This is a genomic window from Lysobacter sp. DMC104 (assembly GCF_056313665.1).
Genome location: NZ_JBQUZW010000010.1, coordinates 55,755 through 169,535, shown reverse-complemented (window position 1 = coordinate 169,535; position 113,781 = coordinate 55,755). Strand labels below are relative to the sequence as shown.

At 70.1% G+C, this 113,781-nt stretch carries 100 protein-coding genes, 2 tRNA genes and 1 pseudogene (2 of these 103 running past the window's edge); 50 read left to right on the top strand and 53 right to left on the bottom strand.

The window, feature by feature from the left end; all coding sequences use genetic code 11:
* From ACT53R_RS14030 to ACT53R_RS14020, 3 genes are all read right to left on the bottom strand, one after another.
* Positions 1–145, bottom strand: the 5' portion of a protein-coding gene (locus ACT53R_RS14030) for a twin-arginine translocation signal domain-containing protein (RefSeq protein WP_476172513.1). It extends 113 nt beyond the left edge of the window; the window shows 145 of its 258 coding nt (coding positions 1–145); the start codon lies at positions 143–145; its stop codon lies off the left edge, out of view.
* A gap of 60 nt (positions 146–205) precedes the next feature.
* Complete coding sequence (gene oleD / locus ACT53R_RS14025; RefSeq protein ID WP_476172512.1) at positions 206–1,195, bottom strand: 2-alkyl-3-oxoalkanoate reductase; 990 nt, start codon at positions 1,193–1,195, stop codon at positions 206–208.
* Between the two features lie 103 nt (positions 1,196–1,298).
* Positions 1,299–1,685, bottom strand: coding sequence for an endonuclease domain-containing protein (locus ACT53R_RS14020; RefSeq protein WP_476172511.1), 387 nt, complete (start codon positions 1,683–1,685; stop codon positions 1,299–1,301).
* A 226-nt stretch (positions 1,686–1,911) separates the two neighbouring features.
* On the opposite strand from ACT53R_RS14020, the gene ACT53R_RS14015 reads away from it, so the two are divergent.
* A complete protein-coding gene (locus ACT53R_RS14015; RefSeq protein ID WP_476172510.1) occupies positions 1,912–2,661 on the top strand; it encodes a DUF4197 domain-containing protein in 750 nt (249 codons plus the stop codon).
* 255 nt (positions 2,662–2,916) lie between these two features.
* Positions 2,917–4,290 carry a trypsin-like serine peptidase gene (locus ACT53R_RS14010; protein WP_476172509.1) on the top strand — a complete coding sequence of 458 codons (1,374 nt, stop codon included), beginning with the start codon at positions 2,917–2,919 and terminating at the stop codon, positions 4,288–4,290.
* A gap of 67 nt (positions 4,291–4,357) precedes the next feature.
* Here the strand turns inward: ACT53R_RS14010 and oleC are convergent, their stop codons facing one another.
* Positions 4,358–6,016, bottom strand: coding sequence for an olefin beta-lactone synthetase (gene oleC, locus ACT53R_RS14005; RefSeq protein WP_476172508.1), 1,659 nt, complete (start codon positions 6,014–6,016; stop codon positions 4,358–4,360).
* 99 nt (positions 6,017–6,115) lie between these two features.
* On the opposite strand from oleC, the gene ACT53R_RS14000 reads away from it, so the two are divergent.
* Positions 6,116–6,478 (top strand): YkgJ family cysteine cluster protein, encoded by a 363-nt coding sequence (locus ACT53R_RS14000; RefSeq protein ID WP_476172507.1) that lies wholly within the window; start codon positions 6,116–6,118, stop codon positions 6,476–6,478.
* Between the two features lie 6 nt (positions 6,479–6,484).
* Here the strand turns inward: ACT53R_RS14000 and ubiM are convergent, their stop codons facing one another.
* The 10 genes from ubiM to ACT53R_RS13950 all read right to left on the bottom strand — a co-directional run bounded on the left by ubiM (position 6,485) and on the right by ACT53R_RS13950 (position 20,815).
* Positions 6,485–7,747 (bottom strand): 5-demethoxyubiquinol-8 5-hydroxylase UbiM, encoded by a 1,263-nt coding sequence (ubiM, locus tag ACT53R_RS13995; RefSeq protein WP_476172506.1) that lies wholly within the window; start codon positions 7,745–7,747, stop codon positions 6,485–6,487.
* A gap of 122 nt (positions 7,748–7,869) precedes the next feature.
* Positions 7,870–8,766, bottom strand: a complete 897-nt coding sequence (locus ACT53R_RS13990) for an alpha/beta fold hydrolase (RefSeq protein ID WP_476172505.1) — start codon at positions 8,764–8,766, stop codon at positions 7,870–7,872.
* A gap of 118 nt (positions 8,767–8,884) precedes the next feature.
* Complete coding sequence (locus ACT53R_RS13985; protein WP_476172504.1) at positions 8,885–14,197, bottom strand: DNA repair ATPase; 5,313 nt, start codon at positions 14,195–14,197, stop codon at positions 8,885–8,887.
* Positions 14,198–14,321: 124 nt separating this feature from the next.
* Positions 14,322–14,858, bottom strand: coding sequence for a hypothetical protein (locus ACT53R_RS13980; protein ID WP_476172503.1), 537 nt, complete (start codon positions 14,856–14,858; stop codon positions 14,322–14,324).
* A gap of 90 nt (positions 14,859–14,948) precedes the next feature.
* Entirely contained in the window at positions 14,949–15,440 is a 492-nt protein-coding gene (locus tag ACT53R_RS13975; protein ID WP_476172502.1) for a DUF4019 domain-containing protein, read from the bottom strand.
* A gap of 64 nt (positions 15,441–15,504) precedes the next feature.
* Positions 15,505–17,442 carry a flotillin family protein gene (locus ACT53R_RS13970; RefSeq protein WP_476172501.1) on the bottom strand — a complete coding sequence of 646 codons (1,938 nt, stop codon included), beginning with the start codon at positions 17,440–17,442 and terminating at the stop codon, positions 15,505–15,507.
* 86 nt (positions 17,443–17,528) lie between these two features.
* Positions 17,529–18,209: a hypothetical protein gene (locus ACT53R_RS13965; protein WP_476172500.1), complete on the bottom strand. Its 681-nt coding sequence runs from the start codon at positions 18,207–18,209 to the stop codon at positions 17,529–17,531.
* 47 nt (positions 18,210–18,256) lie between these two features.
* The gene (locus tag ACT53R_RS13960; RefSeq protein WP_476172499.1) at positions 18,257–19,006 is read right to left on the bottom strand and encodes a PspA/IM30 family protein; all 750 of its coding nucleotides are present in this window, start codon (positions 19,004–19,006) and stop codon (positions 18,257–18,259) included.
* Positions 19,003–19,635: a biofilm formation regulator BacA gene (gene bacA / locus ACT53R_RS13955; protein ID WP_476172498.1), complete on the bottom strand. Its 633-nt coding sequence runs from the start codon at positions 19,633–19,635 to the stop codon at positions 19,003–19,005. Before bacA ends, ACT53R_RS13960 begins: the two co-directional genes overlap by 4 nt.
* Positions 19,636–19,798: 163 nt before the next feature.
* Complete coding sequence (locus ACT53R_RS13950; RefSeq protein WP_476172497.1) at positions 19,799–20,815, bottom strand: 3-oxoacyl-ACP synthase III; 1,017 nt, start codon at positions 20,813–20,815, stop codon at positions 19,799–19,801.
* A gap of 230 nt (positions 20,816–21,045) precedes the next feature.
* Between ACT53R_RS13950 and ACT53R_RS13945 the strand changes: the two genes are divergently transcribed.
* The gene (locus tag ACT53R_RS13945; protein ID WP_476172496.1) at positions 21,046–21,447 is read left to right on the top strand and encodes a hypothetical protein; all 402 of its coding nucleotides are present in this window, start codon (positions 21,046–21,048) and stop codon (positions 21,445–21,447) included.
* Positions 21,448–21,454: 7 nt separating this feature from the next.
* On the opposite strand, the gene ACT53R_RS13940 is transcribed toward ACT53R_RS13945, so the two are convergent.
* The 3 genes from ACT53R_RS13940 to ACT53R_RS13930 all read right to left on the bottom strand — a co-directional run bounded on the left by ACT53R_RS13940 (position 21,455) and on the right by ACT53R_RS13930 (position 25,682).
* Complete coding sequence (locus tag ACT53R_RS13940) at positions 21,455–22,357, bottom strand: zinc-ribbon domain-containing protein (RefSeq protein ID WP_476172495.1); 903 nt, start codon at positions 22,355–22,357, stop codon at positions 21,455–21,457.
* On the bottom strand, positions 22,354–22,668 hold the full coding sequence (locus tag ACT53R_RS13935) for a DUF4156 domain-containing protein (RefSeq protein WP_476172494.1): 315 nt from the start codon (positions 22,666–22,668) through the stop codon (positions 22,354–22,356). Before ACT53R_RS13935 ends, ACT53R_RS13940 begins: the two co-directional genes overlap by 4 nt.
* A 140-nt stretch (positions 22,669–22,808) precedes the next feature.
* The gene (locus tag ACT53R_RS13930; protein ID WP_476172493.1) at positions 22,809–25,682 is read right to left on the bottom strand and encodes a M16 family metallopeptidase; all 2,874 of its coding nucleotides are present in this window, start codon (positions 25,680–25,682) and stop codon (positions 22,809–22,811) included.
* A gap of 168 nt (positions 25,683–25,850) precedes the next feature.
* Between ACT53R_RS13930 and ACT53R_RS13925 the strand changes: the two genes are divergently transcribed.
* From ACT53R_RS13925 to ACT53R_RS13900, 6 genes are all read left to right on the top strand, one after another.
* On the top strand, positions 25,851–26,576 hold the full coding sequence (locus tag ACT53R_RS13925; RefSeq protein ID WP_476172492.1) for an SDR family oxidoreductase: 726 nt from the start codon (positions 25,851–25,853) through the stop codon (positions 26,574–26,576).
* A gap of 105 nt (positions 26,577–26,681) precedes the next feature.
* Positions 26,682–26,930 carry a hypothetical protein gene (locus ACT53R_RS13920; RefSeq protein WP_476172491.1) on the top strand — a complete coding sequence of 83 codons (249 nt, stop codon included), beginning with the start codon at positions 26,682–26,684 and terminating at the stop codon, positions 26,928–26,930.
* Positions 26,931–27,014: 84 nt separating this feature from the next.
* Positions 27,015–27,779 carry a hypothetical protein gene (locus ACT53R_RS13915; protein WP_476172490.1) on the top strand — a complete coding sequence of 255 codons (765 nt, stop codon included), beginning with the start codon at positions 27,015–27,017 and terminating at the stop codon, positions 27,777–27,779.
* Between the two features lie 53 nt (positions 27,780–27,832).
* The gene (locus tag ACT53R_RS13910) at positions 27,833–28,288 is read left to right on the top strand and encodes a tRNA (cytidine(34)-2'-O)-methyltransferase (RefSeq protein WP_476172489.1); all 456 of its coding nucleotides are present in this window, start codon (positions 27,833–27,835) and stop codon (positions 28,286–28,288) included.
* A 129-nt stretch (positions 28,289–28,417) separates the two neighbouring features.
* Positions 28,418–29,245: a hypothetical protein gene (locus ACT53R_RS13905; protein WP_476172488.1), complete on the top strand. Its 828-nt coding sequence runs from the start codon at positions 28,418–28,420 to the stop codon at positions 29,243–29,245.
* Positions 29,242–30,243 carry a DUF6976 family protein gene (locus ACT53R_RS13900; RefSeq protein WP_476172487.1) on the top strand — a complete coding sequence of 334 codons (1,002 nt, stop codon included), beginning with the start codon at positions 29,242–29,244 and terminating at the stop codon, positions 30,241–30,243. The genes ACT53R_RS13905 and ACT53R_RS13900 overlap by 4 nt, the downstream gene beginning before the upstream one ends.
* A 253-nt stretch (positions 30,244–30,496) precedes the next feature.
* Here ACT53R_RS13900 and ACT53R_RS13895 read toward each other — a convergent pair whose 3' ends face one another.
* From ACT53R_RS13895 to ACT53R_RS13880, 4 genes are all read right to left on the bottom strand, one after another.
* Positions 30,497–30,874 (bottom strand): EF-hand domain-containing protein, encoded by a 378-nt coding sequence (locus tag ACT53R_RS13895; RefSeq protein ID WP_476172486.1) that lies wholly within the window; start codon positions 30,872–30,874, stop codon positions 30,497–30,499.
* 322 nt (positions 30,875–31,196) lie between these two features.
* Positions 31,197–31,517 carry a thioredoxin family protein gene (locus tag ACT53R_RS13890; protein WP_476172485.1) on the bottom strand — a complete coding sequence of 107 codons (321 nt, stop codon included), beginning with the start codon at positions 31,515–31,517 and terminating at the stop codon, positions 31,197–31,199.
* A gap of 22 nt (positions 31,518–31,539) precedes the next feature.
* Positions 31,540–33,168, bottom strand: a complete 1,629-nt coding sequence (locus tag ACT53R_RS13885; RefSeq protein ID WP_476172484.1) for an XVIPCD domain-containing protein — start codon at positions 33,166–33,168, stop codon at positions 31,540–31,542.
* 56 nt (positions 33,169–33,224) lie between these two features.
* The gene (locus ACT53R_RS13880; protein WP_476172483.1) at positions 33,225–34,775 is read right to left on the bottom strand and encodes a hypothetical protein; all 1,551 of its coding nucleotides are present in this window, start codon (positions 34,773–34,775) and stop codon (positions 33,225–33,227) included.
* A 128-nt stretch (positions 34,776–34,903) separates the two neighbouring features.
* Between ACT53R_RS13880 and ACT53R_RS13875 the strand changes: the two genes are divergently transcribed.
* Complete coding sequence (locus ACT53R_RS13875) at positions 34,904–35,629, top strand: hypothetical protein (RefSeq protein WP_476172482.1); 726 nt, start codon at positions 34,904–34,906, stop codon at positions 35,627–35,629.
* A gap of 80 nt (positions 35,630–35,709) precedes the next feature.
* Positions 35,710–36,261, top strand: coding sequence for an adenine phosphoribosyltransferase (locus ACT53R_RS13870; protein WP_476172481.1), 552 nt, complete (start codon positions 35,710–35,712; stop codon positions 36,259–36,261).
* Positions 36,262–36,499: 238 nt separating this feature from the next.
* Here ACT53R_RS13870 and ACT53R_RS13865 read toward each other — a convergent pair whose 3' ends face one another.
* Positions 36,500–38,695, bottom strand: coding sequence for a glycoside hydrolase family 3 N-terminal domain-containing protein (locus tag ACT53R_RS13865; protein WP_476172480.1), 2,196 nt, complete (start codon positions 38,693–38,695; stop codon positions 36,500–36,502).
* A 396-nt stretch (positions 38,696–39,091) separates the two neighbouring features.
* Here ACT53R_RS13865 and ACT53R_RS13860 point away from each other — a divergent pair, with 396 nt between their 5' ends.
* Both ACT53R_RS13860 and ACT53R_RS13855 read left to right on the top strand, forming a co-directional pair.
* A complete protein-coding gene (locus tag ACT53R_RS13860; RefSeq protein WP_476172479.1) occupies positions 39,092–40,261 on the top strand; it encodes a hypothetical protein in 1,170 nt (389 codons plus the stop codon).
* 91 nt (positions 40,262–40,352) lie between these two features.
* Positions 40,353–41,054: a phytanoyl-CoA dioxygenase family protein gene (locus ACT53R_RS13855; RefSeq protein WP_476172478.1), complete on the top strand. Its 702-nt coding sequence runs from the start codon at positions 40,353–40,355 to the stop codon at positions 41,052–41,054.
* A gap of 13 nt (positions 41,055–41,067) precedes the next feature.
* On the opposite strand, the gene ACT53R_RS13850 is transcribed toward ACT53R_RS13855, so the two are convergent.
* The 8 genes from ACT53R_RS13850 to ACT53R_RS13815 form a co-directional block, all read right to left on the bottom strand.
* On the bottom strand, positions 41,068–41,415 hold the full coding sequence (locus tag ACT53R_RS13850; protein WP_476172477.1) for a hypothetical protein: 348 nt from the start codon (positions 41,413–41,415) through the stop codon (positions 41,068–41,070).
* A gap of 265 nt (positions 41,416–41,680) precedes the next feature.
* The gene (locus tag ACT53R_RS13845) at positions 41,681–42,736 is read right to left on the bottom strand and encodes a hypothetical protein (RefSeq protein WP_476172476.1); all 1,056 of its coding nucleotides are present in this window, start codon (positions 42,734–42,736) and stop codon (positions 41,681–41,683) included.
* A gap of 299 nt (positions 42,737–43,035) precedes the next feature.
* A complete protein-coding gene (locus tag ACT53R_RS13840) occupies positions 43,036–43,593 on the bottom strand; it encodes a porin family protein (RefSeq protein ID WP_476172475.1) in 558 nt (185 codons plus the stop codon).
* A gap of 477 nt (positions 43,594–44,070) precedes the next feature.
* Positions 44,071–44,571 (bottom strand): REP-associated tyrosine transposase, encoded by a 501-nt coding sequence (locus ACT53R_RS13835; protein WP_476172474.1) that lies wholly within the window; start codon positions 44,569–44,571, stop codon positions 44,071–44,073.
* Between the two features lie 257 nt (positions 44,572–44,828).
* A complete protein-coding gene (locus ACT53R_RS13830) occupies positions 44,829–45,557 on the bottom strand; it encodes an ImmA/IrrE family metallo-endopeptidase (protein ID WP_476172473.1) in 729 nt (242 codons plus the stop codon).
* A 7-nt stretch (positions 45,558–45,564) separates the two neighbouring features.
* Complete coding sequence (locus ACT53R_RS13825; protein WP_476172472.1) at positions 45,565–46,338, bottom strand: TSCPD domain-containing protein; 774 nt, start codon at positions 46,336–46,338, stop codon at positions 45,565–45,567.
* A 95-nt stretch (positions 46,339–46,433) separates the two neighbouring features.
* A complete protein-coding gene (locus tag ACT53R_RS13820) occupies positions 46,434–46,985 on the bottom strand; it encodes a hypothetical protein (protein WP_476172471.1) in 552 nt (183 codons plus the stop codon).
* Positions 46,986–47,157: 172 nt separating this feature from the next.
* A complete protein-coding gene (locus tag ACT53R_RS13815; protein WP_476172470.1) occupies positions 47,158–49,311 on the bottom strand; it encodes an adenosylcobalamin-dependent ribonucleoside-diphosphate reductase in 2,154 nt (717 codons plus the stop codon).
* 542 nt (positions 49,312–49,853) lie between these two features.
* On the opposite strand from ACT53R_RS13815, the gene ACT53R_RS13810 reads away from it, so the two are divergent.
* The 5 genes from ACT53R_RS13810 (at position 49,854) to ACT53R_RS13790 (ending at position 55,439) form a co-directional block, all read left to right on the top strand.
* Positions 49,854–51,302, top strand: coding sequence for a trypsin-like peptidase domain-containing protein (locus ACT53R_RS13810; RefSeq protein WP_476172469.1), 1,449 nt, complete (start codon positions 49,854–49,856; stop codon positions 51,300–51,302).
* A gap of 89 nt (positions 51,303–51,391) precedes the next feature.
* On the top strand, positions 51,392–52,516 hold the full coding sequence (locus ACT53R_RS13805; RefSeq protein WP_476172468.1) for an AI-2E family transporter: 1,125 nt from the start codon (positions 51,392–51,394) through the stop codon (positions 52,514–52,516).
* An 82-nt stretch (positions 52,517–52,598) separates the two neighbouring features.
* The gene (locus tag ACT53R_RS13800) at positions 52,599–53,357 is read left to right on the top strand and encodes an HAD family hydrolase (RefSeq protein WP_476172467.1); all 759 of its coding nucleotides are present in this window, start codon (positions 52,599–52,601) and stop codon (positions 53,355–53,357) included.
* On the top strand, positions 53,354–54,721 hold the full coding sequence (locus ACT53R_RS13795; RefSeq protein WP_476172466.1) for a leucyl aminopeptidase family protein: 1,368 nt from the start codon (positions 53,354–53,356) through the stop codon (positions 54,719–54,721). The genes ACT53R_RS13800 and ACT53R_RS13795 overlap by 4 nt, the downstream gene beginning before the upstream one ends.
* Positions 54,714–55,439 (top strand): arylesterase, encoded by a 726-nt coding sequence (locus ACT53R_RS13790; RefSeq protein WP_476172465.1) that lies wholly within the window; start codon positions 54,714–54,716, stop codon positions 55,437–55,439. Before ACT53R_RS13795 ends, ACT53R_RS13790 begins: the two co-directional genes overlap by 8 nt.
* Before the next feature lie 445 nt (positions 55,440–55,884).
* Here the strand turns inward: ACT53R_RS13790 and ACT53R_RS13785 are convergent, their stop codons facing one another.
* Positions 55,885–56,118, bottom strand: a complete 234-nt coding sequence (locus tag ACT53R_RS13785; RefSeq protein WP_476172464.1) for a hypothetical protein — start codon at positions 56,116–56,118, stop codon at positions 55,885–55,887.
* 30 nt (positions 56,119–56,148) lie between these two features.
* Here ACT53R_RS13785 and ACT53R_RS13780 point away from each other — a divergent pair.
* The 5 genes from ACT53R_RS13780 to ACT53R_RS13760 all read left to right on the top strand — a co-directional run bounded on the left by ACT53R_RS13780 (position 56,149) and on the right by ACT53R_RS13760 (position 59,868).
* Positions 56,149–56,217 (top strand) — tRNA-OTHER (locus ACT53R_RS13780).
* A 3-nt stretch (positions 56,218–56,220) separates the two neighbouring features.
* A tRNA-His gene (locus ACT53R_RS13775) sits at positions 56,221–56,290 on the top strand.
* Between the two features lie 359 nt (positions 56,291–56,649).
* A complete protein-coding gene (locus tag ACT53R_RS13770; RefSeq protein WP_476172463.1) occupies positions 56,650–57,774 on the top strand; it encodes a slipin family protein in 1,125 nt (374 codons plus the stop codon).
* A 52-nt stretch (positions 57,775–57,826) separates the two neighbouring features.
* Entirely contained in the window at positions 57,827–58,603 is a 777-nt protein-coding gene (locus ACT53R_RS13765; protein ID WP_476172462.1) for a hypothetical protein, read from the top strand.
* Between the two features lie 44 nt (positions 58,604–58,647).
* Positions 58,648–59,868, top strand: coding sequence for an RtcB family protein (locus ACT53R_RS13760; protein ID WP_476172461.1), 1,221 nt, complete (start codon positions 58,648–58,650; stop codon positions 59,866–59,868).
* 317 nt (positions 59,869–60,185) lie between these two features.
* Here ACT53R_RS13760 and ACT53R_RS13755 read toward each other — a convergent pair whose 3' ends face one another.
* Positions 60,186–62,027, bottom strand: coding sequence for an ABCB family ABC transporter ATP-binding protein/permease (locus ACT53R_RS13755; RefSeq protein WP_476172460.1), 1,842 nt, complete (start codon positions 62,025–62,027; stop codon positions 60,186–60,188).
* Positions 62,028–62,125: 98 nt separating this feature from the next.
* Between ACT53R_RS13755 and ACT53R_RS13750 the strand changes: the two are divergent.
* The 3 genes and pseudogenes from ACT53R_RS13750 to ACT53R_RS13740 all read left to right on the top strand — a co-directional run.
* Positions 62,126–62,398: pseudogene (locus ACT53R_RS13750) on the top strand (DUF4031 domain-containing protein); the annotation flags it as partial.
* A 65-nt stretch (positions 62,399–62,463) separates the two neighbouring features.
* Positions 62,464–62,925, top strand: coding sequence for a peptide-methionine (R)-S-oxide reductase MsrB (msrB, locus tag ACT53R_RS13745; protein WP_476172459.1), 462 nt, complete (start codon positions 62,464–62,466; stop codon positions 62,923–62,925).
* A gap of 54 nt (positions 62,926–62,979) precedes the next feature.
* Complete coding sequence (locus tag ACT53R_RS13740) at positions 62,980–63,222, top strand: DUF3297 family protein (protein WP_476172458.1); 243 nt, start codon at positions 62,980–62,982, stop codon at positions 63,220–63,222.
* A gap of 30 nt (positions 63,223–63,252) precedes the next feature.
* On the opposite strand, the gene ACT53R_RS13735 is transcribed toward ACT53R_RS13740, so the two are convergent.
* The 3 genes from ACT53R_RS13735 to ACT53R_RS13725 form a co-directional block, all read right to left on the bottom strand.
* Positions 63,253–65,208, bottom strand: coding sequence for a prolyl oligopeptidase family serine peptidase (locus tag ACT53R_RS13735; RefSeq protein ID WP_476172457.1), 1,956 nt, complete (start codon positions 65,206–65,208; stop codon positions 63,253–63,255).
* Between the two features lie 65 nt (positions 65,209–65,273).
* The gene (locus tag ACT53R_RS13730) at positions 65,274–68,522 is read right to left on the bottom strand and encodes a non-ribosomal peptide synthetase (RefSeq protein ID WP_476172456.1); all 3,249 of its coding nucleotides are present in this window, start codon (positions 68,520–68,522) and stop codon (positions 65,274–65,276) included.
* A 188-nt stretch (positions 68,523–68,710) separates the two neighbouring features.
* Positions 68,711–69,547, bottom strand: a complete 837-nt coding sequence (locus ACT53R_RS13725; protein WP_476172455.1) for a hypothetical protein — start codon at positions 69,545–69,547, stop codon at positions 68,711–68,713.
* Positions 69,548–69,701: 154 nt separating this feature from the next.
* Between ACT53R_RS13725 and ACT53R_RS13720 the strand changes: the two genes are divergently transcribed.
* From ACT53R_RS13720 to ACT53R_RS13695, 6 genes are all read left to right on the top strand, one after another.
* Complete coding sequence (locus ACT53R_RS13720; RefSeq protein WP_476172454.1) at positions 69,702–71,033, top strand: tryptophan--tRNA ligase; 1,332 nt, start codon at positions 69,702–69,704, stop codon at positions 71,031–71,033.
* A 256-nt stretch (positions 71,034–71,289) separates the two neighbouring features.
* Positions 71,290–71,901 carry an outer membrane beta-barrel protein gene (locus tag ACT53R_RS13715; protein WP_476172453.1) on the top strand — a complete coding sequence of 204 codons (612 nt, stop codon included), beginning with the start codon at positions 71,290–71,292 and terminating at the stop codon, positions 71,899–71,901.
* A 167-nt stretch (positions 71,902–72,068) separates the two neighbouring features.
* Positions 72,069–73,220 (top strand): AAA family ATPase, encoded by a 1,152-nt coding sequence (locus tag ACT53R_RS13710; protein ID WP_476172452.1) that lies wholly within the window; start codon positions 72,069–72,071, stop codon positions 73,218–73,220.
* Positions 73,221–73,233: 13 nt separating this feature from the next.
* Positions 73,234–73,665, top strand: coding sequence for a bpX5 domain-containing protein (locus ACT53R_RS13705; protein ID WP_476172451.1), 432 nt, complete (start codon positions 73,234–73,236; stop codon positions 73,663–73,665).
* Positions 73,665–75,569 (top strand): hypothetical protein, encoded by a 1,905-nt coding sequence (locus ACT53R_RS13700; RefSeq protein ID WP_476172450.1) that lies wholly within the window; start codon positions 73,665–73,667, stop codon positions 75,567–75,569. Before ACT53R_RS13705 ends, ACT53R_RS13700 begins: the two co-directional genes overlap by 1 nt.
* Positions 75,559–78,366, top strand: coding sequence for a bpX6 domain-containing protein (locus ACT53R_RS13695; protein ID WP_476172449.1), 2,808 nt, complete (start codon positions 75,559–75,561; stop codon positions 78,364–78,366). The genes ACT53R_RS13700 and ACT53R_RS13695 overlap by 11 nt, the downstream gene beginning before the upstream one ends.
* Before the next feature lie 24 nt (positions 78,367–78,390).
* On the opposite strand, the gene ACT53R_RS13690 is transcribed toward ACT53R_RS13695, so the two are convergent.
* From ACT53R_RS13690 to ACT53R_RS13665, 6 genes are all read right to left on the bottom strand, one after another.
* A complete protein-coding gene (locus ACT53R_RS13690; RefSeq protein ID WP_476172448.1) occupies positions 78,391–78,774 on the bottom strand; it encodes a VOC family protein in 384 nt (127 codons plus the stop codon).
* Positions 78,775–78,846: 72 nt separating this feature from the next.
* Positions 78,847–79,140 carry a hypothetical protein gene (locus ACT53R_RS13685; protein WP_476172447.1) on the bottom strand — a complete coding sequence of 98 codons (294 nt, stop codon included), beginning with the start codon at positions 79,138–79,140 and terminating at the stop codon, positions 78,847–78,849.
* 68 nt (positions 79,141–79,208) lie between these two features.
* Positions 79,209–80,468, bottom strand: a complete 1,260-nt coding sequence (locus tag ACT53R_RS13680) for a D-alanyl-D-alanine carboxypeptidase family protein (RefSeq protein WP_476172446.1) — start codon at positions 80,466–80,468, stop codon at positions 79,209–79,211.
* A 138-nt stretch (positions 80,469–80,606) separates the two neighbouring features.
* Positions 80,607–81,737, bottom strand: a complete 1,131-nt coding sequence (locus ACT53R_RS13675; RefSeq protein ID WP_476172445.1) for a septal ring lytic transglycosylase RlpA family protein — start codon at positions 81,735–81,737, stop codon at positions 80,607–80,609.
* On the bottom strand, positions 81,734–82,852 hold the full coding sequence (gene mltB / locus ACT53R_RS13670; protein WP_476172444.1) for a lytic murein transglycosylase B: 1,119 nt from the start codon (positions 82,850–82,852) through the stop codon (positions 81,734–81,736). The genes ACT53R_RS13675 and mltB overlap by 4 nt, the downstream gene beginning before the upstream one ends.
* Before the next feature lie 118 nt (positions 82,853–82,970).
* Positions 82,971–83,189, bottom strand: coding sequence for a hypothetical protein (locus ACT53R_RS13665; protein WP_476172443.1), 219 nt, complete (start codon positions 83,187–83,189; stop codon positions 82,971–82,973).
* A 1,063-nt stretch (positions 83,190–84,252) separates the two neighbouring features.
* Between ACT53R_RS13665 and ACT53R_RS13660 the strand changes: the two genes are divergently transcribed.
* From ACT53R_RS13660 to ACT53R_RS13630, 7 genes are all read left to right on the top strand, one after another.
* Positions 84,253–85,464, top strand: a complete 1,212-nt coding sequence (locus ACT53R_RS13660) for a cation:proton antiporter (RefSeq protein ID WP_476172442.1) — start codon at positions 84,253–84,255, stop codon at positions 85,462–85,464.
* A gap of 56 nt (positions 85,465–85,520) precedes the next feature.
* Complete coding sequence (locus ACT53R_RS13655) at positions 85,521–86,582, top strand: hypothetical protein (RefSeq protein WP_476172441.1); 1,062 nt, start codon at positions 85,521–85,523, stop codon at positions 86,580–86,582.
* A 19-nt stretch (positions 86,583–86,601) separates the two neighbouring features.
* A complete protein-coding gene (locus tag ACT53R_RS13650; RefSeq protein WP_476172440.1) occupies positions 86,602–87,468 on the top strand; it encodes a lytic transglycosylase domain-containing protein in 867 nt (288 codons plus the stop codon).
* Between the two features lie 31 nt (positions 87,469–87,499).
* Positions 87,500–88,210, top strand: coding sequence for an HAD family hydrolase (locus ACT53R_RS13645; RefSeq protein WP_476172439.1), 711 nt, complete (start codon positions 87,500–87,502; stop codon positions 88,208–88,210).
* 100 nt (positions 88,211–88,310) lie between these two features.
* Positions 88,311–88,781, top strand: a complete 471-nt coding sequence (locus ACT53R_RS13640) for a hypothetical protein (RefSeq protein WP_476172438.1) — start codon at positions 88,311–88,313, stop codon at positions 88,779–88,781.
* A gap of 159 nt (positions 88,782–88,940) precedes the next feature.
* Complete coding sequence (locus ACT53R_RS13635) at positions 88,941–89,552, top strand: hypothetical protein (protein ID WP_476172437.1); 612 nt, start codon at positions 88,941–88,943, stop codon at positions 89,550–89,552.
* Between the two features lie 3 nt (positions 89,553–89,555).
* Positions 89,556–89,954 (top strand): GFA family protein, encoded by a 399-nt coding sequence (locus tag ACT53R_RS13630; protein WP_476172436.1) that lies wholly within the window; start codon positions 89,556–89,558, stop codon positions 89,952–89,954.
* A 6-nt stretch (positions 89,955–89,960) separates the two neighbouring features.
* Here the strand turns inward: ACT53R_RS13630 and cueR are convergent, their stop codons facing one another.
* Together cueR and ACT53R_RS13620 are read right to left on the bottom strand one after the other, a co-directional pair.
* Positions 89,961–90,425 (bottom strand): Cu(I)-responsive transcriptional regulator, encoded by a 465-nt coding sequence (gene cueR, locus ACT53R_RS13625; protein ID WP_476172435.1) that lies wholly within the window; start codon positions 90,423–90,425, stop codon positions 89,961–89,963.
* Positions 90,426–90,441: 16 nt separating this feature from the next.
* Positions 90,442–92,874 (bottom strand): heavy metal translocating P-type ATPase, encoded by a 2,433-nt coding sequence (locus ACT53R_RS13620; protein WP_476172434.1) that lies wholly within the window; start codon positions 92,872–92,874, stop codon positions 90,442–90,444.
* 168 nt (positions 92,875–93,042) lie between these two features.
* Between ACT53R_RS13620 and ACT53R_RS13615 the strand changes: the two genes are divergently transcribed.
* From ACT53R_RS13615 to ACT53R_RS13600, 4 genes are all read left to right on the top strand, one after another.
* Entirely contained in the window at positions 93,043–93,243 is a 201-nt protein-coding gene (locus tag ACT53R_RS13615; RefSeq protein WP_476172433.1) for a heavy-metal-associated domain-containing protein, read from the top strand.
* A 19-nt stretch (positions 93,244–93,262) separates the two neighbouring features.
* Positions 93,263–93,670 (top strand): CopL family metal-binding regulatory protein, encoded by a 408-nt coding sequence (locus ACT53R_RS13610; protein WP_476172432.1) that lies wholly within the window; start codon positions 93,263–93,265, stop codon positions 93,668–93,670.
* A gap of 102 nt (positions 93,671–93,772) precedes the next feature.
* Positions 93,773–95,650 carry a copper resistance system multicopper oxidase gene (locus ACT53R_RS13605; protein ID WP_476172431.1) on the top strand — a complete coding sequence of 626 codons (1,878 nt, stop codon included), beginning with the start codon at positions 93,773–93,775 and terminating at the stop codon, positions 95,648–95,650.
* Complete coding sequence (locus ACT53R_RS13600) at positions 95,647–96,537, top strand: copper resistance protein B (RefSeq protein WP_476172430.1); 891 nt, start codon at positions 95,647–95,649, stop codon at positions 96,535–96,537. The genes ACT53R_RS13605 and ACT53R_RS13600 overlap by 4 nt, the downstream gene beginning before the upstream one ends.
* A 31-nt stretch (positions 96,538–96,568) precedes the next feature.
* On the opposite strand, the gene hemN is transcribed toward ACT53R_RS13600, so the two are convergent.
* The 5 genes from hemN to ACT53R_RS13575 all read right to left on the bottom strand — a co-directional run bounded on the left by hemN (position 96,569) and on the right by ACT53R_RS13575 (position 101,321).
* Positions 96,569–97,960: an oxygen-independent coproporphyrinogen III oxidase gene (gene hemN / locus ACT53R_RS13595; RefSeq protein WP_476172429.1), complete on the bottom strand. Its 1,392-nt coding sequence runs from the start codon at positions 97,958–97,960 to the stop codon at positions 96,569–96,571.
* Between the two features lie 91 nt (positions 97,961–98,051).
* Complete coding sequence (locus ACT53R_RS13590) at positions 98,052–98,786, bottom strand: endonuclease/exonuclease/phosphatase family protein (protein ID WP_476172545.1); 735 nt, start codon at positions 98,784–98,786, stop codon at positions 98,052–98,054.
* An 83-nt stretch (positions 98,787–98,869) separates the two neighbouring features.
* Entirely contained in the window at positions 98,870–99,712 is an 843-nt protein-coding gene (locus ACT53R_RS13585; protein ID WP_476172428.1) for a thiol:disulfide interchange protein DsbA/DsbL, read from the bottom strand.
* A gap of 32 nt (positions 99,713–99,744) precedes the next feature.
* Positions 99,745–100,392: a thiol:disulfide interchange protein DsbA/DsbL gene (locus tag ACT53R_RS13580; protein ID WP_476172427.1), complete on the bottom strand. Its 648-nt coding sequence runs from the start codon at positions 100,390–100,392 to the stop codon at positions 99,745–99,747.
* 131 nt (positions 100,393–100,523) lie between these two features.
* Positions 100,524–101,321, bottom strand: a complete 798-nt coding sequence (locus tag ACT53R_RS13575) for a c-type cytochrome (protein ID WP_476172426.1) — start codon at positions 101,319–101,321, stop codon at positions 100,524–100,526.
* 134 nt (positions 101,322–101,455) lie between these two features.
* Here ACT53R_RS13575 and yihA point away from each other — a divergent pair, with 134 nt between their 5' ends.
* Together yihA and ACT53R_RS13565 are read left to right on the top strand one after the other, a co-directional pair.
* Positions 101,456–102,064: a ribosome biogenesis GTP-binding protein YihA/YsxC gene (gene yihA / locus ACT53R_RS13570; protein ID WP_476172425.1), complete on the top strand. Its 609-nt coding sequence runs from the start codon at positions 101,456–101,458 to the stop codon at positions 102,062–102,064.
* 44 nt (positions 102,065–102,108) lie between these two features.
* On the top strand, positions 102,109–103,677 hold the full coding sequence (locus ACT53R_RS13565) for a hypothetical protein (RefSeq protein ID WP_476172424.1): 1,569 nt from the start codon (positions 102,109–102,111) through the stop codon (positions 103,675–103,677).
* A 16-nt stretch (positions 103,678–103,693) separates the two neighbouring features.
* Here the strand turns inward: ACT53R_RS13565 and ACT53R_RS13560 are convergent, their stop codons facing one another.
* The 3 genes from ACT53R_RS13560 to ACT53R_RS13550 form a co-directional block, all read right to left on the bottom strand.
* Positions 103,694–104,626, bottom strand: a complete 933-nt coding sequence (locus ACT53R_RS13560) for an ABC transporter permease subunit (protein ID WP_476172423.1) — start codon at positions 104,624–104,626, stop codon at positions 103,694–103,696.
* On the bottom strand, positions 104,623–105,321 hold the full coding sequence (locus ACT53R_RS13555) for a VIT1/CCC1 transporter family protein (RefSeq protein ID WP_476172422.1): 699 nt from the start codon (positions 105,319–105,321) through the stop codon (positions 104,623–104,625). Before ACT53R_RS13555 ends, ACT53R_RS13560 begins: the two co-directional genes overlap by 4 nt.
* A gap of 150 nt (positions 105,322–105,471) precedes the next feature.
* Positions 105,472–107,058, bottom strand: coding sequence for a peptide ABC transporter substrate-binding protein (locus tag ACT53R_RS13550; RefSeq protein ID WP_476172421.1), 1,587 nt, complete (start codon positions 107,056–107,058; stop codon positions 105,472–105,474).
* A gap of 116 nt (positions 107,059–107,174) precedes the next feature.
* Between ACT53R_RS13550 and ACT53R_RS13545 the strand changes: the two genes are divergently transcribed.
* From ACT53R_RS13545 to ACT53R_RS13530, 4 genes are all read left to right on the top strand, one after another.
* Positions 107,175–108,551, top strand: a complete 1,377-nt coding sequence (locus ACT53R_RS13545) for a glutamate--cysteine ligase (RefSeq protein ID WP_476172420.1) — start codon at positions 107,175–107,177, stop codon at positions 108,549–108,551.
* Positions 108,552–108,658: 107 nt separating this feature from the next.
* Entirely contained in the window at positions 108,659–111,358 is a 2,700-nt protein-coding gene (gene ppc, locus ACT53R_RS13540; protein ID WP_476172419.1) for a phosphoenolpyruvate carboxylase, read from the top strand.
* Between the two features lie 97 nt (positions 111,359–111,455).
* Positions 111,456–112,427: a CapA family protein gene (locus tag ACT53R_RS13535; RefSeq protein ID WP_476172418.1), complete on the top strand. Its 972-nt coding sequence runs from the start codon at positions 111,456–111,458 to the stop codon at positions 112,425–112,427.
* Positions 112,417–112,815: a hypothetical protein gene (locus tag ACT53R_RS13530; protein WP_476172417.1), complete on the top strand. Its 399-nt coding sequence runs from the start codon at positions 112,417–112,419 to the stop codon at positions 112,813–112,815. The genes ACT53R_RS13535 and ACT53R_RS13530 overlap by 11 nt, the downstream gene beginning before the upstream one ends.
* A gap of 67 nt (positions 112,816–112,882) precedes the next feature.
* Here ACT53R_RS13530 and ACT53R_RS13525 read toward each other — a convergent pair whose 3' ends face one another.
* Both ACT53R_RS13525 and ACT53R_RS13520 read right to left on the bottom strand, forming a co-directional pair.
* Positions 112,883–113,326, bottom strand: coding sequence for a DUF4879 domain-containing protein (locus ACT53R_RS13525; protein ID WP_476172416.1), 444 nt, complete (start codon positions 113,324–113,326; stop codon positions 112,883–112,885).
* 361 nt (positions 113,327–113,687) lie between these two features.
* Positions 113,688–113,781, bottom strand: the 3' end of a protein-coding gene (locus ACT53R_RS13520) for a DUF4879 domain-containing protein (protein WP_476172415.1). The gene runs 368 nt beyond the window's last position; 94 of the gene's 462 nt are visible here — the last part of the coding sequence; its start codon lies beyond the right edge, outside the window — the gene reads right to left on this strand; the stop codon is at positions 113,688–113,690.

Below are 113,781 nucleotides of genomic sequence, written 5' to 3'. Positions count from 1 at the left end.
CCTTCGGCGCATCCCTCTCCCGCCGCGCGCGGCGCGGCGACCTCTCCCGCGGGCGGGGGAGAGGTGAACAGCCTGCGGCAGCAGCAGCAGCAGCAGCGGCGAGGATGAAACGACGCCGACTGCGCGCTCGCTTCGCCGCATTCACGTCGCGCGTCGAGCCCTCTCCCCTCGCGGGAGAAGGGTTGGGGAGCGGGGGCGAGGCGCGTCAGCGCGACGCCGCGGCCAGCCGCGCCAGGCCTTCGGCGATCGTCACCTTCGGCACGTAGCCGAAGTCGCGCGTCGCGGGGGCCATCGAGTACCAGTGCGTCGTGCTCAGCTGTTCGGCGAGGAAGCGCGTCATCGGCGGCTCGCCCTTGAGCGGCAGCACGGTCCACAGACCTTCGCAGACCGCACCGATGGCGTAGGCGGCGCCGAACGGCAGCGACTTGTCGACCTCCGGCGCGCCGACCGCGCGCAGCAGCGCGTTGACGATCTCGCGCACCGGCTTCGGCTCGCCGTTGCTGATGAAGTAGGCCTTGCCGGCGCAGGCCGCGCCCGGCGCGAGGTGGTCGAAGGCGTCGAAATGGGCCTGCGCGGCGTTGTCGATGTAGGTGGTGTCGATGCGGTTGTGGCCGCCACCGACGAAACGCAGCCGGCCGGCGCGGGCGCGATCGGCGAGCCGCGGCACCAGTTGCTGGTCGCCCGGACCCCAGATCAGCCGCGGCCGCAGCGCGACGGTCGCGAGGTTCACGTCGTTCGCTGCGAGCACGGCCTTCTCGGCGATGGTCTTGGTGGTCGCGTACGGCGCCTTGAAGCCTTCGCCGTAGGGCACGGTGTCGGCGGTGCCGCCTTCGACCGGATGCGTCGCGCGATGGGTCACGCTGGGCGTGGAGGTGTAGACCAACCGGCCGATGCCGTGCGCGCGGCAGGCGGCGAGCACGTTGTCGGTGCCGACGACGTTCGCCTGGTGGTAGCTGTCGTAGCTGCCCCACGCACCAGCCTTGGCCGCGTTGTGGAAGATCGCGTCGACGCCGGCGCAGGCGGCGACGACCGCGTCGCGATCGGCCAGGTCGCCGCGGATCTGGCGCACGCCCAGCGGATCGAGATCGGGGTAATGGCCACGGTTGTAGCTCGCGACCTCGTGCCCACGTTCGACCAGCCCGCGGCACAGCGCATGCCCGAGGAAACCGCCGCCGCCCGTGACCAGGATCTTCATGCCATGACCTTCATGCCGTGCCCGTGTTGCCGTGTCCGATGCCGGCGCACATGGTAACGCGGGGCCCTACCCGCGCTGCCAGCGTTGCGAAGCGCTTGTGTCCTTACTCCCTCCCTTTCGCCGGAGGCGAAGGGGAGGGTTGGGGAGGGGTGAAATCGCGCGTCAGCTCGCGATGAATGTCATCGACAACAAGCGTCGTCCTCAGCAGCACCTCTCGATTGGCATAGCGAAGTACGCGATACCCCGCCAGCACAAGCTTTGCGGTACGCACCTCGTCGTATTCGATGGCAGTCGCATGCTGATCGCCGTCCACTTCGATCACCAGTCTCGCCTGCGGACAGAGGAAATCGACGATGAAGCCCGCCAGAGGCACCTGCCGCCGGAAGCGGAATCCCTCGATCTCCCTGCGGCGAAGCGCCTGCCACAAGCGGCGCTCGGCGTCGGTCGCCTTGTTGCGCAGGCGGCGGGCACGTTGTCGCAGTGTCGTCATGGCATCTCCTGTCGTTCGCCCCCTCCCCAACCCTCCCCTTCGCCTTCGGCGAAAGGGAGGGAGAAAAGCAACGGCTCCCGCAAAGCGTCTACTGTCCGAAACGGATGCGGTGCCGGTGTACGCCACGCCAGAAGGTCGGAAATCTGCCTTGTTGCGGCTCGGAAAAGCTCCGTGGAGGCAGAGCGGGGGCGTATGCTGCGCCGCAGACCCTCTCGAGGAGCCCGCCATGCGCCGTTCGTCCCTGTCCGTCCTCATCGCCTGCCTGGTCTTCGCCACCGCGGCCGGCGCCCAGTCACTGGAACAGCAGCTCAAGGATCGCCTGCTCGGCGGCAGCTCGGGCAGCAGCACCGCAGGGCTCAGCGAGAAGGACGCCGCCGGCGGCATCCGCGAGGCGCTGGCGCAGGGCGTGGATCGCGCGGTGCGCCAGCTCGGCACCACCGACGGCTTCTTCCGCGACGAGGCGGTGAAGATCCTCGTGCCGCAGCGGCTGCGCAAGCTCGCCGACCTCGCGCGCCAGCTCGGCGCCGGCAAGAAGGTCGATGCCTTCGAGCTGTCGATGAACCGCGCCGCCGAGAAAGCCGTGCCGCTGGCGGCGGGCATCATCGCCGACTCGGTGCGCAAGATGACGCTGCAGGACGCGATCGGCCTGGTCCGCGGCGGCGACACCTCGGCCACCGATTTCTTCCGTCGCACCAGCGAGGAGAAGCTCTACGCCGCGTTCCTGCCGATCGTGCAGAAGCAGACCGCGTCGGTGGGCGTGACCCAGAAGTACAAGGACTTCTCGAAGAAGGCCGTTGGCAACGCGCTGGCCGGCGCGCTGCTCGGCGACCAGGGCATGAACGGCGCCGACCTCGACGATTACGTCACCCGCAAGACCATCGACGGCCTGTTCCACGTCATCGCCGAGCAGGAACGCCAGATCCGCCACAACCCCGGTTCGCGCACCACCGAACTGCTGCGGCGCGTGTTCAGGTGACATGACGGCACGCGCGTTGCGCACGACGCGACACCTGCGTTGAAGCAAGCGCGATACGCCGGCGCAGGGTGCGCCGCGTCCGGCCGGATTGGCGGACAACATCCGCTCCCATCGCACACGACGAGACCGCGTGCCGTTACGATCGGCGACTGCGCGCCTTCCGCTGCGCGCAGCGCCGGCCGCCCCCTTCCCCGCGACCACGCTCGCGGCACGCGGCGGCCACCGGCTTCCAGACCATCACAAGGAGAATTCGCAATGGTACGCAGCAAGCTCCACCTCGCGCTCATCGCCGCGCTCGTCGCCGCCCCACTGGCGCATGCCGCCCCGGCCGAGATGAAGGAAGCCCCCGTCGCCGCCGCACCGTCGGCCAAGGCGCTCGGCGGTGCCGAATTCGCGATCGCCACGCGCGGCCCCACGCTGGTCTCGCTGTCCGCGCCGTCGGTGATCGAGGCGCGCTCGCTCAAGAGCCGTCGCCAGGATCAGGTCAAGCATGGCCAGCCGTTCGAGATCGGCCTCGCCCGCGACGTGCCGAACCCGCGCATCGCCCTGCACAAGCTGGGCTGGCAGCGCCTGTCCGACGGCCGCCTCGCGACCTCGTTCGAAGTCGCGTCCGGCAACGCGGTCGCGATGCGCACCGCGCTGTCGCTGAAGGCGCTCGGCCGCGTCGACGCGTCCGGCGTGACCTTCCGCTTCGGCGGCAACGACGGCCGCGTGTTCGAGATGAACGGTCGCGAGTTCACCGGCAGCGACGGCGGCTGGTCGCCGGTCACGATGGGCGCCAAGAGCACGGTCGAAGTGGTGCTGGCGCGCGGCCTGCGTCCGCAGAACTTCGCGCTGTCGATGCCGCAGGTGTCGCACCTCGACATGAGCCCGATCACCAGCGAGGCCGCGATCGCCTCGGTCGCGAAGATCGGCGAAAGCGGCAGCTGCGAGAACGACATCGTCTGCCGCGTGAGCCCGACCGCGGGCTTCCTCAACGCCGAGAAGGCCGTGGCGCGCATGCTGTTCACCAAGGGCGGTGCGTCGTACCTGTGCACCGGCACGCTGCTGAACAACACCAACGCGACCAAACGCCACCTGTTCTGGAGCGCCGCGCACTGCATCAGCTCGCAGAAGGTGGCCAACACGCTGCAGACCTACTGGTTCTACAAGGCGACGACCTGCGGCGGCACCACCCAGGCCCCGGGCGCGGTCACGCTGACCGGCGGCGCGACCCTGCTGTTCGCCAACACCACGCGCGACACGCTGCTGCTGGAACTCAAGACCGCGCCACCGGCCGGTGCCTTCTACGCGGGCTGGACCAGCACCGCGATCGGCGCCACCGGCACCGCGATCGAAGGCATCCACCACCCCGCCGGCGACGCGAAGATGTATTCGCTCGGCAGCGTGACCGGCCTGAGCACCACCATCGACCGCAAGTCGCCGCTGTACCAGGTGGTGTGGAACTCGGGCGTGACCGAAGGCGGCTCGTCGGGCTCGGCGTTGTTCAAGGTCGCCGCCGATGGCACCTACCAGCTCACCGGCGGCCTCTACGGCGGCTACTCGTACTGCTCCGCGCCCAGCGACCCGGACTACTACTCGCGCTTCGCCGACGTGTATTCCAGCATCGCGACGTACTTCGGCCCGTAAGCCGACACACACGTTCCACCACGACACGACGGGCCCGGCGCATGCCGGGCCCGTTTTTCGTGAGGTCTCAGCGCATGCGTTCCGTCGCCCACGCCGCCAGCTTCTCGCGCCCGATCTTGGCGTTGTGGCGGATGTCGACCGGGAACGGCTTCGGGTGGTGCAGGAACGTCGTCACTTTCGCGGTGTGGACGAAGCCTTCGCCGAGGTGGCGGAGTTCGTCTTCGATGCGCGGCCATTCGGAGGCGGCGACGCCGACGCGCAACTCGACGCACAGCACCGGCCGCTGCGATCCGAACACACCGAGGCCGACCAGCGCGGTGCGGCGCACGTCGGGATGGGCGTTGAACACGGGCTCGACCTGCTCGGTGCACAGCGTGTCGTCGGCGGTGACCACGCGCTGCGTCTTGCGGCCGCAGAACCACAGCCGCCCTTCCGCATCGAAATAGCCGAGGTCGCCCATGCGGTGGACGATGCGCTCACGCCCGTCGGGCAGCGTCTCGCGGATCTTCGCCAGCCGCGTCTGCGCTTCTCGGCCGAAATATTCGTCGGTGGCGGTGGGACCGGCGACGGTGATCTCGCCGACCAGTCCGCCCTGCACCACGAGATCGTCCGACCAGCGTTCGATCGCCGCATCGTCGACGCGAATCAGGCGCACCTCGTTCGGCGGCACCGCGCGGCCGACGCAGGTGCCGGCGCCCTGCTCGGTGCGCTCGCGCAGCGTCAGCAGTTCGCGGCCTTCGATGATCGCGACCGGCAGGCATTCGGTGGCGCCGTAGGGCGTCCAGAAATTCGCATCCGGCGGCAGCAGCGAGCGGATCTTCGCGACCACGTCGGCCGGCACCGGCGCGCCAGCCGACATCACCGTCTTCACGCCCGCCAGCGGCTGGCCGTGGTCGGCCAGCACGCGCATCAGCGCCGGCGAGCCGAACAACTGGTCCACGCCGAAGCGCGCGATCGCCGCGTGCAGCTTGCGCGGATCGGCCTGCGCCGGCCGCGTCGGGTCCATGTCGGGGATGATCGAGGTGGTGCCGAGCGCCGGATCGAACAGCGCGAACGGCGGGAACGTCGGCAGGTTGGTACCGCCCGGCGCGATCCCGAACGCCTGCCCCAGCAGCGCGATCTGGCCGACGAAGTGGCGGTGGCGGTAGACCACGCCCTTCGGAATCCCGGTCGAGCCGCTGGTGAACAGGATCGCGGCGACATCGTCGGGCGCGGTGTCGGCCAGCTGCGGCCCGGCGCCCGCACCGGCGCGTTCGAGCTCGGCCAGCGTCACGTCGGCGAGGACTGCACGCGCGCCTGTGGTCACGCGCACCTTCGCGCCGCGCGCCCAGCGCAGCAGCACGCGCGCGACCTGCGCCAGCGGGATGCCGATGAACGCCTCCGGCTTCGCTTCGTCCAGGCACTGCCGCAGCGCGCGGCGGTCGATGCCGGGATCGACCAGCACCGGCACCGCGCCGGCCTTGAACAGCGCGAACATCAGCAGGAAGAACTCGGGCGTGGGCCGCACCATCACCACCGTGCGGGTGCTGCGGACGATGCCGCGGGTCGCGAGCCCGGCGGCGATGGCATCGCTGCGGCGGTCGAGGTCGGCGTAGGTCAGGGCGATGTCGTAGGCGCCGTCGCGGCCGGGGCAGCGCATCGCCACCTGGTCGGGCCGGGCCGCGGCCAGCGGCGGCAGGCAGGCGGCGATGTTGCAGGGCGTGGCGGGGGCGTCGGCGGTCGTCATGCCGGCATTGTCCCCCGCGGGCGACCCCGGTTGCCAATCGTTGCGGCTGGGGCAGAATGCGGCCGCTCCCGTCCCTCGGCCATACCGCCGCGATCCCGCATGCCGCATCCCTGCCTGTCCTGCGGCGCCTGCTGCGCCGCCTACCGCGTCAGCCTGCACTGGTCGGAGGCCGAACCGTCGCTGGGCGGCGCGGTGCCGGTCGCGCTGACCGAGGTGCTGGACGGCCACCGGCTGTGCATGCGCGGCACCTGGGCCGAGCGCCCGCATTGCATCGCGCTCGCCGGCACGGTCGGCGACGCGGTGCACTGCACGATCTACGACGCCCGCCCGTCCCCGTGCCGCGAGCTGCGGATGTCGTGGGAAGACGGTGGCCCGAATCCGCAGTGCGACCGGGCCCGCGCCGTGTACGGGCTGCCGCCGCTGACGCAGGACGCGGTCGCGGCGGCGCTCGCCGCCGATTGAGGAGCCTCAGCGCACCGGGCGCAGGCGTGCGAGCGGCCCGGGCAACCGCGGGCCGCGGCCGTCGTCGACGAGCCCCGCGGCGACCAGCCGCCGGAACGGCGCGAACGTCGCCGCAGCCTGCAGCGCGATGCGGCGCAGGCGTTTCGCCGGCGCGCGTTCGTCGGTGTAGAGACCGGTCAGCCACTGCGTCGCGAGGTACAGCGGCCGCGTCGCCCGGCGATGGGCGCGTTCGTAGTCGGCCAGCAGCGCCGGCGTCCAGTACGGCCGGCCGGCGGCGCGCGCGCCGCGGATCGCCTTCGCCAGCGTGTCCTGGCCGAGCAGGCCGAAGTTGAAGCCGTGCGCGGTCACCGGATGCATGCCGACCGCGGCATCGCCGATCGCGACGAAGCGTTCGGCCGCGAATTTGCGCGGATACACGCCGACCAGCGGGTACGCACAGCACGGGCCGGTGAACGTCATCGCGCCCAGCCGGCCGCGGAATCGGCGGGTCATGTCGGCGCCGAAGGCCTCGGGAGCCTGCGCCTGCACCGCGGCGGCCTCGGCGTGCGGCAGGGTCAGCACCACCGACGACGCGTGGCGGTCGCGCAGCGGCAGCAGCGCCAGCGTCTGGCCGTAGTCGAACCATTCCCACGCGGTCTGTTCGTGGTCGCGCTCGTGGCGCACGCGGCAGACCAGCATGGTCCGGCCGAAGTCGCGCATGTCGGCGCCGATGCCCATCGCCCGGCGCGTCTCGGAGAAGCGGCTGTCGGCGGCGACGATCAGGTCGCAGCGCAGCGTGGTGCCGTCGTCCAGCCGCACCTCGGCACCGTCGGCATCGGTGCGCACGCCGGTGACGTTGCGGCCGTCGAACAAGGTCACGTCGGGGTTGCCCATCGCTTCGGCGAAGACGGTGCGCCGGATCGCATGGTTCGGCACCAGCCAGCCGAGCTGGTCGCGGCCGCTGTCCTCGTGGCGGAAACGCAGGCCGTCGACGTCGTCGCCGTCCAGCACCAGCGCGTCGCGCAGCACCGACGGTTCGTCCTCGGTCAGCCGGGCCCACAGGCCGAGATCGGCCATCAGTCGCTGCGAGCGGTGGGTCAGCGCGATCTCGCGGCCGTCCTCGGCGGGTTCGGCCAGCGCCGCGCGCGACTGGCGCTCGACCAGCGCGATGCGCAGGCCGCTGCCGGCCAGCGAGCGGGCGAAGCAGAGCCCGGCCGGCCCGGCACCGACCACGACGAGGTCGAACGCGGTCTCGGACGGACGCAGGGAAGTGCCGGTTGCCTCGGCCATGACGCGCCCTCGCGGCGATTGCGGAGGCGGCAGGTTAGGCGTCGAGACCGGGCGCGGCGTTGATCCGGGTCAAGCGGGGCGGACGGCCGCCCCCGTCCCGGTAGAGCGTGGGCGTTGCCGCCTCAGAGCGGATGCGCGTCCAGGAATCGCCGCATCGCCGGCACCAGCACCTCGTGCTTGTCTTCCAGCACGTAGTGGCCGGCGTCCTCGAACGCCTGCGACTCGGCATTCGGCAACGCACGCTGGAAGCCTTCCAGGAAATGGTGGTCGAACACGAAGTCGCGCAGGCCCCAGCCGATGAAGGTCGGGCGATCGGCGAAGGCCGGCAGGCGCTTGCCCGCGGCCTCGACCAGCGACCACGCCGCATCCTTCGGCCCCAGCGGAATGTCCTGCACGAAGCGCAGGGTCGAGATGCGGTTCGCCCACGAGTCGTACGGGGCCAGGTACGCCTTGCGCACGTCGGCCGGCATTTTCTTCACCACGCCGTCGCTGGCGGCACCGGCGGCGAACGCGTTGAAACCGCGGATCAGCAGCGCGCCCAGCTTCATGTCGCGGCCGAGCGTGAGCTGCCACGGCATCGGCTTGGCCGGCGGCAGCGGGAACGCGGCGGTGTTGGTGATCAGCAGCCGGCGCACCTGCGCCTCGTGCGACAGCGCCCAGCCGAAACCGATCATCCCGCCCCAGTCGTGCACGGCCAGCGTCACCGGCCCGTCGACGTTCAGATGCTTGAGCAGCGCGGTCAGATCGTCGACGCGCGACTGCAGCGTGTAGCGGTAGCGATCGTCGCCGGGCTTGTCCGACAGGCCCATGCCGACGTGGTCCGGCACGATGCAGCGGTAGCGATCCTTCAGCCCCAGCACCAGATGCCGCCAGTAGAAACTCCACGACGGGTTGCCGTGCAGCATCACGACGATCTCGCCGTCACGCGGGCCCTCGTCGAGGTAGGACATCGCGATGCCCGGACGGACCTCGAAACGCTGCGGGGTGAAGGGGTAGTCGGGGTAACGGGAAGCGGTCATCGGCGGCATCGGCGCGGGAAAGCGTTCCACCGCGCGCGGCGGCCAGGGAACAGGGCCGCCAAGGATAAGCCCTGCCCCCGGGTTTGGCACCGCGGCGGACCGGCCGCCGCGGGAGCCGTCAGGGTCCCGGCTTGCCCAGCAGGCGGTTCGAGAACTCGTCCAGCGCCTGCTTCAGCTGCTCCTCGCGCAGGGCCACTGCCAGCGCCGGCCCCTCGGTGGGCATCGCCCGGGCCCGCTTGCCCGCGGCCGGCGGGGGCGCCGCCGGCAGGGACGTCAGGCGCTCGGCCAACAGCGCCAGCACCTGCTGCAACTGCACCTGCTGCTCGGCATGGCGCTCGAACCAGTCCGCGCCGGGCGACGCCATCGCCGACGGGGCGATCGGCGATGGAACCGGCGGAACAGCGGCCGGCGCCGCCAACCGCTCGGACAGCCGTTCGAGCGCGGCGAGCAACTGCGGCCAGGGCGCCTCCGCGTCCGGCCGGGGCTCGGCGGCCGGCGTCTCCGCCGCGGACGCCGGCGTGGCCAGCCCGCGCACGCTCTCGACCAGATCGTGCAACTGCGCCACGACGCGCGGCCCGACCTCGGCCTCGCCCGCGCCGGTGGCGCGGTCGCGCTGGAAGTCGCGCTTGATCTGCGCCCAGCGCGCGGCCTGCGTGGCGTCGAGCGTGCCGCGCAGTTCGCCGAGCCGCAGCAGGTTCTCCTCCGCGCCACCGGTGAGCAGTTGTGCCTCGCCGCGGTAGTGGTCGGCGATCAGCTGCTGAACCTCCGCTTCGTTCATCGCCGGCGAAAGCTTCTCCGCGAGCTTGTTCATGTTGCGGTAGCTGCCCTGCAGCTTGAACGGCGGCTCGGTGCGGTAGCGATCGGCCTGCGCCGCGCTGGCGATGTACTGCCGGTTCACCGCGTACACGGTATCGCGCACGCGGACCAGCCGCTGCAGCGTCGCCACGATCTCGTCGATCTCCGCAGGGCCGTAGGCGTGCGACAGCGTGGCGGACGAGAACGGCCGGCCCTCGGCCTTGTCGACCAGCTTGTGCAGGTCGCCCGGATCGCGCTGGGCCAGCGGCGCCAGCACCGGATTGGAGGTCAACGCGTTCTCGAGATAGCTCAGCAGGAACGCCTGCTCGCGCCCGCCCAGCACGTCGCCGAGGTTGTAGACGTCGGCGCGGTTGGCCAGCATGTCGGGCACGCGGAAGACCTCGCCCGATTCGGTGTAGGGATTGCCGGCCATCACCACGCAGAACTTGCGCCCGCGCAGGTCGTACGTGCGGGTGCGCCCGCGCCACACGCCCTCGATGCGCCGCGTGCCGTCGCACAGCGAGATGAACTTCTGCAGGAATTCCGCATGCGTGTGCTGGATGTCGTCGACGTACAGCATCACGTTGTCGCCCATCTCCAGCGTGAGGTTGAGCTTCTCCAGTTCCTGCCGCGCGGTGGCGTCCGGCGCCTGCGCCGGATCCAGCGAGCGCACGCCGTGGCCCAGCGCCGGGCCGTTGATCTTCATGAAGATCAGGCCCAGCTGGTGCGCGACGTATTCCATCAGCGTGGTCTTGCCGTAGCCCGGCGGCGAAATCAGCATCAGCAGGCCCATCAGGTCGCTGCGCTTGGCTTCGCCCACAGTGCCCATCTGCTTGGCGAGGTTGTCGCCGACCAGCGGCAGGTAGACCTCGTCGATCAACCGGTTGCGCACGAACGACGTGAGCGGCTTCGCCTGGAATTCCGACAGTCGCAGCGCCTCGCGTTCGCGCGCGACCAGCGCCTGTCGCAGGGCCTGGCAACGACGGAAGCGCGGGACGAACTCGTCGCGATGCCGGCGCAGGCGTTCGGCGAAGTCATCCACGCCGAGCACCACCGCACCGTCGACGATGCGCGCGTGTTCGGACAGCAGCCCGTCCACGCGCATCTGCAATTCGGTCTCGCGCACCTGCGCCAATGCCTCGTCGCCCAGCAGCAGCAACGCGGCCGCCTCCGGCGCGTACGTCGCGAGCGCAGCATGCGCCGGATCGGCAGCCAGCCCTGTGCACCACTGCATCGCCAGGCGCCAGCGCGCACCGAGCGTGTCGCCGGACACCGCGAGTGCCGACAGCAGGTCGTCCCACAGGCGTTCGCCTTCCAGTCGCTGGCGCAGCGCCTCGCGCAGCTCGCGCGCGTAGCGGCTGAACACGAACGGCTGTCGCGGCGCCGCCAGGATGTCGACGAGATAGGCCGCGGCGCGCGCATGCAGCGTCGCATCGAAGGCCAGCGTCTCGGCATCGGCCAGCGTGCGCAGCGTGTCGGCGATCTCCGCGCGCAACGCTTCCAGGCCCGCACGATGCGCGAACACGCGATCAATGCCCTGCGCGCTGCGCGCGCGGTCGGGCCAGCGCGCAGCCTCGAGCCGGCTACGCAGCGCTGCCCACGCGACGCTGGCCCATGCGCGCGCGTCGGGCCCGTGCGCGAGCGCACCGGCGGCATCGCGCAGCGGCAGCAGCGCGGACAGCAGGCGCGCGGCATCGTGATCGTGGATGCCCTTCTCGTAGCCGTCGCGATAACGCTGCGCAGCAAACTCGCGCACGGTCTTCGCCAGCGTGTCGGGCTGGGGGCGTTCGCTGCGCAAGCGTTCGAGGCTCAGCCCGTCGTGTCCCTGCTCGGCCGCAGACAGCAGGTCGCCGGCCAGGTATTCGGCGCGCGCCAGCAGCGGCGATTCGGATTCCAGCGTCGCGCTCCACACATCGCGCAGCACATCGAGTTCCACGTCCTGCACCGGCGCGAAATAGCCGGTGCCGGTGAGATGCAGCGCGAGGCCATCGCCGCGCGGCAACAGGGTGAGGTCCAGCGCCTGCGTGTTGACGCTGAAGCGATGGCGCGGGCCGAGGCGGACGACATTGCCGCCGGCCTCGAACAGATCGCTGCGGTCGCGCAGCGTCCGCATCGACTGGTCGCGCGCGCGCTTGAGCCGCGACTCGATGTCGTCGGCCTTCACGCTGTCCTTCAGCTCGCGCAGCCGCGCGGCGAGATCACGCAGCTTGACCACCAGCGGATCGCCGGCGAAGAACGCGTTCAGCGCATCCGCGTCGCCGAGCCGTTCGGTGCGACGCGGCAGCCCGTCGAGGATGCGCGCCGCGGCGTCGGCAAGCGATTGCGCGCGACGCTGGCGCTCGTCGACCAGCGTCTGCTTGTGCGCCTCGAAGGTCTCGATCAGCTCCTCGCGCTTGGTCGCGATGTCGGCCAGGAACGTGTCGTGCTCGCCGAAGCGGCCTTCGATTTCCTCCAGTTGCAGCAGCAGCCGCGACAACGCCTGGTCGCAGGCGTCGGGATCGCGTGCGCCCGACAGTGCACCGGCGATGCCCTGCCCGAACAGCGCAAACTGCGCACCGAACTGCGCCACCGCCTCGCCTTCGCCGAGCGTCTTGCGCCGCTGCTCGGCACGGGCCCGTGCCTGGTTGAGCTTCGCGTACAGCGCGGACAGTGTTTCGACCACGCGCGTGCGCTGCGCGGCATCGTCCACCGGCAACGTCGCCATCAGCTCGGACAACATGTCGAGGTCGGCGGACAGCGTGCGCATCGCTTCCAGCGGCGCGCGCAGCGCGGCGACGCCCGTCGCCTGCCGGGCTTCGGTGTCGAGCGCGCGGATGCGATCCTCGCAGGGCTGCAGCACGCGCGCATCGGCGAGATAGGCGCCGGCCGCGGCCGACGTGCGCGTTTGCGCCTCCAGCATCGCGGCTTCGTGCGCCGCAATGGCGTCGACATCGGCGTAGCGCGCCTCGCGCAGCGTCATCCAGCGGCCACGCTGGGACGACAGCGCGTTCAACACATCGACGCAGTCCTGCACGCGCTCCCAGCGATCGGGATGCAGTCGGTCGAACAACTCGCGTTGGCGCGCCTCGGCCTCCGCCATCGCCTCGGCCGCACTGCGGCGCAGGCTTTCGACCTTCTCGTATTCGTCGAGCACCGACTCGCTGCTGGCGACGATTTCCCGCAGCAGCGGTGCGAGGCCGTCGCAATGCGCGTCCTCGATCCAGTGGTGCCGGTCGAACAGCCGGCGCGCGCTCTGGGTCAGGCGCTGGTAATGCGCCGCCGAAAGCGCGACGGCAGCGATCTCGCGGGCGAGGTCCAGCAGGTCGGACAGCCCTCGGACGAGTTCGGCATTGCCGACCTTGCCGAAGAAGCCCTCGCCGCGCGGCTGGCGCAGCGCGTGCGCCTCGGACGCGAACGGCGTGCGCCAGACCTGCATCGGATGCACGCGCGTCGGCGTGTCGTCGGCGCTGAAGATCACCATGCGGCCGTCGTCGAGGCGCGCGCAGCCGTGGCCGATCACCGGCGGCTGCATGCCGCGCTCGATGGTGTTGTAGACGAACAGCGCGATGCGACCGTCTTCCGGCGCATAGAACAGGTACAGCACGTCCTCGCCATTCGGCGCGCGCACCGCGCGATGGAAGCCCATGCCCTGCACGTCCTGGTCGAACGTGCGCATTTCGCCGTTCTGCAGCAGGTAGCCGCCGGGGAACACGATGCCGTGGTCCTCCGGCAACTGCACGCAGGCCTGCCCGATCGCATCGATCCGATGCACGCGCCGCGATGCCGGGCTGTACGCCAGATGCCGCCAGACGGTCTCTCGATACGGCAGCACGCGCAGCAGCACCAGCGCGCCGACCTTCGCGTATTCGATGCGCGCATCGTCCAGCGACTGCGTGCGATCCTCGACCGGCTCGCTGTAGATGCCGAGGCCGGAGTCGGTGTTGTTCTCGATCTTGACCGTGAGATCTCCGTTGACCGTCTCCACGAACACCGTGTCGAGGATGTTCATGTGCGGATGCTTGCCGGCCACCGCCTGTTCGCGGCCGGCGCGCTGCCACTCGAAATCCCGGGCCGGCGGCGGCGCGATGTCGCGCTCGCCGCGGTTGTCGACATAGCGCACGGCGCCATCCGCGGCCACGCTCCAGCGCAGCACGCGCACGTCATCGATGCGTTCGCCGATCTGGAACGACGCCAGCAGCAGCCCGTCCCGCGTCGACAGCTGCAGGAGCCGCGCGTGCTGGTAGTAGGCGAAGAGTTCGCCGAAATCCTTGACGAAGGCGGGCTCGGCCAGGAAGGTGCCGGCCGGATCCACCGGCACCACGTCGTAGCCTTCCGGGCCTTCGACCAGCCGGTACAACGAGAACACGTCCTCGACCCGGGTGGTCTTCTTCAGCCCCATGAACACGTTGTAGCCGAACAGCAGCGCATCGCCGACCTCGACGATGTCACGCGGGATACAGTTGTGCTCGGTGGCGATCCGCACGCGGCCGATCGCTTCCATCCGACTGCTGCCGAAGACCTGCAGCCGCTCCGCATTCAGCGCCTCGACGCGCGCGCGCAGCGTGGCGCCCTGCGCATCCAGACGGCGCCTCAGCACCTCGTAGGCGCCGCCTTCGGCGACGGCCGTTTCAACCTGCGATGGCGACTCGACCTGCACTGATCCTGCCTCCGGATTCTTCGATTCCCAGGGGTTCGCCACACGTTCGCCAAGCGTCGGCGTGGCGCATCGACCCCATGATCGACCCCATATCCGCCGGCGATGCCGGCATGCGATGCAACGACTATGTCTCGACCATCGACGACAACACGCCCAGCAGCACCATGCCCGCAATGCCCGCCACACCGAGCAGCACCGGCACGCGATTCATGCTGTACCGGGAAATGCCGTAGAACACGGCATAAGGCCAGAACATCCAGGCGATGAAGCCGTGGAGCCAGCCTTCCCGGTCGAACGCGATCATCGCCAGCCACGCATACCCCACGATCATCATGGCCGCGGCCAAAAGCACGCCGCACAACAGGGCATACGCGGCCCAGTCACCGGGCGCGCCCCCCTGCGTCATGGCCCCCCGACCATCCGCCGCACCAATCAGTTCGTACGCGATCCATGCGAAGGTGGAGGCGAGCGCAAGGCCGAACAGCCGCAGCGGCCCTCTGCCCTGCTCGCGCGTCCTGATCGCATGACGCACGGCATACGGAAAGCAGGACGCGGAGAAGAGACCTGCCGCCAATCCCTCATCCCTGAACACTTTCGTCATCATCCATATCATGACGATGATCCACAGCGAGGTCGTGGTCATCCAGCCAAGAACGCTCATCGTGTCCCCTCCTTCATGGTGGCGCAGGCACCGCATGTCGCGCGAACCGGAAAGGGCATCGCGCGACCCCGTGTCGAACCGTTTCCCGCATCAGAGCTTGAGCGTCTTCCGCTTGTGCACGAAGTAGCCCGCCAGACGCCAGTCGCCATCGACCTGCATCATCACCACCTGTTCGGTGCACGTGGCTTCGAAGCACGCCAGCTGGTTGACGAAGGTCGCATAGCGGCCTTCCGGCCAACCCCCGGCAGCGGAATGGAACCGGCCATGCGCGACCATGCGTTGGTAGCCGGGCGGGACGAGCTTGCGGATCATGGCGCCCTGCTTGACGAACGCCTCCCGGCCCATGGCCTTCTTCAGCGCCGGTGCGCTCTTGTCCCAGGCTTCGCCGAAGCGGTTGACGTCGACATCGTCCAGTACGCGCATCTCCGCCATGAAAGCCTCGTCCTTCTCCCGGTCGGTGAGTTCGATCGGGTCAGCCAGGCTGCCGGTGGACACGTTGAACCGGCAACCGGCCACACCCAACGCCAGCAGCGCGACCAGCGCGATGCCACCCCACGTGCCCGCACACTTCCGTCCGTCCATCGTCTTCCCTCCACATCGCTTCGTGCGGACCGCGGCATTCGCGGATGCCGCGGTCCGGCCGGGATCAGGCGTCTTCCGCCTGCATGGCGTCGGCCACGACCGGCGCAGGCTTGCCCGCACCCGGCTGCAGCGACAGCAGTTTCTGGATGAGTTCCTGCACGATCGGACTCTTCGACGCCACGCCTTCCACCGCCTTGCCGACCGACAGCGCCTTCGCGAACGAGTCGAAGAACGCGCCCTCGCCGCCGACGATGTCGATGTTGGCCTTGGCCAGCGCGGTCGACAGCACTTCGGCCTGCTCGCGGGCAATGTCCTTGTTCGCGGCGATGCCGGCCATCGCCTGCTCGAAGGTTTTCTCCAGCTGCATGCGGAACTCCTCGTGCGCGCGCGCCTGGTCGCTGAGCGAGCCCAGCGCCGCAAACTTCTCGTTGAGGCCTTCGGCCTCCGAACGGTACTTCTCGCGCATGACCTCGGCCTGCGAGAAGCCGACGCGCTTGATCACGTCCGCTTCGACCGTGCCCTTTTCCTGCGCGCCCTTCGCTTCGGCGCCCAGCGTCTCGGCGACGACGCGGGCCTTGGCGAGGCCTTCCTTTTCGAGCGCCGCGGCCGACACCTCGCGCACGCGCGCATCGGCCAGGCCCGGCGCGGCGCGCTCGGCTTCGATGCCCTCGGCGAGGCGCTTCTTCGCTTCGGCCTGCTTCGCCGCGGCCTCCAGCTCGGCCTGCGCGATCGTCGTCATTTCCACCGCCTTGTGGCGCGACGCCGTCTCGTCGGCTTCGGCCTGCTTGACCTGGCGCACCAGTTCTTCCTCGGCACGCGCCTGCGCGGCCATGATCTTCACCTGCTTCTGGCGATCGGCCTCGGACACCTGGCGCACTTCCTTGATGCGCTCCTCTTCCTGGGCCACGGTCTTCTCGACCGCGACTCGCTCGCGCACGACGTTGGCGATGTCCTTGCGCTCGACTTCCAGCGCCTTTTCCTTTTCGATGCGCTGCAGTTCGACCTCACGCTCGCGCGCGACGATCTCCAGCTCGCGGGCGCGATTGACCTTCTCCACCTCGATGGCGACGGCACGCTGGCGGTTCTGGCCGGCCACCTCGACCTCGCGCTGGCGGTTCTGCTCGCGGATGTCGAGCTGTTCCTGCACCGCGATGCGGGCCTGTTCGGCCTTCAGGCGCTCTTCTTCCTGCACCTTGTGGGTCTCGGCTTCCTCGCGGGCGCGGATGGTCGCGATCTCGCGCTGCTGGCGCGCCTCGGCATCGGCCTGCTGGCGTTCGAGCGCCAGCATCGCCTCGCGCGTCTCGACGTTCTTCTTGCTGATCGCCAGCTCCTCGTTGCGCGCCAGCTCGTTGGTGATGACGTTCTGCGCGGCGGTCAGCTCGGTGATCTTGCGGATGCCCTCGGCGTCCATGATGTTGCTGGGATCGAGCGCCGACTTCGGCGTCTGCTCCAGGTAATCGATCGCCACGTCCTCCAGCACGTAGCCGTTGAGGTCGTTGCCGATCACCTCGACGATGCGGTCGCGGAATTCCTGGCGGTTCTCGAACAGCTTCACGAATTCGATCTGCTTGCCGACCGTCTTCAGCGCCTCGGAGAACTTGGCGTTGAACAGCTCGTTCACCGCGGCCTTGTCCGACGCGCGATCGACGCCGATCGCCTTGGCGACCTTCAGCACGTCCTGCGGCGTTTCGTTGACGCGCAGGTAGAACGCCACGGTGATGTCGGCACGCATGTTGTCACGGCAGATCAGGCCGTCCTTGCCGCGGCGATCGACCTCCAGGGTGATGAGGGAGATCTTCATGAACTCCTTCTTGTAGATCACCGGGTAGACCAGCGCGCCGGTGAAATGCACCTTCGGCGTCGCCGACAGGTCGTTGACGATCAGTGCGGTGCCCTGCGGCACCTTGACGTAGAACGCCTTGAACAGGCCGACGATGCCGAGCAGCATCAGGACGATGGCGCCCGCGACGGTCAGGATCGGAAGGATGGTTGCGCTGAACATCGGTGTCACTCCATTCGGAATGTGTTGCGGTCTCTGAAACGGATCAGGCGCAGGCCGTCGCGACGCCCGTCGCGACCGGGCAGGGCCTACAGTCGCTCGAACGCCTCGGCGGACATCACCCGGTAGGCGTTGTGGTCTTCCAGGTACTCGATCAGCACGACGCGATCGCCGCGGACGAACTGTCCGGGCACGTCGGCGCGCACCTGCAGAATCAGGCCGGCGCCGCCGTCGTCGACCTCGGCGGTGCCGCTCTCGCGGGTGATCTCGGGGCTGCGCACGATGGCGTGGCGACCCAGCAGCGGACGCTGCGAGACCGGTTCGTAGCGATGCAGCAGGCGGCGCACCGGCGTCAGCACCAGCCGGCCGACCGGGATCGACACCAGCAGCCCGCCGATCGCGGTCGCGGTGCGCGCGACGCCGGCGATCAACCCGGTCGGCAGCGCGCGCAGCACGAACAGGTCGGTGAAGTAGCAGAACAGCCAACCGACGATGGCGATGATCGTGAACACCACCATCACCGGCACGCCGTGCAGGCCGAACTTCATCAGGAAGCCGCCCGCATCGCCGCCATGGCCGTGCGCATGGTGGTGTCCGCCGACATCGAGGCCGAGGTCGTGCCCGCCGAAACCGTCCGGCAGCAGGCCGTCGATCGTGTCGATGTGCAGGATGCCCAGCGCCGACAGCAGCCAGTGCACCGTGACCACCAGCAGCAGCACGGTGTACACGACGGTCGGAAACGACGTGACGATGTCCAGGAACGATGCCATCGAATTTTCCCCTCGGTCCGGCGGCGATGCGCCGGTCCCGTGTCCGGTCAGTCGGCCTGCCGCTTCAATCGCGACAGCACCGAATCGGTACGATCTTCTTCCGCGATGATCCCGGCGCGACGCAGCCGCGCCTCCAGCGCATCCTCTTCACCGTCCAGCGCCGCGTCCGCGTCGATCCGCGCATCGCGCTCGCCCTGGCGACGCCGGATGCGTTCCAGCGAATCCAACGCCGTGCGTACGCGCTCGTCGGATTCGCGCCGCCGGCTGGCGACGGCGGCCTGCGCGCGCTGCACGCTTTCGGTGGCGCGCACGGTGTCGACCTGTTGCTTGAGCCGCTGGATCGTGGCCTCGAAGCGCGCCGCGGTCGCGCGCAGCTGGGCCACGCCGTCGGCGAAGTCCTTCACCCGCGCGGCTTCGCCGTCGCGTTCGATCTCCAGCAGCGCGATCTTCGCGGCCACCTCGCGTGCCAGCGCGTCCTCGCCCGCCTTCAGCGCCTTCAGCGCGTAGCCCTCGTATTCGGCCAGCTTTGCGTTCGCCGCCTCCAGCCGGTCCGACGCGACCTTGCCGCGCGCCAGCGTCTCGGCCAGCGTCGCGCGCACCCGGTGCAGCTCGCTGGCGTGGTCGCGGATCTCCTGGTCGAGGATGCGCAGCGCCTGGCTGTCGGCGATCGCTTCGCCCAGTTCGTTCACGCCGCCGCGCACCGCGGCGACCAGGCGCTGCCACAGCGCCGGTGCGACCTCGGGCGTCGGTTCGGGCGCGGGCGCGGCGCCCTTGCGCGAACGTCCCTTCGTGCTCATGCGGCCACCCGCAGGTCGCGCAGATGCGGCGCGTAGGCCTCGGTCGCGCGGATGGTGTTGTCGGCGAGCGTGTCGACCTCGAACAGCACGTCGGCCAGCGACGAGCTCGAGCTGAGCGCGCCGAACATGATGTAGACGTCCTCGCCGTCGATCACCTCGATGCCGAGCGTCGACAGCGGAAACAGCTTGTGGGTGCGCAGCACTTCCTCGTTGAAGGCGGCGACGTCGGCGACCTGTTCGACCGGCCACAGCAGCGCCTGGACCACGATCTGCCGGCCCACCACCGCCATGAACAGCGGCAGATCGCCGTAATCGTGCATCACGAGGTACAGACCGGGCTCCGCGCCTTCGATCAGTTCGATCGAGAACGCGCCGTCGCGGACGCGCTCGCACGCGGCCAGCGCATCGTGCAGCGCCAGGGCCGACCACACCGGGGTTTCGCGCATCACCTCTTCTCCCTCCATCGCGTCCGGCGGGACGAGCCCGCCGGAACGACGCATCTGCCGCTCGATCGCCACCAGGGCGTCGGCGTACTCCGGCAACACCCACAGCTCCTTCTTCACCAGCCCCTGCTCGCGCAGGCGGTCGCGGTGGCGACGTTGGTAGAAGGCGGAGCTGCGGCGTTCCATGGGCGGCAGACTAGAGATCACATGTGAGTCCGTCAACATATCACATGTGTGATTCCGACGAGCGGCGACCGCCCTCGCCGGCACACGGCTTCCGGCCCGGCACGCGGGCAACAAAAAACCCCGGCCGGAGCCGGGGTTTCGGGGGTTTGCCTGAAGCGGTCGCTTACCAGACCACTTCCGCCATCGAGCAGTTCAGGCCGGAGCCGATGCCCAGCAGGGCGATGCGGTCGCCCTTCTTCAGACGGCCCATCTCGCGCAGCTTGCTCAGCACGATCGGCACGGAAGCCGGGCCGATGTTGCCGTGTTCGCCGAAGATGGTCATGACCTTCTTGGGGTCGATGCCGAAGGCGTCGACGAAGGCCTTGGTGTGGACCTTGCTGACCTGGTGGATGACGAACTCGTCCAGCTCGTCCACGGCCCAGCCCAGCGCCTGGCGGGCGGCGATGAAGGTCTTCTGCGCCAGCTTCAGGCCTTCGGTCAGCAGCATCTTGGTATCGGTGACCATGCGGTCGAGGTTGCCGCGGCAGAGGGTGTTCCACTGCGTGGCGGCGCGGGTGACGCCGCCGCGGTAGCGCGGTGCGCCTGGGGCCAGTTCGGCGCGGGCCAGGACCATGGCGGCGGCGCCGCAGCCGAGGGTCAGCGTGGCCATCTCGTTGCGGAACTCTTCCTCGGTGGCGTCCGGACGGGACATGCGCTCGAGGGTCTTCTCGTAGGCAAGATTGGCGGTCTCGCCGTCGACGATCAGCGCGTAGTCGATCTCGCCGCGCTCGATCATCCGGCTGGCGATGTCCATGCCGTTGAGGAAGGCGAGGCAGGCGTTGGCGACGTCGAAGTTCTGGCAGGTGTCGGGCAGGCCGAGGTTGCCGCTGACGATGCTGGCCGTGGACGGCTCGAGGTAGTCGCGGCTGACCGAGGTGTTGACCAGCAGGCCGATCCGGGAGGGGTCGACGCCCGCGTCGGCAAGCGCCTTCACGCCGGCCAGGGTGGCGGCGTCGGAGGCCTGGACCTCGTCGTCCCACAGGCGGCGCGCGTGGATGCCGGCAACGTCCTCCAGGACATTGGTCTTGATGCCCAGACGATCCAGGGTGGGCCGCAGGCGGGCGTTGATCTCGGCGGTGGTCAACTGACGCGGGGCGTCGATGTGAGCCAGACCGGCGATGGCGACGTGTTGAAACAGCATGGAGGGTGGCCGTCAGCAGGCAGGAACCGCATAGGGTAGCGCCTTCCCCCCGGCTGCGCATGGGAAAACCGGGCCGGTGGTCGCATTTCCGGCGTTCTCCAGCCCCGGAATCCGCCCCCGGGCCGACAACCGGGCGCCGCGCGGGCGTCGACGCATGGCGATCGGCCCATGCCCGGGACGCCGACGGCCGGCAGACTGGCGCCTCCCCCGGCAGACAGGAGTGGCAAACGATGGCGCGTTTGATCGTGGATGCGGTGTCCCAGGAGTCCAAATCGGTGCACGAGGACGGTTACGTCCTGCTGCTGTTCGTATCGGTGTCCCGGGCGGACACGGGCGCCGCGGTCAACGGGCTGGGCCGGGAACACTTCCGGGTCTGCTCGCCGCTGGGCGCGGTGTTCGAGATGAACATCCTCGGCGCCGAGGAGTTGGACTGGGAGCCGGCCGACACCGAGGCCGCCGGCTGCTACAGCCTGCGCGTGGCCCGGAAGTGGGCGCACAGCGGCGAGCTCAGCGAGTGGAACCGGCTGGAATCGGCCTGCTTCGGCGTGCAGGTGCGGGTGCCGGGCGCCGACGGCACGGTCGACCAGGGCCAGACCGCGGTGCGGATCGACAGTTGCGGCGCCCGCGGCTGAGCCGCGGTCAGCGCGGATCGCGGACCCAGGCCCACGCCGCACAACGACGCACGCCGGCATCGGGGTGCGCCTCGAAGCGTTCGCGCCAGCGCCGCTGCCGCGCCGGATCGGCCTCGACCTTCGACAGCACCCAGGCCAAGCGCTCCAGCCGGTGGGGCTCACCGCGTCGCCATTCGGCGTCGATGACCGGCTCCCAGAACGCGGGCAGCAGCCGGGCGAGCACGTCGCGGAGCGCTGCGGCTTCGCCGCTGCCGAGGTACTCCGCCAGCGCCCAGTCCGCCTCGGCATCCGGCAGGCAGGCGCCCAGTGCCTTGAACACAGCGGCACGCGCCTGGCGGTTCCAACTGTTCCAGTCGTCGCGCCCGGCATGGGCGGCGAGCAGCACCTTCAGTCGTTCGACCGAGGCCACGTCGCCCCAGTCGCCGAGCGTGGCGATGGCCGTGGTGCGCAGCCCCCACCATTTGTCGGCGAGCGCGGCCTCGACTTCAGCGCGGGCGTCGGGATCGGGCCTGTGCGTGCCCAGCGCATGCAGGCGGTCGCGACGCTCGCCCAGCAGGTTCGCGCCCGGATGCGCACGCTGCGTGCGTCGCGCACGCCGGCAAGGCAGGCAGCGCACCGCGGTGCTGTCGATCGGGCCCAGCCGCTCTTCGTACCACCACTTCTGCTGCCTGGCGGTCCACACCTGCTCCAGACCGCAGTCGCGACAGGTGAAGACCTTGTCGACGTAGAACGCCGGCAGCGCGGCGTACGTGTTGTTGTGGCGGACGAGCAACGCACGATCGGCGTCCTCGACGCCGGCGCCGGACCACGCCACGCCGTGCGGCGGGACGCGCAGGCGTTCTTCCAGCCGTTTCGCGCGTTCGAGCCGCTTCTGTCGCAGTTCCTCGCGGCGCTGGCGGCCGCTCTTCACTGCCTGCAGCGCCAGGCGATGAAACGCTGCTCGCCGGAGGCCGGCGGAGCGACCGGCTGCACGGTGTCGGCGCCGATGCCCGGCGCTTCGTTGCGGGCCAGCGTTTCCAGTTCGTCGCGCACTTTCAGCGGATTGCGCTTGTAGTACAGGAGGTTGTCCTTCACCGACACCTCGACCTCGCCACGCTTCTCGCAGCCGACCGGCGCGTCGGCGACCACGCGCACACGATCGGCGCCCGGCGCCATGTGCACCCAAGTGCAACCCGCGAGCATGCCCAGTGCCACGACGCACGCGATTCGGCGCGGGACCATCGACGAACTCCCTGAAAACACGATGCCCACCATGATGGCGGGCATCGTTCGCGGCTCGCAACCGATCGAGGTCGTGCAAGGACCTCGCGATTCACCCTCGGCGGCCGCATGCGCGGCGCCGAGGTCTGCGAGGCATCACGTCACTTGCGGGCGGGCTTCCCGTCGGCATCGACGATGGTCACTTCGCCCAGCTTCAGCGCGCGCACGCCTTTCTCGATCTGCTTGAGGTCGCCGACCACGACCCAGGTCAGGGCCTCCGGGTCGATGGTCGCGGCGGCGGCCTTCACCTGGTCGATGGTCAGGCCCTCGATCTCCGCCTTGCGCTGGAACACGTAGTCGTCCGGACGGCCGTAGCGGACGATGCCGCCCAGCGTGCCCAGCACCGCGTTCGCGGTTTCGTACGAGCCCGGCAGACTGCGGATCTCGGTGGACTGGATCTTGCCCACTTCCTCCGCCGTCGGCGGCGCCTTGCCGGTGGCGAAGGTGGTGATCTCGCGCTGCATTTCCTTCAGCGACTCGATGGTCTTGTCGATCTGCACCGGCGCGAACGCGGTCCACGGACGCTGGCCCAGCGCGTTGGACGCGAAGCTGTACGAACCGTAGGCCCAGTGCTTGTCCTCGCGGAGGTTCATGTTGAGGCGCGAGGAGAACTCGCCGCCCAGCACCGAGTTGGCGATGTCGAACTTCACCGCGCCGGCGTCCTTCGTCGACGGCACCAACTGGCCGACGTAGACGTTGGCCTGGATCGCGCCCGGCTGGTCGATCAGGAACACGCGCGGCTTCTTCGGCAGCGCGACCGTCGGGATCGCCGGGTTGCTGCGGGCTTCGCCCTCGCCCTTCCAGTCGCCGAAGTGCTTCTCCAGCAGCGGCACGATCTCCTTCAGCGTGGTGTCGCCGACGATCACCAGCGTGGCGTTCTCCGGACGCACCCAGGCGCGGTGGTAGGCCAGCAGGTCATCGCGGCCGAGCGCGGCGATCGAGGCCTCGTTGCCGGTGCCGCTAAAGGGGATGGCATACGGATGGCCGGCGCCGTACAGCAGCGGCGGCAGCACGCGCATCGCGGCGCCGTTGGGGCGCGCCTTCTCCTGCTGGATGCCGGCGATCCAGCTCGCCTTCACGCGGTCGATCTCGTTCGCGTCGAAGCGCGGGCGGCGCAGCATGTCGGCGAACAGCGCGATCGACGGGTCGAGGTTCTGCTTCAGCGCCGACAGGCCGGCGCTGCCGCCATCGAGGCTGGCACCGGCGCTGAGGTTGGCGCCCAGCGCCTCGGCGCGGTTGCCGAAGCCGATGGCGTCGTAGTCGCCGGCGCCTTCGTCCAGCATGCCCATGGTGAAGCCCGAGGTGCCGAGCTTGGCGCCGGTGTCGGCGACGTAGCCGCCGCCGAACAGGTAGCTCATCTGCACCACCGGCAGGCCGTGGCGCTCGGCCAGGATCACCTGCGTGCCGTTGGACAGCGTGGCGCGTTCCAGCGACGGGAATTTCAGTTCGGGGAAGGTGTCGGGCACCTTCACGCCTGCCTTGCGGTCGACGCCGGTGGCGGTGGTGCGGAACTTGCGGTCCACCGGCGGCAACACCAGCGGGGTCGGCGTGACCGCCGGCGCTTCGGCCAGCGGCGTGCGCTCGCCGGGCACCACCACCAGCGTGTGGCTGCCGCGGCCGGCGCCGAGCCACGTCTTGCCGGCGGTGGCGATCTGGGCGACGGTCGCGGTGTCGAGGGTGCGCAGCGACTCGCGGAAGCAGCCCGGGTTGCCGGTGTAGACGGCGCACTCGGCCAGCACGTCGGCCTTGCCGCCGAAGCCGCCGATGCGCTCCACGCCGCGGATGAAATCGGCCTTCAGCACGGTGCGCGCCTGGTCGAGCTCGGCCTGGGTCGGGCCGTCGCGCAGCAGTGCCTTCACTTCCTCGTCGATCGCGGCCTCGACCTTCGCCGGGTCCACGCCCTGCTTGATGGTGGCGTTGATCAGGAAGCCGGAGCTGAGCTGCGAGGGCATCATCGACGCGCTGACGTTGTCGACCAGCTTGTCCTTGTGCAGCAGGCGCTGGTCGAGGCGCGAAGAACGGCTGCCGCCCAGCACCTGCGCCAGCAGCTGCAGGCGGTCGGCATCGACCGAGCCGGCCTGGGCGACGTTCCACACGCGGTAGACGCGCGCCTGCGGGACCTTGTCGGCGATCTGCGCGCGGCTGTCGGACGCCATCGGCGCGACGTTGACCTTCGGCTGGGCCATGGTCGGCGTGGCCGGGATGTCGCCGAAGTACTTCGCGACCTTCTGCTTGGCGGTGGCCAGGTCGATGTCGCCGGCCAGCACCAGCACGGCGTTGTTCGGGCCGTACCAGGTGCGGAACCAGTTCTTCACGTCCTCCAGCGAGGCCGCGTTGAGGTCGGCCATCGAGCCGATCGTGTTGTGGTGGTACGGATGGCCTTCGGGATAGGTCGCCTGGCCGATCAGCGTCCACACCTGGCCGTAGGGCTGGTTCTCGCCCTGGCGCTTCTCGTTCTGGACCACGCCGCGCTGCTCGTCCAGGGTCTTCTGGTCGATCGCGCCCAGCAGGTGGCCCATGCGGTCGGATTCCATCCACAAGGCCATGTCCAGCGCGGTGGTCGGCACGTTCTCGAAGTAGTTGGTGCGGTCCTCGTTGGTGGTGCCGTTCTGGTCGGTGGCGCCGGACAGCTCGAAGGGTTCGAAGAACTCGCCCGGATGGTTCTCCGAGCCGTTGAACATCAGGTGCTCGAACAGGTGCGCGAAGCCGGTGCGGCCCTTGGGCTCGTCCTTGCTGCCGACGTGGTACCAGACGTTCACCGCCACGATCGGCGCCTTGCGGTCGGTGTGCACGATCACGCGCAGGCCGTTGGGCAGGGTGAATTGCTGGTACGGGATGTCGACGCCGGCCTCGCGGGCGGGCTTGGCGGCGGCAGCCGGCAGCGGGGCGAACGCCAGGCCGGTACCGACGGCGAGGGCGAGCGAGGCGGCCAGCGCGGCGAAGCGCAGGGCGGAAGGACGGCGGGCGTCGGACATGCAGGACTCCAGGGACAGGCGGGCGCCACGGGGGCGCATGAGCGGATGGACGGACGGGCGCGGCGAGGCCGCGGTTCGACACCGTCCAGCAGGCGTTGCATGCTAGCGGCCGGCCCGGGGGACAGGCACTAGGCCACAAGTCCCGGGACCGGACCGCAGGAGGTCCCCATGTCCAGAGATGCCACGCTCCGACCTGCCACGCCCCGCCACTGCCTCGTCACCGGCGCCAACCGCGGCCTCGGCCTGGAATTCGTCCGCCAGCTGCTGGCCCGCGGCGATCGCGTGGTCGCCGCCTGCCGCCACCCCGGCAAGGCCACCGCCCTCAACCCCCTGGCCGGCGAGCATCCGGGCCACCTGCACGTGCTGCCGCTGGACGTGGCCTCGGCCAGATCGCGCGAGGCCTTCGCCCACGAGCTGCCGCTGGTCTGCGAACGCATCGACCTGCTGGTGAACAACGCCGGCGTGCTGCACTCGGGCGAACGCTTCGGCCAGCTGACCGAGGCGAACTTCGACGACAGCGTCCGCACCAACGCCACCGGCCCGCTGCTCCTGACCCAGGCGCTGGCGCCGCTGCTGGCCGACGGCGCGCGGGTGGCGAACCTGTCGTCCACGTTGGGCTCGATCGCGAACACCGCCCGCTTCGGCACGCCCAGCTACGCCATGGGCAAGGCCGCGCAGAACATGGCGACCCGGCTGCTGGCGCATGCGCTGGCGCCACGCGGGATCGTGGTCGTGGCGCTGCACCCGGGCTGGGTGCAGACCGACATGGGCGGCAGCGGCGCGCAGATCACCGCGACCGAATCCGTGGCCGGCCTGCTGCGGGTGATCGACGGTCTGGCCGCGGACGACAGCGGCAGCTACCGCGACTGGCAGGGCGGCAGCCTGCCCTGGTGAGCCACGGGCGCATGAACGCCGCCGCGGCGTGACCTTCGACACGCGGCGCGGGCCGCCGCCGCTGCTGTGATCGCCCGACCACCCGACCCGCCCACGAGGTTCCCCATGCGATCGCGCCTGTCGCCGTTGCTCCCGTCCGCCCTCGCCCTCGTCCTCGCCGGCTGCGCCACCACGGCCGAATACCGCGACACCAACGCCGCCGTCGACGCCGACCCGCTCTGCACCAGCCAGCCCGATTCGCCGCACACGCCCGTCGCCAGCCGATGCGAGCGCGAATCCGGCGTGCAGTTCAAGCGGCGCGAGCCCGAGCCCCTGGACCTCAAGCGCGAAGGCCGCGACACGCCGCCGCGCTAGGGCCTGGACTGCGCAACGCGCACGAATCGCGTCTACGGGCCCTCGCCGCGCATCCGCGCGCGCCGGGCGACCGTATCCCCGGACATGCGCCTCCCTTCCCGCCCCGCCCTTTCGCTGCTGGTGCTGCTCGGCCTCGCGGCGCCCGCCCACGCCACCCTGCTCGAGACCGTGGGCGACGCCCGCGCCCCCGGCGACAACCGCCTGCTCTACCGCGAGCAGCACCTGATCCGCCGCGACGGCGACCGGCCGCTGGAGCGGCTGGTGATCTACCGCTGCGCCGACGGCACCGCGTTCGCCCGCAAGCGCGTCGACTACCGCGCATCCACCCTCGCACCCGACTTCGAACTGGTCGACGCACGCGGTTACCGCGAAGGCCTCCGCCGCGAGCATGGGCAGACGCGGGTCTGGCACGACGACGGCGCGGCCCGGCCGCTCGCCGCCGCCGACGCGACGCTGGTGGCCGACGCCGGCTTCGACGAATTCATCCGCCAGCGCTGGGCGGCGCTCGCGCCGGGCCGCACGCAGTCACTGGCGTTCGCGATCCCCGCCTTCGGCCGCAGCCTGTCCTTCAAGGTCCACAGCGCGGGCGACCGCACGCCGACGCTGCGCCGGTTCGAGCTGAAGGCCGGCGGCGTGCTGGGCCTGGTCGCGCCCGCCATCGCGGTGGACTACGACGTGCGCGACCGCAGCCTGCGCCGTTTCACCGGGCCGACCAACATCCGCGACGGCAAGGGCCGGCAGATCGAGGCCCGCATCGAGTTCGACGGCGGGCCGCGCCCCGTCGACGACGAAGCGCAGTGGCGACGGCTGGCGACGCTGCCGCTCGGCATCTGCACGCCGGGGCGCTGAGCGCGTGCCGTCGCCGCCGTGACCGCCGCGCGCCGCCCCGGCACAATGCGCGGATGTTCGACGTCCTGCTCTACCAGCCCGAGATCCCGCCGAACACCGGCAACGTCATCCGCCTGTGCGCCAACACCGGCGCGCGGCTGCACCTGATCCGTCCGCTCGGCTTCACGCTGGAAGACGCGCAGCTGCGGCGGGCCGGGCTGGATTACCACGAGTACGCCACGCTGCGCGTCCACGACAGCCTCGACGCCGCGCTCGACGCGCTGCGGCCGCCGCGGTTGTTTGCACTGAGCACGCGCAGCACGGTGCGCTACGACACCGTGGCGTTCGCGCCGGACGACGCCTTCCTGTTCGGCCCGGAGACCCGCGGCCTGCCGGACGACGTGCTGGACGCGATTCCGGAGACGCAGCGCCTGCGCCTGCCGATGCGGCCGAACAACCGCAGCCTCAATCTCTCCAACGCGGTCGCGGTGGTGGTGTTCGAGGCCTGGCGCCAGCAAGGCTTCGCGTGATCCATCCCGGCGGGCGCGGCACCCATCACAGTTCCGCCCCGGCATCACGCAGGTCGCCGCGACGCGATTGAAGCCGCCCCGGGCGTGCGCGTAGGCTCGACGCAGACACGGCATCGCGAAGGGGGACGCATGCTGGCGAAGGAGCTGTTCGCGACACTGCTGGGGCTGCCCGCCGGGTGGCAGATCCGGGACATCGAGGTGTCCCCGACCCAGCCCCGCATCGACATCCACGTGGAGCGCGCGCCGTCGGCGCTGGACAAGCTGCTGCGGCGACGCCAGGACACCGTCGAACACCGCTGGCAGACCCAGCCGGTCGCCGGCCGCAGTTGCTTCCTCCACCTGCACGTCCCGGGCGGCGAAGCGCTGCCGAACGAGCCCTGGACGGGCGACAGCGGCCGGCCCTTCACGCGGGAATTCGCGCAACGCCTGCGCGTGGTCGGCACCGCGCTGCGCACCGGCGACGAGCGCACGGTGTACGAACAGACCCTGCGCGTGAGCGTGACCGACCTGCGCCGCCAGGACATCTTCGGCGGCGGGGCCGCCGCCGCGCCGAGCATGCCGACGCCGCCTCCGCACGGCGCGCCACCGCCGCCGGCACCGCGCCCGGCCTCGCCTCCGGCCCACGCCGCGTCGGCACCGGCACCGGCACCGGCCGCAGTGGCGCCTGTCGCGCCGGCGGCCGTGCTGCCCGCCGCCGCCATGGCATCGGCCGACGACGCACCGCTGCCCGATGGCGCACATCCGCTGTGGCGCAGGCTGGCGCTGGGGGAAGTCGGCATCGACATCCGCTCGCTGCCGCTGAAGCTGCTGCTGACCCGGATCCGCATGCAGGTGAAACAGGACCCGCGGATGCTCGCCGACGCCAGCGCGGAGCTGCACCGCTTCTTCATCGACCGCGCCCGCATCCTCGGGCACGAAGTGGCCCAGATCGGCCGACTCAAGGAACGCAACACATGAGCCATGCCTACGGCCAACTGCTCGGCATCGAGGAAGCCGGCGCACTGATCCTCGCCGGCGGCGACCGCTGCTTCGCGATCTGCGGCGACGAGGCGATGCTCGCCCGCCTGCCGCGCGGCCGCTGGGTCGGCGGCACCATCCCGTACTTCATGGCCGAGGACCTCGGTGGCACGGTCAGCCGCCGCCACGTGCTGGTGGCCGAACTGCCGACCTTCGGCCGCGCCGCGTCGATCCGCAGCTACGATCGCGACGCGCTGGCGCGCATCCCGCGCGACGCGCCGGCGAACGGCTATTCCTTCCTGATCCTGCCCGCCTTCTCCGACGCGCACCTGGAATTCGCCAAGAGCGCGCCGTACTACCCCGACCTGTTCCTCAAGCCGCTGTTCGGCTGGGTCGCCGGCATCCACCTGGACGACCTGGGCACGGTGGCGCCGAAAGTGTTCGCCGGCGACACCGGCACGGCCTTCACCGACCGCGCGGTGGTCCTGCACGTCGAACTGCCGCCGGACAAGGTCGCGGTGGTCGACATCCTCAACATCTTCGAGCCGGCGGACGGCACGGTGATCGCGTTCCCGTCGACCGGCTTCTCCGCGCAGGACTGCACCATCGACGGCCATCCGGAGAACTTCGCGCGCTGGTGCGAGCGCATGCAGATCGATTCACGCCTGCCGCTGGTCGCCGATTACTGCGGCGCCAACGTCAACGTGTGCATCCGCGAAGTGGACGCGGCAAAGGGCGAGGTGAGTTTCTATGCGCCGGTGTTCGACGGCGTGCAGTACCGCTTCGCGAAACCGGTGCCGGACTATCCGGCCGCGTTCGCCGCGGCCATGGCCTCGCTGCCGGCCTCGGCGCCGTTCGCGTGCAACTGCATCCTGAATTTCCTGTACGGCGGACTCGAAGGCCATCTCGCCGGCATGCCCGGGCCGGTGACGTTCGGCGAGGTCGCGTACCAGTTGCTCAACCAGACGATGGTGTACTTCGACATCCAGAACGTCTGAGCGCGGCGCCTGCGCGCGATGCCTGTGCGCAGGCGGTCCTCCGCAGCCGCGGGGCGCCGTCCGTGGCGCCGCCGCGTTGCGTGTCCCGCAGCGGCGGGACGTGGGAACGCGACATCCTGTCGCGGAGGCGGTACGCGCTTCGTCCGCCGGGGCGTGGGGGCACGCGCTTCTGCGGCGCGCTTCATCGTGGTGCGGGAAGCGGACGCGCAGGGCGCGCGTCCGCCGGGGGAGGAAGAAGGAGAGGTGCGACCGGTCAGTGCTTGCCCGGCTTCGCGGACGCGCCACGACCGTTGATGGCCACGTAGGCCTTGTATTCCTCGCCGGTCAGCGCACCGTCGGCGTTCGCATCGGCCTTGTCGAACACGGCGCCGAGCGACGGCACGGCATCGGCCTCGGACTTGCTCAGGCTGCCGTCCTTGTCCGCGTCCAGGTCCGACCAGCGGGTCGATTTCGGCGTGGCGGCGGCGGTCGCGGACGGGGCGGCGGTCGCGCCCTGGTCCTGCGTGGACTGCGCCTGTGCCTGCGGGTCCTGCGTCTGCGCGGCATCGGCGTTCTGGGCGAAGGCCGGCGTCGCGAAGGCGGCGGCCAGTGCGATCAGGAAGGGGGCGCGGATGTCGATTCGCTGCTTCATCGGGATGTCTCCGGGGGAAAGGGAAGCCAATCGACCGGCGGGGTGTGGGAGGGCGCCGGTCGAGGTCGAGACTGCGCATCCCGCGATGAACCGTTTCCGTCATGCACGCGCCGCACGCAACGCGGCGTTAACCACATCGCGCGCGGAATCGGATAGCCGCGACATCACGCGCACGCAGCCATGCGGCTTCGCGCCGCACAAACTGAATGCCGCAGGCGTTCATCGGACTGAATCGAACACAACCTTCACGAATGCGCCGCGCATGCCGCGTGCATGCGTCATGCGCGCGCCGGATGCGAAGACGGGCGCGAGGTGCGCGGCGTCACGCCTGCGCGAGCAGGTCCGCGAGTTCGCCAGCCATCGTCGGGCGCACCACGCGCGCGATCTCGACGCCGTCGCGCAGCAGCAGCACGCTGGGCCACAGCTTGATGCGATAGCTGCGGCCGAGCGGACGGCCCGGGCCGTCCTCGATCTTCAGGTGGCGCACGTCGTCGCGCGCGGCCAGCGCTTCGCGCAGCAGCGGCTGCGCCGCGATGCAATGCGGGCACCAGGCCGTGCCGAATTCGAGCACGGTCAGCCCCGGCAGCGCGTCGACGTCGGCGCGCGCGGGTTCGGAAACGGCATGTTCGGCGGTGTAGGACATGGCGGTGCTCCGTGCCGTGCGCTCACATGTGCTGGGCGGGCGTGTGCTGCGGCTGCACGGGCGCCTGCGTCGCCGCCTGCTGGGCCGCCTCCTGCCGTTGCCGGCCCAGGAACTCGGCGGTGACTTCCAGCGGCTGGTTCTTGTACGCGTCGATCGGCATGGCGATCTTGCCAGTGTCCGCGTCCAGCGGTCCCTGCACGCCGAAGAGGGTCTTGCCGTCGACGCTGGGCACCACGTGGTCGATGCCGATGCCCTTCTCGCGGGCATAGACCACCGCCACCATCGCCAGGTTTTCCTGCTGCGCCGGCGACAACGGTCCGGTCTTCGTCGGATCGAGCCCCTCCACGCCGACCTTCACCTTCGCGAACAGCTCCGCATCCTCGGTGTGCAGGTCGCGGAGCGCTGCTTCGCGGGGCGTCACGGTCTCCTTGGTGCGCTTGCTCGCCGACTGGCGGTTGTCGTCATCGTCGTCCAGCGCGAAGTTCGGGGTGTAGACACTGTTGCGGTCGCGCTTCAGCGGATTGGCCGACGCATCGTCGTCCTGCACGGGCGCATGGCCGCCCATCACGATGTCGTCCTCGTAGACCACGGGTTCGTGGTCATCGACCACGGTGGCGTTCGGCTCGGGCGTGGCGTACTCCACGTCGTCCAGCTCGGGATCGTACAACTGCCCGTCCACGCCCAGTTCCCATTCGTGCGCACTGTTGGCGCTGCGCGACACCAGGCGCAGGTTTTCCGGGTTGTTGTAGAGATCCATCACGTCCGCCTTCGAAATCGCCGGCGGCGGCTCGTCTCCGCTGACCTGCGCCAGTTCGCGGGCTTCGCGGTTCGTGTCGAGCACCTTCTGCAGCGCGACCGCGAACGGGACTTCATGGTCGATGTCGAGGCCGCCGCGGGTGACCAGCTGGCCGGTGGCGCTGCAGCGGAACAACTGGACCTCGTGGTCCCTGGAACGATCGTCCGGATGGTCCGGGTCGGGCACCTTCACTTCGCCCGCGTACGCTTCCTTCAGCGCGTGGTCCAGCCACTTCGTCTTGATCGGATCATCGAACCCCAGCGTCTTGCGGGTCGTGCCCGGTGCCCACTCCGCGTCGACCGTCTTGGCGGTGCGCTTCACACCGTCGACCTCGGGATCGTAGGCGGGATAATCCTTGCTCGCGTCGAAATGCACCTTCTTGTCGACCCAGTCGCGCCACTCCTTCGAGTCGACGCCGTGGGTGTCGAGGATCGCGTCCGCGGCATTGCGCGCGCGGTTGTACGTCGCCGGCACCGTGCGCAGGTTGTCCGCGTCGTTGTAGGCGAGCATGGCGTCCTCGCGGCTCCAGACCTCCTTGTCCTCCAGGTGCTGTCGCCACGGGGTGATGTGGTCCACGTCCAGCGCCTCGGGCGAATTCCACGTCCGCGTGCGTTCGTCGAAGAACAGCAGCAGCTCCTTGTCGTCCAGCTTGACCACGGCGCTGCGGGCGTTGGTCTCCGTCCACTCGTTGCGCATGTACTCGGCGGTGGAGTCGTAGAAGGACAGCGTGTCGCGCTTGCTCTGCGGATCCCATTCCTTGTCGAAGTCCTTCCCGTGTGCGGTCGGCAGCTCCTCTTCGGTGTAGGCGATCCTGACCGTGTGGCCGTGCAGCAATTCCTTTTCCATGAGGGGCATCGTCGTTCTCCCTGATCCGTGTCCTGTGGATGCGCCACGAGGCGTGGCGGTCCGCGTCAGCGCCGCACTTTACATCCGCGCAGTCCGCGGGCGCATGTGTCTTCACGCACGGGCGCGGTGCGCGATCGGGACGGCGACGACGCAGGTGCGGTGACCGGCGCGATCGGTGCGATCGGACGCGGCGACCGCGGCGCGGCACCCGGCAGCAGGAACGGGCCGATCAGGCTGTCGATGTCGACTTCCTCCAGCGCGCCGATGTCGACCGTGAAGTAGCCCTGCGGCAACCGCGCGCGCTGGTCGCCGATCGCCAGCTTCGCGCGCAGCGGCGGATCGTAGCTGACGCGCGGCAGCGACCACGGCATCGGGAACGCCGCGGCCGTCGCCGGCAGGTTGACGCCGGCGTTGCGCAACGGGCTGTTCGCGGTCGGCCGCAGATTGCGCGCGGCGATGTCGCGGAAGCCCGGATCGGTGCCGGTCACGGTGCCGGTCCACTCCGGCGGCACCGACGTCGCCGTCGCCTGCACCCAGTTGCGGCTGCCGGCCACGTTGCGCGTACCGCTCCACGGCGTGGTCACGAACGGCGCGCAGAACGGCGCGTCCGGCGTGAGGTTCTCGCGCACGATCGCCGGCGCGGCGCCGCCGGTCTGGAAGATCGCGTTGTCGTGCATCTCCAGGCTGCCGAGTCCGAGCTGCACGTACACCGCGTTGGCGCTGCCGGCGCGATCGAACAGGATCGTGTTGCCGACCATGCGCACGCGGCCGTCGCTGGCACCGTTGAGGTCGCCGCCGGCGCGGATCGCGTTCGACCACGACGAGGTGTGCACGATCACGTTGTTCAGCAGCTCGCTGTCCTCGCGGCGCAGGGCGCGCGTCCAGCCGGCCTGCTGCGTCTCGCAGTCGGGGCCGATGAGTTCGATCTCCTGGTAGAACGCGCCCTCGAACCAGTTCGAGTGGATGAAGCTGCGCTCGTGCCGCACCTTCAGCAGGTTGCCGCCATTGCCGTCGTGCACGTAGTTCCAGCGCATCGTGAAGGTCGCGCCCGGATGTGCGACTTCGTCCGACTGCATGTAGATCGTGTGCTTGGTGGTGCCCGCGCCGCTGTCGTACAGCTCGCTGTATTCCAGCGTGAACGAGCCGGAATTCTGGTCGGCACCGAGGATGCCCTGTCCGGGACAGGCATGGATCACCGCGTCGCGCACGACGATGTCGTCGGCCTCGCTGAACACGCAGGTGCTGCTGCCGCCGCGCACCTCGAAGCCCTCGAACACCACGTGGTCCGCGCGCTCGAACTTGAAGGTGTGGATGCCGCCGGCCAGCACCGGCCGGGTCGCGCCGGCGACGCGCTTCCAGCGCACGATCACCGGATTGCCGGGCGTGCCGCCGTCGTCCTCGCCCATCTTGGCGCTGTTGTAGGTCGCATTGCCGTCGACCTCGACGATGTCGCCGGGCGCGATGTCGTTGGCGTCGAACAGCGTCGACAGCTGGGTGTAGTCGCGGCCGTTCGGGCCGACGGTCCAGGTGCGCGCCTCGGCGACGGGCGCGGCAAGGGCGGCGGACAGCAGGCAGGCGGCCAGCGCGGACCTGCGCGGAAAGGCGTGGGGGGACATCGCGTGCTCCGGAAGGGATCGGATGCGGACGCCCCCTCGCCCGCCGCCGGCATCGTACCGCCGGCGACCTCGGCGGTCGATGCGGCAACCGCGCGGTTATCCTGCCGTCCCGCCCACAAGGAACGTCCATGCGCACCCACGTCCTCGTCCGTCCCGCCGCCCGCGGCGGCAAGTTCCTCGGCCCCGACGCCGCCGACAGCCGCGGCATCAGCGCCTGGGTCGCGATCAGCGACCTGTCGGACGGCCGCGTGCTGGCCGAAGCGGAGATCGACACCGCTGGCCGCGACGCCGGCCCGGCCGACATCATGGCGCCGGTCAGCCGCGCGAAGCCTTACGCCACCGACGCCCAGACCATCGGCGCGACGCTGGCCGTCGACATCGACCGCCCGACCGTGGTGCGCATCACCGTGCGCGGCCCGCTCAGCCACCTCGACCAGGCGCGCGAGGCGCAGGCCGACGTCCTGCTGCTGCCGGGCGTCGACATCGGCACCGACAAGGCGCCGCAGGGCGTGGTGATCGAGATCCCCGGGCTGTGCCTGAGCGGCGCCACGCTGACGATCGCCGACGGCCGCATCGCCTGCCAGGCGATGGTGACGATGATGTGCGGCTGCCCGATCGAGGCTTCGCCGACATGGTTCTGGCCCAGCGACGCGTTCACGGTGCAGCTGGTGGTGCACACCCGCTCCGGCAAGTCGCAGCCCTACACGCTCGACTTCGACACCACGCCCGGCGTGAAGAGCAGCTTCATCGGCAACTGGACCGACGCCACGCCGCCGGACGACCCGATCACCGAGGTCTGGCTGCTGGCGTGGCAGCCGTCGATGGGCAACCAGGGCCGGCTGCGCCTGCGCTGACGCTTGCCGGTACGTCACGGGGCCGCGCGCAGCGCGCCGGCCTCGGGCATGATGCGGCCTTTCGCCGACCGGAACCCGCGATGTCCCCCGATTCCCGCCACCCTCGCGACGTTCGCCCCGACTGGGCCGGACGCGTGCGCGACGTGCCCGATTTCCCGAAGCCGGGCATCGTCTTCAAGGACATCACGCCGATGCTGGGCGACGCCGGCGACTTCGCCGCGGCAATCGACGCGATGGCCGCGCCGTGGCGCGACGCCGGCATCGAGGCCGTGCTCGCGATCGAAGCGCGCGGTTTCATCCTCGGCGCGCCGCTGGCGCGCGCGCTGGGCGCCGGGTTCGTGCCGGCGCGCAAGCCGGGCAAGCTGCCCGGCCGCACGCTGCGCCAGGCCTACGCGCTGGAATACGGCGAAGACGCGCTGGAACTGCACGCCGACGCGCTGCGTCCCGGTGCGCGCGTGCTGCTGGCGGACGATGTGCTGGCGACCGGCGGCACGCTCGCCGCGGCGCGTGCGCTGGCGATGCAGGCGGGCGCGCACGTCGTCGGCGCGACGGTGCTGATCGAACTCGCGGCCCTGGGCGGCCGCGCGCGCTGGAAGGATGCGGCGCCGATCGAGGCGGCGTGGCGGCTCTGAGGGGCTTTGCGATCCTTGGGGGAGCGTGATCGCGGGTTGGTGATCGAATGTATCGTTCCGGAGCGGGGCGACCTTCCGATGTCATCCCGAACCGCAGGTGAGGGATCTGCTTGTCTTTCTGGCGTTTCACCCGAGGAACAACAGATCCCTTACCTGCGGTTCGGGATGACAACAAGAATGGCCGGGCTGCATCGATCAACGCAGGGCGATGCGGCACGCATCGCACGCGAGCCCGATCTCAATCCGCCTTCCCCGGCGCCAGCAATTCGAACTGCAAGGCTTCGCCGGCCTGCGCCGACGGTGCAATCCAGACGTCGAACACACCCGGTTCCACGGTCGGGCGGTTGTCGATGTCGCGGAAACCGAGGTCGTCGCGCGTCAGCGTGAAGCGCACTTCGCGGCGTTCGCCCGGCGCCAGTGCGATCTTCTCGAAACCTTTCAGTTCGCGGATCGGGCGCACGCGGCTGGCGACGCGGTCGCGCACGTAGAGCTGCACGACTTCCTCCGCCGCGCGGTCGCCGACGTTGGCAATGGTGGCGATGGCGACGACCGCGCCGTCCCACGACATCAGCGAGCGGTCCAGCCGCACGTCGCGGTACTCGAATCGGGTGTAGGTCAGGCCGTGGCCGAACGGATACAGCGCGGTGTGCGTGGCTTCGCGCCAGCGCGTGCGGAAGGCTTCCAGGCCGCCCGGTTCGTACGGACGGCCGGTGGCGGTGTGGTTGTAGAAATACGGCTGCTGGCCGGCATCGTGCGGGAAACTCACCGGCAGGCGGCCCGACGGGCTTTCGTCGCCGAACAGCAGGTCGGCCATCGCATGGCCGGTCTGCGTGCCGAGGAACCACGTCACCAGGATCGCATCCGCGGCACGCACCTCCGGGCCCAGCGCCAGTGCGCGACCGGTGCGCAGCAGCACCACGACCGGCTTGCCGCAGGCGACGATCGCTTCGACCAGTTGCTGCTGCACGCGCGGCAGCACGATCTGCGTGCGCGACTGCGCTTCGCCGGAGTAGCGCGCGGGTTCGCCGACGGCGAGCACCACCACGTCGCTGGCGTGGGCCGCTGCGCATGCGGCGTCGACGCCACCGGGGATCGCGTCTTCGATGCCGCAGCCCTCGATCACCGCAAGCGCGGCGGGATCGGCGAGCGCGGCGCGCAGGCCGGTGGCGAGGTCGATCTCGCGCGTGCCGTCGCCGAAGATGTTCCAGCAGCCGGCGAGGTTCTCGCGATCGTTCGCGAACGGACCGACCAGCGCGATCTTCTGCCCGGCGCGACGCAGCGGCAACACGTCGCCGTCGTGCTTGAGCATCACCACCGAGCGCCGCGCGACGGTGCGCGCCAGCGCGTCGTGGTCGGCGATGTGGTCGGCGGGCGCCGCTTCCCTCGCCGGATCGAGCGAGCGGTACGGGTGGTCGAACAACCCCATCCGCGCCTTCACTTCCAGCACGCGGCGCACCGCGGTGTCGAGCGTCGCCATGCTCAAGGAGCCGTCGGCGACGAGATCCGCAACGTGGTCGAGGAAGGCGCCGCTCTGCATGCTCATGTCGAGCCCGGCATCGAGGCTGAGCTTGGCGGCGTGGCGCGTGTCCTCGGCGAAGCCGTGGGCGATCAGCTCGAAGTCGGAGGTGTAGTCCGAGACGACGAAGCCCTCGAAGCCCCACTGCTCGCGCAGCAGCGTGGTCAGCAGTGCGCGATTGGCGGTCGCCGGCACGCCGTTGATGTCGTTGAACGAACTCATGATCGACAGCGCGCCGGCGTCGATCGCCGCCTTGAACGGCGGCAGGTGGACTTCGTGCAGCGTCTGCGGCGAGACGTCGACCGCGTTGTAGTCCAGGCCCGCGGCCACCGCGCCGTAGGCGGCGAAATGCTTGGGCGTCGCCAGCAGCGAATCGTCGGCGGTCAGGTCCTCGCCCTGGAAGCCGCGGACGCGGGCCTGCGCGAACCTGCAGGCGAGGAAGGTGTCCTCGCCGGTGGTCTCGGCGACCCGGCCCCAGCGCTGGTCGCGGGCGATGTCGACCACCGGCGCGAAGGTCCAGTGCAGGCCCTCGCGGGTGGCCTCGATCGCGGCCGCGCGCGCGGTGCGCTCGGCCAGCGCGGGCTCGAAGCTGGCGGCCTCGCCCAGCGGGATCGGGAACACCGTGCGCATGCCGTGGATGACGTCCGCGCCGAACAGCAGCGGGATGCCCATCCGGCTCTCCTCCACCGCCATCCGCTGCAGCGCCGCGCCGTCGACCGCGCCGACGCCGTTGAACAGCGCACCCACGCGGCCGGCGCGGATCAGGTCGCGCACCGCGTCCGGGCCCCACTGGAAGGAATCGGGATTGACCTCGAAGGCGTAGGGGCGCACCGAATCGGCCAGGATCGTCAGCTGGCCGATCTTCTCCTCCACGGTCATGCCGTCGATGAGCGCGGGAATGTCGACGAACTTGGCCATCCGGGGATGGTGCCTTTGCACGGGGTATGCCGGCGGCCATGGTATGTAACCGTTTACATGAGTGTCAACACGCGGGCGGCGCCAACGCGGTCGCTCCCCCTCCGGGTCCGGGATCGGACAAGAAGGCCACGGCGACACGAAGTCCGACGCCCGGAGCGACTCGCTTGCAGAGGTCTGGCTGGCACTCAGATCGATCCGGCGATGCCAGCTTCTGTCCGGCCAGCGCCACCCTCGCTTGAAGCCGGCTTCGAATGCCGTGCCGCATCCGATTTACACGGCCTGTCGCGCTCGGGGGAAGGGCCCCGCCCTCTCGCGAGGACAGACCCTCGGCCCATCCATGTCGCATGCTATTTTTCGGCGCTCCGGAAATGCCGCCATCGACTCGCTCCATTCGACATGACCACGCGCCACCTTCTTTGCCTCGCGCTCGCCATCGGCCTGTCCTGCGTCGCTACTGCGTTCGCCGATGAGCCCGTCGCCCGCTATTCGGCCGCACGCGCGACGGAAGCACGCGCATTGCCCATCCACATCGGCATCGTCTCGCAGCGCATTCGTCCGCAGATGGCCTTCCAGTACACGAGCTACGACGGTCGAAGCATGCCTCCCCCGAATTACCAGGGACTCTCGGTCATGCAGGGCACCGCCGCGAATGCGCTCGGCGGGGCACTCGCCGAAGCCATCACCAACAAATCCATGCGCGAACTTGCAGAAGACGAGGCGCGAATCCGCTTCGGCCATGTCACCCGCAATCACTGCGACCTCGCCTACGGAGACAGACTCGCGGCGTCGCTGACCGAGTCATTCCACGATGCGTGGCCGGACGCCAGAGTCGAAGTGCATTTCCTCGAGCCGGGACAATCGATCGAAGGCATCGTCGGCAAGCAGGTGCCCCGCTACGAAATCCTCGCCGGCATCACCCTGCTGCCGGATGGATCGACACTTGCGGGCAGCATCGACGCCCGCGCCTTCAGGGCCGATCCCGGCAGCGGGCAGCCATCGAAGACCCCGGACTGGGAAGACAGCATGGTCGCAATCGGCGATCTTCCGCCGTCATTGCCCGCCAAGACCCCGCAGGACACCGAGCAGATGCTCGCCGATGAAGCCGCACGCTTCGAAGCGCTGGATGTAGGGCAGACGATCCGCAGGCTCAACGCGGAAGGGGCGACCTCCGCCAACAAGCTCGACCGGCAACGGGTCGGGAAACTGACTGCACAGCATCAGCGCGCCATCAAGGAAGCCAAGCGACCGAAGTGGACGCCGCTCGCCCAATCCCTCCGTCGGTCGGCCATGCTGTCGGCTTCGGACTGTGCAGGCATGCAGTCCGCGCTCGAACAAGTGTTGGCCGGTACCCGCACCCTGATGGACGATCTGCTGCGCGGCAGACTGCCCGCTTCGTCCGGAACCGAAGTCTCGCCGGGCCCAGAGGAACAATCGCCCGGGGAACGGAGAACCTCGAAGGCGCATGCCAGAACCATCGCCCGCCTTCCGGACGGCACGATCCTCCTGCACCGTCCCGGCGACCTTCCATCGCTGGCGCATCGACATTCGATCCTGCTCGACCCGTGACAGACGCCGGTTCCACACGGCGATGCCTCCTCCACCGTTGGAAAGGCACACGCTTTCCGCTCACCCCGAGCATCGCACCAGACCTTCCGCCATGATCGACCACGACCCACTCCACCGCGATGGCTACGCCCTGCTGCGCGGGGCGATCCCCGACGACTGGCTGCCGTCGCTGCGCGAGACCTTCGATGCCGGCGTGCAACCGTCGGAACGGTGGGCGGTGCCGCGCGGGCCGGGCTGGCGACATTCGCTGCTGGATCTCGACCCGCAGGTGCAGGCCGTGTGCCGCCTGCCGGCGATGCTGGCCGTGGCCGGCGCGCTGATCGGCGAACGCTTCTTCCTCGCGCAAGTGGAAGGCCGCGAGCCGCTGGAAGGCGGCGGCCACCAGGGCCTGCATCGCGACCTGTCGGCGAACCGGCCCGGCGACACGGTCAACGCCCTCGCCTTCCTCGACGACTACGGGCCTTACAACGGCGCGACGCGGCTGATCCCCGGCAGCCATCGCCCCGCGCCTGACGCGCCGCCGGTCCACACACTCGACGAAACCGGCGTGATCCAGCTCAGCGGCCACGCCGGCGACATCCTCGTGTTCGACGCCGACCTGGTGCACGCCGCGACGCTCAACCCCACCGGCGCGCGCCGACGCAGCCTGCTGATCGGCTATTTCGCCGAACCCCGCCACGCCGCGCACCTCGCCACCGCGCACCTGCGCAGCGTGCGCATGGACACGAGCGCATGGTTCGAGCCGCCGGGCGTCGATGCACACGAAGCGGCGATCGCCGCCCCGCGCGCGTGAGGCGCACCCCGCCTCAGGGTTTGTACTGCGAGCCGAGGCCGACAACGATCGACGTGCAGCTGCCCGCGGCGTTCCATACGAACCACAGGTACGACTCGCTGCTCAGGCTGCGCGCCGCCGCGATCAGGCCCGGATCGGTCGTCAGGCAGGTGCGGTACACCCCCGCGGCATTGGTGGCGTAGCACAGCGCGTTGTCCGCGCGGATCGTGCAGCCCAGCTTCTGCACGGTATCGGCGGAACGGCGCGTCGCCACCAGCGTGCCGAACGCCTGCTTGTTGACGTCGTCGATGACGACCTGGAAGTTGCCGTCGTTGCCCGCCTGCGCCGCTGCCGCCCACAGCGACAAAACGGCCGCCAGCACGCTCCCCATGTTCCTGCGCCTCATCCCTCACCTCGCTGTCCAATGATCGTCGCGGGTCGGCGCAGTCGACATCGCATGCCTGCACGCGCCCGTCCTCTCGGCGCGATGCGCCAGCGAGTTCAACGGCGTTCCGCGGGTGTTCCGGACGTCGGGGGTGGCGTGATCGGGAAACGTGATCGGAAAACGGAGGGGCGACGATGCCCCCGGAACGACGACGGCCGCCCAAGGGCGGCCGTCGTGGCAATGCAGGCAGTGCGAAGGACGATCAGCCGTCGGTCGGTTTCTCTTCCTGCGCTTCCGCTTCGGGTGCCTCGATCGTGTCCTCGGTGCTTTCGGCGGCGGCACCGTCGGCAGGCGCAGGCGTCTTCGGCATGATGCCCGCCAGGGTCGGGTCGTCCGGCTTGAGCAGCTTCAGCGGCTTGTCCTTGCTCGTGGCCGGCTGCTGCCAGATCGTGGAGGTGTCGAGGATGTTCACGCCCGCGAACACGATGGTGGTACCGAGCTTCGGCAGGAACAGCATCCGGCCGTCCTCTTCGGACAACTTGTAGCCCACGACCTGCAGCGGCTTGTTGACGTGCACGAAGAAGCCGTGGACGTTCGTGAGCGACGCCTCTTCACGCGGATACGGCGTCGCGATGTCCTTCAGCATGGTCTGGATGGCGAGGTCGAGCAGCCTGCTCACCTGCGCCCGCAACGGTGCGCCGTCGTTCTCGGTCCAGCTGCCCGCCCCGACCAGCGGCATGCGCGCACCGGTGGACGCGATGTAGCGGGTCGTCCACAGCTTCGACTTGCCGTCCTTGCCCATCAGCTTCACGCGGAGCGTGACGTACGGCAGCACTTCCTGCTGGCTGGCGAAGCTCATCACGACGGCACCCGTCACTTCGAACTTGCGGTCGGGCGTCGCGTCGGCCGTGAACTTTCCGGCGTAGGCCGGATCCGCCATCGCCGCCATCAGCTTGGCCTTGGCTTCTTCGTCGATCGAGAAGGTCAGCGCCTGCTCTGCCGACGCCATCGCGTCCTTGCCGTGGCTCGCATTGACGCCGTTCTGCACGGCCACGCCGATCAGGCCGAACAGCAGCATCGGCGCGGCGCCGCCCTTCTGGTGGCCGGAGATGATCACGTCGCTGTTCGGCACGCGATAGGTGCCGAGCGGCAGGTCGGTCCACTTGGAGACCTGGTCGGTCGAGAACTCGACCTGCGTCGGACCATCGAAGCTCGGCGCCACCAGCGTCGCCTTGGGCGTGCCGGCCAGCGCGTGCAACGGAAGGCTCGCGAATGCGAGCAGGCAGGAAAGGCGAACGAACGCCTTGCGGATTTTCATTGGTTTGTCCCCTGTGGGAAGAAATGTCCCGCAGGCATTTTCTACGTTTCGGGCAGACATGAAAACCGCAGGAATGTCCTGTCTCCGGGCGGATCGGCGTAGCACCGCCACTGGCCCGACCCACCGGCATCACGACGCTGGTGGCGATCGCGAACGCATGCCCCACTGCACACCGGAAAGAAGCCGGCCGCCTTGCGGCGGCCGGCTTCGTCCTGCATTGCACGCGGGTGCGGGATCACGCGACGATCCTGTTCGCGCGTCCGGGGCGGAGGCCCCGGGCCCCGCGCCGCGAAGGCGCATCACTTGAAGTGATAGGCGCCACCGACGCTGAGGCTTTCGATCTTGTAGCCGACGCCCAGGTCGTCCTGGCCCTTCAGCAGGCGGGCCCATTCGACGTTGAGGCTCCACTTGTCGCCCAGCGGCACATCCATGCCGATGCCGAAGCTGGGCTTCGAATCCGAATCCGACGCGCTCAGGCCGAGCGCCTTGACGCGGAAGGTTTCCTGGCCGTGCGTGTAGCCCACCAGCACGTAGGGAGACACGCGGCCGACCGGAAGGATCCCCTTCATGTAGGCGCCATAGAGATGATCCAGTTCGAGATCGACGGGCAGGCCGCCGAAATTCGCGCTGTCGCTGCTCACGCCCGTGGCGTAACGCGCTTCGACCGCGAAATGCTCGTTCACTGTGATGCCGGCCCTGATGCCGGCAGCGACCGGGTAGATCCCGGGAGCCTCATCGCCCTTGTCGGTGACGCGAATGACACTGGCACCCACGTAGTAGTTTTCGATCGCCATTGCGGAAGGCGAAGCGATCGCCATGCCACTCGCGATGAGCAGAAGCCCGATGTTTTTGAGCATACAAATTCCCTTTGAGGTTTCAAGAAAATGCGGAACGGTTTTTCACTCGATATGAGCAAAAAGGCTGGAAACTGATTTTTGCCCCATTTAGTCATCCGCAAGCCGGGATGACGCAGATTGATCTTATGTCAAAGCACAAAGATGGCGCAACGCCTTTGCCGCGCAGATGCCCGGGCCACGACCCGGAAGCCACGCGCCGCGGCAGTCACGAAGGTGTCACGCTTGATCGACGCGACCATGCGCAGTCAACGTTTTTTCACCTTGTCACCGGACACGCGGCCGAAGGCATCGCGCGGCAATTGCACTGCGCAGCGCTCATCACGGATGCGTCCGGCACCGCACGCCTGAAAGCAGACAATCGCATTGCCGCGGCCACTGCTGTCTTGCGCCGGGAGTCGGCGAGTGTGGCATCGAATGGCGATGTTCGCTGCGCCCACCACCGCATTGCAACGCCATCGCATGAGCCCGGCCGGCGCGCTACGCACTTGTCCAATTCATGGGCAAACGTCCATCGCGGACGTAGCGGTGAAACGAGGAATGCGGCCAGTCGGCGACACGGCCAACCAGGCCATGCTTCACGGGATTGAAGTGGATGTAGTCGATGCAGCGACGCAGATTCCGCTCGTCGCGCACGACGTGTTCCCAGTAGCGACGTTGCCAGATGCCGCGTTCGCCCTTGGCGATCCGCCGGCACGATCGCCACTCGCCGCCGGGTTGCGCGCGTGCGAAGAGTGTCTTGATGTGGCGCCATCGCGTCGCGATGTCGGCATCGCCCTCGGGCAATACCCAGACGCAATGCAGGTGATCCGGGAGGATGAGCCAGGCCGGGAGGCCGAACGGACGCTGCGCATGCGCCTGTCTGAAAGCGTCACGCAGGTCGTCGATATTCTCGACCAATAGACGGCGATGACGTTCGAGCAGGTTGACCGTGAAGAAATAGGTGCCCCCGGGCACCCAGCAGCGACGATAGTGAGGCATGCATCCAGCGTGCCCCGGACGCCTGCGCGCGAATATCGGGACATCCCGCATCATCGCATCGGAATTCCCCGACGCCCCGTCCGCGACGCACGTCGCGCGCCACCCATGCACCACGCCAACGGCGTCCGGGCGCCCCGCAGTCGCCCCGAAAACGGCGGGTCAAGACCCGCCCTACCCCGCCGTAGGGCGGGTCTTGACCCGCCTTACGGGTTTGACCCGCCTTACGAGTTTGCGAATTACGCGTTTACGGACCCCGATCACCACATACGCGACGAATGAAAATCCTCAATAAGGCCGAGTTCTTCCAATCGAATTGCCATCGTGGTCGGCGAGACCCTGAAAACCTTGGAAAGCGGCTCAAAACACCGCCCCATATACATGGCCGACTGAGCTACAGCATAGGAAACATCCCTTGTGCTACGAATTCTGTGTCTCGCCGAACCAAAATTCATGCCGAAGATTGAATCCTCATTTAGCCTGAATATTTCACTTCCAAATCTTTTCTCGAACTCATTAAGCACGAGCTTTGGCGACATCAAGAAAGCTGACGTGAACCTGTCAGCATCAACCTCAACTTTATTCTTACGAGGCAACGGCCCAGACAAAGCACGATCCCGATGCAATCCGGTCATGTTTGGATGAAGCTCCGCATGCGCCAACTCATGCCCCGTCGTAAAGCGAATTTCCTTGTAGTCAAGTGCGGAAGAGATTTTCACTATCTTCCGCTCATTATCTATTAGACCCGCAACCCGAACACGGCGCCCATCCTCATGCATTTCCCCCAAATCATTTTCTGTAATTACTTGAAAGCCAAGCATGTGAAGCGCAACGCCCGGCTCTAAAAGGTCCATGAAATCTTGGGGTGGCTGCCCACAAAAAAGGTCGTATTGATTATTCCAGATGGACAGGCGCAGCTGATGCGCCCGCTCTTCGATTGTCGAAGCCTTGCGAAGCTCAACTACACGCTGATTAATGTTTGAGTTCATGATGTACTCACCCACACTTCGAATACCCACAATTCAGACAAGTCGCACACCCATCCATGATCACGATGGCCTTCGTGCTGCACTTGTGGCACATCGTCGCCGAAGGCGGGAACGACACGCCTTCACCGGTGACTTCGATCTCTTCGTGGTGGACGGCCGGGGCGGCGCCGGTCACGTCAGGCTTTTTTTTTGAGCGGTTCTCTTCGTAGGCGCGGCGCTTCTCGGCGATCAGGGCGCGCTGGTGGTCGCTCATCTCGGGGTCGTGCATCAGGCCGATGGTCTTGAGGTGATCCTCGACGATCATGCCCAGTTCGGCGACCAGCGACGGCATGTACACGCCGCCGGCCTTGAAGTAGCCGCCCTTGGGGTCGAACACGGCCTTCATTTCCTCGACAAGGAAGGTCACGTCGCCGCCCTTGCGGAACACCGCGGACATGATCCGGGTGAGGGCGACGATCCACTGGAAGTGCTCCATCGACTTCGAGTTGATGAAGATCTCGAAGGGGCGGCGCTGTTCGTGTTCGCTGCCGGCGTTGAGCACGATGTCGTTGATGGTCACGTACATGGCGTGTTCGACCAGCGGCGACTTGATCTTGTAGGTGCTGCCGATCAGCACGTCCGGGCGCTCGATCCGCTCGTGCATCTGGATGACGTCGGCCACGGGCAGTTCGGATTCGACGGTCGCGCGCGCGACGGACGCGCCTGCGGCGGCCTCCTTCGCCTTGTCCTCGGGCTTGACGACGGCGTAACCCTTGATTTTCTTGTCGATCTTGACGGCCATGGTGCGTGTGTCCGGATGCAGTGTGCGTGTGACATGGATGCCCTCCCCGGCCCTCCCTCTCGCGGCGCGAAAGGGAGGGCGGGAGGCGCGTTGGCTTACTTCTTCGCCGCCTTGCGGGCGGCTTTCTTCGGGGCGGCTTTCTTCGCGGCTTTCTTCGGAGCGGCCTTCTTCGCCGCCTTCTTCACGGTCTTCTTCGCCGCGGCCTTGCGGGCAGGCGCCTTCTTCACGGCAGCCTTCTTCACGGCAGCCTTCTTCGACGGCGTCTTCTTCACGGCCGCCTTCTTCGCGACTGCTTTCTTCGCCGCCGCTTTCTTGACGACCTTCTTGACGGCTTTCTTCACCGCGGCCTGTTTGGCGGCGGCTTTCTTCGCAATCTTCTTGGCCGCCTTCTTCACGGCCTTCTTCTCGCCGGCGACCTTGGCCTTGACCGTCTTCACGGCCTTGGCGGCCTTGGCCTTGGCGTCGTCGACCATCTTGCCGGCCTGCTTGCGGGCCTTGGCGACGCGCTTCTTCGCCTTGCCGACGGCCTCGGTGACGGCCTGGCCGGCGGGCGTGTTCGCGACGGCCTCACCCATTTCCTTCGCCTTGTCCGCCACCGCTTCGGCGGCGTCGGAAATGGCTTCCGTGATCACATTGCCATTGCTCATGGTGGTTCCTCGTCAGGGGACTACGGGCGGGTCGCCCGTGGATGCAATGTAGCGCGATCCGGGAAGGCTGGCGCAGGCGTGCGGGCGGGTCGGCGACGAGCGGAACGCGCGGCGATTCGCTCCCGCGTCACCCCTCCCCCTGCACGCGAGGAGAGGGAGGGAAACGACGCGGTCAGAACTTGCCGTAGTAGCCTTCTTTCAGCGCGTCGAAGAGGTTGGCGGCAGTGTGCATCTCGCCGTCGTATTCGATCTCTTCGTTGCCCTTGACCTCGACCAGGCTGCCGTCTTCCAGCTCGAAGCGGTACAGCGTGTTCTCGAGGTCGGCTTCCTTCACCAGCACGCCCTGGAAAGCGGCCGGGTTGAAGCGGAAGGTGGTGCAGCCCTTCAGGCCCTGCTGGTAGGCGTAGCGATAGATGTCCTTGAAGTCCTCGTACGGGTAGTCGGTCGGGACGTTCGCGGTCTTGGAGATGGAGCTGTCGACCCACTTCTGCGCGGCGGCCTGCACGTCGACGTGTTCCTTCGGCGAGATGTCGTCAGCCGAGATGAAGTAGTCGGGCAGCTTCGCATCCGGATCGTCGCTGAAGGGCATCGCCTTCGGGTTGACCAGTTCGCGGTAGGCCAGCAGTTCGAAGCTGTAGACGTCGACCTTTTCCTTCGACTTCTTGCCTTCGCGGATCACGTTGCGGCTGTAGTGGTGCGCGAACGAGGGTTCGATGCCGTTGGAGGCGTTGTTGGCCAGCGACAGCGAGATGGTGCCGGTGGGCGCGATCGAGCTGTGGTGGGTGAAGCGGGCGCCGGTCTCGGCCAGCTGGTCGACCAGCTCGGGCGCGACCGAGGCCACGCGCTGCATGTAGCGGCTGTATTTCGCGTGCAGCACCTTGCCGGGGATCTCCTGGCCGACCTTCCAGCCGTCGCGCGCCATTTCCGGGCGCTTGCGCAGCATTTCGGCGGTGACCGCGAAGCGCTCTTCCATGATCGGTGCCGGGCCCTTCTCGTGGGCCAGCTGCAGCGCGACTTCCCAGCCGGCCACGGCCATGTCGCGGGCGATCTGCTCGGTGAATTCGAGCGACTTCGCGCTGCCGTACTTCATGCCGAGCATGGTGATGGTGCTGCCCAGGCCGAGGAAGCCCATGCCGTGGCGGCGCTTGCGCAGGATTTCCTGCTGTTGCTGCTGCAGCGGCAGGCCGTTCACCTCGACCACGTTGTCGAGCATGCGGGTGAAGACGCGGACGACTTCCTTGTATTCCTCCCAGTCGAACGAGGCCTCGTCGGTGAACGGCTTGCGCACGAACTTGGTGAGGTTGACCGAGCCCAGCAGGCAGGCGCCGTAGGGCGGCAGCGGCTGCTCGCCGCAGGGATTGGTGGCGCGGATGGTCTCGCACCACCAGTTGTTGTTCATCTCGTTGACCTTGTCGATCAGGATGAACCCGGGCTCGGCGTAGTCGTACGTCGAGACCATGATCATGTCCCACAGGTGACGGGCGCGGATGTGGCCGTAGATCTTGCAGGCCACCATGCCGTCGTCGCGGGTGATGTAGTTGCGGGTGGTCGGCCAGTCGCGCCACACGACCTGCTCGGGGTTGCCGATGTCGAGGTCGCCGACTTCCTTGGCGTTGATCGGGAACACCAGCGGCCAGTCGGCGTCGGTCTCGACCGCCTGCATGAAGCCGTCGGTGATCAGCAGCGACAGGTTGAACTGGCGCAGGCGGCCGTCCTCGCGCTTGGCGCGGATGAAGTCCTTCACGTCCGGGTGGGAGACGTCGAACGTGCCCATCTGCGCGCCGCGGCGGCCGCCAGCGGAGGAGACGGTGAAACACATCTTGTCGTAGATGTCCATGAAGGACATCGGGCCGGAGGTGTAGGCGCCGGCGCCGGCCACGAACGCGCCGCGCGGACGCAGCGTGGAGAACTCGTAGCCGATGCCGCAGCCGGCCTTCAGCGTGAGACCGGCCTCGTGGACCTTCTCCAGGATGCCGTCCATCGAATCGTGGATGGTGCCGGAGACGGTGCAGTTGATGGTGCTGGTGGCCGGCTTGTGTTCCAGCGCGCCCGCGTTCGAGGTGATGCGGCCGGCCGGGATCGCGCCGCGGCGCAGCGCCCAGACGAAACGCTCGTACCAGTACTTCTGCTTCTCGGCGGTCGGCTCGGCGTCGGCCAGGGCACGGGCAACGCGCTGGTAGGTGCCGTCGATGTCGGCATCGACGTCCGTGCCCTGCTTGGTCTTGAGCCGGTACTTCTTGTCCCAGATGTCCCAGGACGCCGGCTGCATCGGAATCTCGGCGGCAGCCTCCGCCTTCGCCACGGCCTCAAGACGCACGGTACTCATTCCACTCCCATCCTCGTCGTTCTCGGGTCGCGGGACATGCCGCGGCCTCGTTGTCATCGGGGTGCCGACGGCGGAGCCCCTGCTCTACGCCTTCAGCGGATTCTGTGATGCGGTACCAGTCCGACCGCGTGTGACGCTCCTGTACGCCCGACAGCACGAAAGACGCCCTGAATCGACGGACTTCCGCTTGCGAACGCCTGCCGCCCGTCGTGTCTTCCGTGGAACCACATGTCCCGTGAAACACCATTGGTTGGGTCAGCCGCCACGTTCACCCCAAGATGTAGTGGCGACGCGGGGTGCCAAGCTACGCGCCCCGTTCCCCCAAGTCAACGGCTTGACGCGCCTTTTCGAGCCCGTTCCACCCGGTCTTCGGACGACCGGCGGGAACCCGGCACGCGTGTGGCCGGTCACGGTTTCAGGCCGCGTTTAAGCCGCGCCGCGAAAGCTGTGCCGCGCGCGCGCCACGGGCTTGATTCCGCGGCGCGCGGCCGCGATCTTGCCCTCCACCCCGCCCCCCTCCGCCTGCCCACGGTCCCGCCTCCATGCCCGCCGAACGCCCTGCCTCCCGCCCCCGGAAAGCCCCGCTCCTGCTCGCCCTGACCGCGGCCGCCACGTTCGGCGGGTTCGCCGCCACCTGGGTGCGCGAAACGCTGGAAACGCCGGCGATCGCCGCATCGGCCACACCGGCGGTCGGGGCGTCCGCGCCGCTGCCGATGGCCGTCGATGGCCAGCCGCTGCCGTCGCTGGCGCCGATGCTGAAGAAGGTCACGCCGGCCGTGGTCAGCGTGCACACCAAGCAGCGGGTGCGGGTGAACACCCCATTCGGCGACGACCCGATGTTCCGCCGCATCTTCGGCATCCCCGAGGAGCGCATCTCCGAATCGCTGGGCTCGGGCGTGATCGTCGACGCCCAGCGCGGGCTGATCCTCACCAACCACCACGTGATCGAGGGCGCGGACGACGTCTCGGTCACGCTCAACGACGGGCGCACGCTGAAGGCCGAGTTCGTCGGCTCCGACCCCGATACCGACGTGGCACTGATGCGCATCCAGGCCAGGGACCTGACCGCGATCCCGCTGGCCGACAGCGGCCGGCTGCAGGTCGGCGATTTCGTGGTCGCGGTGGGCAACCCGTTCGGCGTGGGCCAGACCGTGACCTGGGGCATCGTCTCGGCCACCCAGCGCAGCGGCCTGCCGGGCATGGGCTTCCAGAACTTCATCCAGACCGACGCGTCGATCAACCCGGGCAACTCCGGCGGCGCGCTGGTCGATCTGCATGGCGGGCTGGTCGGCATCAACACCGCCAGCTTCAACCCGCGCGGCAGCATGGCCGGCAACATCGGCCTGGGCTTCGCGATCCCCAGCGACCTCGCGCACCGGGTGATGGAGCAGTTGCTGACCGGCGGCGTGCGCCGCGGCGCGCTGGGCATCGACACCCAGGACGTGGACGCGCGGATCGCGCAGGGCCTGGGCCTGAGCGAGGCCCGCGGCGCCGTGGTCACCCGCGTGTACCCGGGCTCGGCCGCCGCCACCGCCGGCCTGCGCGAGGGCGACGTGATCCTCGCCGCCAACGGCCAGCGCATCGACAACAGCGACGGCCTGCGCAACTTCCAGGGCCTGCAGCCGGTGGACAGCAAGGTGTCGCTGGACGTGCGCCGCAACGGCAAGCCGGTGCAGGTGCAGGCGACGCTGCGCGAGCAGCCGCGCGCGATCCCCGGCGCCAACCTCGATCCGCGCCTGGCCGGCGCCACGTTCGCCGAACTGCCCGAATCGCTGCGCCGCGACGGCGCCACCGGCGTGCTGGTCGACACCGTGGCCGACGGCAGCCGCGCCGCGCGCAACGGCCTGCGCAAGGGCGACGTGATCCAGGGCGCGACCATCGGCGAGTTCGGCGACCTCGCCGGCTTCCGCGCCGGGTTCGCCGAACCGCCGCAGGACCTGGTGCTGATGGTCTGGCGCGGCGGCGCGCAGGGCCGGCTGCTCATGCGATGAGCCCGTTGCGCCGTGCAGCGCGCACGGCGCGCGCTGCCGGCCCCGCGACCGGTTGGCCTGCGGATTCGCCCGCGCCGTAAGCTGTCCGCATGTCCTCGCCCGATCCCGCCGCGCCGACCCCCGCCCCGTCCGTGCCGCCGTCCGCGGACACGGGCGGCACCGCGCCGCTGCCGCCGCGCCCCCGTGCGTCCCGCGCCACGCTGGTGCTGGCGACGCTGGCGGTCGGCTTCACCCTGTGGGCGACGCAGGACCTGCTGCTGCCGATCCTGCTGGCGGCGTTCTTCGCGCTGATCGGCAATCCCATCCTGCGCGGGCTGCGCCGGCTGTACGTGCCGCGCTTCCTCGGCGCCGCCGGCGTGCTGGCCGGCGGGATCGCCGCGGCGGTCCTGCTCGGCAGCCTGCTGGCCGATCCCGCCGGCGACCTGTTCCGCCAGCTGCCGCGCGAGATGCGCCAGCTCGCGCCCAAGCTGCGCGAATTCGCAAAACCGGTGCAGGAGGCGAAGAAGGGCGCGGAGAACATCGCCCGCGTCGCCGGCGGCGAGGACGCCGGGGCGGTCAAGGTGGTCCGCACCGAGGTCAACGACCCGTACCGCGCACTCACCGCCACGCCGCGCATGCTCGCCTCGGTGCTGGCGGTGGTGCTGCTGACCTTCTTCTTCATGGTCTACGGCGGCAGCCTGCAGAAGAAGGTGCTCGGACTGCTGCCCGGCACGCAGCAGAAGCGGCTGACGGTGGAGATCCTCGAATCGATCGAACGCGAGCTTTCGCGCTACGTGCTGACGATCAGCGTCATCAATGCATTGCTGGGCCTGGTGTTCGCCGGCGTGCTGCTCGGCCTCGGCCTGCCGCTGCCGGAAGCGCTGATGTGGGGCACGCTGGCCGGCGTGCTGAACTACGCGCCCTACGTCGGCCCGCTGATCGGCGTGGCGGCGTCGCTGCTGATGGGCTTCGTGCATTTCGACGATCCGCTGCACGCGCTGGCGCCGGCCGGCGTCTACCTGCTGCTGCACGCGATCGAGAGCCAACTGGTCACGCCGATCGTGCTCGGCCGGCGCATGGCGCTGTCGCCGCTGGTGCTGATCCTCGGGCTGATGGTCTTCGGCTGGCTGTGGGGCTTCATCGGCCTGCTGCTGGCAGTGCCGCTGCTGGCCTGCACCAAGCTGGTGCTGGAGCGGGTGGACGGCATGGAGGCCTGGGCGCGGCTGCTGGAATGACCGGCGCCTGCTGGCCGCCGGCGTCTCCGCGCCATGACGGATGTCCCGGGGCGCCCGGCCACCCGCGCGCTACACTGCCGCCGTGAATTTCCGCATCCGCGCCATCACCCTCGACCTGGACGACACGCTGTGGCCGTTCGCGCCGATCGGCGCACGGATCGAGCGCGTGCTCGACGACTGGCTGCGCGTGCACAGCCCGCGCACCGCCGAACGCTTTCCGATCCCGGTCATGCGCGCCCTGCGCGAACGCATCTTCACCGAGCGCACCGACCTCGCCCACGACATGAGCGCGCTGCGCCGCCTGTGCCTGCACACGGCGTTCGTCGAGAGCGGCGAAGACCCGGCGCTGACCGACGCCGCCTACGACGTGTTCTACGCCGAGCGCAACCGCGTCGAGTGCTATCCCGACGCCGTCGACGCGCTCGCCCGACTCGCCGCGCGCGTACCACTGGCGGCGCTGAGCAACGGCAACGCCGATCTCGTCGCGATCGGCCTCGACCACCATTTCGCCTTCCAGCTCGGCTCGCGCGAACACGGCGCGGCGAAGCCGGAGGCGAGCATCTTCCTCGCCGCCTGCGATCGCCTGGGCTGCGCGCCGGACGAGGTGCTGCATGTCGGCGACCACGTCGAGGCGGACGTGCTCGGCGCCGCGCGCGCCGGCCTGCGCACCGCGTGGGTGCATCGCGACGATGCCCGCGACCGCCATCCGCGCTGGCCGCACGACGACATCGCACCGGATTTCGTCGTCCCCGACCTGGCCGCACTCGCCGATCTGATCGAACGCTTGCCGCCGCACGCCGGCGCCATGCCTGTCGCGTCTTCACACGGAATCGCCCCATGACCGCACTGCCCGGACTCGCCCCCGCCGACACCACCGCGCTGCCCCTGCACGCGACCACCGCCGCCAGCTTCGCCGACTGGTGCGCCACGCAATCCCCGGCGCAGCAGGCGTGGCTGCAGGCGCAGGGGTTCACCGGCGCCGCCGGCACGCTCGCGCTGCTGCCCGGCGACGGCGGCCTCGCCGGCGCGGTGCTGGGCGTCGCGGACCTGCACGATCCGTTCGCGTGGTCGCATGCGCCGTTCGCGCTGCCCGCGGGCGACTGGCGCATGGCCGACGCGCTCGACGCCGAGGCGCGCGACGCGCTGCACCTGGGCTGGGCGCTGGGCAGCTACCGCTTCACGCGCTACCGCGACGCGGCCCGCACGCCGGCGCGGCTGGCAGCCGAGGTCGACGCCGACATCGCCGCGCAGATCGCCGCCTGCGTGCGCGTGCGCGATCTCGTCAACACGCCGACCGAGCACCTGGGCCCGGACGAACTCGAAGCCGTCGTGCGCGAGATCGCGCAGGCGCAGGGCGCCGACCTCGACGTGCTCGCCGGCGACGACCTGCTGGCGCACAACTTCCCGGCGATCCACGCCGTCGGCCGCGCCTCGCATCGCGCACCGCGATTGATCGTGCTGCACTGGGGCGCGCAGGACGCGCCGCATCTCGTGCTCGTGGGCAAGGGCGTGTGCTTCGACACCGGCGGCCTCGACATCAAGGCCGCCGCCGGCATGCGCAACATGAAGAAGGACATGGGCGGCGCCGCGCACGCGATCGCGCTGGCCGAACTGATCATGACGCGGAAACTGCCGGTGCGGCTGACGCTGCTGGTGCCCGCGGTGGAGAACGCGATCGGCCCGAACGCGTATCGCCCGGGCGAAGTCATCGCCACGCGCAAGGGCCTCAGCATCGAGATCGACAACACCGACGCCGAAGGCCGCGTGGTGCTCTGCGATGCACTGACCTACGCCGCCGAACAGAGGCCGCAGCTCGTGCTCGATTTCGCCACGCTCACCGGCGCCGCGCGCATCGCGCTCGGCCCGGATCTGCCGGCACTGTTCGCCAACGACGACCGCGTCGCCGACGACTGGCTCGCCGCCGGCCTGCGCACGCGCGACCCGCTGTGGCGCATGCCGCTGCACAAGCCGTACCTGCGCTATCTGAGCAGCGGCATCGCCGATCTCGCCAACGGCAGCAGCAGCGCGATGGGCGGCTGCATCACCGCCGCGCTGTACCTCGACAAGTTCGTGCCCGCCGACCAGCCGTGGGCGCACCTCGACGTCTACAGCTGGAACGACAGCGATCGCCCCGGCCGCCCCGCCGGCGGCGAAGCGCAGGCCCTGCGCGCCTGCTACGCGATGCTGAAGGCGCGTCATGGCTGAGCCACGCCGCCACCGTTTCGCCACTGCCACGCTCGCCTGCGCGCTGCTCGCGCTGGCCGCCTGCGCACGCACGCCGGAACCCGCGCCTGCGGACACGACGCCCGCACCGGTCGCGGCGACGACACCGGCAGCGCCCGCAACCGCCACACCCGCACCGGAACCCGTCGCACAGCACGTCGTGCTGGTGATGGGCGATTCGCTGTCCGCCGGCTACGGCCTCGCCGCGCCGGAAGGCTGGGTGTCGCTCACCGCGCAGAAGATCGCGCAGGAGAAACCCGGCTGGGGCATCGTCAACGCCAGCATCAGCGGCGAGACCACCGCCGGTGGTGCCGCACGCATCGCGGACGAACTCGCACGCAACACGCCCGAGGTCGTCGTGATCGAACTCGGCGCGAACGACGGCCTGCGCGGACTGCCGCTCACCGAAACGCGCACGCACCTCGCCGCGATGATCGACGCCGCACAGGCGACGAAGGCCAAGGTGCTGCTGGTCGGCATGCGCTTGCCGCCGAACTACGGCCCCGACTACACGCAGGGCTTCGAAACGCTGTTCGCCGATCTCGCGAAGCAGAAGAAGACCGCGTTCCTGCCGTTCCTGCTCGAACCGGTCGCCGCCGACGAGACCGCGTTCCAGGCCGATCGCCTGCATCCCGACGCGGGCGCACAGCCAAAGCTGCGCGATCACGTGTGGACCACGCTCTCACCGCTGCTGCAGTGAGCGTGCGCCGTTCGTCGGCGTGACGGACGGATGTGAAAAAAATGTTTGCAAAGCAAAAACGACGGGTGTAACGTGCGCGCCCATCGCAGTACGACTGCGTCGAAAATCCCTTGTTTCGAGCCATTCCGATGACGTCCGCCTTCCGCCTCCATCGCCGTGACGAAGCTTCGCGCCAGCAGCGCGACGGGTTCGCATGCGCGTCGAATGGCATGAAGCCGCGACTGCCGCAGAGCGCCATCCACCACCACGACTGATCCCGTCACGGAGATCGGTCGCCCCGATCTCCGAGGACCGCGAACGCCCTCGGAACCTGTTCCGGGGGCGTTTTTCGTTTCAGCGTCCGCAAAAGAGAGTGCCTGCACACGCGCGCGATGTTTCGCGGCGCGGACGGTTTCGCCCACGCGTTTTTCGTCCACACGTTTCCAGCCAAAGCATTTCCGCAGCATCACAGCGCGAACGCACGGACATCGAGGTCCGCGCGCGGGTCGTCGCTGTCGCGGAAGTCCGCCACGAGGCGCGCAAGCGCTGCACCGCGATGCTCGGTGCGGGCAGCGGCGGGAAACGCATGGACATACGGATTGCCGGTCGACGAGACCGGCAATGCGGTGCATCGATTGAACGGTCTCCAGCGGCGCGGGTTCGCATCCCGCCCGGTGCGCGCGGCACTGCCGTGGCGCATGCCGGAATCGGAAGGCGATGCATCGGCAAGACGACATTGGCTCAACGGGAGAGCGGCGGCGTGAGCCGCAGGTTGCCGGTTCGATTCCGGCATGTCGTTCCTTTGGATAGCTCAATGGTTGAGTACTGGATCGTGATTCCAGCGTTGCGGGTTCGACTCCCGCTCCAAACCATGACCTGACACGTCATGCCACACCGGGACGCAAGTCCCGCACGGAAACGTCCCGCGCGGCGTTTCGCGACACGGCGCAGGACAGCGCGACGTGCCGCGGGCATCGCAGCGACGAACTCGCCGGGCCCCTGCCCGCGACGCAACGCCACCGCAGCCATTCCCGATGCCGGCAATCCATCGCCCGCACCGGAGGACGATGCGATCGCGTCGCGAAGCGCGCATCGGCTTCGCAGCCTCGGCGTCGGGGCGTTTCCACTTTCTCCGCGAGTCCCTCGCACACCTGCCGCGCGGATCGATGCAGCGCGACGGGATCACATCGACCGCATCGAACCACCGGAACCCGAAACAGGAGAAACCCCGATGTTCTGGAAAAAGAGGGTCGTGATCGGCGACGGCGAGCGCGGTCTGGTCCACCGGGACCGCAGGCTCGAACGCGTGCTCGATCCCGGCGTGTACACGTTCCGCGACCCGCTCGGCCGACGGTCGATCACGGTGCACGACGTCGCGAAGCCGGAATATGCCGGCCACGACGTCGACACCCTGGTCGACGCGCTGGGCGACAGGCTCGGCGAGCACTTCGTGCTCGGCGACATCGGCACCGACGAGGTCGGTCTGGTGTCGAAGAACGGCAGGCTGGAAGACGTGCTGCTCCCCGGCACGCGCAAGCTTTACTGGCGCGGACCGGTGCGCGTCGCGATCGAACGCATCGCGCTCGAGGATGGGCTGGACGTCCGCACCGACATCGCCCGCCGCCTGCGCCAGCTCGGCGCGCTCGGCAGGATCGCCGCGGTCGCCGACGTGCCGACCGAGTCCGTCGGCCTAGTCTTCGTCGACGGCCGCTTCGTGCGCATGCTCGATCCCGGCAGCCACGCCTTCTGGAATATCCGGAAGAACGTGACGATCGAGATCGTCGACCTGCGCATGCAGGCCATCGAGGTCTCCGGCCAGGAGTTGCTGACCCGCGACAAGGTCTCGCTCCGCGTGAACCTCGCGGCGAGCGTGCGCGTGACCGACCCGGTCGCCTCGCGCACGCGGGTCGCGAAGTTCAGCGACCAGGTCTATCGCGAACTGCAGTACGGCCTGCGCCGCGCGGTCTCCGCGCGGACGCTGGACGAACTGCTCGGCGACAAGGCGTCGCTCGACGCGGACATCCTCGCCGACGTGCGCGGCAGGGTCGACGCGTTCGGCGTGGAGGTGATCGGCGTCGGCATCAAGGACGTGATCCTGCCCGGCGAGATGCGCGAGATCCTCAACGCGGTGGTGCAGGCGGAGAAGGCGGCGCAGGCCAACGTCATCCGCCGGCGCGAGGAGGCGAACGCCACGCGCTCGCTGCTCAACACCGCGAAGCTGATCGACGAGAGCCCGGTGCTGATGCGCCTCAAGGAACTGGAGGCGCTGGAGAAGATCACGGAAAAGATCGACAAGCTGACCGTGTTCGGCGGCCTGGACGGCGTGCTGAAGCAGTTGGTGAACATCAAGCCGTGACACCTGCGGCCGGAAGGAACCGGCCGCAGCCCTGGAACAGAAGAGAAGCATCATGCGTGACGACATGTACAAGGTGATCGTGGAGCGTCCCCGGGGTGGCGGCGGCTTTCGTGACAAGCACCCCGCACCCCACGACCTCGAAACGTCTCCGCGGCAGGAAGGCCTGAAACGGCGGCACCGGGGCGGCACCAAATGGCTCAACGAGCACCTGCGTCCGCTGGAACGTTATCTGGCGTCGCAGGTCGGACGACCGTGGGACAAGGTCTATTCCGAGATCTGCGCAGGCATCGATCGCCGCAACACCGTGCAACAGCACATCCACGAACACCTCGACGATTTCGTTGCACGCAAGGTGGTGGACGTCGATGGCACCCTTTGCTGCAACGGCCGCTGGCACGGGCTGCATCCGATCGGCGAATCATACGGTCCGCGGTTCTATGTCGACCCGCGTACCGGCCTGTTGCGCCTCAACGAACGGAGGATGCAGTCGCGCAGGAAGGATCACGAGCGCCGTCGGCAGGCTGCGGGGCTGCGCAGGGGTGGCGCGCGCGAGGGCATGCGCGTGATCGATGCGCAATGGCAGCTGCACAGGATCGATGGCGTCTGGTATCGGGTGGAAGTCGCGTACATCCCGGAGGCCGACACCGATGACATTCCGATCGATGCGCTGCGCAGGCTGCCCGTGGACCAGTGTCCGCGTGACATCCCGCGCAAAGGCATGCCGGACAACGCCTCGCTTTTCGGCAACGCGGGATTGTATGCCGTCCGCAAGCGCCAGCTCGGCACCCGCGAACTGCGACACTTCCGCCTGCACAACGACGACACCTGACCTGGAGTCCGCGCGTCCATCAGGGACACACACGGAGCAACGACATGAACACTTCGAACTTCGAATTCCTGCATGCCGAAGGCACGCCGACCCCGATCAAGGGCTGGGTGCGCGGCGTGCCGCTGGACGATGGCGCGCATCGCCAGCTGCAGAACATCGCGCGGGTGCCCTACGTCGGGCCGTGGGTCGCGGTGATGCCCGACGTGCATCTCGGGAAGGGCGCGACCGTCGGCTCGGTGATCCCGACCCGCGGCGCGATCATCCCCGCCGCGGTCGGCGTCGACATCGGCTGCGGCATGGCCGCCGTGCGCACCACGCTGCGGGCGAGCGACCTGCCGGACTCGCTGGCGCACCTGCGCGCATCGATCGAGCGTGGTGTGCCCGTCGGCAACGGCAACGGCGGCGAGCACCGGCGATTGCCGGACAGCATCGAAACCCGGATCGGGCAATCCGGACTATGGCCGCGACTGGAGGCGATCAAGGCGAAGCACCGGCGCATCCGCGTCGACAAGTTCGACCGGCAGCTCGGCACGCTCGGCGGCGGCAACCACTTCATCGAACTCTGTCTCGACGAAGCGGGCGCGGTCTGGGTGATGCTGCACTCGGGTTCGCGCGGGACCGGCAACCTGATCGGCACCTACTTCATCGAGCGCGCACGCGAGCGGCTGGCGACGCGCACGCTCGGCTTCCACCTGCCCGATCGCGACCTGGCCTTCTTCCTCGAAGGCGAGCCGCTGTTCGACGACTACGTGGAGGCGGTGTCGTGGGCGCAGGACTACGCGCGCTTGAATCGTGAAGCGATGATGGCGCGCGTGCTCGACGAGCTGCGGCGCAAGCTGCCGCGATTCCAGCTGGAGAAGCTGGCGGTCAACTGCCACCACAACTACGTGCAGCGCGAGGAGCACCATGGCGAATCGCTGCTGATCACCCGCAAGGGCGCGGTCAGCGCTCGCGAAGGCGAGCTGGGCATCATCCCGGGCAGCATGGGCGCGAAGAGCTACATCGTGCGCGGCAAGGGCAACCCGGACAGCTTCTGCAGTTGCAGCCACGGCGCCGGCCGCACGATGAGCCGTTCGGAAGCGAAGCAGACCATCACGCTGAAACAGCACCGCGAGGCCACCGCGCACGTCGAATGTCGCAAGGATGCCGGCGTGATCGACGAATCACCGGCCGCCTACAAGGACATCGACGCAGTGATGGCGGCGCAGGCGGACCTCGTCGAGGTCGTGCACACGCTGCGGCAGGTGCTCTGCGTGAAGGGGTGAGGGATCGCGAGCATGCGCGGCACTGCCGCGCAGCGATCCCGAACGCCCGCACAAGGATGTGCGGGCCGGGCGTTCCGAAGCCCGCGCCGTGTCGCCACGGATGGCACGGCAATCCCAATAGAAGCGACAACCGCGCGGCACTGCCGCGCAGCGATCCCGAACGCCCGCACAGGGATGTGCGGGCCGGGCGCCCCGAAGCCTGTGCCGTGCCGCCATGGATGGCAACGCGGCACCAACCAGCGTGGAAGACCGTGCGGCACTGCTACACAGCGATCTTGAACGCCCGCACAAGGATGTGCAGGCACCCACCCCCCCGATCAGCCCTCGCCTTCCTGCTGCTGCAGCGCCCACATCTGCGCGTACTGGCCACCGCGGGCCAACAATTCGGCATGCCGGCCGCGTTCGACGATGCGCCCCTGGTCCATCACCAGGATCTCGTCGGCATTCATCACCGTCGACAGGCGGTGCGCGATGACGATCGTCGTGCGGCCCTGCGCGATGCGGTCGAGCTCCGCCTGGATCGCCTTCTCCGACTTCGAATCAAGCGCGGAAGTCGCTTCGTCGAAGATCAGGACCGCGGGATTCTTCAGCAGCGCGCGCGCGATCGCGACCCGTTGCTTTTCGCCACCGGAAAGCTTGAGCCCGCGCTCGCCCACTTCCGTTTCGTAGCCATCCGGAAAACCGAGGATGCGGTCGTGGATGTGCGCGGCCTTCGCCGCGGCCTCGACCTCCTCGCGCGTGGCATCCGGACGTCCGTACAGGATGTTGTAGTAGATGCTGTCGTTGAACAGCACGGTGTCCTGCGGGACGATCGCGATGGCGCCACGCACCGACGATTGCCGGCAGTCGCGCAGGTCACGCAGCACGCCGTCGACGTCCTCGATCGCGATGCGCCCGGCGTCGACGTCGTAGAAGCGGTACAGCAGCCGTGCCAGCGTCGACTTGCCCGAGCCGGAATGGCCGACCACGGCGACGGTGCCACCCGGCGGCACCTCGAAATCGACGTCGTGCAGGATCTCGCGCCGCGGGTCGTAGCCGAAGCGCACGTGTTCGAAGCGCACCCGCGGCCGCGCCACGCGCAGCGGCACCGCATCGTCGCGATCACGCACGTCGAGGCTTTCGTCGAGCAGGCCGAACAGGCGTTCCAGGTTGGTGAACGCCTGCTTCACCTCGCGATACATCATGCCCAGCAGGTTGAGCGGCGCCGACAATTGCAGCAGCACGGTGTTGACGAAGACGAGGTCGCCCACGGTCATCCTGCCATCTACCACGCCGCCGGCGGCGCGCCACATCATCGCGGTGACACCCAGCGAGACGATGGTGGCCTGGCCGAGGTTGAGCAGGCCCAGCGTCTTGCGGCTGAGGACCTGCGCTTCCTCGCGGTACTGCAGGCTGGCGTCGTAGCGCCGCGCTTCGTGCTCCTCGTTGTTGAAATACTTGACGGTCTCGTAGTTCAGCAGCGAATCGACGGCGCGTTCGTTGGCGCGGGTGTCGGCCTCCACCGCGGCGCGGTAGTAGCGCGTGCGCCATTCGGTCACGGCGAAGGTGAAGGCCGCGTAGGCGACCAGCGTGATCATCACGATCACCGCGAAGCCGGCGTCGTACATCCACACCAGCACGCCGGTGACCAGCGCGATCTCGAACAGCGTCGGCAGGATGGTGTAGATCATCCAGTCGAGCAGGTCGGAGATCGCGGTGCCTCCGCGCTCGACGTCACGGGTCACGCCACCGGTGCGCCGCGCGAGGTGGAACCGCAGCGACAGCGCATGCAGGTGCCGGAACACCTGCAGCGTGAGCCGTCGCGACACCCGCGCCATCACCCGCGCGAACACGATCTGGCGCACTTCGGTGAACAGCGTGGTGCCCACGCGCGACGCACCGTAGGCGAGCAGCAGCGCCACCGGCAGCACCAGCGCGGCGTGGGTGACGTTGACGTCGAGCGCGTCGACCAGCCGCTTCAGCACCGCGGGGATCGCGAGGCCGGCCAGTTTGCCGGCAACGACGAGCGCCAGCGCGAACAGGATGCGTCCGAGGAACGGCCGCAGGTACGGCACGAGTTCGCGCAGGATCTGCCATTCGCCGCGGGTGCCGCTGGCGCGATCGACGACGAGCGGGGCGCCGTCCGGCGCGGCGGGCGGGGAAGCGGGGGGCGTGGTCATCCGGGCATGATGAGGGCGCAGGCGTCCGAATCAAACCCGCGTCGCGCATCCGGCACGATGCTTTTGCCGTCCGCGGACGCGCATGCTTCACTGTCCGCATGGCCGTGTACGTCGACAACGCAGTGTTCCGCTGGCGCGGCCGGCGCTGGGCGCACCTGCTGGCCGACGAGGTCGACGAATTGCATGCCTTCGCCGCACGCCTGGGCCTGGCCCGCGCGCGCTTCCAGGACCGGCGCAGCGGCGCGCATTACGACATCGACAGCGCACTGCGCGAACGCGCGCTGGCACTGGGCGCGATCCCGGTCTCGCGTACTGCCGACCGGGCGCGGATGCGGGCGATCATCGCCAACGCCCGGCGACAATGGAGCGGCCACGCAACCGCAGCCGCGGCGGCCGCCTCCATGACATCGCACACACCGGATCCCGAGGAGACCCCATGAATGCGTTCGACCTGACCCCGCCGACCATCGACCAGCGCGCGACGTTGGCCCAGGGCCTCTCGCCCGAGGAACGCCGCGTGCTGCTCTCGCACGGCACCGAGGCGCCGTTCTGCGGCGTGTTCCTCGACAACAAGCGCGAAGGCGTCTACGTCTGCCGCTTCTGCGGGCTGCCGCTGTTCCGCTCCAGCGCGAAGTTCGACTCCGGCACTGGCTGGCCCAGCTTCTTCGCGCCGTACGACGAACGCCACGTCGGCCGCATCCGCGACACCAGCCACGGCATGGTGCGCACCGAGATCGTCTGCGCGCGCTGCCGCAGCCATCTCGGCCACGTCTTCCCCGACGGCCCGCCGCCGACCGGCGAACGCCACTGCCTGAACTCGGTGTCGCTGGGGTTCGTCGACGCCGGCACGCCGCTGCCCGACCCGCTCGGCCGCGGCGAGGGCCGGCCCGCGGACTGAACGCCCGGCACGATGGCGTATCCTGTGCGGCTTCCACCATCCCGCACTGCCGCCATGACCGACACGCTTCCCGACCGCCTCTCCAACGACCCGAGCAGCCCGCACTACGACGCCGCCCTGCTCGACCGCGGCATCGGCATCCGCTTCAACGGCGTGGAGCGCACGAACGTCGAGGAATACTGCGTCAGCGAGGGCTGGGTCCGCGTGATCGCCGGCAAGGCGCTCGACCGCCGCGGCCAGCCGATGACGATGAAGCTCAAGGGCACGGTCGAGCCGTATTTCCGCGAAGCGGAGTGACCGATCGCGGCGCCTGCGCGCCGCGATCCTTCAGGGTTTCGCCGTCGCGCCGCCGAGATGGCGCGACAGGAACGCGAGCAGGCGCACGTAGAACTCGCGGCGGTGTTCTTCGGTGTAGAAGCCGTGGCCTTCGTGCGGGTAGTAGAGGGTCTCCACTGGCACCCCGGCCTGCCTCAGCGCTTTCTCCATGCGCTCACTGTGTTCGATAGGGGCGCGCTTGTCCTCGCCGCCAGCCGCCAGGAACACCGGCACCTTGATCCGCTTCGCGAGGTTGATCGGCGACACGGCATCGAGCGTGTCGCGCGGGCCGATCCATTGGTTGGCCCAAAGGAGGTTGCCGCCACCATCGTTCGCTGCGTCGCGATGCAGCTTCACCAGATCGTAGACGCCGACGTAACCGACCGCGCAGCGATACAGATCGGGCTCGGTGGCCACGCCCATGAGGGACGCGTAGCCACCGTAGCTGGCGCCGTACAGGCAGATGCGATCGGGCGCAGCGATCTTCTGCGCGATCGCCCAGCGCGTGGCGTCGACGAGGTCCTGCTGCATCTTCCCGCCCCACTCGCGGGCACCGGCATGCAGGAACGCGCGGCCGTATCCGCCCGATCCGCGATAGTTGATGCGCAACACCGCGTAGCCGGCTTCGGCCAGCAGTTGCGTGTCGTCGTCGAACCACCAGGTGTCCTGGATGTCGAACGGACCGCCGTGCGGCATCACCACCATCGGCAGCGGCTTCGCCGGGTCGGCGCCGCGCGGCCGGGTGAGGTAGCCGTGCAGCGACAGGCCATCGCGCGCGGTGACGACCACTTCCTCCGTGGCCGGCTGGCGTTCGGGATCGAACCACTTGCGCCGGCTCATCACCGGATCGACTTTCTTCGCCACCGTGTCGTAGAGATAGAAGTCACCGGGATTGCGATCACTGAACACCGAGAACAGCAAAAGATGCCCGTCGTCGGTGGCGGAGGTCAGCGACACGGTGTTGCCGGGGAAGGCCTTCTCCATCTGGCGGTAGTACTTCGCGACTGCGCTCTTGTCGTCGAAGAACCGCGTGCGGCTGCCGCTGCCGTGCAGGTACAGCGCCCCGACCGGCGTCGTGCCGTCGGGCGACAAGAGGACCTCATGGGGATCGCCCGTCTCGTCACGCAGCAGTTCGGTGCGGGTGCCGGTGGCGATGTCCATGCCGACGAGGGCATCCGGCCCGGCAGTGCGTTGCACCCGGAGATAGGCGGTCCTGTCGTCGGCGGAAAACCCGATCGCGCGTTCGACGACATGGCTGCTGGCCTCGTCGGCGACGAGGCGCCATTCGCCCTTGTCGGCGTCGCGATAGAACAGCTTGCCGACGTTGTCCTTGTCGCTACCCAGCGCGAAGCGCACCCGTCCCTGATGATCGGTCACGAAGCTGGCGTTGCGCACCGGCGCGGACGAGACCGGCCCGCGGTTGCCGGTGTAGACGTTCATGCGCTCAACCGAGGTCTCGACGTTGGCGCCGTACGGAAACACCGTGACCAGCACGTTGTCGGGGTCGTCGCGCAGGGTGTCGAGCATGAACGCGACGGTGTATTCGGTGGGGCCGGTGAGCCGCTTCGCGCGCTTGCCGTCCGCGTCCACGCCGACCAGCTCGCCGGTCGCGACCGGTGTGTCGGCGCGGCCGTAGCGGCGGCCCATCGCAGCGATCACGCGGTGGTCGTTGACCCACCAGAAGTCGGTGACGACGGTGTCCTTCTCGCCGGCGATCTTGGCGGTCGGCTGGCCGCTGGCCCGGTCGATGATCACCAGGATGACCCGGTCCTCCAGCGGCACGGTCGCGGCGTAATGGTCGCCGCCGGGCGAGATCTGCAGCTCCGCGTAGCTGTCTCTACGCACGTAGCGCATGACGTCGACCGACGTGACGGGGCCTGCCGGCTCCGCGGCGACCACGGCCGGCAGGGCCGCGGCCAGCAGGGCCATGATCAGGGCGAACGCGCGGCGCGCGGAACACGAGGACATGAACGGCATCGGCAGCGCTCCCCCGGCATCAAACGATGCCGGCAGGATAACGCCGCAGGCGGCGTTCAGTCCTCGTCCGGCAGCAGCGCGCGCCCCATCTGGGCGACGGTCGGCGCCTCGAAGAAGGCCTTGAGCGGCAGATCGAGGCCGAGCGTGTCGCGGATCGCGGACATCAGCCGCATCGCCATCAGCGAGTGGCCGCCGAGATCGAAGAAATTGTCGTGCACGCCGACGCGTTCGACGCCGATGATCTCGGCCCAGATGTCGGCCAGCACTTCCTCGATCGGCGTGCTCGGCGCCACGTAGGCGCGGGCGAGCGCGGCCGTCGCGCCCTGCGGCGCCGGCAGCGCGCGGCGATCGAGCTTGGCGTTGGATGTCAGCGGCCAGGCGTCCATGCGCACGTAGGCGGTCGGCACCATGTAGTCCGGCAGCAGCGCCTGCAGCGCGGTGCGCAGCGCTTCGGGTGCGATCTGCCCGGCGCCGTCGTCGAGGTAGTACGCGACGAGCTGCTTCTCGCCCGGCACGTCCTCGCGCGCCAGCACCACGGCTTCCTTCACGCCCGGCTGCGCGGCGAGCTTGGCCTCGATATCGCCCAGTTCGATGCGGTAGCCGCGCACCTTCACCTGGAAATCGTTGCGGCCGAGATGCTCGATGACGCCGTCCGCACGCCAGCGCGCGAGGTCGCCGCTGCGGTACAGGCGATCGCCCGGCACGAACGGGCTGTCGACGAAGCGGTCGGCGGTGAGTTCCGGCCTGTGCAGGTAGCCTGCGGCGACGCCGACGCCGCCGATGCACAGTTCGCCGGCCACACCGGTGGGCACCGGCTGCAGCCAGCGATCGAGCACGTACACGCGCTCGTTCGCGAACGGGCGGCCGATCGGCACCGTGTCGGCGTCCTGCAGCGACGGCGGACACACGTGATACGTGCTGATCGCGGTGGTTTCGGTCGGGCCGTAGATGTTGATGAAGCGGCGTCCGTGGTTCCAGCGCCTGAGCAGCGCGGGCGGCACGGTTTCGCCGCCACAGGTCAGCGTGTGCAGCGAGGCCAGCGTCGCGCTGGCGGGCATCGAGGCCAGCACCACCGGCGGGATCAGCGCGTGGGTGATGCCGCGCTTCGCAACCAGCGCCTCGAGCGTGTCGCCGAGCAGCGTCTCGCCGGGTTCGGCCAGGTGCAGCGAACCGCCGGCACCGAAGGCCATCACCCACTCCAGCACGAAGGCGTCGAAGCCGAACGACGCGAACTGCAGCACACGCGTGTCCGGCCCGAGGCCGAACGGTTCGCGCAGCGCATGCATCAACCCGGTGACACCGCCGTGGCGCGCCATCACGCCCTTGGGCACGCCGGTGGAACCGGAGGTGTAGATGACGTACGGCGTGTCGTCGGGACCGAGCCCGACCTCCACCGCGTCGGGATTCGTCGCGGGTGCGTCGGCCCACGGTGCCGACGCGGCGTCGATGCGATACGCCGGCGGCGGCGCATCGACCTGCGCGCAGGCAGCGTCGAGCACCGCGCGACTCGGGCCGTCGACCAGCACCAGCGCGGGACACGCGTCGGCCAGCATCGCGGCGATGCGCTGCTCCGGATACGCCGGATCCATCGGCACGTAGGCGCCGCCGGATTTCATGACGCCCAGCACGACGGCGATCGCGTCCACCGAACGTTGCAGGCAGATCGCGACCCGCGTGCCGCGACCGACGCCCTGCACGCGCAGCCAGTGCGCGATGCGGTTGGCGGCGGCGTTGAGCGTGGCGTAGTCGAGCGCAGCGTCGCCGCAGGTCACCGCGATCGCCTGCGGGGTCGCGGCGGCGTGCGCTTCGAAGTGCGCGTGCAGCGGGCGCCACGGGCCGAAGTCGCGCTCGGTGGCGTTCCAGTCGACCACCAGGCGGCGGTATTCCGCATCGCCGAGCAGCGGCAGCCGGCTCGCCGTCTGCGCGACGTCTGCGACCATGCCGCGCAGCACCGACAGCAGATAGCCGGCGTGGCGCGCGATCGTCGCCTCGTCGAACAACGCGGTCGCGTATTCGATCACGCCGGCGATGGCATCGCCCTGTTCGATCAGGCTGAGGTTGAGGTCGAACTTCGCCGTCGCCATCGACGGATCCAGCATCTCGGCCGACAGACCTTCGAAGCGGAGGTTCCAGTCGGTATCGTTGTGCCAGGCGAACGCCACCTGGAACACCGGCGTGTAGGCGAGGCTGCGCGCCGGATTGACCTGCTCCACCACCTGCTCGAACGGCAATTCGCCATGTTCCTGCGCCGCCAGCACCACCGCCTTCGTGCGCGCCAGCAGCGTTTCGACGGTCGGATCATCGTCCAGCCCGAAGCGCAGCGCGAGCGTGTTCACGAAGAAGCCGATCTGGTCCTGCACCTCGCGCCGGCCGCGGTTGGCCACCGGCGAACCGATGACGAGGTCGGTCTGTCCCGACAGTCGCGACAGCACCACCGTCCATGCGGCGAGCAGGATCATGTACAGCGTCGCGCCGTGGCGCGCACCGAGCGCGCGCAGCTGCGCGGTGAGCGCGGCGTCGATCGTCAGCGCGTGGTGGGCACCGCTGAAGTCCTGCTCGGCGGGGCGGCGGCGGTCGGTCGGCAATTCCAGCAGGGGCGGCGCACCCGCGAGGGTGTCGCGCCAGTACGCGGCCTCGCGGACGAGGCGCTCGCCCGACAACCGCTGTTCCAGCCACACCGCGTAGTCGGCGTACTGCACCGGCAGCGGCGGCAACGGATCGGCTTCGCCGCGACGGCGTGCCGAATACAGCGTCTCCAGTTCGCGCGCCAGCACCGCCAGCGACCAGCCGTCGCAGATGATGTGGTGCATCACGATCGCCAACAGGTGGCGGTCCGCGCCCAATCGGATCAGGCGGGCGCGCAGCAGCGGGCCGCGGGCGAGATCGAAGGGTTCCGCCAACGACGCGACCAGCAGGGCATCGGCGGCCGCCTGCGCGTCATCCGTGGCGAGGGCGGACAGATCGTCTTCGTCCAGCGGGAACGACGGCGCGGCATGGATGCGCTGGCAGACCGCGCCTTCCACGGATTCAAACGTCGTGCGCAGGCTCTCTTGGCGCTCGACCACGCGCGCCAGCGCCCACGCGAGCGCGTCGCGATCGAGCTCGCCACGCAGTTCGACCGTCACCGGCACGTTGTAGACGGCGGAAGCGCCGCCGACCTGCGCCAGGAACCACAGCCGCCGCTGCGGCGGCGAGGCGGGAAAGACGCGGCCATCGCGCGGCTGGCGCGGCATCGCCTGCGCCTGGCGACGCAGCGCACGCAGTTGCTCGGGCGTGAGACGGCTCAGCGCGTCTTTGGGATCCATGGGATCTGCTCCTGTACATCGACGGCAACGACAACGGCCGACGCGCCGCCGACAGGACGGGCGCGGTGCGGCCGCGCCGGATGATCGCACACTTCATTCGCACGCCCGGACCCGGCCCCCGCAACGCAGACGGGCCGGCAAGGCCGGCCCGTCGCGTCGCAATCGATGGAGAAAAGCAGAGGGAATGCTTACCAGCGACCCGGGGGATCGGCGGCGAAACCGTTCGGGAACGCCTGCGGGCGATCACGATGGCGGCGGTCCTCGTAGCGGTAGCGCGGCATGACGCCCAGCGCCACGAGATTCGGCACGTCGTCGTAGCGAAGCTGGGCGACCTGCGCCGGTGTGCGCGAAGCGCGGACGAAGTCGGTGCGGCTGACCGGCGACCATTCGCGTTCACCGTGGCCGGTGCCGATGCTCTGGGCGACGCCGTTGCCGTAAGCCGAATCCGCGGCGGCCTCTGACGCGCGACGCGAGGCCGAGGGCGCGCCGGCGGGCGCGGACTTGGCGGCGTCGCGACCACGACCGTATTCGCGATCCTCGCGGGCGATCGGCGCGGGCTCGTAGTACGGCTGCGGCTGCACGCGCTCGCGGAACACCGCCACGCCGATCACGCCGACGTTGTCGGGCCGGCCGGTGCGCGCGGCGTAGCTGTCGGGCAGGTCGGTGAAGTAGAACTGGGCGACGTCCTGGTACGACTTGCGCCAGCCGGTGATCTCGGTGGTCTGCCACGGGCCCAGCACGTAGCCGGTCTGGCCGGCGGCGGCAGTCTCGCCGCTGATGGCGTTCACGCCGTCGACCGACAGCACGACCAGCACGCGCTCGCCGGTGGTGTTGGTCAGGCGCACGCTGTAGCGGTGGCCGGGGACGCCGGGGATCCAGTCCTGGCCGCGGTGGCGGTATTCGGGGAGCCATTCGCCGGTGTCGCGATCGACGACGTCGACGTCGACCAGCGGCTGCGCGGACAGCGAGGTGCAGGCGCTGACGGCGGCGAGGGCGGTGAGGAGGAGGGCGGTCGGGCGCAGCATGGGAAGGCTCCAGAGAGGGACATGTCCGGCATGGACGCCCGTGATGAACGCACCGTCGCGGTGAACGGGGTTTGATGACGTGCGGAGGACGGGGCGGGCGCGTTCAGCCGCGGGTAAACTGGCAGGCCGCTTCCCGCCGTGCCCCCGCCTCCCCATGTCCGCCATCCGCATCCTCACCGGCATCACCACCTCCGGTACGCCGCACCTGGGCAACTACGTCGGCGCGATCCGCCCGACCGTGGCCGCCAGCCGCACGCCGGGCACGCAGAATTTCTACTTCCTGGCCGACCTGCACGCGCTGATCAAGGTGCAGGACCCGGCGAAGGTGCAGCGTTCGACGCTGGAGATCGCCGCCAGCTGGCTGGCCTGCGGGCTGGAGCCGGACAACGACCGCGTGTGGTTCTACCGCCAGAGCGACATCCACGAGATCCCGGAGCTGACCTGGTTCCTGACCTGCGTCGCCGGCAAGGGCATCCTCAATCGCGCGCATGCCTACAAGGCCGCGGTCGATCGCAACACGGCCGAGTCGCAGGACGCGGACTTCGGCATCACCGCCGGCCTGTTCATGTACCCGGTGCTGATGGCGGCCGACATCCTGGTGTTCAACGCGCACAAGGTGCCGGTGGGCCGCGACCAGATCCAGCACATCGAGATGGCGCGCGACTTCGCGCAGCGCTTCAACCATCTCTACGGCGACCACTTCGTGCTGCCGGAAGCCGCGATCGAGGAACACGTCGCCACCCTGCCCGGCCTCGACGGCCGCAAGATGTCGAAGAGCTACGACAACACCATCCCGCTGTTCGCGCCGCGCGAGCAGCTGAAGAAGCTGATCCTGTCGATCGTCACCGACTCGCGCGCGCCCGGCGAGCCCAAGGACACCGAAGGTTCGGCACTGTTCCAGCTGTACCAGGCCTTCGCCAGCGCCGACGAGACCGCGGCGATGCGCGCGGCCTTCGCCGACGGCATCGGCTGGGGCGACGCGAAGCAGCGGCTGTTCGAGCGCATCGACCGCGAGATCGCTCCGCTGCGCGAGCGCTACGAGGCGCTGATGGCGAAGCCGGCCGACATCGAGGCACAGCTGCGCGACGGCGCCCGCACCGCGCGCGAACGCCTCGGCACGCCGTTCATGCAGCAGCTGCGCGAGGCAGTGGGCCTGCGCGACCTGTCGGCGATGCCGGCCGCCGCGGAATCCGTGAAGGAAAAGGCCGCGGCCGTGCCGGTGCTCAAGCAGTACCGCGAGCAGGACGGCCGCTTCCACTTCAAGCTCGCCGACGGCGATGCCGTGCTGCTGCAAAGCATCGGTTTCGACAATCCGAAGGACGCCGGCGCCTGGGTCGCACGGCTCAAGGGCGAAGGTGCCGCCGCGCTGGACGCGGTCGCGGACGTGGTCGAACCCTTGCCGGCGGACGCCCGTGGCGCCATCGGCGAGGCGCTGGACGCTCTGAAGCACGCCGAGGACGCGCGCCAGCAGGCCAAGGCGCGCTGACGCCGGCCGATCCGCATCACACCGGATCCGGGCATCGATCACTGAATTCGTTGACATTCCGTTACGCCGGCATTACAAAGCCGACCGGGAATGCGACGCGGGCCGTCGATGTCCGCGTGCTGGCGGACGCGATCCGACACCGCCAGCGGCGTGAAGCCAGGGCATTCCCGTCATCGAAAGACGACTCGGCACGGACCGGCGACCGCCGGCACGGGGCCGCCCCCATGCGCTTTTCCCAACGAGACACGTGACGCACATGACCAAGTTCCGCAGCCTGATCCTCGCCTCGGCCCTCGCCGCCGTCGCCTCCCCCGCCTTCGCCGGCGACTTCTTCGCCCGCGGCGAAGCGGGCACCACCCGCGCCGAATTCTCCTACGGCTCGGCCAGCGATTCCGACAACGACACCGCCTACGCCGTCCGCGGCGGCTACATGGGCAAGTACTTCGGCGTGGAAGGCTTCTACGGCCAGTACTACGACGCCTCGTTCGACGGCGCCGACCTCAAGGCCGACGGCTACGGCTTCGCGCTGGTCGGCAAGTACCGCTTCGGCGAAGACAAGGGCTTCTTCATCGACGGCCGCCTGGGCCTGGCCCGCACCACCCTGAAGGCCAGCGTCGACTTCGTGCCCGCCCCGCCGTCGCCCGAAAGCGTGACCGGCCCCGCCAAGGCGGGTCCCGCCCCCATCGCCGTGTCGGGCGAATACACCCACACCCAGCCGTACGCGGGCGTGGGCGTCGGCTACGACTTCAACGAGCACTACGGCGTGACCCTGAACTACACGCACCAGAACAAGCTCAAGCCGGCGCCGATCTCGTCGCCCGCGGTCGAGCTGAACACGCTGGCGCTGGGCTTCGAGTACCGCTTCTGATCCATCGCGGTTCCCGTGTTGCACACGCGACGGCCGCCCCAGGGCGGCCGTCGTCGTTTGCGCCTTCCCGCGGTCGCGGCAAACGCGACCGCATGGGCGAAGATGGCGGGCCCGGGCCGGCCGGCTTCGCCCGCTCCGCCTTCCCCGTCTTTCCCGAACAGGACGCCATGACGCCTTCCCTCGCCGACACCGCCGCCCGCCTCCGCGACGTGGTGCGCACCGCCACCCGCGGCATGGTCGGCCGCGAACAGCTGGCCGAACTCATCGTGCTGGCGGCCGTGGCCCAGGAACACCTGCTGGTCATCGGCCCGCCGGGCACCGCCAAGAGCGCGATCGTGCGCCGCGTCGCCGGCGCGCTGGGCGGCCGCTACTTCGAATATCTGCTGGGCCGCTTCACCGAACCGTCGGAGCTGTTCGGCCCGGTCGACCTGCGCCGGCTGCGCGAGGGCGTGGTCGAGACCGACGTCACCGGCATGCTGCCGGAAGCCGACGTGGTGTTCCTCGACGAAGTCTTCCTCGGTTCGACCGCGGTGCTCAACACGCTGCTGGGCATCCTCAACGAACGCCGCTTCCGCCGCGGCCAGACCGTGCACGACTGCCCGCTGCGGGTGTGCGTGGGCGCGGCCAACGCGCTGCCGGACGACGAATCGCTGGCGGCGTTCGCCGACCGCTTCCTGCTGCACCTGTTCGTCGAACCGGTGCCGGACAACCAGTTGGAAGCGCTGCTGCGCGGCGGCTGGGAAAGCGAACGCCTGCCGACCGCGCCGTGCGCCGACCTCGCCCAGCTCACCGTGCTGTGCGACGCAGTGGCGACGGTGGAAATGGACGACGCCCGCGGCGCGCTGGCGGCGGCGCTGCGCCAGCTGCGCGCGGCCGGGCTGGGGCTGTCGGACCGGCGGATCGTGAAGGCGCAGCGGCTGGTCGCCGCGGCGACCGTGCTCGCCGGCCGCACCCGCGCCACCGAGGCCGACCTGTGGCCGCTGTTCTACGTGATGCCGACCCGGCAGAGCCAGCTCAATGCCCGCGAAGTGCTGCGCGACCGTCTCGCCGTCGCGGCGCATCCGACCCTGCACGCAGCGGTGGAGCACGCCAGCCTGCAGCCGCTGTCGCGGGTGTCGCGGCTGATCGAGGCGGCGCAGGCCTGCCTCGACGGCGGCCACGAGCCCGCCCTCAAGGCCACGCTGGCCGAAGCCCTGCTGCGCGAGATCGACGCCAACTTCACCGCCGAGGCGCTGCCCGAGGCGCTGGCCGCGCAGCGCGCGCGGCTGGCGGCGGCCGTGGCCGACGCGCCGGTGGACGTGCCGGCGAACCCGGGCTGACCCGCGACATCCGATGCGCTGGCACTGGCGTCCCGAACCGGAGATTCCCGCCGCGACCGGCGTGGTCGGCGTCGGCGCCGTGGCGCGCGCGCTGTTCCGCCGCGCCGAGGCCGCCGCGCAGGCGCGCACCGACACGCGCACGCCCGCGCCATGGCAGGTGACCGCGCACCAGGACCTGCTGTTGCTGACCGGCGCCGCCGACACCCTGCCGTGGGTCGAAGGCGCCCGCTACGTGGCGCCGCGGCCGGACGCGCCCGGCCTGTGGCTGCCGACACTGCTGCGCCCGGACGTGCCGCTGGACCTGCTGGCGGCAGCGATCGCCCGTCGGCATCCGCGCAAACCGCTGCTGCTGTGGCCCGATCCCGCGCAGTGCGTGCCGCTGGATCGCCTGCTGCCGGCCGATGCGCCGGTGCTGGCGCGCATCGCCGCGCGGTGGAGCGACTGATGCCCGGCCCGCGCCCGCCGCAATTGCTGCTGCCCGCACCGCCGACGGACGCGACCCCGGCGGTCGCGCCGGCGCCGGCCGAAACGCCGCTGCCGCGCGCGCTGGCGCCGTGGCGGGCGTGGCTGGACTGGCTGCCGCCGGAGCAGATCGCGGCGCTGGGCGATCTGCTGCCCCGCCTCGACGCGGCGCTCGGCGCGCTGCGCGGCCCGCGGCTGCAGCAGGGCGAGGAGCCGGTCGGCATCGACGACCTGCGCCGGCGCGGTCCGTACCACCGCCTGCTGCTCAGCGAATGGGCGGTGGCCGACGTGGCGCCGGACGAATTCCTGCGCCGCGCCAGCAGCGGCGAACACCTGTTCCTGTCGCCGCGGCGCGAAGTGCGCAAGGCCGACGCGCGCATCGTCGCGCTGTTCGACAGCGGCCCGGCCCAGCTCGGCGCGCCGCGGCTGGCGCAAGTCGCGCTGTGGATCCTGCTGGCCCGGCGCGCGATGGCCGCGCAGTTGCAGTTCGGCTGGGGCACGCTGGCCGCGCCGCCGCAACTGCATCCGGCCGACCAGCCTCAGCAGCTGAAGGCGTTCCTCGCCACGCGCACGTTCACCCATCCCGATGCCGCTGCGCTCGCGGCCTGGCGCGACGCGCTGGCCGACGACCGCAGGACGCCCGGCGAACGCTGGTGGATCGGCGATGCCGACGGCACCGTCGACGCGGCCGAGTTCACCCACCGCGTCGCCATCCGCCGCGAGGACCGCGCCGCGCTGGCGGTGCGCATCGAAACCAACGGCGTGCTGCGCGAGGTGCGGCTGCCGCTGCCGGACGGCCGCGGCGCGGCGCAGCTGCTGCGCGGCCGGTTCGCGTTCGAGCGCGTGGCGATGCCGGCGGACGATCCCGCACCGGCGCACGATGGCCCGCGGCTGTCGCTGCGGCAGCCACCGCTGATCGCTCCCGGCGGCGAACGCATCGCGGTGCCGCTGCTGGATGCGAGCACGGCGATGCTCTACGCGCTGCCGAAGAACGGCGGCCGCACGCCGAAGCCGACGCGCTCGGCGAACTGGGCCCGCGGCCGCGAGCTGCTGTGCGCGACGCTGGGCAAGTCGTTCGGCGGCGTGATCGCCGATCCGGAGCACCTGCATTTCTGGAACATCGACGGCTTCCGCGTCCATCCGCGCCCGTCGAAGGACGACTTCCTGGCGCCGCCCGGCCAAGCGCACTGGCTGCCGTGCGCGCTGCTCGCGGGCGGCAAGAAACCACATCACCTCTACGTGCTCGACGCCGCGCGCCGGCTGGTGCGTTTCGCCGGCGACGACCGGTCCACCAAGGGCGCCCCATCCGTCGACCTGGTCGCACGCGACGTGCTGGCGATGGCCCGGCTGGACCCGGAGCGGCTGGTCTACCTGCACCAGCACGAACAGCACGTGATCCTGCGCCTGCACCATCGCCAGGGCGGCGCCGAGACGACGATCCACCAGGTGAGCGTGCCGCGGCGGCCGACGATGGCATTCGTGCGCGTCGCCCCGCTCGGCACCGGCGCGTGGGCGATGACCGCGACCCCACACAGCCAGGGCGGGCAGTGGACGATCGTCCAGCGCGGCGGCATGGCCCTCGAATGGTATTCGTCGCAATTCCATCTCGGCGCAGGCTGGCGTGCCTGTGGTCTGACCCTCGTGCCCGGCACCCGCCTGCACGGGCTGGTCGCACTGTCACCCGACCGCCGGCGGATCGTGCTGTTCGACGGCGCCGACAACACCCTGCTGCACCACGCCGATGCGCCGATCGCGACGGTCAGCGTGGGCGTGGACTGCGACGTGATCGCCGCGGTCACCGAGCACCGCAAGCTGATCGTCATCACGCCCGGCGGCGCAGGCGCGCTTGCATGGTCCGACGACGACGAGGCGCCCGATGCGGACTGACGCCGCCCTGCCGCCCGCCACGACCGGCGCCACGGTGCGCGAACCGCTGTGGACCGGCGTGCAGCCGATCGCCGGCCTGTGGTTCGACGCCGCGCAGCGCGACGGCGACGCCCACGCGGCGCGCCTGCTGGCGCACTGGCGGCCGGGTGCGCGGGCACTGCGCTTCGTCGACGGCGACCTGCTGCAGTTCCCGCAACCGGCGCTGGCCGACTGCGCGACCCTGCCCGGACTGGCGCTGTGCCGGCTGGACGGCGGCGCGGCCGGCGCGCTGCTGACCAGCGCACCGCTGACCGATGCCGAGCGCGCCGCGGTGCGCGGCTGCGATCTCGCGCTGGTGCGCGGCGCGCGCGTGCACGGGCTGCGCTTCGCCGACGGCGCGGCACTGGACCCGTCGACGTGGATCGACGCCGGCGACCTCACCCTGCACGACACCTTCGACTGCAGCGCGACGGTCGCCGCGCCGCCGCTGCCGCCCCCGGCCCGCCGCGACGTGCGCGAAGCGCTGGGCGGCCGCATCCCGCCGCCGAGCGCGGAGCGCGAACAGTTCCTGCGCCAGATCGCGGCCGATACCGCGGAACGGAAACGGCGGGCGGCCGGCGGCCAGGGCCGTCCGGGCGGAGGGGTCGGCGTCGGCATCGGGGCGTCACTGGTGGATCGCGCGCTGCGCTGGCTGGGCGCCGGGGCCGGCGCGATCGCCGAAGCCGGCCTGCCGCGGGCGCAGCGGACGGGCACCGCCGCGGGCGGCGTGGCGCCGCGCACCGCGCCGCGGCCGCCGTCGGCCTGGCGCGACGCGCTGACCCGGCTCGCCATCGCCAGCCGCGCCTCGCGCCTGATCGGCTGGCGCCAGAGCGCCTACCTGCGGCGGATGATGCGGCGCTTCGAGGAAGGCGATCCGCTCGAAGCGCTGCGCCACGCGCTGCCGATCGACCGCACCGGCGACTCGCTGGGGCAGGCCTTCGGCACGCCCGGGCGCCGCGACGACCTGCGCCTCGGCGGCCAGACCGGCGCCAGCGTCGACATCGGCCTGGACGACGGCACGAAGCAGCACCTGCGCGATCTCTACCGGCGCACGTTCGAACGGCTCGACCGCGACGGCCGCATCGACGAGGCGGCGTTCGTGCTGGGCGAACTGCTCAACGCGCGGCAGGAATGCCTGGACTACCTGGAGCGCCACGGCCGCCACGCGCAGGCGGCGGAGCTGGCGCTGACCTGGGAGATGCCCGGTGCGACCGCCGTGCGCCTGCTGCTGCTCGCCGGCGACGAAGCGCGGGCCTTGCAGGTGGCGCGCCGCGACGGCGAGTTCGCGCTGGCCGTGGCCGCGCTGGAGAAGCCCCATCCGGCGCTGGCGAAGCGGTTACGCCTGCACTGGGGCGAGGCGCTGGCCGATCGCGGCGAGTGGCTGGCCGCGGTCGACGCGGTGTGGCCGGTGCCGGAGGCGCGCAACCTCGCCGCCGGCTGGCTGCGCATCGCCGAAGACGCCGGCGAGACGCTCTCGGCGCGCGCACTGGTGCGCCGGGCGCAGCTGTTGCCGGACACCCCGACCGTGCACGCCGACCGCCTGCGCGCGCTTGCGCGCCCAGGCGGCGATGCCGTCGACATCGACCTCGCGGCCGAGGCGCGCAGTGCGCTGGCGGACGCGCTGCTGGCCGTGCACACACGCACGCCGGCCGTCGCCGCGATCGCCAACGCGCTGCTGCCGGCCATCGCCTGCGACCGCGCGGCCGGGCGCAACGCGCTGGGCAAGTCCAAGCTCAACAAGCTCCTCGACAAGTGCGACGACCCGCTGCTGCGGGCCGACCTGCCGGCGTGGTCGCTGCCGCCGATCGTGGCGCAGCCGACACTGTGGGCGCGCACCACCCCGATCGTGCCGACCGCACCCGCACCGGGGCTGATGCCGATCCTCGACGCCGCGCCGCTGCCGGATCGCGCGTACCTGCTCGCGCTGGGCGAAGCGGGCGTGGTGCAGGTCGACGCGCGCGGCCGCGTGCGCCATCGCCATGCCGTGCCCGCCGACGCGCTGGTGCTCGCCGACAACGGCCAGGTCGCGCTGGCGGTGGCGCGGCGCGAAGGCGTGTCCCGCATCAGCCGGCTCGACCTCGTGCGCCAGACCTGCACCGACCTCGGCTCGCTGCGCGTCGACGCGCACGCGCCGCGCTTCGACGGCGCGGCGTGGAGCGTGGTCGCCGACAACCGCATCCTCGTCATCGACACCGCGCGCTCGCTGCGCGACGTGGTCTGGCACGTCGGCGACCTGCCCGGCCGGCTGGTCGTCGCGGAGTATTCGGCGACGCACGAGGCGTACCTGATGGTCACGCCGGACGGCTTCGAGACCTGGAGCTACCACCTGCCTGGACGACGGCTGGGCCATCGCGACCGCATCGAGATCGATCCGGCGCTGCCGCTGCTGCTGCAGCCCTACGGCCGTGCCTGCCAGCCGCGGATCGCGGGACTGACGGCGCAGCGGCTGGAGCTGGCGTTCCGGCTGCACGGCCCGGAACGCCGCATCGAGATCGACGGCGCGGATTTCGCGGCGATGAACGGCGACGGCGACGGCATCGGCCTCACCTGCCACGCGGCGCAGCTCGGCATCGCGATCGGCGTGTCCGGGCCGGGATTCCGGCGCTTCCTGCTGTGCCGCCCGGCCGATGCGAAGCCGGTGGCGACGATCGACTGGCCGCTGGACGGCATGCCGCGGCTGCGCGAACGCGGCGACCACGTGCTGCTGTTCGACGATCGCGGCCGCGTGCTCGACCTGCGCCTCGACCACGCCGCGACCACCGCCTTCAGTCTGTGCTGATGCAGCGCCGTCGCGCGCGGCGGTTCACGCCCACGCGTTCGGCGGCGCGCCGGTCTCCGGGTGCTTCATCCGCACCACGCAGAAGCGCTGACCGGTGGGCGCTTCCATCACCACCCAGGTGTGCACGGCCTTGATGCGCTTCGCGCCCAGCGCTTCGAGCCGGCGGACCTCGGCCTCGATGTCGTCGGTCTCGATGTCGAGGTGCACGCGCGAGTCGTGCGTCACCTTCTGCACTTCGACGTGCAGCCCGCCGGGCGCGTCGTCGAGCTTGACGTAGGTGTCCGCTTCTTCCGGCGACAGCGTGCCGACCGGCCAGCCCAGCGCGTCGCTCCAGAAGCGCGCGGCGGCGTCGAGGTCGTCGGTTCTGCAGTCGATGATGAAGCCGGCGAGGCGGCTGCGATGGGCCATGGCGTCACGCTCCGGAGCAGGCCGGCGCGCGGATCGCACCGGTGGCTGCCCACGATACCGCCGCGGCGCGGCTCAGCGCGCGCGTCGGCGCACGGGCGGCGTCGGCTCTTCCTTCGAGGCTTCGTGGCGCGCGTCGTCGTCGAGCTTCCTGCGGCGCGCCTGTTCGAGTTCGTATTCCTCGATGACCTTCCGCTGCAACGCCTGCGCCAGCAGCGCGCGGTAGACCGGATGCAGGCCGGCGTGGCCCATCGCGGTCCACAGTTCGTCCTTTTCGGCGGTGTAGGCGAACACCGAGACGCGCTCGAAATCCTTGAGCTCCGGTTCCTTGGGCGACGCGACCACCGCGACGAATTCGCTGAAATCCATGCCGCTCTCCCCGGTTGGAACGATGGCGGCGACGGCGTTGCGGCGCCGTCGCGCTCAGACGGGCCCGATCAGACCGAGTCCCACCACATCAGGAATTCATGCCACAGGCGCTTGAAGAAGCCGGCTTCGGGCACGCCTTCCAGCGCCACCAGCGGCGCCTCGGCGACGACCTTGCCGTCCAGCGACACGCGCACGGTGCCGATCGCCTGGCCACCCTTGATCGGCGCGGTCAGCGTCTTCGGCACGTCCATCGTCGGCTTGAGTTCGGCGTAGCGGCCACGCGGCAGGCTGACCAGCAGTGGCTGCGCCACGCCCAGCTTGAGTTCGTTCGCGGTGCCCTTCCACAGCTTGTGGGTGGCGATCACCACGTCCTTGTCGTACAGGCGCTGGGTTTCGTAGAAGCGGAAACCCCAGTTGAGCAACGCCAGCGAATCGACCGCACGCTCTTCCTCGCTGTTGGCGTGCATCACCACCGTGACCAGGCGCTGGTCGCCGCGCTTGGCCGAGGCCATCAGGCAGTAACCGGCGGCGGCGTGGTGGCCTGTCTTGATGCCGTCGACGGAATCGTCGCGCCACAGCAGCAGGTTGCGGTTGCGCTGGGTGATCGGGCCCACGGTGTACTCGCGCACCTTGTTGTACGCGTACTGCTGCGGGAAATCGTGGATCAGCGCGCGACCGAGCAGCGCCAGATCGTGCGCGGTCGAGTAATGGTCCTTCGCCTCCAGCCCGGTGGCGTTGACGAAGTGGCTGTCCTTCATGCCGATGCGCCTGGCGTACTCGTTCATCAGCGCGGCGAACGCCGACTCGCTGCCGGCGATGTGTTCGGCGAGCGCGATCGCGGCGTCGTTGCCGGACTGGATCGCCATGCCCATTTCCATGTCGACCAGCGGCGCGGTCTTGTTCACCTCGAAGCCGCTGAAGCTGCCGTCGGTGCCGGCGCCGCCGCTGCGCCAGGCGTTCTCGCTCATCATCACCTTGTCGTCGGCCTTGATGCGGCCGGCCTTCAGCTCGGCACCGACGACGTAAGAGGTCATGACCTTGGTGATGCTGGCCGGCTGCAGGCGGTCGTCGTAGTGCTCACCGGCGAGGATGCGGCCGGTGGCGTCGTCCATCACCAGCCAGGCGGCGGCGTGGGCCGGCTTCGGTGCATCGGGGATGGCGATCGGCGGCGGCGCGGGCTGCGCCGCGGGCGCCTTGGCCGGTGCCGGCGTCTGGGCCGACGTCCGGGCGAGTCCAAGCCCCGTCGCGAACACGGCGGCGGCCAGCGCCAGCCCCCGCGTCCAGCCGATCCCGCCCCGCCCCTGCCGCAAGCCGCCCAACGTCTTCATCGAATCGTGTACTCCGGAGAATCGCGGCCGTGCCGCGCAAATGAGGATCAAGACCACCATTCTGACGGAAGCGGCCCGCACCTGCCGAGCCGTCGTGCCTTCGCGCCGCCTCCGTGCGGCGCGCGGGGGTGCCGCGGGTCAGTCGCGCACGATCTGCGCGGCCGCGAAGCCCAGATCGGCCGCGCGGCGCGAAAGTTCCTGCACCTGCGCCTCCGGCACCGGGCCCAGGCGCAGGCGCCAGACCGGGCGGCCGTCGACGCTGCCCTCGTCGATGCGCACCGGCGACAGCCCGCCGGCCGACAGCCGGTCGCGGGCGCGGTCGGCGTTCTCGCGGGCCGAGTACGCCCCGACCTGCACCAGCACCTCGCCGGGGCCGGCGGCGACCACGACCGGCGCAGCCGGAGGCGGCGTCGCGGGTGCCGGTGCGGCGGCCGGTGCGCCGGTGGCGACGCGGATGCCGCGTTCCTGCATCCAGCGCTCGAATTCGTCGGCCGACAGCGCCGGGTCGGCCGGCGCGGCGGGCGGGGTCGGCGCCGGCGCGCGGACGGCGACGCGGGTGTCGTCGTCGCGGCGGTCGTCACGACCGTCGTCACGTTCCTCGCCCGGACGCAAGGCGCGCACTTCCACCCGCGCCGTGCCCTGGCGCACGAAGCCGAGCTTCGCCGCCGCCGCGTAGCTGAGGTCGATGATCCGGCCGGAATGGAACGGCCCGCGGTCGTTCACGCGCACCACCACCGACTTGCCGTTGGCCAGGTTGGTCACCCGCACGAAGCACGGCAGCGGCAGCGTGCGATGCGCCGCCGAGAACGCGTACATGTCGTAGATCTCGTGGTTCGAGGTCTTCCGGCCATGGAACTTGTTGCCGTAGAACGAAGCCAGCCCTTCTTCGACATAGCCGTCGGCGCGGTCGCGCACCTGGTAGCGCTTGCCGAGCACGGCGTAGTCGCGGTTGCCGATGGCCGAACGCGGCTCGTTGCGCACCTGCGGCTCGGGGATAGCGTCGACGTCGGGGATCGCATCCGGCACGGTGTCGGGCACGCCCGGCGCGTAGAGCCCGCCGGCGACGTAATCGCCGCGCTTGGACGGGTCTTCCTGCGCCGGGGCGTAGGGCGAGCGCTTCGGTGCCTCGGCCTCGCGGCGGTGCTCCGGCGGCGGCACGCGCTCGGCCGACGGCGGCGCCTTGCGCACGGGCGCGCCACCGCAGGCCGCCAGCGCGGCGCCGAGCAACAGCAGGACCGCGGCGCGGCCGGTCGTCGTCGCCGCGCTCACGGCGTCGCGCCCTCGCGGATCGCCTGCGCCAACTGGTGCACGGCCAGCGCGTACATCGGCGAGCGGTTGTAGCGGGTGATGACGAAGTAGTTGCGGTAGCCGATCCAGTATTCGCGGCCCATGTCGCCGTCGAGGCCGACGACGGTGGCGCCGTCCTTCGCCACGTCGCGGGGCTGCGGTTCGCCGACCATCGGCCGGTAACCGCGGCCCGCCAGCGACGCCAGCGTGTATGCCGGCTGCAGCGAATCGGGCACGAACTCGGTGCGGCCGGCGTCCAGCGCCGCGCGCGCCACGACCGGTGCGTCGGCCTGCCAGCCGTGCGCGACGAAATAGTTCGCGATCGAGGCGAACACGTCCGGCCGGTGGGTCAGCAGATCGCGGCGGCCGTCGCGGTCGCCGTCCTTGCCCCAGATCCGGTAACTGGACGGCATGAACTGGCCCATGCCCATCGCCCCGGCGTAGCTGCCCTTGAGCGTGAGCAGGTCCAGTTGCGGCTCGTCCTTGGCCAGCGCGAACATCTGCGCCAGCTCGCCGGCGAAGAACGGCGCGCGCTTGGGATGATCGAACGCCAGCGTGTACAGCGCGTCCAGCACGCGGTAGTTGCCGGTGTTGCGGCCGTAGAAGGTTTCCACGCCGATGATCGCGACGATGTACTCGGCCGGCACGCCGGTCTGCGCCGACACGCGGTCCAGCGCTTCACGGTTGTCGCGGTAGAACGCGCGGCCCGCGTCGATGCGCGCCGGCGTGAGGAAGATCGCGCGGTAATCGCGCCACGGCTTCACCGCCTCGGCCGGGCGGGTGATGGCGTCGATGATGCTCTGCTTGTATTCGGCCTGCGCCAGCGTGTCGCGGACGCGCTGCGGGTCGATGCCGTACGTGGCAGCGGCATAGTCGACGAACGCGGCGATGCGCTGCTCGCGCGGAATGGCCGGATCGGTCACCGCCGGCGGCGCGACGGGGCGCTCGGGCGGCTGCGGGACGTCGGGCAGGCGATCGGACGGCGGCGGCGGCGGAACGGGCGCCGACACGGGCGGCGGCACCACCGCGACCGGCGCCGACGGCGGCGAAGACGTGGCACACGCGGCCAGCGACACCACGGCCGCGACCGTGCCCATGCGCAGCAAGCTACGGAAAATCAATGGCTTGCGCCTCTTTTTTGGGGTGGACGGCGAGAGGGTAGCACGGGGCTCGGCAGGGGACGACCCGTTCGCACGGTCCGAACAGGGCGGCAGATCACCGCGAAAAGGCCTTGTAGAGCGTCGCCAGCGAGGCGGCTGCCGTCACCGCATAGTCGGTGAAGACACACACCACGGTGAACGCGATGCACGCCAAGATGCCCAGCCAGAGCAGACGGCGTTCGCGCAGCCGCAGGCGATCCTCGCGCAAGCGGACGGCCTCCAGCCGGTGGTCGTCGTTCTTGAACGGCCCGAAGGGATTGTCGGGATGGGACATGGCGTGGGTTCCGGGGTGGCGGCGGGAACGGGAGGGATTCATAAGGTCTTGTGACAGTTGGGCAGTCTCCGTGGGGGGGGTTGGATGGATTCCTCTTGCGCGGGTTTACCGCATGGCAAAGCGACGATCGAGGCAACGTTGATTAGTTGATGGCAGAGAGGGGAAGGGTTCCTCTTCCGCACTTTCCGAAAGCAAATGCCGGTTTTGTCATGGCGTCGACAGTCCGCCCGTCAGTCGTGATGAGGCGGTCTGCCGCCAGCACCGAAGAAAAGCCGGGCGATGTGTGTTGTGCGTTCGCACAGGCAGAAGCCCGCCCAGCGGAGCAGTCATCGGGAATTCGGCGGGGCTTTCTCTGTCGTGTGTGTACCAAATCGACCCAGCGGGCTTTTCCGCCTCCGTGCCCACGCCCCGCCCGCCTCGACGAACCCACCCGCAACCGGAGACCCGGAGGGCGGCGGACAGGAGGTCCGCCGTTTTTCGACGAGGCACGGATGCCTCGTCGAAAAATCCCGACCACAGTTCCGATGGCAGATTTGCCTCGGCACTGAGGAGTTTTCTTTGGTGACTTTCTTTTCGAAAAAGAAAGTCACCCGCGCACCAGCGCGGAAAAGATTCCGGGCATTCCCGAAAGCCCCAGGGAAGCCCGCGTCGGGAGCACAGCGATGCCACCGAAGCCGCGACACATCACCGTGCGACAAGCAGGTCCCTCACCGGCAGTTCGGGATGACATTCGGAAGGGGCGCGGGACGACGCGCCGACCAAACGCCGTCACGACAACCCGACCAAGCTCGATGCCACCGAGCCACGATCGTGCAAAAAGCAGGTCCCTCGCCTGCGGCTCGGGATGACAACGGGTGGGGTTCGGGATGACAAACGCCCGGGGCTCGGGATGACGACGCCGTGCGACCCGGCACTCCCACCGCCCTACCTGCACGCAACCGCATGACACACACAGGTGCAAACGAATACACCTCCTGAGGGCCCGCGCATGCAGGACCACCCGCCGTTGCTTTTCCCCCACGGACCCCGGACCCTTGTCCGCCTGCCCGAAACCGCCCCGACCATGCCCCACACCATCACCACCACCGAGCTGTTCCTGATCGCGATGACGATCATCTTCTCGGTGCCGTACCTGATCTGGCGCCTCGGCCGCACCGAGTATTTCGCGCCGCTGGTGGTGGTGCAGATCATCACCGGCATCCTGCTCGGCCCCGGCATGCTGGGCGCGGCTTTCCCCGATTACTACGCGTTCGTGTTCACCAAGGACGTCATCCAGTCGCTCAACGGCGTGGCGTGGTGGGCGGTGATGGTGTTCGTGTGGCTGGCCGGCATCGAGCTGGACCTGGGCGAGGCCTGGAAGCATCGCCGCGAGAGCGCGATCACCGCCGGCCTCGCGCTGGGCACGCCGCTGCTGGTCGGCAGCCTGGTCGCCGTCGGCATGCTGGGTTTTCCCGGCTGGCTGGGCGAGAAGGGCCAGACCTGGCAATTCGTGGTCGGCGTGGGCATGTCCTGCGCGGTCACCGCGCTGCCGATCCTGATCCTGCTGATGGAGAAGCTGGAGATCCTGCGCAGGCCGATCGGCCAGCGCATCCTGCGCTACGCCAGCCTGGACGACGTGGCGATCTGGGGCGTGCTGGCACTGGTGCTGATGGACTGGGAGCGGATCGGCCGGCAGGGCGCGTTCATCGCGATCTACGCGCTGGCCTGCGTGGGCTTCCGCAAGCTGATGGCGCGACTGCCCGAGCGCGACCGCTGGTACGTGGCGCTGGTGTGGCTGGCGGCCTGCGCGTTCGGCGCCGACTGGTCCGGCCTGCATTTCATGGTCGGCGCCTTCCTCGCCGGCGTGGTCATGGACCACCACTGGTTCGATCGCGACCGCCTCGACACCCTGCGCCACAACGTGCTGCTGGTGATGATGCCGGTGTTCTTCCTCAGCACCGGGCTGCGCACCGGCTGGACGATGGGCGGCATGGCCGTGGTCGCGGCGGCCGCGGCGCTGCTGGCGGCGCAGGTGGCCGGGAAGCTGGCCGGCGTTCATCTGGCGGGCCGGATCCTCGGCTGGAAACCCGGCGAGGCCGGGATCATCGGCTGGCTGCTGCAGACCAAGGCCCTGATCATGATCATTTTCGCGAACGTGCTGCTGGACAAGGCCATCATCACCAGCGCCACCTTCACTGCGCTGCTGCTGATGGCCGTCGCCAGCACCATGCTGACCGTGCCGATCACCGCGCCGCGTTTGCGCCGCATGCAGGCGCTGCTCGCGCGCGACGCCTGAACGCTGCATCGCCGACCACCGCCCACCCCACTGGCTTCCTCCCGGAGTTCCCGCGCATGACGCGTCCGTTCCGCATCCCTCGCCCCGCCGCCGCCGCGACGGCCCTCTCGGCGCTGCTGCCGGCGCTGCTGCTGGCCGCGTCCGCCTCCGCCGCCGAACGCGTGCGCGTGTCGATCCCGTGGACCACCGGCCAGACCGTGGCCTACGACGACGAGGCCCTGCATCGCGAGAACGGGGAGAACGACGGTGCCAGCGTCCGCCGCATCACCGACGAGACCCGCATCCGCGTCGACGCCGCCGGTCGCGACGGCTACGCGCTGACCTGGACCACGCACGACAGCCGGGTGGAAGCCGTCGACGGCGACCGCAGCCTGTCCGACCTGCTGGCACCGGTGCTGGACGCGCTCGACGACGTGCCGGTCACGATCGAACTGGACGGCAACGGCCGCTATCGCCGGCTGCGCGACCTCGATGCGCTGGCCGACCGGGTGCGCAAGGCGATGCTGCCGGCGTTCCTCGCCAACCTCGACCGCAGCCTCGGCGTCGATGCCGGCGGCAACGCCAAGGTCGACAAGAGCGAACACGACGGCATGCTCGCCGCCGCGCGCCGCGACCTGGAAAGCAACCTGGACGCGATCGTCAGCCGCGACAGCGTCGAGGCCGGCGCGGTCTCGCAGATGCGGCTGATGTCGGCGTTCGTCGGCAAGACACTGGTGCCCGGCAAGGCCTACCGCGACGCCGAGCCGATCCTCTCGCCGGTCGAAGGCCACCCGCTGCCCGGCGTACGCGAATACACGCTGGAGATCGACCGCGACGACCCGGGCCTGGCGCGGCTGCGCTGGACCCATCGCTTCGATGCCGCCGCCGATGCGAAGACGCAGTGGACACTGGCGCAGGAACTCGGCGCGCAGGCCGTCACCGACGGGCTGCCGCAGGACATGGTGCTGTCGCAGTCGGGCACGCTGGTGTTCCGCCGCGACACCGGTCTGGTGGAGCTGCTGGAGGTCGAGGACCGCTCGAAATACGGCCGCGTCCATGACGAGGAACAGCGCCACCGCATGCGCCTGCGCGGCAGCGCGCGCACCTGGTCGCAGGAAGAGGCCGCGCGCCGGCATTGAGGCCGGCCCGGATACCGCGATGCGGTCGTTTCGCACCACGTCCCTGCTCGCGCTGCTGTCGGCCATCATCGCGATGCCAGCCGAGGCGCGCACGATCTACCGCTGCGTGCGCGAACGCACGGTGAGCCTCTCCACCGCGCCGGAACCCGGCTCGAAGTGCGAGGCGAAGGAGATTCCCGACGACGCCGTGCAGACGCCCAACCTGTGGGGCGAGATGGGCGTGTTCAGCGGCACGCTCTACGAACGCGAGCAGGACGGCAAGCTCGTCTACGGCACCCGCAACCTGCCCGGGTCGCGGGTGTACCTGAAATTCACCGTCGCCACGCCGCCGGGCGAACCGGCGCACGAAGGCCTGGGCACCGTCGGCAAGCCGCAGCTGGACCGGCATGCGCGCGTGTTCCGCGCGGTGGCGAAGAAGACCGGCGTCGAGGATGCGTGGCTGCGCGCGATCGCGCACGTCGAGAGCGGCTTCGACGAGAAAGCGGTGTCGCCGAAGGGCGCGCAGGGCGTGATGCAGTTGATGCCGGAGGTCGCCGCCGAACTGGGCGTGACCGATCCGTTCGCGCCGGCGCAGTCGATCGAGGCCGGTGCGCGCCACTTCCGCGCGCTGCTCAAGCGCTACCGCAACGACCCGGCGCTGGCACTCGCCGCCTACAACGCCGGCCCCGGCGCGGTGGCGCGCTACAACGGCGTGCCGCCCTATGCGGAAACCCGGGACTACCTCGAAAAGGTGCAGGCGCTGTACCAGGCCTACCACGCGGCGCTGTCGCCGCCGCCGCTGCGCCCGGCCGATGCCGTGCCGGTGCCGCCGCCCGCCACCGCGCCCGCACCGGCCGTGCCTGCACGCGAGAAGGGCAGCTCCCGAGCCGTGACCGATGGCGCCTGACCCGCGGCGCGCGGCCCGGCATACTGCGCGCATGACCCGCGATCTCCGACTGGTCGGCTTCGACGCCGACGACACCCTCTGGCGCAGCGAGGACTACTACCGCGACGCCCAGGCCGGATTCGAACGCATCGTCGGCGGCTACGTCGATCTCGACGACGCCCACGACCGGCTGTACGCGGTCGAGAAGCAGAACATCGCGCTGTTCGGCTACGGCGCCAAGGGCATGACGCTGTCGATGATCGAAGCCGCGATCGCAATCACCGACGCACGCATCTCGGCGCGCGACCTGCACCGCATCGTCGAGATCGGCAAGTCGGTGCTGCAGCATCCGGTGGAACTGCTGCCGGGCATCCGCGCGGCGGTGGAGGCCATCGCCCGCGAGCGGCCGGTGGTGCTGATCACCAAGGGCGACCTGTTCCACCAGGAAGCCAAGGTCCGCGAGTCGGGCCTGGCCGACCTGTTCCGCCGCATCGAGATCGTCAGCGAGAAGGACACCGCGACCTACGCGCGGCTGTTCGAGGAATTCGGCCTGGCGCCGGCGCAGTTCGCGATGATCGGCAACTCGCTGCGTTCGGACATCGTGCCGGTGCTGGAACTCGGCGGCTGCGGCGTGCACATGCCCTACCACGTGACCTGGGCGCACGAGACCGAGGCCGCGCCGCCCACCGCCACCGAGCGCCTGCGTACCGTCGACGGCCCGGACGGGCTGGTCGAGGCGATCCGCTCGCTGGCAGCCGGCTGAACGTTGCCGGCCGGCGCCCGGAAAGATTAAAACGGCGTTCACCGCCGCCTCGGCATCGTCACCCTCGACCGCAATGTCGCGGTCGGCCGGAGATTCCACCATGTCTTCCCTCGCCCGCTGGCTCGCCCCCGCCGCCCTCGCCGCCACCCTGGCCGCCGGCGCGGCCCTGCCCGCTCCCGCGCATGCCGCCGACCCGCTGGTGCGCGTGATCGTCGATCTGGGCGACGTCGTGTTCCGCAACGGCCAGCCGTATTACCGCTACGGCCGTTACGGCTACGACGACCGGCTGATCGTCGAACGCGATTACCGCGGCCGCCCGGTGTACTACCGCCACGTGCCGCGCGATTACGACGACCGCTACGGCCCGCCCTACGGCAACGCCTACGGTTACCACCGCGTTCGCGACGGCCGCTACATGCGCCAGATCTGCGACAGCCGCGGCCGCTGCCGCGCCGAGTACTACGACCCGCGCTACGACCGCCGCCATGACCGCGATGACCGCTATGGCGATCGCTACGACCGTCGCGATCATGACCACGACCGCGATCGCCCCGGTCGCTGGCGCGACTGACCCCTCCACTGATGCATGAATCCCACCCGACGCCGCGGACCTGTTCCGCGGCGTCGGCGTGTCGGGCCTCGCATTTCCGGACTGCCGTCGCTGGACGCCACCGGCCCCGCGGCCGATCATCCGGTTCCCGCTTCGACATCCCCTTCGACGGAGATCGCCATGCGCATCCTGCTCGCCACCGCCCTGCTGTCCGCCGGCCTCGCCGCGGGCACCGCCTCCGCTCAGACCTTCACCTTCGGCTGGAACCCGCGCAGCGGCGACACCTGGATCGACGTGACGCTGGGCGACATGAACCGTTACGGCAGCCGCTACCGCGACCCGTTCGTCGACGAGATGGTCCGCTACCGCGCCGCGCCGCGCGATCTGGTGGTCGACCTGCTCGCGCGCCACTGGGCGCCGGGTGACATCTACTACGCCTGCGCGCTGGCACAGCTCATCGGACGGCCGTGCCGCTACGTGGTCGAAGTGTGGGAACGCGACCATGCGCAGGGCTGGGGCGCGGTCGCGAAGCGGCTCGGCATCAAGCCGGGTTCGGCGCAGTTCCACCAGCTCAAGCGCGGCTTCGTGCCGAGCTACGATCGCTGGGGCCGCCCGATCGATCTGGACGCGCAGCTGCAGCGCGATTTCCCCGGCCGCGGTCGCGGGCCGAAGCACGACGACGACCATGGCCGCGGCAACGCACCCGGTCGCGGCGACGACGACCACGGCCCCGGCAACAGCGATCACGGCCGGGGGCAGGGCCACGGCAAGGGCAAGCACGGCGGCCACTGAACGATGGACGACGGCCGCATCACCCACCACGGCGGCTGCCACTGCGGCCGCGTGCGCTTCGAGATCGATGCGCCCGCGGCGCTGCAGGCGCTGGACTGCAATTGCTCGATGTGCCGCAAGACCGGCTTCCTGCACGTGATCGTGCCGGCCTCGCGCTTCCGCCTGGTGTCCGGCGCTGACGACCTGACCGAATACCGCTTCAATACCGGCACCGCGCGGCATCTGTTCTGCCGCCACTGCGGCGTGAAGGGCTTCTACGTGCCGCGCAGCCATCCCGACGGCTGGAGCGTCAACGCGCGCTGCCTCGATCCCGGCACCGTCACGTCGCTGGAGATCGTGCCGTTCGACGACAACGACCGCGAGGCCTCGACCGCGGCGCTGGCGCACCTGTCGAAGGATTGAGACGTCTCAGCGCACCGACGCGTCGTCGCGGGCGAGCGTGTCGAGGATCGGGCAGTCGGGCCGATCGTCGCCGTGGCAGCGCGCGGCGAGGTCTTCCAGCGTGCGCCGCATCGCCTCCATTTCCGCGATCCGCGCGCGCAGCGCGTCGGCCTGCGCCAGCGCGAGCGCGCGCACGTCGGCGCTGGCGCGACCGCGGTCGTCCCACAGCCCGAGCAGCGTCGCGATCTGCTTCATCGAGAACCCGAGGTCGCGCGCGCGGCCGATGAACCGCAGCCGATGCAGGTCGGCCTCGCCGTACAGCCGGTAGCCGGCCTGCGAACGGCCGGTGTCGGGCAGCAGGCCGTCTTCCTCGTAATGGCGGATGCGCTTGGCGCTGACGCCGGTGAGGCGCGCGGCCTCGCCGATCCGCACCGGATCGACGGCGGCGGCCGGCGCGGCATGGCCGCAGGGGCGTGAGGCAGATGTCGTCATCGCGTGCTCTCCCGGATCAGTCCGCCTGCGGCGACCAGCGCCGCAGCAGCAGGGCGTTCGACACCACGCTCACCGACGAGAACGCCATCGCCGCGCCGGCGATCACCGGATCGAGCAGCCCGGCCGCGGCGAGCGGGATGCCGACGACGTTGTAGGCGAACGCCCAGAACAGATTCTGGCGGATCTTCCGCACCGTGCGGTCGGAGATGTCGAGCGCAGCCGCGACCAGGCGCGGATCGGGCCGCATCAGCGCGATGCCCGCGGCCTCCAGCGCGACGTCGGTGCCGCCGCCCATCGCGATGCCGACGTCGGCAGCAGCCAGCGCCGGCGCATCGTTGATGCCGTCGCCGACCATCGCCACCGGTGCCTGCGCCGCGAGCGCGCGCACCACCTCGACCTTGCGCGCCGGCAACGCCTCGGCGTGGACCTCGTCGATGCCGACCGCGGCCGCGACGGCCGCCGCCGCGCCGGCGTTGTCGCCCGACAGCAGCACGGTGCGCAGGCCGCGTGCGCGCAGCCGCGCCACGGCCTCCGCGGCACCGGCACGCGGGCGATCGCGAAACGCCAGCAGCCCGCGCGCGGTGCCGCCGGCGGGCCCCACGACCCCCAGCCACGACACCGTGCAGCCATCGGCGGCGAGCGCGTCTGCACGCGCGGAGAGCGTCGCGGTGTCGATGCCCGCCTCCGCCAGCAGCCGCGCGCTGCCGAGCAGCATCACGCGGCCCTCGCTCGTGCCGTCATGGACCGTGCCGCGCACGCCGCGGCCGGGCACCGCCTGCACGTCGGTCGCGGTCGGACGCGCCGCATCGCCGTGCGCGGCCAGCACCGCCTTCGCCAGCGGATGCTCGCTGCCGGCCTGCAAGGCGGCGGCAAGCGCGCACAGCGCCACGTCGTCGCCGTCGGCCGCGACCAGCGCGTCCAGCGTCGGCCGGCCTTCGGTCAGCGTGCCGGTCTTGTCGAACACGACGATCCGCACGGCGCGTGCACGCTCCAGCGCCTCGGCATCGCGCACCAGGATGCCGGCACGCGCGGCGACGCCGGTGCCGGCCATCACCGCCGCGGGCGTCGCCAGCCCGAGTGCGCACGGACACGCGATCACCAGCACCGCGACCGCGTTCAGCGTCGCGCGGCTCCAGTCGTCGGTCGCCACGCCCCAGCCGAGCAGCGTCAGCAGCGCGAGCACGACCACCGTCGGCACGAACACCGCGCTGACGCGGTCGACGAGGCGCTGGATCGGCGGCTTCGCGACCTGCGCGTCCTCGACCAGCCGCACGATCCGCGCCAGCGCGCTTTCGGCGCCCACCGCGACGGTGCGCAGCGTCACTGCGCCCTCGCCGTTGATCGCGCCGCCGATCACGCGGTCGCCCGGCTGTTTCGCGACCGGCAGCGATTCGCCGGTGACCAGCGCCTCGTCGGCATGGGTGCGGCCTTCGATCACCTCGCCGTCGACCGGGAAGCGTTCGCCCGGCCGCACCGCGACGACGTCGTCGACGCGCACCTCGGCCAACGGCAGTTCGCGCTCGACGCCATCGCGGCGCACGCGCGCACGCGCCGGGCGCAGCGCCTGCAGCGCGCGGATCGCCTCGCCGGCGCGGCGGCGTGCGCGGGCTTCCAGCCATTTGCCGAACAGCACCAGCGCGATCACCGCGGCCGAGGCCTCGAAATACAGCGGTCGCAGGCCGTGGTGCGGCACCGGCTGCAGCAGGTGGAAGACGCTGAGCCCGTAGGCCGCGCTGGTGCCCAGCGCCACCAGCAGGTCCATGTTGCCGGTACCCGCGCGCAGCGCGCGCCAACCGGCGCGGTAGAAGCGCAGCCCGAGCCACAGCTGCACCGGCGTCGCCAGCGCCCACTGCACCCAGCCCGGCAGCATCACGTGGCGGCCGAACGGCAGCGCCAGCATCGGTGCGACCAGCGGCAGCGCGAGCGTGGCGGCGATCAGCAGCCGCCACGTTTCGGCGTCGAAGCGCGAGGCCGGCGCGATCGGCGCGGGCGCGCCCTCCACGTGCCGGCGCGCGGGATAACCGGCGGCCGCCAATGCGTCGATCAGCCGCGCGGCGACGGCGTCCGCATCGGCGGGATCGGCCAGCACGGTCGCGGTCGCGCGTTCGGTGGCGAGGTTCGCCGTCGCCGCGGTCACGCCCGGCACCGCGCGCAGCGCGCGTTCCACGCGGCCGACGCAGGACGCGCAGGTCATGCCGTCGATGTCGAAGGCGAGATCCAGCGCGCCCGTCGCGTAACCCGTATCGGCGACTGCGGCGGCGAGCGCGCCTGCGTCGAGTGCGTCGCCGCGCACGTCGGCGGTCTCGCTGGCGAGGTTCACCGTGGCCGCGGCCACGCCCGGCACCGCGGCCAGCGCGCGTTCGATCCGTCCCGCGCACGAGGCGCAGGTCATGCCGCGCACCGGGAAACGCAGGCGATCGGCAGGGGCGGCGGCAGGCGACGGGGACATGGAGCGGCTCCGGGAAACGTGTGCATGGTGACGACGACGCCAGCATCGACCTTCCCCGCGGGGCAAGGTCAAGCGTCCGTCGTCGCATGGCCGCGCTTGACCTTCCCGCAGGGGGAAGCCCGAGACTGCGCGCTGCCGGCACGCCGCTGGCCATCCGGAGCCCCGCCCATGCGCTTCACCGTCGACGGCATGACCTGCGGACACTGCGTCCGTGCCATCACTCGCGCCGTGCAGGCGCTGGATCCCGCGGCGCAGGTCGCGGTGGATCTGGCGGCCCGCAGCGTCGATGTGCAGACCGGCCTGCCGGCGGAGCAGGTGGCCGCGGCGATCGTGACCGCGGGCTACCCGACCGTGACCGCCACCGGTTGAACCCGACTACACTGCGCCGATGCCCGTCCGCTCGCTGCTGCTGCACGTCCTGCTCTGCCTCGCGCTGGTCGTGAACGGCGTCGGCGCGGCCTGGGCGGGCACCCGCGGCGCCTGCTGCGGCCACGCGACGCAGGCGGTCGCCCCGGAGGCGATGCCCTGCCACGACGGCGCGATGCCGATGCCGTCGTCCGACGCCCTGCACGCACACGACATGCCCGCGCCCGACGGGCACCCGATGCCGCCGCATGGCACACCCAAGGCCTGCGACGACCACTGCATCTGCATGACCCACGCTGCCGGCACCCTGCCGCCCGCGCCGCCGAGCCTCGCCGCCGTGCCCGCGCACGCCGTCGTCGCCCACGCGCCGATGCTTCCCCACGCGCCACCGGCGCTGCCGCTGCCGCTGCGACCGCCCATCCGGGCCTGACCCGATCGCCGTCCCTGCATCGAGCCGCACGCCACGCGGCGTCCGCGATGCACGATCCCGTCCTGCCGCGGCCGCGCGATGCGGTCGCTCCGGAGCGTTCCCATGTCTTCCTCTCCTCCCCGCGATCTTCCCGGCGACCGCCTGCGTCGCCGCTTCGTCCAGGGCCTCGCCGGCGGCGGCGTGCTCGCCGCGTTCGGCTGGCCGCACACGGGCTTCGCCGCGCCGCGCGTGCCCGTCCTCGCCGGCACCGACTTCGATCTCTCGATCGGCGAGCTGCCCGTGAACTTCACCGGCCGGGTGCGCCCCGGCGTCGCGGTCAACGGCTCGATCCCCGCGCCGGTGCTGCGCCTGCGCGAGGGCGCCACCGTCGAACTGCGCGTGCGCAACGCGCTGCCGGCCGGCGGCGCGCACGCCCGCGCCACGTCGATCCACTGGCACGGCATCCTGCTGCCGGCGAACATGGACGGCGTGCCGGGCATGAGTTTCGACGGCATCGCGCCGGGCGAGACCTACCGCTACCGCTTCACGCTGAAGCAGTCCGGCACCTACTGGTACCACAGCCATTCCGGCTTCCAGGAACAGGCGGGTCTCTACGGCGCGCTGATCATCGATCCCGCCGAGCCCGAGCCGTTCGCGTACCAGCGCGACCACGTGGTGCTGCTCAGCGACTGGACCGACCTGTCGGCCGACGCGCTGTTCGCGCGACTGAAGACCATGCCCGGCCACGACAATGTCTACCGCCGCACCGTCGGCGATTTCGCCCGCGACGCGCAGCGCGACGGCCTGGCCGCGACGCTGCGCGACCGCCGCGCCTGGGGCGCGATGCGGATGACGCCGACCGACCTGTCCGACGTCAACGCGCACACCTACACCTACCTGATGAACGGCACGACCGCGCTGGGCAACTGGACCGGTCTGTTCGCGCCGGGCGAGACGGTGCGGCTGCGCTTCATCAACGGCTCGGCGATGACCCACTTCGACGTGCGCATCCCGGGCCTGTCGATGACGGTGATCGCCGCCGACGGCCAGCCGGTGCATCCGGTGACGGTCGACGAATTCCGGATCGCGGTGGCCGAGACCTTCGACGTGCTGGTGACGCCGTCGGGGCAGGACGCGTTCACGCTCTTCGCGCAGGACCTCGGCCGCACCGGCTGCATCACCGGCACGCTGGCGGTGCGCGAAGGCCTGCGCGCGCCGGTGCCGCCGATCGATCCGCGGCCGATCCTGTCGATGGCCGACATGGGCCACGGCGGCATGGGACATGACGGCACGGCGCACGGCGGCAGCCACGCGATGGCGCCGATGAAGGGCATGGAAGGCGGCTGCGGCGCCAACATGCAGGGATCGATGCAGGGTTCGATGCCGGGCATGGACCACGGCGCGATGGCGCACGACATGGCCGCGATGCCCGGCATGCAGCACGACGGCATGGCGCATGACGGCGGCATGCAGGCGCATCCCGCCAGCGAACGCGGCAATCCGCTGGTCGACATGCAGACGATGGCGCCGACGCCGAAACTCGACGACCCGGGCATCGGCCTGCGCGGCAACGGCCGCAAGGTGCTGAGCTATTCGATGCTGCGCAGCCGCTTCGACGATCCCGACGGTCGCGATCCCGGCCGCACGATCGAACTGCACCTCACCGGCCACATGGAGCGCTTCGCCTGGAGCTTCGACGGCGAACCGTTCGCGAAGGCCGAACCGCTGCGCCTGAACTACGGCGAGCGCCTGCGCATCGTGCTGGTGAACGACACGATGATGACGCATCCGATCCACCTGCACGGCATGTGGAGCGATCTCGAGGACGAACGCGGCGAGTTCCTCGTGCGCAAGCACACCGTCGACATGCCGCCGGGCACGAAGCGCAGCTACCGCGTGCGCGCCGACGCGCTCGGCCGCTGGGCCTACCACTGCCACCTGCTTTACCACATGGAAGCCGGGATGATGCGCGAAGTGCGCGTCGAGGAGGGTCGCGCATGAATCCCTTCACCCGCATCACCCGCCTCGCCTGCGCGCTCGCGTTCGCCTGCACGCTGCCTGCGCATGCGCAGGACCCCGCGCACGACGCGCACGCGGGCCACGCCATGCACGCGATGCCGCCGACCGATGCGCCGAAGCGCGACACCGCGGACGCGCCACCGTCGACCGCCGACACGCAGGCGCCGAAGACGCCCATTCCGCCGATCACCGACGCAGATCGCGCCGCCGCCGTGTCGCCCGGGCATGGCCACGAACACGGGCGCACCGTGTTCGCGTTCCTGATGGTCGATCGCCTCGAACGCTGGAACGACGGCGCCGGCGGCGAAGCGTGGGGCGTGAAGGGCTGGATCGGCAGCGACGAACATCGTCTGTGGCTGCGCAGCGAGGGCGAACGCGAAGGCGGCAGACTCGCCGACGCCGATCTCGAAGTGCTCTACGGCCGCCCCGTCGCGCGCTGGTGGGATGTGCAGGCGGGCGTTCGCCGCACGTTCGGCCCCGGACCGTCGCGCACCGCCGCCGCCTTCGGCATCAGCGGCATCGCGCCGGGCAAGTTCGAGATCGAGGCGACCGGCTATCTCGACACCGACGGCCGCGTGTCCGCGCGCGCCGAAGCGGCGTACACGCTGCTGCTGACCAATCGCCTGGTGCTGGAGCCGCGCATCGAAGCGAACTGGCAGGCACGCGACGACCGCGCCCGCGGCCTCGGCGCCGGCATGTCGTCGATCGAGGGCGGCCTGCGCCTGCGCTACGAGATCGACCGCCGCTTCGCGCCGTACGTCGGCGTCGTGCGCACGGAGACGTTCGGCGCCACTGCCGACCTGCGCCGCGCGGACGGCGAAGCGACCGGCGAGACGCGACTCGTCGCAGGCGTGCGGCTGCGGTTCTGAGCCGCCGCCGTGTCGCGACCGGCTTCGGCGCTCAGATCGCCTTCGAGAACCGCGGGGCCTCGGCGGGGCGGTTGAGGTAGGCGTCGAAGCACATCGCGATGTTGCGCAGGAGCATGCGGCCGCGGGACGTGGCCGCGATGCGGTCCTGGCCGACGACGACGAGGCCATCTTCCTGCAGCGGCGCCAGCCGCTGGATGGCGTCGGCGAAGTAGTCGCGGAAGTCGATGCCGTAGCGGCGTTCCAGCGCGGACACCGGGATCTCGCCCTGGCACATCAGGCCCTGGATCAGGTCGGCGCGCAGCGCGTCGTCGTCGCTGAGGAACATGCCGCGGAACACCGGCAGGCGGCCTTCGTCCAGCGCGGTCTGCCACGACGGCAGGTCGCGCGGGTTCTGGCTGTAGCTCTCGCCGATGTGGCTGATCGCGCTCACGCCGAAACCGATCAGGTCGCTGTCGGCGTGGGTGGTGTAGCCCATGAAGTTTCGGTGCAGGCCACCGCGGGCCTGCGCCTGCGCCAGTTCGTCGTCGGGCAGCGCGAAGTGGTCCATGCCGATGTAGACGTAACCGGCGTCGGTCAGGGTCTCGATCGCCAGCTGCAGCAACGCGAGCTTGGTCTCGGCGTCGGGCAGCAGGCTGGCGTCGAGCTGGCGCTGCGCCTTGAACAGGTCCGGCAGGTGCGCGTAGCTGTAGACCGCCAGCCGGTCCGGGCGCATCGCGATCACCGTGTCCAGCGTGCGCCGGAAGCCGGCGAGGGTCTGGTTGGGCAGGCCGTAGATCAGGTCGATGTTGACCGAGCGGAAGCCGTGGCTGCGGCAGGCGTCGACCACGGCGCGGGTCTGCTCCACGCCCTGGATGCGGTTGACCGCCTCCTGCACCGCGGGGTCGAAATCCTGCACGCCGAGGCTGGCGCGGTTGAAGCCGGCCAGCGACAGCTCGGCGATGTCGGCCGGCAGCACCGTGCGCGGATCCAGCTCGATCGAGATGTCGCGGTCGTCGGCGTCGCTGAAGCGGAAGTGGCGCTTGAGCACGTCGACCGTGCAGCGCAGCTGGGTCGGGCTGAGGAAGTTCGGGGTGCCGCCGCCGAAGTGCAGCTGGATCACTTCGCGGTCGCGGTCGAACAGCGGCGCCACCGCCGCGATCTCGCGGCACAGGTGGGTGAGGTAGGCGTCGGCGCGGGACTTGTCGCGGGTGATCACCCGGTTGCAGCCGCAGTAGAAGCACGGGCTGAGGCAGAACGGCACGTGCACGTACAGCGACAGCCGGCGCGGGATCGGGTCGCCGTTGCTGTCGCGGATCGCCCGTTGCAAGGCTTCCGGGCCGAAGCCGGCATCGAACTGCGGCGCGGTCGGATACGACGTGTAGCGGGGCCCGGGCCGGTCGTAGCGGCGCAGCAGGTCGGCGTCGAAGGCGAGTGCAGGGATCATGGCCGGCAGCCTAGGCGGAGGCGCGCGCGGCCGCCTTGACCCGGATCAACATCGCCGACCCGCCATCAGGCGGGGCCGCGACCGGCGCCGTTCAGCCGAGCACGCCGCCGGGCAGCCCCAGCTCCACCGACAGCGCCAGATGGTCCGACCCCGCGGCCGGGACGGCACGCATGCCGGCGCAGGACAGGCCCTCGCCGACCAGGATGTGGTCGATCGCGCGCTGCGGGCGCCAGCTGGGGAAGGTGTGCACGGCGCAGGCCGGCGGTTGCAGCCGGGTGCGCTGGAACAGCACCGCCATCTCCGGCTGGTCGACGGTGCAGTTGAAGTCGCCCATCAGCACCGAGTGCGGATGGTCCTGCAGCAGTTCGCCGATGAAGGCGAGCTGCGAGCGACGCGAGCCGGCTCCCAGCGACAAGTGGGCCACGGCGATCGTCAGGCTGTCGGCGGCACGGCCGAAACGGGCGATCAGCACCCCGCGGCCGGAGATCCGGCCCGGCAGCGCATGGTCCTCGACCGCCACCGGTTCGAACCGGGACAGCAAGGCGTTGGCACTGGACGCGACCCGGCCGACGCGGCGGTTGGGCTGGTGGCTCCAGAAATCGAAGCCCGCGCGCTCGGCGAGGTAATGGGTCTGGTTGGTGAACCCGGACCGCCAGCTGCCCGGGTCGCTCTCCTGCAGGCCGACGATGTCGTGGTCGGCGGCCAGTGCGGCGATGGCGTCCAGCGAGGCGCGCTTGCCCAGCGGGATCACGTGCGACCAGCTGCGGGTCGCGTAGTCGGTGTAGCGGCGGGTGGTGTTGCCCGCCTGGATGTTCGCGCTCAGCAGCCGCAGCCGCCGCGGGACGTCCGCGGCGGCGGGGCGATCGACCGCCGCCTGCGGGTGCTCCATCGCGGCCGGCCCGTCCGGGCTCAGCGCTGGCCGCCCTGGGCGGCTTCGTGCGCGATCAGAAGGTCGACGATGTGCATGCGGTCTTCCGGGGTGCGGCCGCCGGTCACGCGGTACTTGCCGTTGACCATCAGCGTCGGCGTGCCGTTGACCTGCTGCTGCACGATGTACTGCTTGGCCTTGTTGAACTTCGCCATCACCGCGAAGCTCTTCATGTTGGCCGCGAACTGGCGGGCGTCGACGCCGCCGAGCTTCGCGTAGACCGCGGCGATGGCCTCGTCGCTGTCCTCGGCGCGCTCGCCCTGGAGCTTGTTCTCCAGGTGGATCGCGTCGTAGATGCCGGTGTGCGACTTGGCCTCGATGCCCATCAGCTGCGCGGCGTAGAAGGCGCGCACGTACTGGTCCCACTTCGGGCCGAACGCGGCCGGGACGTAGGTGAAGCGCACCTGCGGCGGCAGCGTCTTCTCCCACTTCGACAGCGCCGGCTGGAAGGCGTAGCAGGCCGGGCAGACGAAGTTGAAGACTTCCACCACCTCGACCTTGCCGTCCAGCGGGTCGAACGGCTGGCCGTTCTTGATCAGCTCGTAGTCGGTGCCGAGCTTCAGGCCCGGGATCGCCTCGCCCGAGGCGGCCGGGGCGGCGGCGGCGGGATCCTGCGCCGGCGTGGCGGCGGCCTGGGCGGCAGCGTTCGGGTCGTTCGCGGCCTTGGCGGCAGCCTCGGCGGCGGCCATCGTGGCGGCATCATCGGCCGGCGCCGGGGTCACGGCGGCGGTGTCGGCGGGCGCGGCGGTCTCGGCCGGCTTGTCGCCACCGCAGGCGGTCAGCGCGAGGGCGGCCAGCAGCGCGAGGATCAGGTGTCGCTTCATTCGTGTGTCTCCAGTCGTAATCCGGGGCGGCATCAGCGCGGCGCGGCGGCCGCGGCGCGTTCCATGGCGATGAGGGCGTCGACGACGCGCATGCGGTCTTCCAGGCGGGGTGTGCGCACCACGTACTTGCCGTTGACCACCAGGGTCGGCGTGCCGCTGACCTGGTTGGCGATCATGAAGGCCTTGGAACGGGCGATGCGCGCGGCGACGTCCTTCGACTGCATCAGCGCCGTCATCTTCGCCGCGTTCAGACCATGCTGCCCGAACCAGGTTCCCACTTCGCCCACGCTGGCGTTGCTGCGCGGCAGCGTCCCGTCCTCGTGGATGGCGTCGAACAGCGCCTGGTGCAGTTTCGGCACGGCCTTGACGCTGTCGGCGGCGAAGAAGGCCTTGGCGTAGCTGTCGTCGGGATCGAAACCGGCGGGCACGTAGACGAAATCGACGTCGGCCGGCTTGGTCCGCTTCCATGCATCCACCATCGGCTGGAAATGGGCGCAGTGCGGGCACCAGTAGGCGAAGACCTCGGCCACCTCGATGCGGCCGTCGGGCGCGCGCTGCCAGCGCTGCCCCTGCTCCAGCACCTCGTAGTCGACGCCGGCCTTCGGCGGCCCGGCCGGCGCCTGCGCGCAGGCGGTCAGTGGAAGGATCAACAGCAGCAACCAGGCGAAGAAACGCGGCATGGACGGCATCCTGCGATGGGAAATGCGACGGGATCTCTGGAAACGCGAACGCCGGCCCGGAGTCTCTCCGTGCCGGCGTTCCTGTGCGGGCGTGCCCCTGCGGGCGGCGCGGGCGGGCATCGCCCGGCGGCTCAGCCCTTCTTCGCGCCGGCGGCCGCGGCTTCGGCGGCGCGCGGATGCAGGCCCTGCATGTAGCTGGACAGCGCCTGGATCTCTTCGTCGGTCAGCGGGGCGGCCACGGTGGCCATCACGTTGTACAGGGTCTTGTCCTGCACGGTGGTCTCGCCGGTGCGGTACTCCTGCAGGCGGCGGGCGGTGTACCAGCTCTGCTGGCCACCGACGTGCGGGTAGGCCGGGCCCGGGTTGCCGGCGCCGGCGGGGCCATGGCAGGCAGTGCAGGCCGGGATGCCGCGGGCGGCGTCACCGCCGCGATAGAGCTTCTGGCCGACCTCGTAGAACTTCATGCCGTTGTACGGGCTCTTGGGGTCGGTGATCGCGGTGTCGTCGGCGATGCCGGCGCCCGAGACCTGGGTGGCGAAATAGGCGCCGATGTCGCGCATGTCCTGCGCGCTGAGCGCGGCGGCGAACGGCTGCATGATCGGGTTCACGCGCTGGCCGCTCTTGAACAGGGTCAGCTGGTTCGCGATGTAGCGCTCGCTCTGGCCGGCGAGGCGCGGGTAGAGGTCGGCATTGGTCGAATTGCCGTCCAGGCCGTGGCAGGCGGCGCAGGCGCCGGCCTTGGTGGCCCCGGCCTGCGGATCGCCGCCCTTGGCCTTGGCCAGTTCGGCCGCCGCAGCCGCGGCATCCAGCGGCGCGGTCTGGACCGGCGCGGCGTCGGGCGCGGGGGTGACGGTGGTCTGGGCGATGGCGGCCGCCGCCACCGCGAAGACCGCGAGACCGGCAAGACCGAAGGCACGGGCGTGACGCATGCTCAACACTCCAAGGGACGGGGCGCGTGACCGGCGGATGCCGGCGGCGGGCCGAAACCGTGAAATTATCGTCGCGGCGCCGGGGTGGGTCAAACCGGCCCGATCGCCGGCCGTGCGATCCTATGCCGATGGCCATGCCCCCGAACCCCTTCGCCCGCGCCGACTACCGGCTCGCGGCGCACACGCCGCGCCAGCTGCCGCCCGATCAGGGCGCCGAAGTCGCCTTCGCCGGTCGCTCCAACGCCGGGAAATCCAGCGCGCTCAACGCCCTGTGCCAGCAGAACGCCCTCGCCCGCGTCTCCAAGACGCCCGGCCGGACCCAGCAGCTGGTCTACTTCGGGCTGCCGCCGCACGAGGACCGTTACCTCGTCGATCTGCCCGGCTACGGCTACGCCAAGGTGCCGAAGGACCTCCAGGCCCACTGGCAGGCCTTCATCGACCAGTACTTCCGCACCCGCCAGGCGCTGAAGGGTCTGGTGGTGGTGATGGACATCCGCCACCCGCTGAAGGACTACGACCGGCAGATCATCGGCTTCGCGGTCGAGAACGGCCTGCCCGTCCACGCCCTGCTGACCAAGGCCGACAAACTCGGCCGCGGCGCTGCCGGCAACACCCTGCTGGCCGTCCGCCGCGACCTCGCCGCCGCCTTCGGCGACACCGTCAGCGCCCAGACCTTCTCCGCCGAATCGAAAGCCGGCGTGGAGGAACTGCGGGCGCTGGTGGCGGGGTGGCTGGGGGTGTGAAAACCCGTTTCACTGGACCGATGCATCGCCGAAAGGACTTCCGCATGAAGACCCGTTTCCTGCTGACCCTCGCGTTCGCCTTGCCCGCATGCACCGGGCAATCGAACACGACGACGGACACCGCCACGGCGGCCGTCCACCCCAAGGGCGCCGCACAGGCGCCGGCGCCATCGAACACCGACTGGGTCCCCGCGTATCTGGATGCCGCCGCGAAGGCGGACCTGATCGAGGACGACCAGAAGCGCTGCCTCGAGTACCCCGACATTCCGGGCCTTTCATGGGACAAGACGATCGTCGCCAGCCGTTGCGGTTTCCTGCGGGCGCCGTCGCTGGGGCTGGACGAAATCGAATCCCGTCTGGATGCTGCCGATGGCCCGCAAGCACTCGACGCGTACTACGCGGCACGCCTCCGGGAAGTCGGAACCGGCCCCGATGCCGGCGTTCGCCAGGACGGCCTGTTCGCCGATTTCGGGATTTTCTCGCAGTACGGACTGGCCGGCGACCTGGCCCGTGAGTGGCTTCGCCGCGACGTGGACAGTCCCTATGCCCATCTCGCCGTGGGCATGCAGGGACTCTTCGAATCACAGATGGCGCGAGGCACCACATACGCGAGCGAAATCCCCGAGGGTCAGGATGCGTATTTCGTCGAACGCGGCAAACCGTCGCTGGAACATCTGCGGACCGCAGCTCGCAAACTTCCGGGACTGACGCCCGCGTGCGCCCTCGGCGCGGACGCCGCCAAGTTACTCGGCGACCAGGAAGCATGGGAAGAACTCGTCGATATCTGCCTGCAAAACGCGCCCGCCTCCTACGCTTTCAACATCGCGTGGGCCGGTGGCGCAAGTGCACTCTGGGGTGGCAGCAGACTCGACCGCGATGCCGTGCGCGCGAATGTCACCAAATACCGGCAAGCGAATGCCGCCCTGGCCTCTGTCGAAACGCGCCTCGACCTGGACAAGGTCGGTCCACGCGCCGAAACCAGCGGTTCGCGTGTCGATGCGTTGCATGAAATCGCGGCACGCGCACCCAACAGTCTGGTGTTGAGCCGGATCTCGTACGGTTATTACCAGCAAGGGAACATCCTGCTCGCAAGCGCCTATGCGGCGCAGGCGTATCGGTTCTGGCCCCGCGACGACGCCCATCTGGAAACGCGATACGGCCACGCTGTACGCACCGGTCGCTTCGATGATGTGCTGCGCATCCAGCGCCAGCGACTGGCGCTCAATCCATACCGACTGACTTCGCTCGCCAGCGTCTATCGTCTTCCGAACCTCATCGCGCAGCACGACGGCGCGGGCGAGCCGATGCCGGCAGACGTGGACATGAAATCGACGGATGCGCTGAACGCTGGCAATTGCCTCGAACAGCAAGTGATGGTCAACCCGTTCTTCACGCCGGCAAGGGCTTGTACCGCAGAACTGATCGAACAGTCTCCGGACTCCGCCTACGCCTGGCTGACCCTGGCCGAATGGAAACTGCGGACGCGCAAGGATCCCGGCAAGGAGATCGACCGTTTCCTGGCCTTGGCGGACCGCAAGGATCCCTATCTGGCGCCCTTGATCCACCGGTACGAACGGCTGCGCACGCGACTTCCGAAAAGCGCAACGCTCTAGATCGTGTCACGCCCGCCTAACCTGGCCCCCGCAACCTCGGATCCATCCACGCCCGCAGCGCATCGACCAGCGCGTTGATCAGCACGATCAGCGCGCCGACCACCAGCACCACGCCGAGCACCAGCGTGTAGTCGCGATTGAGCGCGCCCTGCACGAAGAACCGGCCCATGCCGGGGATGCCGAACACCTGCTCCACCACCGCCGAGCCGGTGACGATGTTGATCAGCGCCGGCGACAGCCACGCCGCCACCGGCAGCAGCGCCGGGCGCAGGGCATGGGCGAACAGCAGCCGTGCTTCGGAGAGGCCGCGGGCGCGGGCGGCGGCGAGGTACTCGGCGCCGAGCACGTCGAGCATCGACGCGCGGGTCAGGCGCGCGCAGTAGGCGAGGTTCGGCAGCGCCAGCGCGATCACCGGCAGCACGAGGTTGGCGGGCTCGCCCCAACCGCCCGCAGGCAGCCAGTGCAGCGTCACCGCGAACAGCAGCACCAGCAGCGGCGCGACGACGTATTTCGGCACCGCCAGCCCGAGGCCCGCGACCAGCATCAATGCGCGATCCAGCCACGAGCCCGCGCGCAGCGCCGCCCACGTGCCGAGCGGGACCCCCAGCGCCAGCGCCAGCAGCAGCGCCAGAGCGCCGTTGAGCGCGGACACCGGCAGTGCCTGGCCGACGAGCTGGTTGACGGTGTAGTCGGGATACTGGAACGACGGGCCGAGATCGCCGTGCAGCACGTCGCCCAGCCACGCGCCGTACTGCGCGACGAGCGGGCGATCCAGCCGGTAGCGCGCGGCCAGTGCGGCCTGCACTTCCGGCGGCGCGGCCTTCTCGCTGTCGAACGGACCACCGGGCGCGGCGCGCAGCAGGACGAAGCACAGCGTGGCCAGCAGCCACAGCGTCAGCAGCGCCTCGGCCGCACGCACGCCGAAGCGACGGAACGCGGCTGGCGTCATCCGACCTGGACGTGGAACAGACGGCCGATCAGCGCCGCGGCGCCCATCGCCGCCACGCCCCAGAACGCCACGCGCGCGGCGCCGCGCGGGATCGAGGCCCCGCCCACCCACGCCGCCAGCGCACCGGAGGCGAGCAGCGCGACCAGCGTGGTGATCGCGGTGACGATCTCGATCCGGCCGGCCGGCGCCAGCAGCACCGCGACGATCGGCAACAGGGCACCGCAGGCGAAGGCCGCGGCCGAAGCCAGCGCCGCCTGCAGCGGCCGGGCGCGCAACGCATCGGTGATGCCGAGTTCGTCGCGCAGGTGCGCGCCGAGTGCGTCGTGCGCGGTCAGCTGCTTCGCCACCTGCGCCGCGAGGTCCGGGGTCAGGCCGCGGCCGATGTAGATGTGGGTGAGCTCGTGCAGCTCGTGGTCGGGCTCTTCGGCCAGTTCGCGGGTTTCCTTGGCGATGTCCGCGGTCTCGGTGTCGGCCTGCGACTGCACCGAAACGTACTCGCCGGCGGCCATCGACATCGCGCCGGCGACGATGCCGGCGATGCCGCTGCCGAGCACGGCACCGGCCGTGGCGCCGGTGGCGGCCACGCCGACGACCAGGCCGGCGATCGAGATGATGCCGTCGTTCGCGCCCAGCACTGCGGCACGCAGCCAGCCGACGTGCTCGGTGCGATGGGTTTCCCGATGACTGCGACGCATCGCGTTCTCCCCTGTTCCGGTTCAGGCGGCACGCGCCGCGATCCGCGCAGTGTACTGCGGGGCGCCCGGCCGCCGCCGGTGCCGATTCTCATTCGCCGGCTCCATGCGCGAACGTCATTTGCCGGTTCGATCGAGCGCCCCCGGCCCGCCTCATTCCGTTGCCGCGCCCGGCCGCAGCGACAGCCAGCGTGAGGCGTGCCGGTCCAGCGCGTTCGGCGCATGGCCGGCCACCCGCGGCGCGACCAGATGCTTGGAGGTGTAGAAGTACAGCGGCACTACCGCGTTCGCGTTCAGTAACCGCAGCTCCGCGGCGTGCAGCCACGCGTTGCGGGCCTCTTCGCTGCGTGCGGCATCGGCCTTCGCGATCAGCGTGCGGTAGTGCGCATCGTCGTACCCCGGCCAGTTCAGCGGGCCGTCCCCGGAAAAGCCGACCAGGAAGTTGCGCGCATCGGCGACGTCGCCGATCCAGCCGCCGCGGAACGCCTGCGTGATCGCGCGCTGGCGGCGGTTCTGCACGAATACCTTCCATTCCTCGTTGCGCAGGCGCACACGCACGCCGAGGGTGTCGCGCCACATCGCCGCGACCGCGAGCGCCAGCCGGCGATGCGGCGTCGACGTGTTGTAACGCAGCTCCAGCGTCAGCGGATTGGCTTCGGAATAACCCGCGGCGCGATACAGCGCCTTCGCGCGCGCATCGCGCCACGCCTGCGTCTGCGCCGCCCACGGCAGCGCGGCCGGCGTATAGCCGGGAATGCCCGGCGGCACGATGCCGTAGGCCGGCGTTTCACCGAGGCCGGTGATCGAGCGCGTCAGCCGGTCGCGATCCACCGCCAGCGACAGCGCTTCGCGCAGCGCGGGCGCATCGCGCAGCGGCGGCTTCGTCAGATTCAATCCCAGCCAGAACGCACCGAGATACGGCGAGATGCGCAGGCGATCGCCGAAGCGTGCGCGCAGCGCCGGCAGCGGCTGCGGCGGCACGGTCTCGGTGATGTCGAGGTCGCCCGCGGCGAAGCGCTGCAGTTCCGCGGCGGCGTCTTCGGTGACATGGAAACGCACTTCGGGAATGCGCACCGCGGCTGCGTCATGGAACCAGCGGTTCTTCGCGACCACGAGGTTCGCCTGCGGCGTCCACGCAACGAGCGTGTACGCGCCGTTGCTCACCAGATGCCCGGGACGCGTGTGCTGCGCGCCGTCGCGCGCGACCGCGGGCAGGTAAACGGGGAACGCGATCGGCAGCGTGAGCAGCGCCGGCATCGCCACCCGGCGCGTGGTGCGGATGCGCACGGTGCGCGCATCGGGCGCGTCGATGCCGAGACGCTCCGACGGCGCGTCGCCGGCCTGCACCGCCCTGGCGCCGACCACGGCATCGAACTGTTCGGCGAACGGCGCCGCGGTGTCGGGCGCGAAGGCGCGGCGGAAACTCGCGACGATCTGCGGCGCATCCAGCGCCTCGCCGTTGCTCCAGCGCAGGCCGGCGCGCAGGTGGAACGTCCATGTGCGACCGTCGGCCGAGACCTCCCAGCGCTCGGCCATGCCCGGGATCAGCCGGCCGACCGCATCCTCGGTCACCAGTCCTTCGTACAGATCACGCAGGATGTTGCCGCAGGCGACCTCCTGGCAGCGGTGCGCATCCAGCGTGGCCGGCTCCGGTCCGTTGCCCCGCTCCAGGCGCTGCGCGGGCGCCTGCGCCCCGGCGTCGATGGAACACAGAAAAAGCAGCAGGGCGACAATGCGCATGTCGGGGACGGCTATAGTGCGGTCCTTGCGATGGTAGGGCAGTGCCCCCATTTCGCCCAACCGTCATCGCCGCGCAACGGCCGGCCGCACTGCCGCCTCCGTTGCCGGTCCCCCTCATGGAAGCCCCGATGTCCAGTCCCAGCCACGTCGCCGATACGCCCGTCACCGACCGCGACCAACTGGTGGCGACCCTCGCCTCCGGCGAGAAACCCAGGGCCGACTGGCGCATCGGCACCGAGCACGAAAAGTTCGGCTTCCGCACCGACGACCTGCGCGCCCCGACCTTCGACGGCGATCGCGGCATCGAGGCGCTGCTCGACGGCATGACCCGCTTCGGCTGGACGCCCGCGCCGGAACACGGCCGCACCATCGCGCTGACCCGCGACAGTGCATCGGTCACGCTGGAACCGGCCGGCCAGCTCGAGCTCTCCGGCGCGCCGCTGGAGACCATCCACCAGACGCACGACGAGATCGCGACCCACCTCGACGAAGTGAAGGCCGTCGCCGAACCGATGGGCCTGGGCTTCCTCGGCATGGGCTTCCAGCCGAAATGGCGCCGCGACGAGATGCCGTGGATGCCGAAGGGCCGCTACAAGATCATGCGCGCCTACATGCCGAAGGTCGGCAGCCTCGGTCTCGACATGATGACCCGCACCTGCACGGTGCAGGTCAACCTCGATTACGCCAGCGAAGCGGACATGGCGAAGAAGTTCCGCGTGTCGCTCGCGCTGCAGCCGATCGCGACCGCGCTGTTCGCCGATTCGCCGTTCACCGAAGGCAAGCCGAACGGCTACCGCAGCTACCGTTCGCACATCTGGACCGACACCGACGCCGGCCGCACCGGCATGCTCGACTTCGTGTTCGAGGACGGCTTCGGTTACGAGCGCTACGTCGACTACCTGCTCGACGTGCCGATGTACTTCTCGTACCGCAACGGCGAATACGTCGACGCCAGCGGCCAGAGCTTCCGCGACTTCCTCGCCGGCAAGCTGCCCGCGCTGCCCGGCGCGCTGCCGACGCTGCGTGACTGGTCCGACCACATGACCACCGCCTTCCCCGAGGTGCGGCTGAAGAAGTACCTCGAGATGCGCGGCGCCGACAGCGGCCCGCTCGATCGCCTGTGCGCGCTGCCGGCGTTCTGGGTCGGCCTGCTGTACGACGAAACCGCGCTCGATGCCGCGTGGGACCTCGTGAAGGACTTCACGCTCGCCGAACGCCATGCCCTGCGCGACGGCGTGCCGAAGCACGCGCTCGCCCTGCCCTTCCGCAACGGCACCGCCCGCGACCTCGCCCGCGAAGCGGTGAAGATCGCCGCCGAAGGCCTGCGCCGCCGCGCCCGCCTCGACGCGAACGGCACCGACGAAGCCCGCTACCTCGACCCGATCGCCGCCATCGCCGAATCCGGCGAAACCGCCGCCGACCGCAAGCTCGCCCTCTACCGCGACGCCTGGGGCGGCGACATCGATCGCGTGTTCCGCGAGTTCGCGTACTAAGGGCGGCGTCGCCGGCAGGACACCCGACACCTGCACACGAATACATCGCCGGGGATGCCCGGGTTTGTGTACCCTCGGAGGTTCGCACCCCCACTGCGAGCCCCACGATGCGCGTCCGCGAGACTCTCGAATTCGCCGGGACCGACACCCTGCTGCGCGACGACGTGCGGCGGCTGGGTGCCATGGTCGGCGAGATGCTGGCCGAGCAGGTGTCGGCCGAACTGCTGGAACAAGTCGAATCGGTGCGCCGCGCCGCGATCGCCCGCCGCGAGCGCGGCGAGGGCATCGACGAACTGGCCGATCGGCTCGCCGCGGTGCCGCTGGAAGACGCCGCGGCGCTGGTCCGCGCGTTCACCGCCTACTTCGGCGCGGTCAACCTGGCCGAGCGCGTACACCGCATCCGCCGCCGCCGCGATTACCAGCGCCGTACCGACGATCCGCAGCCGGGTGGACTCACGGCGGTGCTGGCGTCGCTGCGCGATGACGGCGTGACGCTCGACGAGTTGAAGGCGCTGTTGCCGCGACTGCGGATCGAGCCGGTGTTCACTGCGCATCCGACCGAGGCGATGCGCCGGGCGCTGCTGCTCAAGGAGCGCACGATCGTCGAGCGCCTGATCGCCGACATCGACCGCCAGCGCACGCCGGCCGAACGCGGCGCGGACACCGCGCGCATCCGCCAGGCGCTGACCGCGACCTGGCAGACCGCCGACGCGCCGCCGCAGCGGCCCACGGTGTCGGACGAGGTCGACCACATCGGGTTCTACCTGCATTCGGTGCTGTTCCGCGCGCTGCCGGTGTTCTACGAAGCCTTCGCCGAAGCGGTCGAGACCGTGTACGGCGAGAGCATCGATCTGCCGCCGCTGCTGCGCTTCGGCACGTGGGTCGGCGGCGACATGGACGGCAATCCGAACGTCGGCGCCGACACCATCCGCGCAGCGCTGGCGGCGCAGCGCACGAGCGTGCTCAACAACTACCGCAACGACCTGCACGCGCTGGGCGAGATCCTGACCCAGAGCCGCGGCCGCATCGGCGTGGACGACGCGATCGAGGCGCGCATCGCCGAATACACGGCGCTGTTGCCCGAGGTCGCGGCGCGGCTCAGCCCGCGGCTCACCGACATGCCGTACCGGCAGCTGATCAACCTCATGCGTGGGCGGCTGGCCGCGACGCAGTCGGGCGGACATGGCGGCTATGCGGGCGCGGACGAACTCATCGCCGATCTCCAGGCCATCGACGCCAGCCTGCGCCATCATCGCGGCGAGCACGCCGGCCGCTTCGCGCTGCAGCGCGTGCTGTGGCGCGTGCGCACCTTCGGCTTCCACCTCGCCACGCTCGACCTGCGCCAGGATTCCGGCACGCACGACGCCGCGCTGGCGGCGCTGCTGCACGACGATGCCTGGTCTGCACGTCCCGTCACCGAGCGCGTCGACCGCCTGCACGCGCTGATCGACGATACGACCGCCGCCAACGCAGGCGCAGCCGGCGCGCAATCGACGCTCGCCGTCATGCGCGCGGTGCGCGAGCTGCGCGGCAGCCACGGCGCGCATGCGTTCGGGCCGTACATCATCAGCATGAGCCGCAGCGCCGCCGACGCATTGGCAGTGCTGGCACTGGCGCGCGTCGCCGGCTGCGTCGAAGACGACCAGGTGCCGCTCGACGTCGCGCCGCTGTTCGAGACCATCGACGATCTGCGCGCCGCGCCCGAGGTGATGCGCGCGCTGTTCGATGATCCGGTGTACCGCCGCCATCTCGACGCCCGCGGCGGACAGCAGACGGTGATGCTCGGCTATTCCGACAGCGCGAAGGACGGCGGTCTGCTCGCGTCGCGCTGGTCGCTGCAACGCACGCAGGTCGAACTGCTGGAACTCTCGCAGCAGGCCGGCGTGCGCATCGTGTTCTTCCACGGCCGTGGCGGCTCGGTCAGCCGCGGCGGCGGCAAGACCGAGCGCGCGATCATCGCCGCGCCGCGCGGCACGGTCGACGGCGTGTTGCGCGTGACCGAGCAGGGCGAGGTGATCCACCGCAAGTACGGCATCCGCGCGCTGGCGCTGCGCAACCTCGAACAGGCGACCGGCGCGGTGCTGCGCGCCAGCCTGCGCCCGCGTCCGCCCGAGCCGCGCGAGGACCGCTGGCGCGCGATCGCGGCCGAGCTCGCGCAGGTCTCACGCGCGCACTACCGCGCGCTGGTGCACGAGCGCGACGATTTCCCGGCGTACTTCCGCGCGGCGACGCCGATCGACGTGATCGAACGCCTGCGCCTGGGCTCGCGGCCATCGAAGCGGCGCGAGGGCGGCATCGAGGCGCTGCGCGCGATCCCGTGGGTGTTCGCGTGGTCGCAGAACCGCAGCGGCCTGACCGGCTGGTACGGCGTCGGCACCGCGCTCGCCCGCGGCATCGAGACGCACGGCCGCGAGGCGCTGGCCGACATGGCGCGCGACTGGCCGTTCTTCGCGGCGATGCTGGACGACCTCGAGATGCTGCTGGCGAAGTCCGATCTCGCCATCTTCGAGCGCTATTCGCGCCTCGCCGGCGACCAGCACGATGCGTTCTTCCCCGGCATCGCCGAGGAGTTCGAGCGCACCGTCGACACCCTGCTCGCGCTGCGCGATCGCCCGCAGCTGCTGGAAGACGACTATCGCCTGCGCCTGTCGATCCGCCTGCGCAACCCCTACGTCGATCCGATCAGCCTGCTGCAGGTGGAACTCCTGCGCCGCTGGCGCGAGGCCGGGCGTGAGGAAGGCCCGCTGCTGGAAGCGCTGGTGACGACGATCAACGGCATCGCCGCGGGCATCCAGAACACCGGCTGAGAGAACACCACCAGGGAGAGCACGCGCCGAGGGGCGGAATCCCTACCGAACCTTCGACACATGTTCGCCGGGCATGGCCGGATGCGAGACTCCGGCGATGCGCCGACCCGCCGCCGCCCTGCTCTGCCTCGCCCTCGCCTCCGTGACGCATGCCGCGGAGCGCCGCGTCGAGATCGCCTTCGTCGGCGACATCATGGTCGCGGAGACGCCGGGCGAACTCATCGCCCGCGGCGTCGACCCGTTCGCGCCGACGGCCGACTGGCTCAAGCGCGCGGACCTGCGCGTGGGCAATCTCGAATGCGTGGTCGCCACCGGCGGCACCGCGCTGGACAAGCCCTACACCTTCCGCGCCGATCCGCGCACGCTGCCGGTGCTGGCGCGGCACTTCGACGGCTTCACCGTCGCGAACAACCATTCCGGCGATTTCGGTGATGCCGCGTTCGCCGAACAACTGGCGTTGATGCGCCGGGCCGGCATGCCCTGGTTCGGCGGCGGCGATGATCTCGAAGCCGCGCATCGGCCATGGATCGTCGAGCGCAACGGCCTGCGCATCGCGTTCCTCGGCTACGTCGAGTTCAAGCCGCGGTCGTTCGAGGCTGGCGTCGGCCGCCCCGGCGTCGCGTGGAGCGGCGAGGACGAGCAGGTGCTCGCGGACATCGCCGCGGCGCGCACGCAGTACCACGCCGACCTCGTGATCCCGTTCCTGCACTGGGGCTGGGAAGAGGAAGGCACGCCCAGCGCCCGCCAGCGCGCGTTCGCCCGGGCGATGCTCGACGCCGGCGCGGACATGGTCGTCGGCGCGCACCCGCACGTGACGCAGGGCGCGGACATTCACGGCGGCAAGCCGATCGTCTACAGCCTCGGCAATTTCCTGTTCAACGGCTTCGACACCGAGGCCACGCGCACCGGCTGGACGCTGGAGGCGACGCTGGACGCGCACGGCGTGGCCGCATGGCGCACGCGCGTGGTGCGGCTGGACGACGACGGCGTGCCGCATCCAGATCCCGTCGCCGAAAGCCCCTGCGGCAAACGCGGCGACACGCAACCGAGGCTGTGCCATGGGCCGTGATCGCCTGCTGCCCGCACTTGGCGCGACGCTGCTGCTCGCCTGCGCGCCGCTCGCGCATGCCGACAGCGTGCGTTGCCACATCGTCTACGGTGGCGAGGATTTCACCGTCGACGCCGCGCCCACAACCACGCCGTATCGCGTGGCGGGACAGAAGATCGGCCGCTATTTCGAATTCCGTGCGGTCTACGTGGCCGCGCCCGAACGCGACGCCGCGATCAATCTCTACGTGTCCGGCGTCGTCACCGGCGATGCGGTGCCGATCCACCAGGCCAAGCACCGGCCGCCGTTCATCGCCGGCAGCTCGCTCTACGGCTTCACCGGCCTGAATTTCGTCTACGAGCCCACCAAGGGCAGCGAACTGCAGTACTGGTGCGAGCGCTTGCCCTGAGGCATCGACGCGACGCGGGAGACACGGGACGCGACCGCAGCGCGGCCGACGCCCCGTGCGCAGCACATCAGAGGATGTTGAGCGTGTCGCTCATCGTGTTCCACGGCGAGTTGATCGACGTGCTCTGGTAGTAGAACGTGCCGCCCTGGTAACCGTCGATGTTCCAGTAGCGGGTGTAGCCGACGATCGTCTGGCCGGCGGTGCACGGCGTCAGGAAGTCGTTGCCGCAGAACGGCATCGTGTAGTAATTGGCACTGGACGGCAGGGTGCTGCCGTTGATCTTGGCGATGCCGTTGGTGCCGTAGCCGACTTCGACCGTGAGCACGCGCAGCTGGGCGCCGCCGTGGTCCTGCAGGGTGGAGAACTGGCTGGCGGGGATGGGCTCCCAGCCGATGTTCGACGAACCGACGTAGCGGACCTGGAGGTACGACAACGCCGGGGCAGGCGCGGCCGCGACGGTGGCGGCGGACATCAGGGCGACGGCGGCCAGGGCGAGCATTGCTTTCTTCATGACGATCTTCCTTGAAGTGGGTGGTTGTCGCGCGCAAGCGAACAGCACACAGCGCATTCCCTTGCGCTTGGCCCCAGCGGGGCCGGCCGGCAGCGTCGCAAGTTGCGCACGGGTCGTCAAGGCAACCGGCACGATGCCGGCCACCATTCGGCGAACGGAACGATGGAAGTGAGACGAAGCCGCCAGGTCGAGCCTTGATCGCCACGCGTCCGCTGCAGCTTCATCGCGAAGCGCGACGCCTGCGAATCGATCATCGCCAGCGAACAATCGGGCGGATGCGATTGCCGGCTTCGATGCGTCGACGTCCGGCACGGGACACGGGACGCGACCGCGGCGCGATCGACGCCCCGTGCGCGGCGCATCAGAGGATGTTGAGCGTGTCGCTCATCGTGTTGAACGGCGAGTTGATCGACGTGGTCTGGTAGGAGAACGTGCCGCCCTGATAGCCGTCGACG

Bases quoted from the DNA above. Each gene is read 5' to 3' on its own strand.
- oleD (WP_476172512.1), bottom strand. From the start codon at position 1,195: ATGAAGATCCTGGTCACGGGCGGCGGCGGTTTCCTCGGGCATGCGCTG.
- ACT53R_RS14020 (WP_476172511.1), bottom strand. From the start codon at position 1,685: ATGACGACACTGCGACAACGTGCCCGCCGCCTGCGCAACAAGGCGACC.
- ACT53R_RS14015 (WP_476172510.1), top strand. From the start codon at position 1,912: ATGCGCCGTTCGTCCCTGTCCGTCCTCATCGCCTGCCTGGTCTTCGCC.
- ACT53R_RS14010 (WP_476172509.1), top strand. From the start codon at position 2,917: ATGGTACGCAGCAAGCTCCACCTCGCGCTCATCGCCGCGCTCGTCGCC.
- oleC (WP_476172508.1), bottom strand. From the start codon at position 6,016: ATGACGACCGCCGACGCCCCCGCCACGCCCTGCAACATCGCCGCCTGC.
- ACT53R_RS14000 (WP_476172507.1), top strand. From the start codon at position 6,116: ATGCCGCATCCCTGCCTGTCCTGCGGCGCCTGCTGCGCCGCCTACCGC.
- ubiM (WP_476172506.1), bottom strand. From the start codon at position 7,747: ATGGCCGAGGCAACCGGCACTTCCCTGCGTCCGTCCGAGACCGCGTTC.
- ACT53R_RS13990 (WP_476172505.1), bottom strand. From the start codon at position 8,766: ATGACCGCTTCCCGTTACCCCGACTACCCCTTCACCCCGCAGCGTTTC.
- ACT53R_RS13980 (WP_476172503.1), bottom strand. From the start codon at position 14,858: ATGAGCGTTCTTGGCTGGATGACCACGACCTCGCTGTGGATCATCGTC.
- ACT53R_RS13975 (WP_476172502.1), bottom strand. From the start codon at position 15,440: ATGGACGGACGGAAGTGTGCGGGCACGTGGGGTGGCATCGCGCTGGTC.
- ACT53R_RS13970 (WP_476172501.1), bottom strand. From the start codon at position 17,442: ATGTTCAGCGCAACCATCCTTCCGATCCTGACCGTCGCGGGCGCCATC.
- ACT53R_RS13965 (WP_476172500.1), bottom strand. From the start codon at position 18,209: ATGGCATCGTTCCTGGACATCGTCACGTCGTTTCCGACCGTCGTGTAC.
- ACT53R_RS13960 (WP_476172499.1), bottom strand. From the start codon at position 19,006: ATGAGCACGAAGGGACGTTCGCGCAAGGGCGCCGCGCCCGCGCCCGAA.
- bacA (WP_476172498.1), bottom strand. From the start codon at position 19,635: ATGGAACGCCGCAGCTCCGCCTTCTACCAACGTCGCCACCGCGACCGC.
- ACT53R_RS13950 (WP_476172497.1), bottom strand. From the start codon at position 20,815: ATGCTGTTTCAACACGTCGCCATCGCCGGTCTGGCTCACATCGACGCC.
- ACT53R_RS13945 (WP_476172496.1), top strand. From the start codon at position 21,046: ATGGCGCGTTTGATCGTGGATGCGGTGTCCCAGGAGTCCAAATCGGTG.
- ACT53R_RS13935 (WP_476172494.1), bottom strand. From the start codon at position 22,668: ATGGTCCCGCGCCGAATCGCGTGCGTCGTGGCACTGGGCATGCTCGCG.
- ACT53R_RS13930 (WP_476172493.1), bottom strand. From the start codon at position 25,682: ATGTCCGACGCCCGCCGTCCTTCCGCCCTGCGCTTCGCCGCGCTGGCC.
- ACT53R_RS13925 (WP_476172492.1), top strand. From the start codon at position 25,851: ATGTCCAGAGATGCCACGCTCCGACCTGCCACGCCCCGCCACTGCCTC.
- ACT53R_RS13920 (WP_476172491.1), top strand. From the start codon at position 26,682: ATGCGATCGCGCCTGTCGCCGTTGCTCCCGTCCGCCCTCGCCCTCGTC.
- ACT53R_RS13915 (WP_476172490.1), top strand. From the start codon at position 27,015: ATGCGCCTCCCTTCCCGCCCCGCCCTTTCGCTGCTGGTGCTGCTCGGC.
- ACT53R_RS13910 (WP_476172489.1), top strand. From the start codon at position 27,833: ATGTTCGACGTCCTGCTCTACCAGCCCGAGATCCCGCCGAACACCGGC.
- ACT53R_RS13905 (WP_476172488.1), top strand. From the start codon at position 28,418: ATGCTGGCGAAGGAGCTGTTCGCGACACTGCTGGGGCTGCCCGCCGGG.
- ACT53R_RS13900 (WP_476172487.1), top strand. From the start codon at position 29,242: ATGAGCCATGCCTACGGCCAACTGCTCGGCATCGAGGAAGCCGGCGCA.
- ACT53R_RS13895 (WP_476172486.1), bottom strand. From the start codon at position 30,874: ATGAAGCAGCGAATCGACATCCGCGCCCCCTTCCTGATCGCACTGGCC.
- ACT53R_RS13890 (WP_476172485.1), bottom strand. From the start codon at position 31,517: ATGTCCTACACCGCCGAACATGCCGTTTCCGAACCCGCGCGCGCCGAC.
- ACT53R_RS13885 (WP_476172484.1), bottom strand. From the start codon at position 33,168: ATGCCCCTCATGGAAAAGGAATTGCTGCACGGCCACACGGTCAGGATC.
- ACT53R_RS13880 (WP_476172483.1), bottom strand. From the start codon at position 34,775: ATGTCCCCCCACGCCTTTCCGCGCAGGTCCGCGCTGGCCGCCTGCCTG.
- ACT53R_RS13875 (WP_476172482.1), top strand. From the start codon at position 34,904: ATGCGCACCCACGTCCTCGTCCGTCCCGCCGCCCGCGGCGGCAAGTTC.
- ACT53R_RS13870 (WP_476172481.1), top strand. From the start codon at position 35,710: ATGTCCCCCGATTCCCGCCACCCTCGCGACGTTCGCCCCGACTGGGCC.
- ACT53R_RS13865 (WP_476172480.1), bottom strand. From the start codon at position 38,695: ATGGCCAAGTTCGTCGACATTCCCGCGCTCATCGACGGCATGACCGTG.
- ACT53R_RS13860 (WP_476172479.1), top strand. From the start codon at position 39,092: ATGACCACGCGCCACCTTCTTTGCCTCGCGCTCGCCATCGGCCTGTCC.
- ACT53R_RS13855 (WP_476172478.1), top strand. From the start codon at position 40,353: ATGATCGACCACGACCCACTCCACCGCGATGGCTACGCCCTGCTGCGC.
- ACT53R_RS13845 (WP_476172476.1), bottom strand. From the start codon at position 42,736: ATGAAAATCCGCAAGGCGTTCGTTCGCCTTTCCTGCCTGCTCGCATTC.
- ACT53R_RS13840 (WP_476172475.1), bottom strand. From the start codon at position 43,593: ATGCTCAAAAACATCGGGCTTCTGCTCATCGCGAGTGGCATGGCGATC.
- ACT53R_RS13835 (WP_476172474.1), bottom strand. From the start codon at position 44,571: ATGCCTCACTATCGTCGCTGCTGGGTGCCCGGGGGCACCTATTTCTTC.
- ACT53R_RS13830 (WP_476172473.1), bottom strand. From the start codon at position 45,557: ATGAACTCAAACATTAATCAGCGTGTAGTTGAGCTTCGCAAGGCTTCG.
- ACT53R_RS13825 (WP_476172472.1), bottom strand. From the start codon at position 46,338: ATGGCCGTCAAGATCGACAAGAAAATCAAGGGTTACGCCGTCGTCAAG.
- ACT53R_RS13820 (WP_476172471.1), bottom strand. From the start codon at position 46,985: ATGAGCAATGGCAATGTGATCACGGAAGCCATTTCCGACGCCGCCGAA.
- ACT53R_RS13815 (WP_476172470.1), bottom strand. From the start codon at position 49,311: ATGAGTACCGTGCGTCTTGAGGCCGTGGCGAAGGCGGAGGCTGCCGCC.
- ACT53R_RS13810 (WP_476172469.1), top strand. From the start codon at position 49,854: ATGCCCGCCGAACGCCCTGCCTCCCGCCCCCGGAAAGCCCCGCTCCTG.
- ACT53R_RS13805 (WP_476172468.1), top strand. From the start codon at position 51,392: ATGTCCTCGCCCGATCCCGCCGCGCCGACCCCCGCCCCGTCCGTGCCG.
- ACT53R_RS13795 (WP_476172466.1), top strand. From the start codon at position 53,354: ATGACCGCACTGCCCGGACTCGCCCCCGCCGACACCACCGCGCTGCCC.
- ACT53R_RS13790 (WP_476172465.1), top strand. From the start codon at position 54,714: ATGGCTGAGCCACGCCGCCACCGTTTCGCCACTGCCACGCTCGCCTGC.
- ACT53R_RS13785 (WP_476172464.1), bottom strand. From the start codon at position 56,118: ATGCGCCACGGCAGTGCCGCGCGCACCGGGCGGGATGCGAACCCGCGC.
- ACT53R_RS13770 (WP_476172463.1), top strand. From the start codon at position 56,650: ATGTTCTGGAAAAAGAGGGTCGTGATCGGCGACGGCGAGCGCGGTCTG.
- ACT53R_RS13765 (WP_476172462.1), top strand. From the start codon at position 57,827: ATGCGTGACGACATGTACAAGGTGATCGTGGAGCGTCCCCGGGGTGGC.
- ACT53R_RS13760 (WP_476172461.1), top strand. From the start codon at position 58,648: ATGAACACTTCGAACTTCGAATTCCTGCATGCCGAAGGCACGCCGACC.
- ACT53R_RS13755 (WP_476172460.1), bottom strand. From the start codon at position 62,027: ATGACCACGCCCCCCGCTTCCCCGCCCGCCGCGCCGGACGGCGCCCCG.
- msrB (WP_476172459.1), top strand. From the start codon at position 62,464: ATGAATGCGTTCGACCTGACCCCGCCGACCATCGACCAGCGCGCGACG.
- ACT53R_RS13740 (WP_476172458.1), top strand. From the start codon at position 62,980: ATGACCGACACGCTTCCCGACCGCCTCTCCAACGACCCGAGCAGCCCG.
- ACT53R_RS13735 (WP_476172457.1), bottom strand. From the start codon at position 65,208: ATGTCCTCGTGTTCCGCGCGCCGCGCGTTCGCCCTGATCATGGCCCTG.
- ACT53R_RS13730 (WP_476172456.1), bottom strand. From the start codon at position 68,522: ATGGATCCCAAAGACGCGCTGAGCCGTCTCACGCCCGAGCAACTGCGT.
- ACT53R_RS13725 (WP_476172455.1), bottom strand. From the start codon at position 69,547: ATGCTGCGCCCGACCGCCCTCCTCCTCACCGCCCTCGCCGCCGTCAGC.
- ACT53R_RS13720 (WP_476172454.1), top strand. From the start codon at position 69,702: ATGTCCGCCATCCGCATCCTCACCGGCATCACCACCTCCGGTACGCCG.
- ACT53R_RS13715 (WP_476172453.1), top strand. From the start codon at position 71,290: ATGACCAAGTTCCGCAGCCTGATCCTCGCCTCGGCCCTCGCCGCCGTC.
- ACT53R_RS13710 (WP_476172452.1), top strand. From the start codon at position 72,069: ATGACGCCTTCCCTCGCCGACACCGCCGCCCGCCTCCGCGACGTGGTG.
- ACT53R_RS13705 (WP_476172451.1), top strand. From the start codon at position 73,234: ATGCGCTGGCACTGGCGTCCCGAACCGGAGATTCCCGCCGCGACCGGC.
- ACT53R_RS13700 (WP_476172450.1), top strand. From the start codon at position 73,665: ATGCCCGGCCCGCGCCCGCCGCAATTGCTGCTGCCCGCACCGCCGACG.
- ACT53R_RS13695 (WP_476172449.1), top strand. From the start codon at position 75,559: ATGCGGACTGACGCCGCCCTGCCGCCCGCCACGACCGGCGCCACGGTG.
- ACT53R_RS13690 (WP_476172448.1), bottom strand. From the start codon at position 78,774: ATGGCCCATCGCAGCCGCCTCGCCGGCTTCATCATCGACTGCAGAACC.
- ACT53R_RS13685 (WP_476172447.1), bottom strand. From the start codon at position 79,140: ATGGATTTCAGCGAATTCGTCGCGGTGGTCGCGTCGCCCAAGGAACCG.
- ACT53R_RS13680 (WP_476172446.1), bottom strand. From the start codon at position 80,468: ATGAAGACGTTGGGCGGCTTGCGGCAGGGGCGGGGCGGGATCGGCTGG.
- mltB (WP_476172444.1), bottom strand. From the start codon at position 82,852: ATGGGCACGGTCGCGGCCGTGGTGTCGCTGGCCGCGTGTGCCACGTCT.
- ACT53R_RS13665 (WP_476172443.1), bottom strand. From the start codon at position 83,189: ATGTCCCATCCCGACAATCCCTTCGGGCCGTTCAAGAACGACGACCAC.
- ACT53R_RS13660 (WP_476172442.1), top strand. From the start codon at position 84,253: ATGCCCCACACCATCACCACCACCGAGCTGTTCCTGATCGCGATGACG.
- ACT53R_RS13655 (WP_476172441.1), top strand. From the start codon at position 85,521: ATGACGCGTCCGTTCCGCATCCCTCGCCCCGCCGCCGCCGCGACGGCC.
- ACT53R_RS13650 (WP_476172440.1), top strand. From the start codon at position 86,602: ATGCGGTCGTTTCGCACCACGTCCCTGCTCGCGCTGCTGTCGGCCATC.
- ACT53R_RS13645 (WP_476172439.1), top strand. From the start codon at position 87,500: ATGACCCGCGATCTCCGACTGGTCGGCTTCGACGCCGACGACACCCTC.
- ACT53R_RS13640 (WP_476172438.1), top strand. From the start codon at position 88,311: ATGTCTTCCCTCGCCCGCTGGCTCGCCCCCGCCGCCCTCGCCGCCACC.
- ACT53R_RS13635 (WP_476172437.1), top strand. From the start codon at position 88,941: ATGCGCATCCTGCTCGCCACCGCCCTGCTGTCCGCCGGCCTCGCCGCG.
- ACT53R_RS13630 (WP_476172436.1), top strand. From the start codon at position 89,556: ATGGACGACGGCCGCATCACCCACCACGGCGGCTGCCACTGCGGCCGC.
- cueR (WP_476172435.1), bottom strand. From the start codon at position 90,425: ATGACGACATCTGCCTCACGCCCCTGCGGCCATGCCGCGCCGGCCGCC.
- ACT53R_RS13620 (WP_476172434.1), bottom strand. From the start codon at position 92,874: ATGTCCCCGTCGCCTGCCGCCGCCCCTGCCGATCGCCTGCGTTTCCCG.
- ACT53R_RS13615 (WP_476172433.1), top strand. From the start codon at position 93,043: ATGCGCTTCACCGTCGACGGCATGACCTGCGGACACTGCGTCCGTGCC.
- ACT53R_RS13610 (WP_476172432.1), top strand. From the start codon at position 93,263: ATGCCCGTCCGCTCGCTGCTGCTGCACGTCCTGCTCTGCCTCGCGCTG.
- ACT53R_RS13605 (WP_476172431.1), top strand. From the start codon at position 93,773: ATGTCTTCCTCTCCTCCCCGCGATCTTCCCGGCGACCGCCTGCGTCGC.
- ACT53R_RS13600 (WP_476172430.1), top strand. From the start codon at position 95,647: ATGAATCCCTTCACCCGCATCACCCGCCTCGCCTGCGCGCTCGCGTTC.
- hemN (WP_476172429.1), bottom strand. From the start codon at position 97,960: ATGATCCCTGCACTCGCCTTCGACGCCGACCTGCTGCGCCGCTACGAC.
- ACT53R_RS13585 (WP_476172428.1), bottom strand. From the start codon at position 99,712: ATGAAGCGACACCTGATCCTCGCGCTGCTGGCCGCCCTCGCGCTGACC.
- ACT53R_RS13580 (WP_476172427.1), bottom strand. From the start codon at position 100,392: ATGCCGCGTTTCTTCGCCTGGTTGCTGCTGTTGATCCTTCCACTGACC.
- ACT53R_RS13575 (WP_476172426.1), bottom strand. From the start codon at position 101,321: ATGCGTCACGCCCGTGCCTTCGGTCTTGCCGGTCTCGCGGTCTTCGCG.
- yihA (WP_476172425.1), top strand. From the start codon at position 101,456: ATGCCCCCGAACCCCTTCGCCCGCGCCGACTACCGGCTCGCGGCGCAC.
- ACT53R_RS13565 (WP_476172424.1), top strand. From the start codon at position 102,109: ATGAAGACCCGTTTCCTGCTGACCCTCGCGTTCGCCTTGCCCGCATGC.
- ACT53R_RS13560 (WP_476172423.1), bottom strand. From the start codon at position 104,626: ATGACGCCAGCCGCGTTCCGTCGCTTCGGCGTGCGTGCGGCCGAGGCG.
- ACT53R_RS13555 (WP_476172422.1), bottom strand. From the start codon at position 105,321: ATGCGTCGCAGTCATCGGGAAACCCATCGCACCGAGCACGTCGGCTGG.
- ACT53R_RS13550 (WP_476172421.1), bottom strand. From the start codon at position 107,058: ATGCGCATTGTCGCCCTGCTGCTTTTTCTGTGTTCCATCGACGCCGGG.
- ACT53R_RS13545 (WP_476172420.1), top strand. From the start codon at position 107,175: ATGGAAGCCCCGATGTCCAGTCCCAGCCACGTCGCCGATACGCCCGTC.
- ppc (WP_476172419.1), top strand. From the start codon at position 108,659: ATGCGCGTCCGCGAGACTCTCGAATTCGCCGGGACCGACACCCTGCTG.
- ACT53R_RS13535 (WP_476172418.1), top strand. From the start codon at position 111,456: ATGCGCCGACCCGCCGCCGCCCTGCTCTGCCTCGCCCTCGCCTCCGTG.
- ACT53R_RS13530 (WP_476172417.1), top strand. From the start codon at position 112,417: ATGGGCCGTGATCGCCTGCTGCCCGCACTTGGCGCGACGCTGCTGCTC.
- ACT53R_RS13525 (WP_476172416.1), bottom strand. From the start codon at position 113,326: ATGAAGAAAGCAATGCTCGCCCTGGCCGCCGTCGCCCTGATGTCCGCC.